This window comes from Streptomyces sp. NPDC096013 (assembly GCF_044763565.1).
Lineage (GTDB): Bacteria > Actinomycetota > Actinomycetes > Streptomycetales > Streptomycetaceae > Streptomyces.
Map to the genome: position 1 here is coordinate 341,081 of NZ_JBIWGK010000006.1, position 113,208 is coordinate 454,288.

Consider the following 113,208-nt stretch of genomic DNA (forward strand, 5'->3'; position numbering starts at 1 on the left):
CAGGTCTGGCGCAACGAACAGATCTACCGGCACATCGGCATCGTCCCCGAGCGCGAGGCGATGTACGACTTCCTCACCGGACGCGAATTCGTCGTCGCCAACGCCGAGTTGCACGGCCTCGGCGCCAAGGCGGCCCAGAAGGCGCTGGCCACGGTCGAGATGGAGTACGCGCAGGACCGCAAGATCTCGACGTACTCCAAGGGCATGCGCCAGCGCGTGAAGATGGCCAGCGCCCTGGTGCACGACCCGTCGCTGCTGCTGCTCGACGAGCCGTTCAACGGCATGGACCCGCGCCAGCGCATGCAGCTCATGGACCTGCTGCGGCGCATGGGCGACGAGGGCCGCACGGTGCTGTTCTCGTCCCACATCCTCGAAGAGGTCGAGCAACTCGCCTGGCACATCGAGGTGGTGGTGGCCGGACGGCACGCGGCCAGCGGCGACTTCCGCAAGATCCGCCGCCTGATGACCGACCGCCCGCACCGCTACCTGGTCCGCTCCAGCGACGACCGCGCCCTCGCGGCCGCGCTGATCGCCGACCCGTCGACGTCCGGCATCGAGGTCGACCTGGCCGAGGGCGCGCTGCGCGTCGAGGCCGTCGACTTCGCCCGGTTCACGGTCCTGCTGCCCCGGGTGGCCAAGGACCACGGCATCCGGCTGCTCACGGTCTCGCCGTCCGACGAGTCCCTCGAGTCCGTCTTCTCGTATCTCGTCGCGGCGTAGGAGGCCAAGATGTACGACCCCACAGTCGCCCGACTCACCTACCGGGCCCTGCTCGGCAAGCGCCGGGCCCTCATCCTGAGCGCCCTGCCCTTCCTGCTGATCATGATCTCCGTGGTGGTGCGGGGCCTCGCCGGCGCCGACGACCAGACCGCGGTCGACGTCCTGGGCGGGCTCGGCCTCGCCACGATGGTGCCGATCATCGGCGTCATCGCGGGCACGGGCGCGATCGGCCCGGAGATCGACGACGGCTCGGTGGTGTACCTGCTGTCCAAGCCGCTGAAGCGGCCCACGATCATCTTCACCAAGCTGATCGTGGCGATCGCCGTCACCATGGTGTTCTCGGCGGTCCCCATGCTGATCGCCGGGCTCATCCTCAACGGCAACGGCCAGCAGATCGCCGTCGCCTACACGGTGGCCGCGCTGGTCGCCTCCATCGCCTACGCGGCGCTCTTCCTGCTGCTCGGCACGGTCTCCCGGCACGCGGTCGTCTTCGGGCTCGTCTACGCCCTCGTCTGGGAAGCCCTGTTCGGCTCCCTGGTCGCCGGTGCCCGCACGCTCAGCGTCCAGCAGTGGGCCCTTGCCGTCGCCCAGAAGGTGGCCGGCGGCGACCTGGTCACCTCGGACGTCGGACTGACCACGGCCACGGTGTTCCTCGTCGTGGTCACCGCCGGAGCGACCTGGTTCGCCGGGCAGAAGCTGCGCACGCTGAAGCTCGCCGGCGAGGAATGACAGGTCCTGATCCTGACGGGGGCTTCATCTCTGCCCGGGCACACTGGGCAAACGGTACGCATGGCTGGGAGGACGGGGATGGCCGGAGAGGCGACGTACGGAGGCGGACAGGCGGAGTCCGGGGACGGCTGGGACAAGCTGGTCCTGGACGACGACTTCATACGCTCCGCCGAGACGGCCGAGCCGTCCGCCCGGGCGCGGATGCTCGCGGCGCGCTGGCGTGCGGAGTCTCCCGAGCCGCAGCCGTGGCGCTCCGACGAGCCGCCAGCGGGGTGGTTCTTCAGCAAGGCGCGGCGGCGCAAGTGGCGGCGGCGGTAGGCGTTGTCCTGTGGCACAGCCCCGCGTCCTTGAAGGGGTGCCTGCCTGAGCCCAGGTAATTCGGTGGCGTCCACCTCGGCGTACGGGCACAGTTGTCGTGTCGACGCCGGATCAGGCCGGCGGCATCTACTGGGAGAGGAGCTGGGCGATGTCCATGCACGGCAGTACGCCCAACTCCCTTCAGGGCAGCCCGCGGCGGTCTCCGGAGTAGTTACCCTCCGTCGAGTCGCCCACCACGGGGAGCTGCCCGGGGCGGCCGCTTCGAGCACGCGACTCATTATCGCGTGGGCCGCCTTCCCTTTCGCCCCCTATGGCAGGGGGCATTTCACGCTGGGGCGGGTCGGTCGCCCGGATCGGTGCCACGAGGTGCCGCTCTCCGGGCGACCGGCCCGCCCCAGCGGCATGAGGTACGGGCGCCGCCGCAGCGGCAGGACTTACGGGAGCTGGAGCAGCGGCATGACTTACGCGTGCTGGAGCAGTCGCTCCAGCACCACCGCGATCCCGTCCTCCTCATGGGAGGCCGTCACCTCGTCCGCCACCGCCTTGAGCTCCTCGTGCGCGTTGGCCATCGCCACGCCGTGGGACGCCCAGGCGAACATCGCGATGTCGTTGGGCATGTCGCCGAAGGCGATCGTGTCGGCGGCCTTCAGGCCCAGGCGACGGGCCGCGAGGGACAGCCCCGTGGCCTTGGAGAGGCCGAGCGGGAGCAGTTCGACGATGCCCTCGCCGGCCATCGCGACGGAGACGAAGCCACCGGCCGACCGCCGTGCGGCCTCGGCGAGCTGGTCGTCCGTGAGGGTGGGGTGCTGGATGTAGATCTTGTTCAGCGGCGCCGCCCACAGCTCGGACACGTCCGAGAGCGGGGTCGAGGGCAGCGCGCCCGTGAGCGCGTACCCGTCGCCGACCAGCACATCGCCGTCCAGGCCGTCCCGGCTCGCCGCGAGGTACAGCGGGCCGACCTCCGCCTCGATCTTGGCGAGCGCCACCCCGGCGAGCTGCCGGTCCAGGGTCACCGACGTCAGCAGGCGGTGCTCCCCGGCGTCGTAGACCTGGGCGCCCTGGCCGCAGACCGCGAGGCCGTCGTAGCCGAGGTCGTCGAGGATGTGCCGGGTCCAGGGGACCCCGCGGCCCGTGACGACGATGTGGGCCGCGCCCGCCGCGGTGGCCGCGGCGAGCGCGTCACGGGTACGCGAGGAGACCGACTCGTCGGAGCGCAGGAGCGTCCCGTCGAGGTCGGTCGCGATCAGCCGGTACGGGAAGCCGCTGCTCACTTGGCGACCGGCTCCAGCAGCTCACGGCCGCCCAGGTACGGACGCAGCACCTCGGGCACGCGCACGGAGCCGTCGGGCAGCTGGTGGTTCTCCAGGATCGCGACGATCGTGCGCGGTACGGCGCACAGCGTGCCGTTGAGCGTGGCCAGCGGCTGGACCTTCTTGCCGTCGCGCAGCCGCACCGACAGGCGGCGGGCCTGGAAGCTGTCGCAGTTGGAGGCCGAGGTCAGCTCGCGGTACTTGCCCTGGGTCGGGATCCACGCCTCGCAGTCGAACTTGCGGGACGCCGACGAGCCCAGGTCGCCCGAGGCCACGTCGATGACCTGGAAGGGCAGTTCGAGGGCGCTGAGCCACTGCTTCTCCCAGTCCAGGAGGCGCTGGTGCTCGTTCTCCGCGTCCTCGGGGAGGACGTACGAGAACATCTCGACCTTGTCGAACTGGTGCACGCGGAAGATGCCCCGCGTGTCCTTGCCGTAGGTGCCGGCCTCGCGGCGGAAGCACGGGGAGAAGCCCGCGTAGCGCAGCGGGAGCTTGTCCGCGTCGAGGATCTCGTCCATGTGGTACGCGGCGAGGGGGACCTCGGAGGTGCCGACGAGGTAGAAGTCGTCCTTCTCCAGGTGGTACACGTTCTCCGCGGCCTGGCCGAGGAAGCCGGTGCCCTCCATGGCGCGCGGGCGGACCAGCGCGGGGGTCAGCATCGGGATGAAGCCGGCCTCCGTGGCCTGCGCGATCGCCGCGTTGACGAGCGCCAGCTCCAGGAGGGCGCCGACGCCGGTGAGGTAGTAGAAGCGCGAGCCGGAGACCTTCGCGCCGCGCTCGACGTCGATGGCGCCGAGCGCCTCGCCCAGCTCCAGGTGGTCCTTGGGCTCGAAGCCCTCGGCGGCGAAGTCGCGGATCGTGCCGTGCGTCTCCAGGACGACGAAGTCCTCCTCGCCGCCGACGGGCACGTCGGGGTGCACGAGGTTGCCGAGCTGGAGCGCGAGGCGCTTGGTCTCCTCGTCCGCCTCGTGCTGCTCGGCGTCGGCCGCCTTGACGTCGGCGGCGAGCTGGCCCGTCTTCTTGAGCAGCTCGGCCTTCTCGTCGCCGGAGGCCTTGGGGATGAGCTTGCCGAGCGCCTTCTGCTCGGAGCGCAGCTCGTCGAAGCGGACGCCGGACGACCTGCGCCGCTCGTCGGCGGACAGGAGAGCGTCGACGAGCGCGACGTCCTCTCCACGGGCGCGCTGGGACGCGCGCACACGGTCGGGGTCCTCACGAAGCAGGCGAAGGTCAATCACGCGACCAGGCTACCGGTGACGGGTTCCGGCTCACGACTCGGTATTCCGAACTGCGCCTTACCTCCGGTTATGCGGCAATTGCACAGAGTGTCGAAGTGGGGTGACGCCGGTCAATGAAATGGCCGCCCGCTCCCTGGAACGGGGCAGGCGCGAGGCGGTCCGTTGACTCGAATCCCTTGTGGGAAACGGGACTTGGGGATGCGGTTGTCCACAGGAATCCACATCCCGGAAGAGTTATCCACAGGGTGTGCGAAAGATCTGTGGACATCGGAAGTGATCATTTCCAAAGGGTTTCGCATGCTGGGCAATTCCTGTCCCAAACGCACCTCCCACCCACTTTCGGGTGGAAATGCGTCGCTCCATAGGATTGCCCGAAGGAAACAGGTGGACGAAGAGTGACCTACGCGCCGGTGGACGGGTCGACCCCCTGTAGGGAGATTTGTCGACTGGATCGCACTTGGTTGTCGACTTGTCCCCAGGTCGAGAAGCGGACCTGTGGATAACTTCTGTGGATAACGAAGATACGCAGGTAGTACCGGGACGATCGGCGGGTACGACCGGTCAGAAACGGCCGTCCTGGCAGTGCGCGACCCAGTCGGCGGCGGCCAGGAAGTCCTCGTCCGAGGTGGCCGGGAACAGCGGGCGCACCCCGTCCACGCCGACGTCCGCGCGCGGGTACGACCCGAGGAAGCGCACCTGAAGGCAGATCCGCTTGAGCCCGGCCAGCGCCTCCGCCACCCGGCGGTCGGAGATATGGCCCTCGGCGTCGATGCAGAAGCAGTAGTTGCCGATGCCGGCGCCGGTGGGCCGGGACTGGAGCAGCATCAGGTTGATGCCCCGGGTGGCGAACTCGCCCAGCAGATCGCGCAGACCGCCGGGGTGGTCGTCCCGCTGCCAGATCACCACGGACGTCTTGTCCGCGCCGGTCGGCGCCGCGGGCCGGGCGGGCCTGCCCACCAGCACGAACCGGGTCTGCGCGTTCTCCGCGTCGTGGATCTCGGTCTCCAGCGCCTCGAGACCGTACCGGGCGGCGGCGAACTCACCGGCGAACGCGGCGTCGTAGCGGCCCTCCTGGACCAGGCGGGCGGCGTCCGCGTTCGAGGCCGCCGACTCCCAGAGGGCGTCCGGGAGGTTCGCCTTCATCCAGTTGCGGACCTGCGGCTGGGCGGCGGGGTGCGCGGAGACCGTCTTGATGTCGGAGAGCTTCGTGCCCGGCCTGACCAGCAGCGCGAAGGTGATCGACAGCAGCACCTCGCGGTAGATCATCAGCGGCGCGCCCGCGACCAGCTCGTCCAGGGTGGTGGTGATGCCGCCCTCGACGGAGTTCTCGATCGGCACGAACGCGGCCTCGGCCTCGCCGGTGCGGACCGCGTCCAGCGCGGACTGCACCGACACATAGGGGATCAGCTCCCGGGTGGCCGCCTCGGGCAGCGTCCGCAGGGCGACTTCGGTGAAGGTGCCCTCAGGGCCGAGATACGCGTAGCTGGCTGGCATGACCTCACCCTAATGGGCCTTGCGAAACCGGACGCACGCTTCCTGGACGAGCCACCCGTGAGGGCGACGGCCTCACCCCTCCAGCAACCGCTGCCCCACGTACTCGCCCTCCGCCGCCCCGCCCGGCACCGCGAACAGGCCGCTCGCCTCGTGGCGGATGTACGTCGACAGGGCGTCACCGCGGTCGAGCTTGCGCTGCACGGTGACGAAGCCGCGCAGCGGGTCCGCCTGCCAGCACACGAAGAGGAGCCCGGCGTCCGGGGTGCCGTCGGCGGCGATGCCGTCGTGGTACGAGAAGGGGCGTCGGAGCATCGCCGCCCCGCCGTTCTGGTCGGGCCGGGCGATCCGGGCGTGCGCGTTGATGGGGACGACCAGGGCGCCCTTGGCGTCGGTCTTCTCCAGGTCCATCGCGGTCGTCTCACCGCCCCCGGACAGCGCGGCCCCGTTCGATTTGCGGCGCCCGACGACGTTCTCCTGGGCCTGGACCGAGAGCTTCTCCCAGTCGTCGAGGAGCATGCGGATACGGCGTACGACGGCGTAGGAGCCGTTCGCCATCCATGCCGGGTCGGTCGTACCGGACGCCGGCACGAAGATCCGCCGGTCGAAGTCGGGCTCGGTCGGCTTGGGGTTGCGGGTGCCGTCGAGCTGGCCCATGAGGTTGCGGGCGGTCATCTTGTGGGACGTGGCACCCGGGGTCCGGTTGAAGCCGTTCATCTGCCAGCGGACCTTGGCCGCGCTGCCCGCGTCCTTCTGGATCGTGCGCAGGGCGTGGAAGGCGACCAGCGCGTCGTTGGCGCCGATCTGCACCCACAGGTCGCCGTTGCTGCGGGCCTTGTCGAGGTGGTCGGAGGAGAAGTCGGGGAGCGGGTCGAGGGAGGCCGGGCGCTGCTTCTCCAACCCTGTACGGGAGAAGAAGGAGTTGCCGAAGCCGAAGGTGATCGTCAGGGACGAGGGCCCCGCGTCCCGGGCGACATCCGTGTCGTCCTGCGCCGCCGCCTCGCCCGCCATCAGCCGCTGGGCGGTCGTCGACCAGCGGCGCAACAGGGCCGCCGCCTCCTTGCGGCCCGCGCCCGCCGCCAGGTCGAAGGCGACGAGGTGGCCGCGCGCCTGGAGGCCCTCGGTGATGCCCGGCTGATGTTTCCCGTGAAACATTGCCATGTCCTCGCCGAGCGAGGTGAGCGGTGTGGCACCGGCGGGCGCGGACGCGTAGCCCACGGCCCCGCCCGCCGCACCGAGCACGAGCCCGGTGGCACCGGCCGTACCGAGGAGTCGTCGGCGGGAAATGCCCTCCCCGGGGGTGGCGTCGTCGGACGCGGCCTCCGCAGGGGGTGCCTCTACGGTCCGGGTCTGGGGAATGGACTGGTCAGGCATGGCGTGGTTCAGCCGATCTGCGCGTTCTTGTCGACGGTCGTCTGGTCGATGTCGGAGGTCCGCACGGTCACCGAGATCTTCCAGTCGCCCGCCATGGGGATCTGGATTCCGGTCGCCGCCCAGTGCCCGGTGGTGATGTGGTCGGGCGTCACGGGAAGCGGGCCGATCTTCTTCGCGGCGAGGGTGAAGGCCACCTTCACCTCGGGGACGTCGAAGGCCCGGCCGTTGGGGCGCTGCACATAGACGTGCATCTCGTTGCCGCCCACGCGCGCGGGGTCGAGGTCGAGCCGTATGACGCCCTTGCCGTCCGTGCCTCCGGTGTCGAAGGACATGTCCAGGGTCAGGGCACCCGCGGACGAGGAGGAAGCGGCCGAGGGGGAAGAGGCCTTGGCCGCCTTGGCGTCCTCCTCCGTGCGGCCGGGTTCGGTGGTCGTCAGGGCCGTGGTGACGGCCAGCACGACCACGGCGACGGCGGCCTCGGCGAGCACCGACCGGCGCAGCCCGAACCGGATCGGATCGGCGTCCCGCAGCCGCTTCTGCCGCGTGGAGTCCACGGCGGCCTGCTGCCGGGCGAGTTGAGCGGCCCGCTTGGTGTCGCCGGGTGCCCCGGAATCGCCGCCCTTGGAGGATGCGGACGAGGACGAGGACGCGGCCACGGCGGAGTCGCCCTCGGCGGAGGCGGCGGCCTTGGACGAGGTCGTGGCGCTTGAGGCACCGGCCTCGGTGGACGTCGTAGCGCTGGAGGCGCTGACCTCAGTGGAAGGGGCGCTGGAGTCGGCGGTCTTCGAAGAGGCGCTGGCATGCGCCTTCTCCTTCTCCTGTGCGCGCTCCTCGACGGCGGTCTCAGCCGGCCCCGTCGTCTCGGCCGTCGCGCCCGTCTCCGCCAGCCGTCCCGTCCACCGCCGCGAGATCGAGGCGATGCCGACGAGCAGCGCGACGAGCCCGATCTTCACGAGCAGCAGCTGGCCGTAACCGGTGTCGGTGAAGGCCGACCAGGAGCCGAGCTGGCGCCAGGACTGGTAGATGCCGGTCGCGACGAGGGTGAGGACGCTGCCGAAGGCGATGCGGGAGAAGTTCCGGACGGCCGTCCGCCCGACCTGGTTGTCGGCGGGCGCGCGGTAGAGCGCGACGAGGAGGGCGGAGAGGCCGCCGAGCCAGGTCGCGACGGCCAGCAGGTGGACGACGTCGACGGGCATCGCGATGCCGGGCTGGAGCCCGGTCGAGGCGTGCTCGGCCAGCGCCCAGCTCGCTGCGAGCCCGGCGGCCACCACACCGCCGCCGATCGCGAGACCGAAGGTGAGGTCCCGCTTCTCCTCTTCCTCCTCCCGCTTGTCGTACGCCCCGAAGAGCACGGCGATGAACAGCGCGGCGGCGGCGAGCAGCAGCAGCCGGGAGACGAGCGCGGCGCCCGTCTTGGTCTGGAGGACCTGTCCTACGAGGTTCAGATCGAAGACGTCGCCGAGCTTGCCGGTGGTCGTGTACGAGCCGCGCAGGAGCAGCAGCCAGAGCGTGGCCGCGGTGAGCGTGACCCAGCCGGAGACGACGAGGCGCTGCAACGCGCGTACCCCGGCGCCCCGCTGCCAGCAGGCCAGGATGAACGCGGCGCCGCCGACCATGACGATGAAACCGGCGTACGACATGTAGCGCCCGAAGCCGTAGAGCCCGCCGACGAGCCCGCCGCCGACGTCCTGGTCGGAGACGGAGACGGTGGTCTTGGAGGGGGCGCCGACGGAGAAGGTGAAGGCGCCGGCCACGGGGTGGCTGTCGGCCGAGACGACCTGCCAGGCCACGGTGTAGGTGCCGTCGGGCAGGCCGCTGCGGACCTGGATGGCGTAGGTCGTACCGCTGATGTTGGACGGTTTGCCGACGTCGACGCGTTTGCCCTTCGGGTCGAGGACGCGCAGCGAGTCGTCGTTCGTGGAGACCTTCTCGGAGAAGGTGAGCGAGATCTGCGTCGGAGCCTTGTCGACCACCACCCCCGAACTGGGGTCGCTGCCGGTCAGCGCGGCGTGCGCGGAGGCGGTACCGGCCCCGGCGAAGAGCATGCCGGTGACGGCCAGGAGCAGCAGCACCAGATTGCGGACGCGGGGGGTGATGGTCGTGGTCAAGGTGGGGTCCCTCCCTCAGTGCCCGGTCGTGGGGTTGTACGTGGCCGACTTCACCGGCATCTCAACCGTGAGGGGGCCAGACTTGGCAAAGTGCAGCTTCACGGTCACGTGGTCGCCCTGCTTGAGCGTGTGCTTCAGCTTGTCGAACATCAGGTGGTTGCCCCCGCTCTTGAACACGAGTTGACCGTGTGCGGGTACATCGAGGGACTTCACCTCCTCCATCGACTGGCCGACGGTCTCGTGCACGGAGACCGGGCCGAGGTCGCTGGTGACGGAGGTCAACTCGTCCTTCGCGCCGCCCTTGTTGGCGATGTCCAGGAAGCCCGCCGCCATCTCCGAGACCGGCTGGGGCATGTAGGCGGAGCTGACGGAGAGCTGGGCCTTGGCGTCGTCCGAGCCGCCGCAGCCCGTGAGGACCAGCGCCCCCGCGAGGACGACGACGGAGGACGCTACCGCGTGTTTCACGGTGTCTCCCCCTTGACGATCTTGGGGAGGTCCTTGGTGTAGTCGTCGACGGTGGTGTCCTCGCCGTAGAGCAGATAGCCGCCGTCGGTCTTCGGGGAGAACGCGACGACCTGGGTGCCGTGGACCGAGACCAGCTTGCCGTTCTTGTCCTTCGAGGTCGGCTCGATGGAGATGCCGATCGAGCGGGCACCGGCCTGGATGGCGGAGAAGTCGCCGGTCAGGCCGACGAACTGGGTGTCGATGCCCTTGAGCCACTTGCCGAGTTCCGACGGGGTGTCCCGGGCCGGGTCGGTGGTGACGAACACGACGAGCAGCTTGTCCTGCTCGGCCTTGGGCAGCGCCTTCTTGGCGACGGCGATGTTGTTCATCGTCAGCGGGCAGATGTCGGGGCAGTGGGTGTAGCCGAAGTAGATCAGCGTCGGACGGCCCTTGGACTCCGCCCGGAAGTCGTACTTCTTGCCGTGCGTGTCCGTGAGCACCAGGTCCGGCTTCTCGAACGGGGTGTCGAGCACGGTGGCGGCCTGCGTCGCGGTGTCCGCGGAGACCGCGGCGACGGGGCTCTTGTTGTCGTCCCCGCTGCCGCAGGCGGAGAGCGTCAGGGTGGCGGCGGCGAGCAGAACGGCCGCCGCGAACGTCTTCTTGCGCATAGGAAAATGTCCCAGTTGTGAGAGCTCCGGCGCGCACCGGGGTCGTCGCGGGAGTCGCACGGACCCCGGTGCGCGCTATGAGTGGACGGGCCTCAGACGGTCGTACGCCGCCGACCGGCCAGAACGCCGTACGCCACGCCCGCCGCGCCGACGGCGATGCCGACCACGGCGAGGACGCGGGCGGTGGTGTCGGACGAACCGGAGGACGACGACGTGGAGTCGGCGGCGGTGGTCTCGGTCTTCGTGGATGTCTCGGAGGCGTCCTCGGCGGTCGCGCCGGACGCGGCGGCGGAGGTCAGCTTGAGGCTGGGAGCCGGGTTGTCGGGCTCCGCCTCGCCGTCCTTCTGGACCTCGATCCAGCGCACGACCTCCTTGTCGGAGTACGTCTGGAGCGCCTTGAAGACGAGCTGGTCGGCGTCCGTGGGCAGCATGCCGACGGAGACCGGGAACTTCTGGAAGTAGCCGGGCTCGACGCCCTTGCCGGTCGCGGTCCAGGTGACCTTGGTGACGGCCTCGGTGATCGTCTCGCCGTGCATCTCGGCGGGCTTGGCGAGCTTCGACCTGGTGACCTTGACGGTCCAGCCGCTGATCGGCTCCGGCATCACGGAGGCCAGCGGGTGGTCGGCCGGGAAGTTCACTTCCAGCTTGGTGGTCGAGGCATCGTCACGCTCGTTCGGGACCTTGAAGTCGACGACCGCGTAGCCGCCCTTGACGGCCGCGCCCTCCGGCTGCACGGAGACGTGCGCGAAGGCGGGGGAGGACAGCACGAGCACGGCCGAGCCGGCGACACCGACGGCGGCGGCGATACGAGAAGCCTTCATGAAAGGAGCACTCCACTTCGAGTTCGAGTGAGTTCCGGTGGTGAAGAGGGGCGCGTGGTGTCCCGGGTGCGGCGGGGTTTCCCGGCCGAGGAACACGAGCACGCGTGTGTGCCGCACGACGGCGGCCTCTTCACGCACGGAACAGAAGGGAGTGCGGGGGTGATGGTCGCGTCGCGTCAGGCGGCGAGGGTGTGTGCGGCGGCCGGCGGACCGCGGCGGATCACCGAGTGCTGGAGTGCGGTGGTGTGCGGCGCGGGCGGCGCGAACAGGGCGCTGAGACGCGGGCGCGGGCCCGCCTCGGGCGCCCCCGGCAGCCCGGCCCGCAGGGCGCGCACCAGGGCGAGGGCCCCGCGCAGGGACCGTACGAGCGCCCCTTCGGCGACTCCGTGCGCCGACAGTTCCATCAGGCGCAGCAGCGCCTGGTCCCCGCGCCGCAGCAGCCAGCCCGCGGCGAGCGCCGCGAGGACGTGACCGAGCAGCATCGACAGGGACGGGAACAGCGACATCGAGGAGGCGGCGGAGGTGGACATGGCGTCCGCCGGGTGATGCATCGATGCCATGGACCCCATGGACCCCATGGCGCTCATCGGGCCCGTCGAGCCCGAAGTCGGCAGCAGCCGCGCGTCGGTGAGGATCTGATGGGCCTGCGCCGGGCTGATCGCCGCCGCGGTGGTCCCGCACAGGAGATGCGCGGCGCGCGCGACGAGCGTGGCGTCGGACGCCGACAGGGAACCGCCGGTGGATGTGCCCGCGCTCTGCCCCAGCCCGAACAGCGTGTGCAGCACGGTCTGTCCGACCGCGAGCGGCACCACGATCCCCGGCAGCGAACGCGCCCGCCCGGCGAGCGGCGCCACGACGAGGAAGGTCGCGAGGAAGCCCGCGCCGACCGTCCACAGCGGAACGGTCGCGCAGGAGGCGATCGCGTGTCCGGCGGCGGCCAGCACGACACAGACCGCGGCGAACACCGCGGCCCGCAGGACCCGGAGTTCACCTCCGGAGCGCGCCGTATGGGGGTGGGGGGCAGTCATGGCGGGCTCATCATCGCACCGGCTCCATCGCGGCTATACGGCAGGTCCGGCACATCGGGGCCATAGTGTGTTGTACGTCACAAAGATCACTCTCCGGCGTGAGCTACCTCCGGATACACCAATTACGTTTGGGACACATCCCCCATATGGGCGGCATCACGTCAACTCCGTGCTTACGCAGGGGCACTGGCGGCAATAGGTATCACTATGTCGAGCCGCGGCCGGGAGGCTGGAGCATGAGCATCTGGTGGTCACTCCACTTGAGGCGCGAGGCCGCGAGTGTGCCGCTCGCGCGGCGACTGTTCCTCGGCACGATGGAGACCGCGGGCGTCGACCCGGACATCTCCTACGACCTCTCCGTCGCCCTCACCGAGGCCTGCGCCAACGCCGTCGAGCACGGCGGCGACACCGCGCACGGCACATCCTCGGAGGCGTACCGGGTCACCGCGTACCTCGACGGCGAGAAGTGCCGTATCGAGGTCGCCGACTCGGGCCCCGGCTTCGCCCGCACCCAGTCCGTCCGCCCGGCGCCGGGCGAGGCGGAGAACGGCCGCGGCCTGTGTCTCATCCAGGAGCTCGCCGACCACGTCCACATCGGCAACAAGCCGGGGGTGGGCGGCGCGGTGGTGAGCTTCGACAAGATCCTGAAGTGGCGGAAGGACGCGCCGCTGATGGCGGTGTGAGGACGTCCCGGGGGTGGGTGCCCCGGGGCCCGCGCGACGGCGGCAGAATCCCCGGATGGACATCCGACCCGAACAACTGGCCGACGGCGTGACCCTGCGGCTCGCCGAGCCGGCCGACGCCCCCGCCCTCGCCGCCGCCCACATCGAGAACCGGGAGCGGATGCGGCCCTGGGAGCCGTACCGGCCGGAGGACTACTACACCGCCGAGGGGCAGCGCGAGCGACTGACGGCGCAGGTACGGGAGTTCGAGGCGGGCCGGCTCGTGCCCCTGCTGCTCGTCTCCGACGGGCGGATCGCCGGGGCCTTCACCCTGTCCGGGGTCGCGCTCGGCCCCCTGTGCAGCGCCTCGCTCGGCTACTGGATCGCCGGCGACCAGGAAGGGCGCGGTCTGGCCACCGCCGGGGTCGAGCGGATGTGTGTGATCGCGCGGGAGAAGGTCGGGCTGCACCGGCTGGAGGCGGGCACCCGGCTCGACAACCTGGGCTCCCAACGCGTCCTGGAGAAGAGCGGGTTCGAGCCGATCGGGATGGCTCCGCGCTTTCTGCACATCGACGGGGAGTGGCGCGACCACCGGCTGTTCCAGCGGATTCTGCACGACGAGGACCCGGCGTCAGCTTTCTAAGGATTCCTACCTCGCGCACAGCCCGGGCCCATGCCCCTGACGGGTGCCGTCCCTAGCTTCGCGATCATGACGGGAAACCACGGAAGTCACGGAACCCACAGAGACACAACGATCAGCCGGCGCCGCGCCCTCGCGGTGACCGGCGGGACGGTCGTGGCCGGCGGGCTGGTGGCGGCCGGCCTCCAGTCGGCGTTCGCCGACACGGCCGACGGCACCGACGCGGACGCCTCGGCCTCCGCAGGCGCCACCAGCAGTGAGTGCATGACACTGATGACGAGCGTCACGGAGGGCCCCTACTACCTCGACGGCGCCCTGGTGCGCAAGGACATCACCGAGGGCAAGGCCGGTGTCCCGCTGACCCTGCGTCTGACCGTCGTCGACGCCACCGACGGCTGCACCCCGGTCAAAGGCGCGGCCGTCGAGATCTGGCACTGCGACGCCTGGGGCTACTACTCCGGCTACACCACCGCCAACCCCGGCGGCTCGGCCCCCGCCGAGAGCGAGGAGGGCGACTCGGCGAACGACGAGACGTACCTGCGGGGCTACCAGGTCGCCAACGCCAACGGGGTCGTCACGTTCGAGACGATCTTCCCGGGCTGGTACACGCCCCGCACCTGCCACATCCACGTCAAGGTGCACACCGGCGGCGAGAAGGCGGACGGCACCTACGAGGGCGGCAAGGTCAACTACACCGGCCAGCTGTTCTTCGCCGACGACATCGCCGAGGAGATCTTCACCCTCGACCCGTACGCCAAGCACACGGGCACCTACACCGTCCTGGCCGACGACATGGTCTACGACGGCGGAGGCGCCGCGAGCGGTCTGCTCACCCTCAAGGCCGTGCACAAGAAGGACCCGTCCAAGGGCTACAAGGGCTCCCTGACGCTCGGCGTCGACCCGGACACGGAGAACACCGGCGCGGGCAGCGGCGGAGGCGGCACGCCGCCCAGCGACGCCCCCACGGGCACGCCCCCGTCCGACAGCCCCTCCCCCTCGGCCTCCGCCTCCTCGTAAGGTACGACGATGCAGAGCCGCGAGGACGAGGCTTTGGCGCGGGCCGCCGTGGACGCGCTGACCGGGCAACTGGCGCTGGCCCCCAAGCCGGGGCTGCCCGACCCGCGCGACCTGGCCGCCCGGACGACCCGGGTGGACCACCGCGCCCTGCGCTGGTCGGCCAAGGCGCTGGCCCCCGGCCTCGCGGCGATGGCCGCCGCCGCCCGCCGCACCGGCGAGCCCACACCCCAACTCCGCGCCGAACTGGGCGCGATAGGCCGCTGCGCCGAACACTCCCTGACCCTCGCGGGCGGCGGCCACCGGGGTGCCCTGTGGGCGCTGGGCCTTCTCGTCGCAGCCGCCGCTCTCGACCCCCGTGCCGGGGCGAAGGACGTCGCCGCGACCACGAAGCGCATCGCCGCCCATCCCGACCGGCGCGCCCCGCGCCGCCCCTCACGCGGTTCGTCGATCTCGGCGACGTACGGCGCGGCCGGTGCGCGCGGCGAGGCCAAGGCCGGATTCCCGCACGTACGGCGGGCGTTGGACACCCTCGGCACGGTCCGCGCGACCGGCGCGACGGAGACCCAGGCCCGCCTCGACGCGCTCCTCACCGTGATGTCCACCCTCCAGGACACCGAACTCCTGCACACGGCGGGCCCGTTGGGACTGCGCCATGTCCAGGCGGGTGCCCGCGCGATCCTGGAGACGGGCGGCACGGCCACGGAGGCGGGCGCCCGGGCACTGTCCGCCTTCGACACCGACCTCCACACGCGCGCGTGGAGCCCACGCGGAAGCGCGGGACTCCTGGCGGGCGCCCTGTTCCTGGACTCGCTGCCGGTCAGCTCGCCAACACCGGCTGCCTGAGAGCCACTTCACCGCGTCCCGCCGCCCGCCGCACCGCGGGACCCATCGCGTACGACGCCACGACCGTCGCCCCGCCCAGCAGCAGCCAGCCCGGTGTCCCCCACTCCAGGAGGAGGGACGTGAGCACCAGGGGGCCCATCGTCCTCGCGACCGTGACGCCGGTCCCGAAGAAGCCCTGGTACTCGCCCACCCGGTCGGCCGGGGCCAGGTCGAAGGAGAGCTGCCAGGAACCCGCCGACTGCCCCATCTCGGCGGCCACTTGGAGTACGGCCCCGACCACCAGCGCCCCCACGGCCACCCACGGCGACGCGCCCGCCGACAGCGCGAACACCGCGCAGGCCGCCAGCATGATCCAGCCCGACCGCCGCACCGCGCGCGTGGCCGACGCGAGCCCCGTGATCCCGCGGGCCGTGCGCACCTGGAAGGCCATCACCGCGCCGGTGTTGAGCACGAACAGCGCGGAGACCAGCCAGGTCGGCGCGTCGGTCCGCTCGGCGATCCACAGCGGCAGCCCGAGGCTGAGCAACGGCATCCGGAGCAGCAGCACGGTGTTGAGCAGCGTGACGACGACATACGGCCGGTCCCGCAGCACCCCGAGCCCGCCGGCCTGCCGCACCCGCACGCCGCTCACCGACGGCAGCCGCAGCAGCAGCCCGGCACAGACCAGGAAGCTCACCGCGTCCAGCGCGAACACCCCGAGGTACGCCGACCGCGTCCCCGCCCGCAGCGCGAGCCCGCCGAGACCCGCGCCCACCGCGAGACCGGCGTTCAGCGTCGACTGGAGATGCGCCAGCAGCCCGGTCCGCTCCCCGGCGGACACCAGCCCCGCCAGCAGCGCCTGCCGGGCCGCCGCGAGCCCCGACTGCGCGGAGGCGTAGGCGCACGCGGCGATCACGAACGGCACGAAGCCCCGGACGACGAGGAAGGACGCCACCGCGAGCCCCGTCGCCAACGCCAGCAGCACCGCCGTGCCGCGCGGCCCGCGCCGGTCCGCCAGCCGCCCCAGGGGCACCCCGACCAGCGAGCCGACGGCCCACGCGAGGGTGAGCCCGAGACCCACGCGCGCGGGGGCGAGCCCGACGACGTGGGTGAAGTACAGCGCCGAGGTCACGTAGTAGGCGCCGTCGCCGACCGAGTTGGCCAACTGGGCCAGTGCGAGGGTGCGTTGCGGGCCCGCGGGCGGGACGAGCGAGTTCGTCATGGGTACGACGTTAGAAGCCCGGTGGGCCTGTGAGGAGGCCCAATGACTGCCTGTTTTGTTGGTCCAATTTGTTGGTCCGGTCAGACCCCGTCCAGCACCCGGCCCAGCGCCTCCAGCGCGTCCGGATAGACCCGCTCCCTGGGCGTCCCGTACCCGACCACCAGCCCCTGCGGCCGCCCCGCGTTCGCGTCCGCGCCCGCCGTATGCCAGTGCTCGCTCAGCCGTCCCACCGCGAGCCCCTCCTTCTCCGCCCGCGCGAGCACCGCCTCCTCGTCGGCGACCTCCACCAGCGCGTGCAGTCCCGCCGCGATGCCGTAAACGTTTGCGTGCGTTCCCAGGCGGCCGAGGAGCTGGTCGCGGCGGCGCCGGTAGCGCAGTCGGCACGCGCGGACGTGACGGTCGTAGGCATGGCTCTCGATGAGTTCGGCGAGTGCCAGCTGGCCGATGGTCTCGGTGTGGTGGTCGCTGTGCAGCTTGGCGTCGGCGACCGCGTCGACGAGGTGCGGCGGCAGCACCATCCAGCCGAGCCGCAGCGCCGGTCCCAGGGTCTTGGACGCCGTCCCCAGGTACACGACCTGCCCGGGCGCCATCCCCTGGAGCGCGCCCACGGGCTGGCGGTCGTAGCGGAACTCCCCGTCGTAGTCGTCCTCGACGATCAGGCCCCCACGCGCGCGTGCCCAGTCGGTGAGCGCGCGTCTGCGTTCGGGGTGGAGGGTGACGCCGGTCGGGTACTGGTGGGCCGGGGTCACCACCACGGCCGCCACGTCCCCCAACTCCTCGGCGCGGGCGCCCCGTTCGTCCACCCGTACGGGCACCACACGGCCGCCGTTGTGCCGGACCACCTCCCGGTGGAAGGGCAGCCCCGGGTCCTCCATGGCCACGCCCGAACCGTCGAGCACGCGCGTGAGGAGCGCGAGCCCCTGGACGTACCCGGAGGTGATCACGATCCGCTCCGGGGGCGCGATCACCCCGCGCGCCCGCCCCAGGTACCCCGACAGCGCGGTCCGCAGCTCGATCCGGCCGCGCGGGTCCCCGTAGTCGTACGCCAGGGAGGGCGCCGTCGCGATCGCGCGGCGCAGGGAGCGCAGCCAGGCCGCCGCCGGGAACGCGCCGACGTCGGGACTGCCGGGCCGCAGGTCGAAACGGGGTACACGCGCGCGTGCCGCCGCGCCCGGTGCCTCCGCGTCGACGGAGGGCAGCAGCGCGACCTGGGTGCCGGAGCCCTGGCGCGCGGTGAGGTAGCCCTCGGCGACGAGCTGGTCGTAGGCGGCCTTCGCGGTGCCCCGGGAGACGCCCAGTTCGGCCGCGAGGCGGCGGGTCGCCGGGAGGCGGGTCCCGGGGGCGAGGCGGCCGTCCCGCACGGCGTCCCGCAGGGCGCGTTCGAGACCGGCCCTTCGGCCACCCTCCGGGTCGGGTTCCAGGTGCAGGTCGACGCCGACACCTGACCAGAAGTCGTTCACGAAAAAGCCCTCCCCCTAGGCGCGTTCATGAGAAATGCCCTCCCCTGGGCACACGATCGGCACACGAATGGCCGGGCACCGCAGGTGTGCCCGGCCATCAGTCTTGTATCAGGTGCCCGCTGCCGGCCGTCAGCCCTTGAGGGAGGCCATCCAGCTCTCGACCTCGGCCGAGGTCCTGGGCAGGCCGTCCGAGAGGTTCCGGTTGCCGTCCTCGGTCACCAGGATGTCGTCCTCGATGCGGACGCCGATGCCGCGGTACTCCTCGGGGACGGTGAGGTCGTCCGCCTGGAAGTACAGGCCGGGCTCCACCGTGAGGACCATGCCGGGCTCCAGGGTGCCCTCGACATACGTCTCGGTGCGCGCGGCGGCGCAGTCGTGGACGTCCATGCCGAGCATGTGACCCGTGCCGTGCAGCGTCCACCGGCGCTGGAGGCCCAGTTCGAGGACGCGCTCCACGGGACCCTCGACCAGACCCCACTCGACGACCTTCTCGGCCAGCACGCGCTGCGCGGCGTCGTGGAAGTCGCGGTACTTGCCGCCCGGCCGCACCGCCGCGATACCGGCCTCCTGGGCCTCGTACACGGCGTCGTAGACCTGCTTCTGGATCTCGGTGAAGCGGCCGTTGATCGGCAGGGTGCGGGTGATGTCGGCGGTGTACAGAGTGTGCGTCTCGACGCCGGCGTCCAGGAGGAGCAGGTCGCCGGAGCGGACCGGGCCGTCGTTGCGCACCCAGTGCAGGGTGGTGGCGTGCGGGCCCGCGGCGCAGATCGAGCCGTAGCCGACGTCATTGCCCTCGACGCGCGCGCGGAGGAAGAACGTGCCCTCGATGTAGCGCTCGCTGGTGGCCTCGGCCTTGTCGAGCACGCGCACGACGTCCTCGAAGCCGCGGACCGTCGAGTCGACGGCCTTCTGAAGTTCGGCGACCTCGAACTCGTCCTTGACCAGGCGTGCTTCGGAGAGGAAGACCCGCAGTTCCTCGTCGCGCTCGGCGGTGACCTTGTCGGTCAGCGCGGCCTCGATGCCGGCGTCGTAGCTCCGGACGACACGGACGGGGCCGGTGGCCTCGCGCAGGGCGGCGGGCAGTTCGCGGACGTCGGAGGCGGGGATGCCGTAGAGCCGCTCGGCCTCGGTGAGGGAGTGGCGGCGGCCGACCCACAGCTCGCCCTGGCCGGAGAGCCAGAACTCGCCGTTCTCGCGGTCGGAGCGCGGCAGGAGGTAGATCGTCGCCTTGTGGCCGTCCGTGGTGGGCTCCAGGACGAGGACGCCGTCCTCGGTGAGGTTGCCCGTCAGGTACGCGTACTCGACCGATGCCCGGAAGGGGTACTCGGTGTCGTTCGACCGGGTCTTCAGGTTGCCCGCGGGGATTACCAGGCGCTCGCCCGGGAACCGCGCGGAGAGCGCGGCGCGGCGGCGGGCGGTGTGCTCGGCCTGCTCGACGGGCCGCAGGTCGTGCAGCTCGGTGTCGGCCCAGCCGGACTTCATGCTGTCTGCGAGTTCGTCGGACACGCCCGGGTACAGACCGTTCTTCCGCTTCTTGATGGGCTCCTCAGGCTCCGCTTCCGGGTCCGCTGCGGTAGCAGCGGATGTCTCAGCCGGATTGAGCTCGTCGGCCACGGTCATCCTCCTAGATACGGCACTGGACCCCGTCCATCGTACGGTCGTACGGAAGGGGGCCCAGGGCCGTATGGCCTGTTACACATGGCGTCCGGGCGACTACTCGAAACGGGCCGCCAGGAGGACGACGTCCTCGTCGCTGTCGGCCGTGTCGAGGCCGTCCGGCAGGACCGTCCGCAGCACGTGGTCGGCGATCTGGGCCGGGTCCCCGCGCAGCGCCCTGGGGACGCTCGCGGCCGCCGCGTGCAGACGGGCGAAGGCGCGGTCCATGGGGTCGCCGGTGCGGTGCAGCAGGCCGTCCGTGTAGAGCAGAACCGTCTCGCCGGGCTCCGCCTCCAGCTCCACGCTCGGCGCCTCCCAGCAGGCCAGCATGCCCAGCGGCGCGGACACCGAGGTCTCGACGAACTCCGTGCGCCGCTCGCCCACCAGGAGGGGCGGGCTGTGCCCGGCGCCGGCCAGGGTGATCTTGCGCAGCGCGGGCTCGCAGTAGGCGAACAGGGCGGTGGCCGAGCGGGCGGGCTCGGTGAGTCTCAGGAGCAGTTCGAGATCGGACAGGACCGCGACCGGGTCCTCGCCCTCCATCACCGCGTACGCCCGCAGCGAGGCGCGGAGCCGGCCCATCGCGGCGACCGCGCTCGGCCCCGAACCGGTCACCGAGCCGACCGCGAGCCCGAGCGCGGCGTCGGGCAGGGGCAGCGCGTCGTACCAGTCGCCGCCGCCGCGCGGACCCGTGCGGTGCAGCGCGGCGAGCTGCACTCCGGCCACGCGGGGGAGCCGGGACGGCAGCAGCTCCTCGGCGATGGTCGCCACGCACGCGCGCGTGCGCTCGACTTCCAGGACGCGGGCGAGGTGCTCGGTGGCGTACCGGGCGTACAGGCCGACGAGGTGGCGCTGCCGCTCGACCGGCTCGGCGGCCTCGTCGTACAGCCACACGGCGGCTCCGAGACGCCCGGCCGCGTCGGTCGCCAGGGGCAGCGCGTAGCTGGCCGCGTAGCCCAGGCGGACGGCGACCTCGCGGTGGCGCGGGTCGAGGGCGTCCTCGGCGAACAGGTCCGGGTGCACGATCTCGCCCCCCTCGCCGCCGGAAACCCCGTCGAGGATCTGGCCGTACGACATCGCCCCGCGCGGGACCGTCTCGATGTGGCCGAGGTCGGAGCGGGCGAGGCCGAGGCCGATGGTGGTGTGGGGGCCGAGTCCGTCGCCGGGCTCCAGGACGACGAGTCCGCGGCGGGCGCCCACCAGGGCGGCTCCGGCGCGCAGCAGCTCCTGGAGTGCTTCGTCGAGTGCGTCCGTGCGTGCCAGCCGCTCCGTGAGTTCATGGAGGGTCGTGAGATCCGAGACCCAGCCGGCGAGCCGGTCCTGGAGCAGGGCACCTGGCGCGTTCGGAGCGGTTTCCGGCGTGTTCCGGGTGTTCGAGGAGGGGCTCGGAGGGGTACCGGTGGCGGCGGGCGCGGGCGCGACAGTGTGTGCGGGCGAGGGAACCGTTGAATCGATTCCGGCCACTTTCGAAGGGTGAGGGGCGTTCATGGCGTCCGGCTTTCCGACCGGTGCGTATTGCTCAAAAGCATCGCAAACCCCCATGTCATTCTGCGCCGCAAGCAGTGTCTCCACATGTACACGCACTCGTGAGGGGATGTCCAGCATTGTCCTGCCGGGATTCCTGGTGTCCATGGGTTTACCGGGGGTATTTCGTTCTCCCCTTGCGGATTGGCAAAGTTGGCTTAAAACTGCATCAGGGGACGGTCCATTGCGGTCGACTGGGCTTGCTCGACGGAGCGTCACAGCGGTCGTGATGGGTACGTACTCGGAGAAGACCAGGGGTGGCGGGGGCCACCCGGAACCTGGTGAGGGACCCGGGCGTCTTAGCCACCGACGATCGTGCCCCATCCTCCCGTGGCGGAGGCGGAGAGAAATACGCGGGACGGCAAACGCCATACTTCGCCACCCCCCGCGCCACGCCCACGCTATTCAGCACGTACGGGCTCCCCTTGCCGAAGGCAGGGGTGTGATGCGCCAACAGGTACGCACAGTGAAGTGATCGACACATGGTGTGATGTGGTCCTCGGTGTTGCCAGCGGTGCAACGGAAAGGAACGAGCGCTCATGCGCGAGATCCTCGGAAAGCGACGCAGGCTCCTGTCCAGGCGAGACAACAGGAGGTCTGAGATGCTCAGCGCGGCCCTGACCTTCGCGACGGAATGGCAATGGCCCGTACTCCCGGGCGTGGCACCGGACCCCCAGGGCCGGGCCCGCTGCGGCTGTCCGGACCCCGAGTGCACGGTGCCCGGAGCACACCCCTTCGACCCAGGCCTCCTCGCGGCCACCACCGACGCCCGCATGGTGCGCTGGTGGTGGGGCAACCGGCCCGCGGCCCCGATCGTCCTCGCCACCGGCGACAAGGCTCCCTGCGCGGTCAGCCTGCCCGCACCCGCCGCCGCCCGCGCCCTGGCCGCGCTCGACAGCCAGGGCATGCGCCTCGGCCCCGTCGTCGCCGCGCCCACCCGCTGGTCGCTGCTCGTCAAGCCGTACTCCCTGGAGCAGTTGGGCGAGCTGCTCTACGCCAAGGACCACGTCCCCGGCTCGCTCCGCTTCCACGGCGAGGGCGGCTACCTCGCCCTCCCGCCCTCCGAGACCGGCCAGGGCCAGATCCGCTGGGAGCGCGCACCGCTGCCCGGCTCCTCCTCGCCCTGGGTCCCCGACGTCGAGGCCGTGGTGGACGCCGTGGTCGAGGCTCTCACTCGTACGGGTGTGAGCGCGCCCGAGTTGTAGGGGTGTCGGGCGTGCGCGGAACGTGGCGCCCGTAGTTGGTCGTTATCTTCCGACACATGCTGCGTCATTCCGGGGGACGACCCCCAGACCCCCGAATGGTTCGTCTGCTCGCCCTCGCGGGCGTCGCGGTGTGCGCGGTCGCACTGCCGCTGGCCGTGGCGTCCGCGGGGCCCGTACGCGACGAGGGTCACGCGGTCGTACGCTCCCTGGTCCGCGGCCCGGGCTCCTCGGACGCCTCGGGGGCGTCCGGCTCCCCGGGCTCCTCCGACGCCGACGCGAAGGCGCCGTCCGTCGCGCCCTCGCCCGGCAGCTCCCCGCTGACGCTCGGCCTGGGACTGGCCACGGCGGCCCGCTGCGGGCCCGAACTCTCCTCCCCCGACGGCATCGAGGCGCAGACCTGCGTCATGACGCAGGGTGAGGACACCTGGGCGCGCACCTACTACCGGAACGCGACCGGCGACGACCTGGACGCGGTGCTGAGCCTCATGGGGCCGGGTGACCGCACCGTGCAGATGCACTGCGTCGTGGAGGCCGAGGACGAGCCCGCGCTGTGCGAGACACCCCGGGAAGGGACGCGGGGCGAACCGGCGGCCTACACGGCCGTCGCGGAGTTCGCCGGGCGGGGCGGGAGCGGGCCGCTGTTGCTGCGCTCGGGGAGCAACTCCTCGGCGCCTACGGCGAGTTGACGGACGACATCGTTCCGTAAACGGTGGCCGGGCATGAAAAGACCCGGTTGCTGGCGACGGGGGATGCACCAGCAACCGGGCTACTCGAACGGTAACAAGAGATCGGCGGTTCGCAAATTCGAACTCGGCTATTCGGACACCGACTTCCCTTTCACAACGGGGAGTTGTGACAGGAGTCACCGGAGTGAACAGGACTGTTGCGACTGAACGGCCGTTCAGTCGAACCCCTGCTCCCTTCCCGGTGTCAGCTCAGCGTGACCTGCCGGTTGGTGAGGCCGCCCCGCGCGCGGCGCTCGTCCGGGGTGAGCGGGGCGTCCGTGGCCAGAGCGGCGGTGAGACGCTCGGCGAACTCCGCGGCCGGCTTCTCGATGTCGTCCGCGCCGAGTCCGCTCGGGAGGTCCCACACGGGCACGGTGAGACCGTGAGCACGGAAGGACCCCACGAGACGGGTGCCCTCGCCGAGACCCGAGCGGCCCGCCGCGTGCAGCCGGGCGAGTCCGTCCAGAAGACGCTCCTCCGGATACGGCATGACCCAGCGCAGATGGTTCTTGTCCGGGGTCTCGCACCAGTACGCGGCGTCGACGCCCTGGAGCTTCACGGTCGGGATGGCGGCGGCGTTGGCACGCTCCAGGGAGGCGGTCACCTCCGGCGACGCGTTCTCCGCCTCCGGGACCCAGAACTCGAAGCCCGGGTGCACAACTGGCTCGAACGTGCCTTCCGGGTCGAGCAGATCCTGGAGTCGCGGGCCGTCGGCCGGGGCGCGGCGGGCCTGCACCGGAGTGCCCGGCTCGGCGGTCAGCGCGCGCTGGAGGGTGTCGGCGAGGTCGCGGCTGATGTCGCCGGAGGCCGTGTCGTTCTGGAGGCCGAGCAGCACCGAGCCGTCGTCCCGGCGGAGGGCCGGCCAGGCCATCGGCAGCACCGTGGCGAGCGTGACCGACGGGACGCCCTCGGGGAGGCCACCCTTCAGGGGCAGCGCGACCGTGGCCGCGGGGACCAGCTCGCGCAGGGCGACCCAGTCGCCCTCGCCGGGCAGTCCTTCGAAGGGGCGCTGGACCAGCTCGGTCACGGCGTGGGCGGCGGCGCGGCCGTGGCAGGCCTTGTAGCGGCGGCCGCTGCCGCAGGGGCAGGGCTCGCGGGCACCGACGACCGGAAAGTCTCCATCAGCGCCCGCGGCGCGGGCCCCGTCGCTGGGCTGCGGCCGCTTGGCCGTGGTCTGGGGGCGCTTCTTGGCCATCGTGGGTGTCTCCCGGTTACGGCTCGTCTCGTACGGGCGGGAGCCTAGCCGTTCACGCCATGACCGACGGGAGCCTGTGGACAACCAGGCGGGCGGGGAACGGTGGGCTGTGGACGACACGCCGGTGGTGCGGGGCGGTGTCGACCAGGGGGTGTCGGTGTCGGTGACGGGGTCGGCCGGATGCGGACCGGTGTCGACCGATGCGGATCACCGGCGATCGGTGGGGATCACGTGCGAGCGGTGGGGATCACCGGCGACCGGTGCGTGCCCGTACAGACCGGTGTGGACCGGCGCCGATGGGTGTGTGCCCGTGCCGACCGGTGTGGACCGGTGCGTGTCCGTGCCGACCGGCGTGAATGGTGTGGGTCGACGTGAACGGCGCGGGCCGGTGTGAGGGGTGTGGACCGGTGCGGACCGGCGGTCAGTCCAGGTCGTCGAACGCGTCCGCGAACTCCAGCCTGGGTACCGCGGAGACGGTGGGCGCGGTGACGCGCGTAGCGAAGTCGTCGCGGCGGTGCCCGGCATCCGGATCATGAACGTCGTCGTGCACGACGACCCACACCGTGACCTCGCCCCGGGTGTCGTCCCGGACACCCCAGTCGTCGGCCAGTGCCGTGATGATGTTCAGTCCGCGTCCGCCGTGCGCCGTCACCGACGGGGTGGCCGGAGCCGGGCGGGTCGGGCCGCCGCCGTCCGTCACCTCGACCGTGAGCCGCCCGCCGGTCTCCACGCGCCAGGCGCACCGGACGTCACCGTCACCGGCCAGGGCGTCGCCCAGGGGCCGGCCGTGTTTGCACGCATTGCTCAGAAGTTCGGAAAGGATCAGTACGGCATCGTCGATGACCGCTTCCGACACACCGCCCGTGCGCAACTGCTCGCGCATGCGATGTCTTGCTTTCCCCACGCCCGCAGGGCCATGGGTTACGGCCATGCTCGACGACGTGGGCACCTCCTGTGCCACCACCAACGCCACCCCCGAGACCTCCTTCGCCCCACGCCACGGTGTGGATGCCCCATTGGCCTGTACCGGAAACCGGCCAATCCACGTTCAGTGACGCATTCGCGGCGATCGAACACGGACCGAACGCGCCGGAGCACTCCCTGTAAGCGAGTGGCTTGTTTTCGATGGTGTGGCCGAGTTCGGAGGATGGTGCAGGTGGGGTGCCCGGGGCAAGGGGTGTTTGGCGGTCTTTATGAGGTTGTTCAGAGCGCGCGGCCGAGCTGGCTCAGAACAGCCCGCGGCCGATTGGTGATGATGGCGTCAATGCCCAGGTCAACGCAGAGATCGACGTCCTCGGGCTCGTTCACCGTCCACACGTGCACCTGGTGACCGGCGTTTTTCAGCCGCTCGATATACGCAGGGTGATTGCGCACGATGCGGATCGAGGGGCCTGCGATCCGGACACCGGCCGGAAGTCGACCGTCCCTCAGGCGGGGCGAGAGGAACTGAAGCAGATAGACCGTGGGCAGCGTCGGGGAGGCGGCCCGCACCCGGTGCAGGGAGCGCGCCGAGAAGCTCATGACCCGTACCGGGGAGTCGGCGGCGGTGGCCGGGGCGTCCAGGCCGAAGCGCTTCAGGAGCACCAGCAGTCGTTCCTCGACCTGACCCGCCCAGCGCGTCGGATGCTTCGTCTCGATGGCCAGCTCCACCCGCCGGCCCGCGTCCGCGACGAGTTCGAGCAGTCGCTCCAAGGTGAGGACGGAGGTGTCCTCGGGGTCCTCCGGGAGGTGCTCCCAGTCGGGCTCCTCGTCGCGCGTCTTCCAGGAGTCGCGGCCGTCGCGGGCCTTCCAGGACCCGAAGTCGAGGGCGGCCAGGTCGGCGAGCTCCAGCGCCGAGACCGCGCCGCGGCCGTTCGACGTCCGGTTGACGCGGCGGTCGTGGACGCAGACGAGATGGCCGTCGGCGGTCAGCCGTACATCGCATTCGAGGGCGTCCGCACCGTCCTCGATCGCCTTCTTGTAGGCGGCCAGGGTGTGCTCGGGGGCCTCTTCGGAGGCTCCGCGATGGGCGACGACTTGGATCCGGTGCTGCCGTGCGAGGGTCACCGCGTCATGGTGCCACCGCGACGGGGAAGGCGTGGAACCGAAGGGCCGTGGGAGGGCCGGAAGAAGGCCGGAAGGGCCTGAGGAAGAGGATGGGGAAGTGCCGGAGGGAAGGCCGAAGTGCGGGCCTTCGGGAGGCCTGTCGGAGGGGTCACGGACGGCTCGTAGCGAGTATGTCGTTTTAGTCCGACAGATCCCTTATAAAGGTTCGCCATGAACCCACAGGCACCGCTTATGGTGCTCTGACGGCCGGTGGGAAAAGCTGACGGCATACAAAAGCACATGCACAGCTGTTTCGCGCCGGACCGATCGACAAGCGTGAAGAGTGTGACCGCATGCTTCCGAGAACAACAGCCGTGGACCGAGGAGAAGAGCTGTGAGCACCGAGAACGAGGGCACTGAGGTACCCCCGGCCCCGTCTGCACCTCCCGTGCCGGTGGAATCTCCCGCAGCTTCCCCGCAGGCGGCCGCGCCCGAAGGGGGCGCGCCCACGACCCAGCTCCCGCCGGTGCCTCCGGGCGCCCCGCGGGACACGCCGCACGCCGGCCCCGCTCCGGCGTACGCCGCCACGCCCCCGCAGGGCACGGGTTCCGCTCCCGACGCCGCCTGGCCGCCCCCGCCGCCCGCCACCCCGTCGTACGCCGACAGCGGCGCGGGCACGGGCGCGTACGCCGGCGAGGGCGTCGGCGGATACGGCGGTGACGCGGCCGGCGGCGGATACGGCGGCGAGGGCTACGGAGGTGACGGCGCCGGAGCGGGCGGCGGCTGGGGCACCCCGTACCAGCAGCAGCCCGCGCCCAAGAAGCCCGGCGGCGGACGCGGTGGCCTGATCGCCGCGGTGCTGATCGCGGCGCTGGTCGCCGGCGGCCTGGGCGGTGGCCTCGGCTACACCCTGGCCAAGGACAACGACAACAACAGCAACTCCACCACCGTCTCCGCCGACACCGGCAGCAGCGCCTCCGTGAAGCGCGACCCGGGCACGGTGGCGGGCGTCGCCGCCAAGGCGCTGCCCAGCACGGTGACCATCGAGGCCGAGAGCACCAGCGGCGAGGGCGGCACGGGCACGGGCTTCGTCTTCGACACCCAGGGCCACATCGTCACCAACAACCACGTCGTCGCCGACGCGGTCGACGGCGGCAAGCTCACGGCGACCTTCCCGGACGGCAAGAAGTACGACGCCGAGATCGTCGGCCACGCGCAGGGCTACGACGTCGCGGTCATCAAGCTCAAGAACGCCCCCAACAACCTCAAGCCGCTCGCCCTCGGCGACTCGGACAAGATCGCCGTCGGTGACGAGACCATCGCGATCGGCGCCCCCTTCGGGCTGTCGAACACGGTGACCACGGGCATCATCAGCGCCAAGAACCGCCCCGTGGCCTCCAGCGACGGCAGCTCCACCAGCAAGGCGTCCTACATGAGCGCCCTTCAGACCGACGCCTCGATCAACCCCGGCAACTCGGGCGGCCCGCTGCTCGACGCGCAGGGCTCGGTCATCGGCATCAACTCCGCGATCCAGTCGACCAGCAGTGGCGGCCTCGGCTCCACCAGCCAGTCCGGTTCGATCGGCCTGGGCTTCGCCATCCCGATCAACCAGGCGAAGTACGTCGCCCAGCAGCTGATCAAGACCGGCAAGCCGGTGTACGCCAAGATCGGCGCCTCCGTCTCCCTTGAGGACAGCACCTCCGGGGCGACGATCACCGCCGAGGGCGTCAGCGGCGCCTCCTCGGTCGAGGCCGGCGGCCCCGCGGCCAAGGCGGGCCTCAAGGCCGGCGACGTCATCACCAAGCTCGACGACTCGGTGATCGACAGCGGCCCGACCCTCATCGGCGAGATCTGGACCCACAAGCCGGGCGACAAGGTGACGATCACCTACAAGCGCGGCGGTTCGGAGCACACGACCGAGCTGACCCTGGGGTCGAGGGTCGGCGACAGCTGACCTGGCGACACACGTTCCACGGGCGGGCCGGACAAGGGAATCCTTGCCCGGCCCGCCCGTTTTTTCACCTCGTTCGTTTTTCGCCCGCTCGTTTTTCGCCCCGCCCGTTTCAAGGCTCGTTCGTTCTTCGGCTCTATCGTTTCCCGGCCGCCCGTTGCCGCCCTCTACGCGTGCGCGCATCACCACAGGTCTCCACGCGTGCGTGCATCACCACGGGTCTCCACGCGTGCGTGCATCACCACGGGTCACCACGCGTGCGTGCATCACACGGCGGGTCTCCACGCGTTCGTGCGCACGGCGGAAGTCCCAACGGCGGTTCACAGAGGGCACGTTGAGGACATCGCGGATACCGGCCCGAGGAGCCCCGGTCCCGCGAAATCATGAACCATGCGACCAGACGACTGGCACCTCACCGAAGACCTGGACGACTTCCTCGCCGGAGGCGGCGAGTTCCTGCGCTCGCGACCCGCCCTGCACACCCAGCAGTTGACGGTGACGGAGAGGCTGCGCACGCGCGGTCCGGCCGAACACGGCGACCAGGCAACGCTGTTCGGCCGACTGGAACGAGCGGGAAAGGTCGAGGCCACCTTCTACCGCCTCCCGTCCCGCGGCCTCGCCCCCACCTCCCTCACCCCCGAGCAGGCCGACACCCTCGCCGCCCGCCTGGTGGACCTGGGGCACACGCTCCCCTACGTCACCGCGGACGAGGAGACCGCCACCGTGTTCGCCGAGGCCTGGCAACGGCACACAGGCGTGACGCCGACCCTCCGCGTCCGGCTCCACCTGTACCGCCTCGGCACGCTCACCCCGCAGAAACCGGTCCCGGAGGGGCGCGGCCGGGTCGCGGGAGCGGAGGACCACGACCAAGTAGTCCACTGGTGCCACGAGTTCGCCGCCGCCGTGCACGAGGTCCTCCCCGCCGCCTGGGCCGACACCCGCTTCGCCGACAAGCACTTCACCTTCTGGGAGACCCCGGACGGCACCCCGGTGTCCATCGCGGGCGCGACCGCGAAGATCGGCGGCATGGTCCGGGTGGACCCCGTGTACACCCCGCGCCACCTCCGGGGCCGCGGCTACGCGGGCGCCGTGACGGCCGAGGTCACCCGAGCCGCGCTGGCCACGGGCGCGACGGACGTCGTCCTCTTCACGGACCCGGGCAACCCCACCAGCAACGCCCTCTACCAACGCCTCGGCTACGTCCGGATCACCGACTGGGCCGTCTACGACCTCCCGACCGCACCGCCGTCCTGACCGCCCCCGCCCGCCGAAGCCGGACCACGACCCCGCCCGCGCCCCGGGCCCGGTACGCTGTACCCGCTCCGTCCCTGGTGGGCGTGTGCGCAGGTGGGTTGCCCGAGCGGCCTAAGGGAACGGTCTTGAAAAACGCGAGAGCGTGACGGCGGTTCCGTGGGCGCGGATCGCATCGCTTGCGCAGGTCATAGACGTGCTGGTCAGGAGGGGTGCCTCTCGCTGAGAGGCACCCCTCCTGCGTGGGACTGTCTCACCTTGACGCGGCTCTGTCGCGTTGTTGATCAGGGCGTGTGGACCGGGAGTGGACCACGGTCCACGGTGGTGTGAGGTACGGGCATCACGGTGTGGTGGCGTCTGCTGCTGCTACCTCAGCGAAGGTGCTGTAGTCGGTGGTCCTGGTGATCAAGACCAGTTCCATGTCACCGGCTGTGAAGCGATCGGTGTAATAGCGGCCGACGAGTGACCTGGGGGTCCTGCCCGCCAGGCTCAACCGGCAGGCACCAGTGTGTCGAGGGCTGCGTTGCTGGTGAGCAACCTGGGGGATGTTCTCGTAGAGAAAGCGCAGCTCGGAGATACCTGATCCGTCCGTCTTATCGACGGTCGCGTTGCTGGAACGGGAACTGCTCTCCGCAGTACGCAGCGTGGCGTGCAGGCTCCAGAAGGACTGCTCGACCGTGAGATAGGCATGTATGGGGCCCCGGTTGCCGCCGACGGGTATGTGGCTTTCCACACTTGGGGTGAGCGTCGTGCGCCAAGTGCCGTCCAGGCGCGGGTGCCCGGTGACCCTGTGGACGCCGGGCCAACGCCAGGCCCACTTGTCGAATACCAGGACCAGGTAGCCCAGGACCGCAGGAACGTAAGCGAAGGCGTACTTCAGTTCTTGGTCAGGGCGTAGGCCCAGTAGATAGAGGAGGACGCCGTAGGTGGTGGAGGCGGCTGCTGCGCCCCAGCGTATGGAACGGGCTGGTGAAGTCATCGACGGTCAACCGTAGTTGAGGTAGTGCCATGCCGCATCGAGGAGTTCGCGGGCGTTGGCCGGCTCCCACTTCTGGCCGCTCTGAAAAAGCTTCTTGATCTCGTTCGGTTCGATCAAGGCGTCCGTGTTTCCCCACCAGAAGCTGAACTGTTGGCGCAGGTGGGCCAGTGCTCCCTCGAAGGCCGTGTCGAGGGAGCCAGACGTGAGCACCGGGTCGGGAACGTTGTAGATCAGACACTCCATGAAGTAGGACGGGAGGTATTCGATCTCGCCGAGTTGCACCAGATCGTTCTCAATAGCCTTCAGCGCGCGGACAGCGAACTTGTAACGGTGATTGGTGCGCTTGTTCTTCTCTCTACCGTTGATCAGTTGCTGGTGGGACCAGTTGACGATGTGCTTGCCGTCCTTCGTGAAGACGACTGTGCCCTGGGCTGCAGGGCGGTTCCACCCTGGTTGACGGAGGTACGTGAAGCATGGGACCACGTCCGTACTCGGACGGCTACCAGGAACATCCGGTACGTAGAAGGCGACATTGTGCGTTCCGTCCACAGCGCTGGAGACCGCCTTCAGCGCTACCCCAAGCTCCTGCCGGAATGCCTCGGGTGTCCATGGACCCCTGTAGCTGTTGGGGGACAGCGCCAGCTCCCAATAGTTCATCCCGCTTGCTGAGGAGCCTTGGTAGGTGCGCTGGGTGAACTCCACTTTGATGTCGACGTCGCTGTCACTACTCACGTTTGTGTTGTTCGCCCAGGATCCCTTCGCCTCGACGCTGAGTCCGAGGTCAGCGAATGGGGGATGTTGCTGCACCGCGTGGGTGACCATACGAAGCGCGCGCTCAAGGCGCTCCTCCTCCGCCTTGCTTGGCGGGTTCGTCCAGCGCGCCAATTTTGCGGCTCGCTGTTCAGGTGAGAGCTGCATGTCCCTCTCCTCCAGTACTGGGAGTTGGAGCTGGCGTACGTTGGTGTCCTGGCCCGGGGGCAGGCTACGCCTCAGTACTGACAACTGGGTTGGGGTGGACCGTAGATGTCTTACGACTGGTTTGCGTGACCTTGTCCCGAGCACTTCAAGGGGACCAATCTCGCGCACGAGAAGTGCGGTTTCTCTTCAATCTGCGGCGCGGCCGTTGATGACCAAGCTCAAGGGATGCTGCTTTACTGGATGCTTCCCGGCTGCCTTCGGCCAGCGTCGCAAGCGCGGTGGACTCTCTAGCCACAGTTGTTAACCCAACACCTTCCTCCGCTAGGCACTTCTTTGCCCTCGGCCCTCGCTGAGATCACCGCCTTCCCTGGGGCACGGTTAACTGCTGAAAGCGCAGGCCCTCGGCTGGCATCCGCCCCAGCACCGGCATGATCTGCTTATAGACCGGTGCGAGCAGTGACGAGCACTGCCTTGGCGCAGTGTGCTCAATGGTGCTGATGGGTCACAAGAGATGGACGCGATTATTCCTGGGAGCATGCACAAAGACGGCTTGCTTTGTGCGCTCTTCAGGTCAGCTGATTCCCACTCGGTGATGCGACAATCAGCCGTATCGCAGATTGGGGGACGAATGACGACGCCGAACAGGGCAAGTCCTGCGATACAGCGGTTGCAGTTGCGCACTAAGTTGCGGAAGTACCGAACCGCGGCCCGGTTGACGCAACGCCAGGTAGCAGCGCGCATGGAATGGTCGCCCAGCAAGCTGTTGCGTATTGAGGCTGGCGAGGTAGGTATCTCTGTTAACGATCTGCGCCCACTGCTGGCCCTCTACGCTGTCACCGATGAGGCGACCGTTGAGGAGCTCTTGAACCTGGCTCGGGGTAGCCGGAAGATGCCGTTCACTGAGTACCGGGACCTCTTTGACAAGGACTTCCTTAGTTTTCTCGCCATGGAGTCCTCGGCGTTTGTCACCCGCAGTTTTCAGCCGTTAGTTATGCCCGGTCTGCTGCAGACCGAGGAATACGCAATGGCCATCATTCGTGCGTATACATCGGATGAGTTCTCCGAGCAGCAGCAACAGCGCATGATTGAGGCTCGCATGCAGCGTCAGGAAGCCCTCGACAGGGATCATGCGGAGACCTACTTCATCCTGGATGAGTCGGTGATACGACGTCAGGTAGGTGGCCCTGGCGTGATGCGGGCGCAGTTGCGCCGACTTGCGGAGTTGGCAGCCCATCCTCGGCGCAGCATCATGATTTTTCCGTTCAGTCGCGGTGCGCATGCTGCCTCGCAGGGGCCCTTCACGTTGTTCGAGTTCGAGGAGGACATGCCACCGTTCGTGTATCTGGAGAACCTGCGGGGTACGGCGACGGTCAGCACGGCGACGGAGCATTTCGTCTCGTACCTAGAGTTGTTTTGGACCCTGGAAGCACAGACCATCAAGGGCGATCGGGTGCCGAGGATCTTGCTGCAGATCGCCGACCACCTGGAGACTGAGCCGCACGACTTGCACATAGGGCCCTCTGACGACTGACCTCCCTCCCTACGCCTCGCGCCTGCTGCGGGCAGGCTGGCGGGATGCGGTAGCCCTCCGGATGTCGCTGTAACGTCCCCGGCTTGGCCAGGGGGCGCACAGATGCACGGCAGGGCGCACGGGAGAACTGTTCGCTGACATGGCTGTGGCTCCGCACAGGCGAAGCCACAGTGGGGGCGAACCCGCTGCAACGGGATGCGCCCCGTGCTGATCGCCCGGGCCACCGGACACCAGCGTATGGGCAACAGTTGCGCATCCAGGCGGAGTTCGCAATCACCGCTGGTAAGACGGCGAAGAACTGCCCGGAACCAGTCGCTCTTAGGGAGGTGTGCTCGGCATGGCGGCCAGATAAACCATCAATCTGCTAGCTAGCGTGTGGCCGGATCGCAAACCGGGCGGCGTCGAATTGATGATGTCGAAAGTGCAACTGCGCAGGTGAGATGCCACGCACGGCGGTAGGGATCTGTCCGTACCTGATGAGTGATCACGCATAGGGCAGGGAATTTGCCCTGCATGCAGCTGGCCGTCTGCAAGCGGATCGGCTGTGACACCTTCAAGTCCCGGGCCATCTGGAGTTCACCGTGTCTGACATCGAGCCCCCCGTGCCGCAGCAGCGGGGGATCCCACACATTCCTGTTCTGCCCCGCGCGAATGCGGTAGTTGCCGTCATCGTGGCGATCGCCTCGCTCGGCGCGGCCGTCACCATTTTGATCATTGTGCCTGACGATGCCGGCAGGGCAGCTGCCGGGGCTATCGCCACTGCGGGTCTCGCCCTTGCCGGTCGGCTGGTCACGCCCAGTCGCTGACACTGGCACACGCACGCTGCCCCCTGACAGTGAGTCAAGGGGCAGCTAGTAGCACTAAGCGCTGTTGCTTCGGCTGCTTGTCAGTTGCCTGCAGACGCGGTTCGTGTCGCTGGGGTCGATGAGATGAAGCGATCCCATGAGGTGGCGTCGAATGCCAACTGGCCGACGGCTGTGTCCTTGGAGTCGCGGACCAGAACATTGTGGCCTGTCCAAGCAACTTCCACGCACTGGACCCCTGAGGCATCACTGAATGATGACTTACGCCACGACCACGAGCCGTCCATCTACGCGCCTATCCTTCTTGTCCCGCAGATGCGGGAGTACAACAGAAGCGAGCACGCCAAAGGCGTGAATTGTCTGCTTTGGGCGGCTCAAAGTTTACATGCGCAGCCGATTGCCTCAACACTCGGTCGAACCACCGCCGCACTGTGGCGTAACACCTGTTGCGCGTGCTGCCCATCGCGCTTCTCGCAGGCGCGTTAGCGTAGCCGTATTTCAGGCCGCTGGTGGCCACTTCATGCAGCCTCGAACCTCTGTCGGTGCCCGCGATGGCCAGCATGGGGCAGCCTGTGGTCCTCGAAGCCAACGCCCACGGATGCGGGCCGATTCGTGACCCTGTTCGACGATGCTGTGCCTGTGGGGTGCTCCGCATAAGCAGTCGCGTTTATCCTGCCTGCCTGTGACACGTTGCCCACATACGTCCTAGTCGCGGGCGGGCTCGACCAACGCGTCGAGAGCTTGCTGAATCTGCTGGTTGGCCCGTGCCTGGTTTCCGTGAATTGCTTTGGCGTAGAAGCGGAACAGGACCGCGATGCTGTGGCCCGCCCGGCGTGCCACCTCGGCAGGGGAGACGCCCGACTCAAGCCAGAGCGAGACACCCGCGTGGCGCAGGGAGTACGGCACATCAGCCAGCGGCGAGGCTGCCTCGGTGTCCGTCAGTGCTGCGAGTCGGGCGGCCTTCCACGCTTTCCCGTACTCCTTGGACAGGAGGTGGCCACCCTGAGCCGCACGAAACAGCCGGCCGTCCTCAGCGGTTCCGAACTCCTTGATGTGCTCGCGGACCAGGCGCACGAGAACCGGCGGAATCGGTACCGCCCGGGTCGCCTTACGGGCACGCTTCTTCAGGCCGCGCGTATCGAACGACTCACCCGTGTCGGTCCATCCGGAGCCGACTCGGGGCATGCTCGTGGAGAGCAGGACTTCACCCCAGCCCTCTTCGGGAAGGGTGAAGTCGTTCTCACGGAGACCGGCCGCCTCGCCAGGGCGGTTGGCCGCGTAGTAGAGGCAGCCGAAGAACGCCATCAAGTGCCGTCCGCGTTCGCCCTGTTCACCGACAGCGTTGATCAATGCCTTTGCCAGCTTGGGGCCGGGCACGAACCGGAAGTCGATCTCGTCGTTGGTCTCGGGTGCGGTCCAGTCCACCTTGTCGAGGGGCAGGGTCGTCAGCAGCTCGCGCTCCACCGCGTACCGGAGACAGTTGCTGAAGACCGTCCGCTTGCGGTTCACCGTGTTCTCGGCGGCGGCCATGCTGTCCTGCTTGAGCTTCAGCGCGTCGAGCGCCGTACGCACCATGGAGGGCGTGTTGAGGTCGGTGATGTCCACGGACTTCCGGTCGATCCAATCCAACGCGGCCACGATGTCGGTCGGCGGCTCTTCGACGTCGAGACGCGGCCTCAGCGTTCCCTCGTTGCCGAGGACGAACCGGTAGACCCACGAGTAGAGCGCGATCCGGAGCACCTTCGGAGCCGGAGCCCCGCGGTTGTCCTTGACCAGCTTCGGCGTGATGGTGGCGAGTGTGTCGGCGATACTCGCGCGGTGCTTGGCCGAGGCGCCAGGCCACTTCATCTCGGCGTATACGCGGGTGTGGGCGTACCAGGTCGAGGAGTTGAGCGCCTGGACCTCGGAGGCGGGCAGGCCGGTTTCCGTGTCGAACTGCTCGCGGTTGCGGAGGGCGGCCAGCAACTCGGAACGTCGACCGTCAGCCTGGGCCTTGATCTTGTAGCTCTTGGAGAAGGGGCGGGGGCCGACGCGCCACCGGAGCTGGTAGGCCGCCGCGCGGTTGGGGCGCTTGCGGATGCCCCAGATCTGAACGTCGTAGGTCAGCACGCTTCCTGCACCTCGCAACCGTCGAACCAGGCGTCGAGGTCGGCCCGGCGTATTCGTATCTGGCCGTTGGGGAGCTTCAGGTGTTTCGGCGCCTGGCCGCGAGCACGCATTCGGTAGAAGGCGGCGCGAGAGACCCGGATCTCGGCGAGAGCTTCGACCAGCGTCAGCGTTCGCTTGTCGGCGGTGGTCGGAGTGGTCACAGCCAGGGTGCTCCTTCGGACTTGAGGCACGCGGAAAGGGTTCTGTCGTGGCGGACCTGGGCGGCGAGGAGTTCTTCACCGGGGCGGTAGCCGCTGCTGAGGTAGGTCCACGAGGAGGAGGTGACGAGGGTGGTGTTCTCGTCGTCGACAGGGAGGCCGGCCCGGATGCGGGTGGCTTCGGCCTGGGCCAGGCGCCAGGCTCGGCGTACGTCGCGGAGGGCGCCGAGAGTGGTCGAGTAGGCGCGTGACTTGCTGGAGAAGTGGCCCCGAAAGCCGAGCATGTGGGCCCACTTCCAGAGCTTGAGGTCGGCGAACTCGGGGAGGTGACCGAGGGCCCAGGCGGTACGGATCATCTGCCTGGCGTGCTGCTGCACGGGGAGGTCTGTGAGGGGTTCGGCCTGGCCGGTTCCGTCGCAGTCGGTGCAGAGGTCGCGGAAGCCGTCGGGGCCGCGTACGTGGCCGCGTCCGGCGCAGGGGCGGCATATGAGGGTGCGGTCGATGGTGCCCGCGCCTTCGGCGTTCTTGGTCGCGTACTTGGCCACGTATCCAGCGACCTTGGCGTCCGTGAGTTCGCCGTCCCCCAGGGTTGAGATCTGATCCACCTTGAAGCGGTCGCCCCACCGGATGACTCGATCGCCGACCGCATCCGACTCGACGATGAGCCGGGCACGCTCGACCGCCAGGCCGACGGCGACGCGTAGGGCTTCGAAGGTCGCCCAGGCCGGGGGCGAGGTGGTGTGACCGTCGGGTCCGTCGAAGCGGACCACCGCGTGAAAGTGGACCAGACCGCGTTGCTGGTACTCGGCGACCTTGGCGAAGGAGACGCGGAGAGCCGTGTTGAGCGCCTTCTGCGTCATGCCGAGGTGCTCGGCGAGAGCGCGGCGCAAGTAGGTGGTGAAGCGCGCCCACAGAGCCCCGGCATGCGCGTTCCACAGAACGGCGCCTGTGTAGTCGTAGCTTGCCGGACGGAGTGGAGTGCCGAGTTCGGGAGCGTCCTGGGGGTGGCTCTCACCGCACGCACAGAGGCGGGGCTTGCTCGCGTCGCTCGTCGGGCGGTTGTGGACGGGACCGAAGGACGGAGCGGTGAGGGTGACGAAGGCGCGGGGGTGGTCGCGAACGGCTTCGGCGACGTTCTTGCCGCCGGACAGTCCGGCCTTGATCAGGTGGTAGGTGTCGGCGGCGTAGACGCGGGAGCACGCGGGACAGCGGGAGGCGCGACGGTTGCCGCAGGTGGTGAGGAGGCGTCCGGAGGGTTCGTCCTCGGAGCGGTAGGAACGGACCACTTGCTTGGTGGTCTGGTCGGTGGTGACCGTCCAGCCGTGCAGATTGACGGGGCTGGTGCAGCCACCGAGGCCGCGAACCTGTTCGGTGACTCGGTCGAAGTCGTCGGTGTTGGCCAGTTCGACCAGGTCCCGCAGGCCGGGGCTGATGAGGTGGCGCAGGTCGAGGGGGCGGCGCATGGGTGGCGGGGTGTCCTTTCTGGCGCGAGGGCGCGGCCTACGGGCAGCAGCGGTTCAGGGGACTCGGGCTGCTGCCCGCAGGCATGGCGGGTTGGCCCAGGGGCGGGCAGTGGTGGGGAGTGCCGGAGAGGCCGGCGGAAGGGATTGCTCTACAGCGCGGCGTGCAGCGCGGTCGCCATGGGCAGGCCGATCCCGAGGCGGGTTTTGAGCTGTGCTGCTGTGATCGGTTCGCCGTGCTCGATGTGGTGGGACGTCGCGATGGAGCGTGCTTCGGTCAGCAGCGGCTCAGGAACCTTGACCGCAGACGAAGCGGGAGCTTGGGCGATCTGAGGAGCAACCGGGGCCGGGGACGGAATGGTGAGCGGCGCCGCAGGTCGGCAGGCGGCCGAAGCCGTCTCGGCCTCTGGTTTGATCCCGTGCGGCAGGGGCGCCGGTGCGGCGGCGCGCGCAACGGTGTGGAAGGCGCGCAGGAGTTGCGGGCCGAGGGAGCCCCAGCCGAGGAGGAGCAGCGGGGCCACCGCGTCGACGGCGGCGCGGCCGTAGTGTCCGGCGACGATCGGCTCGGCGACGTTGAGTGCGAGGGTCAGCAGCCCGGAGAAGTGCATCAGGCGGGTGGCGGCCGTCATCTGGTCGGCGGGGAGACCGCGCAGAGAGAGGTAGCGAAGTGCGACCAGGAGGCCGACCACGGACAGGTCCACCATCGGGGCGATGAGCGGTGCGATCGGGCCGGGCACGCCGAGGCGCAAGGCGAGGGACCAGACGTTGCCGAAGGAGAAGACGAATGCCAGCGCGGCAATGACGATCATGACGGCGGTGATGGTGCGCTGAGTGATGCGCTCTTCTGTCATGAGTGTTCACCTCCTCTCCTGAGGTATCGGGGACGTACGACGGCGTAGGTCGGACTGCTCAGGCTTCGAGCTTCGTAAGATCCACATCCGCCATGCGAGGGCCGAGGACCGCTTCCAGGAGTGCGTTCGGGTCGGCGGTCAGGTAGGCCGTCTCTTCGGCGATCCGAGCCGCTTCCGCGTCGGGTACGTAGGGCGTACGAATGCGGGTGAACCCCGGTTGCGACTGGTGGTTCATCGATGCGACGCCGACGTAGGTGGGGTCTTGGAGGTTGATGGGGTTGGCGTCCGGCCATTCCCGGATCTCGTCGCCGAGCGCGGCCACGGCGGCTTCGGCGGTCTTCTGGGCGAAGCTCAGGCCGACAGGGCACACGTCGCGGATGAAGGTGGGAATCGCGTCGCCAGTGGACTTCTGAGTGGTGAGGATGACGAGCAGTCCCACGGACCGGCCCTTCTTCACCAGGTCTTCCACGAGCCGGGCGTTCTCGGCGGCGAGCGCGGCCAGCTTCTTCGTCTGCTGGTCGCTGCCCTTGTGGTCGCGGAAGTAGGTGTGGGCTTCGTCCACGATCAGCACGACCAGGGGCCAGCGCTCGGAGGGGCCGATGTCCCACATGGACTTCACCCCGAGCACCTGGCGCACCGAGGCCGACCGGGCGCGGCGCAGCTCGACCATGTGTCGGAACAGCTTGTTGGCCTCTTCCAGGTCATCGCCGACGAAACGCGAACATGCGCTGTACCCAGTCCGCGTAGTCACCTTCGTACGCAGCCGACACCTTGCCGTCCGCGCAGGCGAACTGCACCTCAGGCGAGGGTGCCCAGTCGGAGAGAAGCCGGTTGACCAGGCTGGTCTTGCCGAAGCCGGGGAGGCCGGCCACGGTCACGCCGGGCACCTGCGTGAGGTTCACGGACACGGGCTGCGCGTACTCGTCCAGGCCCAGATCCCACCGGGCTGTCTCCTCCGGTGGCTCACCCGTGGGGTGGTGCTCGGTGGGGAACTTCAGCGGATCCAGTCGCACACCCCGGATGAGGACCTGCCCAGGCTTGTCTTGGGTGATCGCCACCCGTGTGCACCGCCAGGCGTCCGCCAGATGCGGGGCCGCCTTCTGGAACTGCTGAAGCCCGACGCCGGGCAGGCACCGCGCCCGCGCGATCACTCCGTACGCGTCGTGCTTCACCCTCAGGGAAGGGATGAGTACACGCGGCTTGATGGGCTTGCCGTTCGTGTTCGCCAGCGACGCCAACGCTGTCGGGGTCTTGTCCGTGGTCGACAGCTTGAGCATCGGCGCGAGCCGCTTCCAGCCCCACCGCACCCGTATGGCCTGCCGTATGGACTGCCGGGTCATGACATCCGCGCGAACGTAGCGGACCACCCACCAGACCGCCCATCCGACGACGAGCACCAGGGCGACGACGAGCGGGACATGACCGAAGACACCTTGCGCCGGTGCGTTCGAATCCTTCATGTGCGGTTATCCAACTGGTTGCAGAGGAAGGCCACTTGGGCCGATGCGAGGACCGCCCGATCCGCCGACGGGTCGAGGCGGGGGTAGCCGTAGCCGATGAGTACGGCCGTCATCGAGTTCGCGAGTGATTCGGTGGACCGGGCATCCGGCCCGGCGTGAGGCAACGGGTAGTTGCGCTCAACGCCGGACCGGAAAGCGGTGCCGCTCACGCCGCCTCAGCGACCGGGGCCACCAGGTCCAGGCGGCCCGCACGGTAGGCGATGCCGTCCGAGAGCGAGCCGTTGAAGATGCGCGCCCACGGAGTGGCGAACAGCTCCACCGGCATGACAGGGACACCCGGCCGGAGCCCATTGGGAAGACCGGTCTCCGGAACGGTGATCTTCAGAGCCTCGGCGCGGTCCTCCTCCATGAAGAAGAGGGTGATCGTGTAGAGCTTCGCGCCGGTTTCACGGTCGGTGGCGAACTGGGTCTTCTCCTGGTCCGCGTACTTGGGCACCGGCAAGGTGCCGACCATGAACGAAGAGGTGGGGAGCAGACCAACGCGGATGCGCGCCATGGGAGTTGAGTCCTTTCGATGCGCTCCACCGGAGTGGTGGGGCGTGCTCTCCATTGAAAATAGCAGACCTAGCAGTGTCAAGTGAATCGGGTGAGCTAGATATCAACTGACATAGGCCACCTATGTCAGTGGGGTGTGCTAGGGGTGCTAAGAATCGCTACTCTTGGGCCATGAGCCCCGCGCCAGAGAACAAGCAGGACCGCCGGCCGCCGTATCAGCACGCTGCCGACGAGATTCGGCGCGACATCTTGCAGGGGCGGATCAAGCCGGGCGAGCAGATGCCGTCCATCCGCGAGCTACAGGAACGCTTTGGCGTGGCGAATATGACCGCCAGGTCCGCGCTCAACGTGCTGCGCGACGAAGGCCTGATCTACACGATCCACGGGCGGGGCAGCTTCGTCGCTGACCACAACGCCGGCGGGGAACTCTCGGCGAACTACACCGCTCCAGCCTGGTACTTGGCGAACAAGGACGCGAGCGTTGACCAGCCAGGGCAGGCGGAGGGTGAGCCCGACGACGCCGAAGCAGTCGAAGCCGCCGGGACCACCCTTGCCGAGGTACTCACCGCACTACGTGACGAGATCCGTGTTCTAAGTGCCGATCATCAGGAACTGCGTCGTGAGGTCGAGGAACTGAAGGCAGCTCAGCAGCCGAAGCCGTAGTCCTGAACTGGGCCACTTCCTCTCGCAACTCCCTTGTCTCTCTGCTGAGGCGAGCGACCATGGCCCGCATCTCCTCGATCAGTGCGACTACCTGATCCGTGTCCCCGACGTGAATGCTGGTCGACCCCATTTCGTTGTCCGGTATGTGCTCGGTCATCGCTCCCCGCTCGCCACCGTGCTGTCGTTGCGTGCCGCACTTGCTCCAACTGCCGGGGCCTGCCCACCGCATCCGTGCCTCTCGGGTCGATCGACTACTGCGCTGCGGTGCTGTTCAGAGTTTCTTTACTGGATCAAGGCGGCCCGCCTGCGGCGGACCGCGCGCGCTGGCGGCCACGGGCCGCCGCTGCTCCTTGTCTCCGCCACCGCTGCGCCGGCCCCCCGCCACTCAGCGCGCAGTACCGCCGAGCCAGCCAGCCAGGCCAGGAAGCCGCTTGCCCAGCCCGACGACCAGGTCGAGCCCGAGTAGGCACGACCCCGCCGCCCTGGTGACCCGCGTTTCGAAATCTGGAAACGTGGCTGATGCTGGAACGGGGTTGCTGGAGACATACGTGACGGGTGCTTGTTCGGCGGACTCGCCGTCGTGGCTGACTTTCGGTGGTCCAGGTCAGAACTGTGCGCCCAATGACCGTCGTTCATTCGCCCTCCTCCCCAACGCAACGCCAGCTGGCAGGGGTTGCAGCCGGACCCGAATCCGAACACGCCGACTGCCCCGGTACCATCGGCACCGGGGTCCTGATCAGGGCTTCCACGACCGGACCACCCGGAATGCTGTCCAGGCTGAGGGTGGTCCGGTCTCTTGTTGTCGGTCGCCCGCACGAGCAGGCTCGGCGAAACGGGCCGTGGGATCAGCTCAGGGCTTTACCCACCTCGTAGATCGTTGGCCGATCTTCGGGAGCGTGGCTGAGCATCGCGTCGAGCAAATCGCCCAGCTCACCGGGCGCCTTCACAGGGCGGCGCCTTCCGTTCGCCACTGCTTCTCTCTGGACGGCGCGCGGGGCGTCGTCCGGGTACTCGACCGCTCGCCACCCGGTGGCTGAGATCAGGAGGGACGCCCCGAGGGCGTAAATGTCGGCCTCCTGCGTCGGCTCGGCTTCTCCGGTGTCGAGCACGCTGCGAGCGATCTCTGGTGCCTCGTAGTGGACGAGGCAGCCGCGGAACGGGAAGTCGTAACTCTCAGGTACCTGCCCGCCGCGGGCGAGCGCGAGGTCGATGAGATGGGTTCGTACCGGCCCGATGATGAAGTGGGCAGGCTGCACGTCGCCGTGTGCCCAGCCCCGTACATGGAGTTCGGCCAGCGCTTCGACGCAGCCCAGTGCCACGCTGTAGTGCGGCGCGATGGATGAGCCGCGCCTGCGGCAGGGCTCCCAGATCTGGTACAGGTCTGGCCCCTCGTGCCACGGCTGGAAGTTCCAGGTACCGCGCTCCCACTCGCCGTACGCGACCTCACCCGAGCCGAGACGGTGCAGCACGGCCCCTTCGCGTGCGGGCGCAAGCGCGGTCCAGGGTTGGGCCGGCCACTCCTCGGTGGCCCCGATCGGATAGCCGAGTTTCACGGCGTAGTGACCACGGGGGCCGTCCACCTCCCAGACCGTGGAGCCCCTACGGCTCAGGACCAGCCGTTGTTCCATGGGCATGAGCGCGTCGAGCACCACGATCGGCATTTCAGGGGTTGAGTCGGACAACGTCCTCTCTCCTTCCGGCGACGCGGTCGACCACCAACCCGGGCCGACCGCACCGCTGTTGTCGGGTGCTACGCGTCACCGTAGGGACGGCCGCAGTCCGAGTCGCACTGTGCGAGGTTCGTGCCGTCGACGGTCCACAAGTCGTCGAAGACCGCGAATCCGGAGGCCTTCATGGCACGGGCCGAGGCCGCGACCTTCTCCGGGTCGCGGGCCCCGCCGCCCGGCTTCGGGTTGTGATGCAGGAAGCGGCCCGCGTACCGCTCACACAGCTGGGCGTACTCCTTGGTGTGCAGGATGAGGGCGTGAAGGCCGTGGTCGACATCGTCCGAAGGGACCATGGAAACGGTGGCAGTTGCCGCCGTGACCACGAAGGCCACCGCCTGGTCGGCGATCCGCTCGGCACGCTCGGCCGTCTCGCTGTTGTGGGTGACCACGAAGTGGGCGAGGCTCTCGAACAGTTCCTCACCTGCGACCGCGCGACCGGTCTTCTGCACGTTCGCCGTTGCTGCCATATGCCGTCTCCTCATGTGAAGTGGTGCAGGGCACTTACCTGCCGCCTGGATCGACGAGTTCAACTCGAAGGCGATTGCCAGCGGGATCGGAGGCTGGCCCCGAACGGGGACGGGGAGCCGTACGTGGCACCCGCTCGGGGCGGCCGGTCTAGTACTGGCCGATACCGAGGGTCATGCCGATCACCAAGCCGCACGAGCCGCTGATGCAGATGATGAACAGGACCCCGGCATACCGGCCGACGGCGCGCATCACAGCCCGACCCGGCTGTTGCCGTTCCTCGTTGCCAGGCGGGCGCTGAGTTCTTCCCGAGCGCTGAGCGCGACGACGTTGTCCGGCATGGCATCCCACTCCCTGCCTCCAGGGATGGGCCGCATCTGCACGCGGCCGCCGATCTCACCCATGACGACGCCGATGCGTCTGCTGGCACTGTCCTTCGCCAGTTCGCCGATGCCTGGCCTGGTCTGCTGGTTGCTCGCCATGCACACGAGCTTCGTGTCGACCACCAGGACGTCGGAACCACGGACAATCCCCACTTCAGGACGTCCCGCGTCGGGTAGAACGTCCCTAGTGCCGTCCCCGGATGTTGAGAGAGATTGAAATGGCAAACGAGAGACTACGTGCGGCCATGGCGGCCGGTGGCTGGACGTACAACGCCCTCGCGGGGAGGGTCGAAGTCGATCCCAAGTCCGTCGAACGATGGGTCAACCTGGGGCGTACGCCGCGTCGTGCCACAGCCATGTTGGCAGCAGAAACGCTAGGAGAAGACGTGCACGCTCTATGGCCATCGCTCAGGCAGGCACGCCCCGCCCGCGCCGTCAGCCCAGAACTTGTGGCTCTCTACGACCAGCGGGCGGACATCCCCGTATCCACCTTCGTGGACCTCCTGACCCAGGCGCGCGAGCAGATCGACGTGTTGGTGTACGCCGCCGTCTTCCTGCACGAGGCGTACCCGAGACTCAACGAGCTCTTGAAGGAGCGAGCAGCCGAGGGCTGCACGGTCCGCATCGCGCTCGGCGACGCGGAGAGCTCGAACGTCCAACAGCGCGGCGACGAGGAGAAGTTCGGCCACGGCATCCAGTCACGTTGCCGCCTCGCGCTGATGCACTATCGCCCGCTTATCGGGACGCAGGGCATCGAGGTACGGACCCATGCCACGACGCTCTACAACTCGATTTATCGGGCCGATGACCAGGTGCTGGTCAACGCTCACGTCTGGGGCGTGAACGCCTACCGGGCCCCTATGTGGCACCTGCGCCGAAATGGGGAAGGCGGCATGTTCGAGACCTACGCCGACAGCTTCGATGCAGTGTGGGCGACCGCGCAGCCAGTACGAGAGAAGTGATCATGGCACGCACCGAGTACTACGACGACCCGGACGCCCCCAAGCCCAACAGCCTGGTCGTCGCCGCGTCCGCGGTGGTCACTGACGACGAGGGACGCATCCTCCTACAGCGCCGGCGGGACAACGATCTCTGGGCGCTGCCCGGGGGCGGCATGGAGATGACGGACTCCCTGCCGGGCACTGCCGTCCGTGAGGTGAAGGAGGAGACGGGCCTGGACGTGGAGATCACCGGTCTCGTCGGGACGTACACCGACCCTCGCCACATCATCGCTTACACGGATGGTGAGGTGCGTCGACAGTTCAATATCTGTTTCACCGCGCGTGTGATCGGAGGCCAGCTCGCGATCTCGGACGAGTCCACGGAGTTGAAGTTCGTCCAGTCCGACGAGATTGATCAACTGCCAATGCACCATACGCAGCGGCTACGAATCCGGCACTTCGTGGAGCAGCGTGAGCGACCCTACCTCGGATGAGTTTGACACCCTTAGCCCTCGAGGGGTGTCAGCGGTATGCCGCTACCCCTGCCAGGAACAGGGCCACCGTGGCACCTGCCGCACTCCCACCAACGAGCAGTGCGTGGGCAGGGCCGCCTCCGGTTCGTGCATCCGCAAGGCCGGCGCAGAAGCCGACATTGCACGCGACCGAGAGCGCGAGGAGAAGTGACAGGAGGTGGGCGGTGGTCAAGGCAGTCTCCTTGGAAGAACGAAGTTGCAGCTGGTCTGACGCCTCCACCGTTTCTGTCCACGGGCCTGTCCAGCTGCCTTCTCGCTCTTCTTGGACGATCTGGGCGCATCCGTGCAGGTTGCAGCGCTACGCTGTCACTGTCCAGTGACCATCTTGGACAGTGCGAGTGGCCCCTCAGAGGAGCAAAGTGGACGAGACGCATGACGCTGACGTCTTCGCTGCACTGCGCCGGCTGGGTCGCTTCAAGAAGGAGGTGCTGGGCGGACGCCCGAGCGATCGGCACCTTGGCCGCCTAGTCGGGATAGCCCCGACGACGGTTGGCGATTGGTTCCGGGGGAGTCGATTTCCTCAGCGTATTGATGGGATCTTGATCATTGTTTCTGCGCTGCGCCAGCAAGCTATTTCGCGGGGGCTCAGCGCAGATGCGATAGGGGATCTTCTCGATGAGGATAAATGGCGCGATTTGCATCGGTCAGAAGCGACTCGTAGAGCCCGTACTGTGGCCACTGGGACGGCGCGATCCCAGGCTCTTCGCCTACTTTCAGAGGGCGATGCGGAGCGCATCGCGAAACTCCCGGATCCGCCCAGACCATTTCTAAGGTGGACTCCTAAAAGTCTCGGTATTCATCCAGCGGTCAAAGATGCGCACGATGAAACAATTGAGGACTTCGTACTTCCTTCTTACGTCCCCCGGGCACATGATGCAGAGCTATTAAGGGAGCTTCTGAGTATAAAATCAAAAGAAACTGCTTCGTTGCTGATCGTTAGAGGTGGGTCATGTTCAGGGAAAACTCGAACTGCATATGAGGCACTCAAGTCGGCCATGCCGGAGTGGAATCTCATCTACCCTAAGAGTGTGGACAGCCTGCTTGCCGCGCTGAATTGTGATGCAGTTCAACGTGAGACAATTCTTTGGTTGGACGATGCTCATCACTTCCTCCTCCATGAGAAGGGAGAAGAGGTTGCCGCCGCGTTGCGCCGCCTACTGGAGCATGACGGCCCCCTTGTAATTATGGCTACACTCTGGACAATGCATCATCGGTTGCTCGTTACCCCACCTAGCGACGCTTCCGAGCGGGATAAGAATGCGAACTCTAGAGAATTGCTTAAGCAGGGTAGTCGCATCGATGTACCCCCAGCCTTTGGGGATGTAGATCTGCGGAGCTTGCACAAACAAGCAATTAAAGATCGCTCGCTCTCGCTTGCAGCGAGAAACCATTCAGGTTCAGTTACTCAGTTTCTGGCCGCAGCCCCAGACCTCCTCGACCACTACGAACAAGCCGATGGAGTGGAGGGGTTGTGCGGGAAGGCGGTGATATCAGCCGCCATTGATGCTCGACGACTGGGGATCATTGGGCCGATTCCAAAATATTTTATCAAAGCGGCCGCTCCAGGTTATATGGCAGACGACGTCCGGTCGAGATGTAATCCAGAAACATGGTTCGACGATGCGCTCAGTTATGCGACGCAGCTCATCAAAGGCGTGGCTTCGGCATTTGTGAGCGTCCCACACCCTACGGATGTGGGAAGTCTGCCAGATGTTGTGGAACTCGCGGATTATCTCGACTATTACGGTCAGGCGAATCGCACGTATGCTGTCCCGCCGACGTCCTTTTGGGCTGCAGCAAAATCCCTAGAAGACACAGATCACCTTATGGCTTTGGCGAATGCGGCACAGGATAGGCATAGACTCAAGAATGCCTACATGCTATACGGTGAGGCAGCACGGCGAGGAAATATCGAAGCAATGAGGCGGGTTGCTTTTCTTCGAGAGGATTCGGGGAACGCTGATGAGGCAGAAGTTCTCCGACATCAAGCTGCTGAAAAGGGTAGCGTATTCGCACTCCGTGATTTGGCTAGAGCCAAAGAGATAGCAGGTGATTCGGAAGGTGCCGAGAAGCTTGCCCGGCAGGCGATTTCAGAAGAGAATTATCCTACCTCGCTGTGGGAGATCGCGGTCCTGAGGCTTAGGGCCGGGAATATGGATTCCGCTCGATCGCTCCTTAAGGAAGCGGAATTGGCCGGATCCATTGAGGCGGCGATGGACATCTTCCGTCTGGCTATTGAAGAGGATGACCTCCAATTGGCGGAGGAGATACTGGATAGCATGTCCCACGAGGATTATGCGGACATGATTTGCGAACTTGCCTATGAACTCAAGGATAAGGGCAAGATTGAGCTTGCTGAGAAGCTATTTAGGCGTGCTGCTGATCTCGGTGACCTCTGGGCTTTGGGTGAGATCGCAATAATCCGCAAAGATAATGGCAGAAGGGGTGAAGCGCGGAAGATTTTTAGCGACCTTTCTGAAGCCGGAGAAAAGTCTTTTTTGATTGAGCTTGGCCGCATGTCCGAAGAAGATGGGAGAATTGCGGAAGCTGAGTTGCTGTATATTTCTGCTGCCATCGAGAATTCGTTCGAGGCCCCATTTGAACTGGCGCGTCTTCTGGATGAAACAGGGCGAAAAGGTGAGGCTGATAGGATCGTAAGTGTTTATGCCGAGACCGGCAACTTTTCTCCTTTGATGGATCTTGCGCGGCTTCGCAAATCTTCGGGTGACCGCCAAGGGGAAATTGACCTATTGCGAGTCGCCCTAGATCTCGGAAATAGTGTGGCCCTGTCGATTATGGCATCAAATTGCGAGGAGGTCGGGGACCTGTTTGGTGCCGAGGAGTATGCCACACGAGCGGCTAACGGGGGGTATTCCTACGCCTTGTTGAATTTGGCTAAGAAGTACAAATCCCAGGATAAATGGCGTCGAATTCTTGTGTATGGCTTGGAGTCCGATGGTAGCGTCTCTGAGGCTTGGTAATTAGGCTTGAAAAATAGTAGAGAAGATGCGTGCTCCCAGCCAGGTCGACGGCAGCTAACGCGCGAGTCGCTTTTCGTCGGGATCCCTAGTCCGGAACCGACGGCAACCCTGACGGCAACGACGGCACACAGAGGCTGTTGATCACGACCACTAGCCATCAGCCGGGAGGAAGACAGAGGCCCCGTTCAACGGCCTGCCCGATCCTACGGATCAGAAGGTCTTGCTCTTCGAGGAGGAGGGCGGCCGCGCTCTTGAAGCGTCCTGCTCCGCGTCGGCGCGGGCAGTACGTTGCTCTCCAGGGGCCGGCGTGAGACCGGGGGGTGGTGCTGATCGCGGATGGCGGCACTGGCGGCCGGAAGCGGGGTCGGTGGACCCCGTGTGGACCACGCACCCCGAGCAGGGCCCACGCCCGGTAGTCTGTACCCGCTCCGTCCCTGGTGGGCGTGTGCGCAGGTGGGTTGCCCGAGCGGCCTAAGGGAACGGTCTTGAAAACCGTCGTCGCAGCGATGTGACCGTGGGTTCAAATCCCACACCCACCGCAGTGTTCGTAAGGGGCGTCCTCCCTTGAGGGCGCCCCTTACGCGTGTCTGCCCCCGCGTGCACCGGGGACCCGTCTACGGCCGATGCCGTGTCATCCGGGCCGCCGACGCGATCGTCGCCCGGGCCTCCCGTTCCGTCAGGCCTGTGGCTACGGCCGCGTCGACCAGGGGATCGACGAGCGCCGGGCCGATGTCGTTCTCGTAGGCGCGGCAGGCCGCCCAGAAGAGGCGGGTGTTGCGTTGGCCCTCGTGTGCCGCGAGGACGAACTGGACCAGGCCCTGGCCGTGCTGGCCGGTCGACGCCGGTGTGGGGTGGTGGGTGCTGCGGGGCGGGGGGAGCAGGAGGCGCAGGAGCGAGGGCGGGCAGGGCGCGGGGGCGAGGTGGGCGGTGGCCGGGGCGGCGCCGTAGAGGCCGTGGTCGGTGCGGGAGCCGGGGCCCACGAGGTAGCCGCCCGCGCCGCGGATGTCGATGCCGGGGGCGAGCCGGCCCGCGGAGTTCGGGACGACCACGTCGGGCGGGCCGCTGAGCCAGAGGTGACGGCCGCCGCTGGGGGTCAGTACGACGACGGTCTCGGGGATCGTGAACAGATGGCGCAGGGCCAGTTCGCGCAGCGCGGACGAGGAGTCCGTACCGGACTTGGTGTCGAGGTCGATGCCGATCAGGTGGTACGGCGGCAGTCCGCACGCGATGCCGTAGCCGGTGGCCCAGGGCGCGGCGGCGAACAGCTCGCGGATGCGTGCCGGGTCGGCCGAGGCGTCGTACACCCCGTGGCCCATGCGTCCGCAGGCGCCGTGGCAGACCGGGCCCGCCGGGTCGGGGTCGTCGCGGTGGGGGGAGCGCAGGGCCGGGAGCTTGGTGCGGGACAGGGGGATCACGGCCAGTCCGCGTTCGGCGGCTGACAGGGCGTGTGCGAGGGCCAGCGTCGTGGCCTGCCGGTCGGTGGTGGCCATGCCTCTATGTTCGTACGCATGTTCGAAAAAAGGAAGAGGGGGTGGCGGCGACTCGCCGGGCCGGGGGGAAAGGCCGGAAATCTGGCGGAACGCTTCGCCCCTTGGGGCGCTTGGGGCGAGCTGTCCGTACTGCACCGAACTGCGGCTTCGAGGCGACCAAGGGGGTTTATCGACTTGTCATCACGCTTCAGGGGGAATAACCCCTTCCGCTCTGGTTCGCCGGGGATTCGGTGGGCAACTCTGGTTCCGCGACGTCGTGCACCACACCGAGGCGGTCGGCCAACTGCCCTGGTAGAAGCCGTACTTCATGTGCGTTCGGCTACGAAGCCGGTACGTACCTTGTTCTGGAGGAACAACATGGCAAGCATCCGTACCGCCCGCGTCATCGCCGCCGTCTCCGCCCTCCCGCTGGCAGCCGCCCTCTTCACCGGCGTCGCGGCGGCGGACAACGGCGCCATCGCGGGCAACGGATCGAACGCGGGTGTGGCGACCGTCAGCGGGAGCGGGGTCGGGCACGACAACAAGGGCAACTCGTCCACCACACAGCAGCAGGCGGTCGGCTCCGGAGCCTCGAACCAGAGCAACACCGCCCAGGTCAACGGGTCCGCGTTCACCGCCATCAACCAGGGAAACTCGAACGTCGCCGTCAACTTCGCCAACTTCTGGTAGCCGCGCCCCACTTCCGCGCGGGGATGCGCGGGGGTGCGTGAGGGTGTGTGAGGTGTGCTCTCTGGGGTTGTGACGCGTCTGCGCGGTGGCACTTCGGTGCCGCCGCGCAGACGTTTTTCGTGCTCCACGCGCGCGTGCCCTCCGATGGGGCACCCGGGATGGGGCACCCGCGGGGAACGACCTTGACAGTCCACGGCATCTGACGGACAGTCAGAAACCCTCGTCCGTACGACGCCTCGGAGGTCCGCCGTCGTGCACCTCGCCCCCACCGAACGCCAGCGGCGACTGCGCGCCGAACTCCGCACGTACTTCTCCGCGTTGATGCCGGACGGACCACCCGGAGCCGAAGACCCCCAGGCCCAGCGGGCGTTGCTCCGCCGGATCGGCGCCGACGGCTGGCTCGGGCTCGGCTGGCCGGTCGAGTACGGCGGTCAAGGGCGGGGCGCGGACGAGCAGTTCGTGTTCTTCGACGAGGCCTACCGCGCGGGCGCGCCCGTGTCGATGGTCACCCTGAACACCGTCGGACCGACCCTCATGAAGTACGGCAGCGAGGAACAGAAGGCCGCGTTCCTGCCGGGCATCCTGCGTGGCGAACTCGTCTTCGCGATCGGCTACAGCGAACCATCGGCCGGCACCGATCTCGCGTCCCTGCGCACGCGCGCGGTACGGAGGCGGCGAACGGGGACGGAAACCGAGGGAGAGGCAGGTGGAGACGCGGATGGCGGCGCTGGTGGAGAGGGGGGTGGCGACGCTGGTGGAGATACGGATGTTGGCTCCGATGACTGGCTGATCGACGGGCAGAAGATCTTCACCTCCAACGCCCACAACGCCGACTGGATCTGGCTCGCCTGCCGCACCGACCCCGAGGCCCCCAAGCACCGCGGCATCTCGATCATCCTCGTCCCGACCGACGCCCCCGGCTTCTCGTGGACCCCGATCGAGACGGTCGGCGGGCAGCTCACGACGGCCACGTACTACGACGGGGTCCAGGTCCCCGCCGGCCACCTCGTCGGCGCGCAGAACGATGGCTGGTCCCTCATCACCAACCAGCTCAACCACGAGCGGGTCGCCCTCGCCGCGATCGGAATGCAGGCCGAGGAGTTCTACGCCGCCGTGCTCACCGCCGCCCGCACGCCCGATCCAGTGACGGGGCGGCGCCGGGCCGACGAGCCGTGGGTGCGGTCTCAGCTGGCCGAGGCACATGCCCGGCTGGCGGCGACGCGCCTGCTCAACTGGCGTCTGGTGGGCGATGTCGGAGCCGGCCGGCTGGCGCCCGGCGACGCGAGCGGCGTGAAAGTCGCGGGAACCGAATCGACGGTGGCGGTGTACCGCATATGTCAGCACATCGCCGGGACGGACAGGCCGACAGGGCTGGCGGGGCTGGTGCGTTCGGGCTCGCCGGGTGCCTTCGGCGACGGCGAGCTGGAGCGGTTGAACAGGGCGGCACAGATCAACACGTTCGGGGGCGGGGTGAGCGAAGTGCAGCGGGAGATCGTCGCGACGATGCGGCTCGGGATGACGAGGGGGCGGCGGTGACGGGTGAGGCGGGGGTGAGCGGAGATCTGGAGGCGGCGGCAAAGGGTGAGGTGGAGGTGAGCGGCGGCCCAGAGGCGGCCGTAAAAGGCGACTTGGGGGCGGGTGATGAGCTGGGGGCGCGGCTCAAGGCGTACGAGGGGCGGGCCGCGTCCGTCGCGGGCAAGGGGAAAGACCTCGTCAACGAACCGATGATCCGGCACTGGTGTGAGGCCATGGGCGACACCGACCCGGCGTACACGGGCCCGGACGCCATCGCCCCGCCCACCATGCTCCAGGCCTGGACGATGGGCGGCCTGTCCGGCCACACGGGACGGACGGGCGCCTACGACGAACTATTCGACCTGCTCGACGAGGCGGGCTGCACCTCCGTGGTCGCCACCGACTGCGAACAGGAGTACCTGCGCCCCCTGAAGCCGGGCGACGAGGTCGGCTTCGACACGGTGATCGAGTCGGTGTCGGACCGCAAGACGACGAAACTGGGCACCGGGTACTTCGTCACGACGCGCACGGACGTCCGGGTGGGCCAGGACCTCGTCGGCACCCACCGCTTCCGCATCCTCAAGTACGCCCCCGCCCGGCGGAAACGGAAACCGAAGGAACCCCGCGCGCGGCGCCCCCGGCCCGTCGTCAACCGGGACAACGCCGGCTTCTGGGAGGGCGTGCAGCACCACCGACTCCTCATCCAGCGCTGCACGGACTGCGCGACGCTGCGCCACCCCTGGCTGCCGGGCTGCAACGCCTGCGGCGGCCTGGACTGGGACACGGTCGAGGCGAGCGGCGAGGGCACGGTCTATTCGTACGTGGTGATGCACCACCCGCCGTTCCCCGCCTTCGACCCGCCCTACGCGGTCGGTCTGATCGAACTGGCCGAGGGGGTGCGGATCGTGAGCAACGTGGTGGGGGTGCCGTACGACAAGGTGCGCATCGGGCTGCCGGTGCGGCTCGAATTCCGGCGGTACGACGAGCCGGAGGGGGACGACGAGGGCGGCCCGCTGGTGCTCCCCGTCTTCCGGGTGCTGGCAGGCCGAGCGGGCGGGGTGGGCTGACATGGACTTCACGCCTACGGAGGAGCAGGCGGCGGCGCGTGATCTGGCGGCCCGGATCTTCGGCGACCTCGCGACATCGGAGCGGCTCGCGGCGGCCGGGACGGGGAGCGACCCCGAGCTGTGGAAGGCCCTGTGCGCGGCCGGACTGGTGGGCGCTGTAGCGGAGTTGGGGCTGCTGGGGCTCGTACTCCTCCTGGAGGAGCAGGGACGGACCACGGCCCAGGTGCCCTTCGCGTCGACCTGTGTGTACGGGCTGCTGGCGGTGGCGGCACATGGTTCGGCCGAGCAGCGGGCGCGGTTGTTGCCGGGGATCGGGGACGGGTCGGTGGTGGTGTGCGGGGCGGTTTCGGGGCAGGGGGGTGTGTGGGCGCGGCCGCCACGGGGGGCGGGTGACGGAGCTGAGGCTCAACGGTGCTTCACACAGGGGGAGTTGAGCGGGACGGTTCCTGTGGTGCCCTGGCTGCGGGATGCCACGCATGTGCTGGTTGCTGACGAGCGGCGGGAGTTGTGGCTCGCGCCGGTCACGGATGGCGTGGGGGTCGAGGCGGTCGAGCTGACGGCACCTTGGGCGGCGGGGCGGTTGACGCTGGACGGGGCGTCGGCGGAACGGCTCGGGGCGCCGGCGGAGCGGCTCGGGGCGGGGGGCGTCCACGTCGGCGCCGAAGCCGGGCAGCCCCACTCTCGCCCTCCAACTCCAACTTCGACTCCAACTCCGTCTCCCTATGCGGACGTTCTGGCCACCGCCCGTATCGCCTTCGCCGGGTTGCAGGCGGGGGTGGGGGCCGGGTCGCTCGCGCGGGCCGTGGCTCATGTGAATGCCCGGGAGCAGTTCGGACGTCCGTTGGCCACGCGGCAGGCGATTCAACTCCGGGCGGCCGACGCGTACATGGACATCGAGGCGATACGCGTGACGGCGTACGAGGCGGCCTGGCGGCGCGATGCGGGGTTGCCGTACGCCACGCATGCGCTGACCGCCGCCTGGTGGGCCTCCGAGGCGGGCCAGCGCGTCGTCCACACGGGTCAGCATCTGCACGGCGGGGCGGGGGCCGACCTGGACCATCCGGTGCATCGGCACTTTCTGTGGGGGCGGCAGTTGGACGCGTATCTGGGGGGCGGGGGCGAAGTGCTAGAGGAATTGGGGGAGTTGATCGTGAGCGAGGAGGCGGAGGCGGAGGAGGAAGAGAAGGAGCGGGAGGTGGGCGAGGGATGACAGCGGAAGGGAAGCCGGTGCGGTCCGTGAAGTCGGTGCGGTCCCTGAAACCGGGGGACGAACTGCCTCCGCTGGAGATCGAGATCACCCGGACCCTGATCGTGGCCGGTGCCATCGCGTCTCGTGACTACCAGGATGTGCACCACGACGCGGAGTTGGCCCGGCGGAAGGGCTCGCCCGACATCTTCATGAACATCCTGACGACGAACGGGCTGGTCGGCCGTTACATCACGGACCACTTCGGACCGGGGGCCACGCTCCGCAAGGTGGCGATACGGCTCGGGGCGCCCAACTACCCCGGCGACACGATGGTGTTGACCGGCAGGGTCGAGGAGATCGACGGCGACACGGCGACGGTCCGCGTGCTCGGGGCGAACGGCATCGGCAGCCATGTGACCGGCACGGTGACGGTGACCGTACCGACGGCATCGACGGCATCGACCGCACCTGTCGTACCCGATGTATCGGGGGAGGCCGGATGAGCGCGAGGACACGCGATGCCCTCGGTGGGCGGGCGGCGATCGTCGGGATCGGGGCGACGGAGTTCTCCAAGGACTCGGGGCGCAGCGAGCTGCGGCTGGCGGTGGAGGCGGTGCGGGCCGCGTTGGACGACGCGGGGCTGACGCCGGCGGACGTGGACGGGATGGTGACCTTCACGATGGACACCAATCCGGAGATCACCGTGGCCCAGGCGTGCGGGATCGGTGAGTTGTCGTTCTTCTCACGGGTGCACTACGGGGGTGGTGCGGCCTGCGCGACCGTGCAGCAGGCGGCGCTGGCGGTGGCCACGGGGGTCGCAGAGGTGGTGGTCTGCTACCGCGCCTTCAATGAGCGGTCGGGACGGAGATTCGGCTCCGGGGTCACGCACCGGGAGCCGTCGGCGGAGGGTGCGGCGCTCGGCTGGGCACTGCCGTTCGGGCTGCTGACACCGGCGTCGTGGGTGGCGATGGCGGCGCAGCGGTATCTGCACAGGTACGGGCTGACGCCGGAGGTGTTCGGGCGGGTGGCGGTGGTGGACCGGAAGTACGCGGCGACGAACCCGGCGGCGTACTTCCACGGCAGACCGATCACGCTCGCCGAGCACGCGGCCTCGCGGTGGATCGTGGAGCCGTTGCGGTTGCTGGACTGCTGCCAGGAGACGGACGGGGCCCAGGCGATCGTCGTCACGTCGGTGGAGCGGGCCCGCGACCTGCCGCGTCCGCCCGCGGTCATCGCGGCGGCGGCGCAGGGCGCGGGGCGGGCGCAGGAGCAGATGACCAGCTTCTACCGGGACGATCTGAGCGGCCTGCCGGAGATGGGCGTGGTCGCGCGGCAGCTGTGGCGGACGGCGGGGTGCGGGCCGGGGGAGATGGACGTGGCGATCCTGTACGACCACTTCACGCCGTTCGTGCTGATGCAGCTGGAGGAGTTCGGGTTCTGCGGGAGGGGGGAGGCGGCGGATTTCGTGGGCGAGGAGCGGTTGCCGATCAACACGCATGGGGGGCAGCTCGGGGAGGCGTACCTCCACGGCATGAACGGAATCGCGGAGGGCGTCCGCCAGATACGGGGCACCGCCGTGAACCGGATACCGGGGGCCGAGCGGGTTCTGGTGACCGCGGGGACAGGCGTGCCTACGTCGGGCCTGGTGCTCACGGCTCTTGCGGGGCCTACGGCACCGGGTGGCCTGGGGGCGGCTTCCGTTGTGCGGGGGCTGACCGAGGCCCCGGTCGACTCGGCGGGGGTTCGCGTCGGCGTTGCGGGGCCTGCGACTTTGACCGGCCTGGCGGCGGGTGCCGCCGGCCGCGCGCTGCCTGAGACCCCGGGTGCCTCGCCAGCGACTCCGGGCCACCTCGTGGCGCCTGCGACCCCGGTCGCCCTCACGACCCCGGCCGCCCTCCACCCCGCCCCCTGTCACGACCCCGCGGCCTCGATAACCCCCACCGCCCCGACCACCCTTACCGGCCCCGTCGCTCCCACGCCCCTTACTTCGGACGGGTGAGCCCCCAGGGGTAAACCCGCAGTAGCTGTCAGTCGCTCGTCCACCTTCAGGAGGTGGAGTCAGCCCCACCCCTACAACCTGAGGCGGAGTCCGCTTCGGGACCTGCGGGCGATCCGCGGGTGCGGGGGTCACTCATAGCGTGGAGCCATGACCACAGCAGTCTGCACCAGCGCGCCGAACGCCTCCGCAAGGGCCGCCGCAGGAGCCACCACCCGGCCTTCCGCCCGGCCCGCCCCGGGCCCGGCCGCAAGGCCTGCCACGCGGCCCGCCGCACAGGCCACGCAGACCCAGGCCCAGCCCGCCCAGGCCGCTCAGGCTTCCCAGGCCCAGGGACTCAAGCCTCACGCCGGGCGGGGTCAGGCTCAGGGGCAGATGCTCACGTACCCCTCGTTCGCGTCGTACATGAGGGCCAGGCAGCCGGTGCTGCTGCGCACCGCGCGGTCGCTGACGGCGAACCCGTCCGACGCGGAGGATCTCCTCCAGACGGCGCTGACCAAGACGTATGTCGCCTGGGAGCGGATCGAGGACCACCGGGCGCTGGACGGTTATGTGCGCCGGGCGCTGCTGAACACCCGGACCTCGCAGTGGCGCAAGCGCAAGGTCGACGAGTTCGCGTGCGACGAATTGCCCGAGCCGGAGACGGTCGGCGGCGCGGAGGACCCCGCCGAGCAGCAGGCGTTGCACGACGCGATGTGGCGGGCGATCGCGAAGTTGCCCGAGCGGCAGCGGGCGATGGTGGTCCTGAGGTATTACGAGGACCTCAGCGAGGTCCAGACGGCCGAGGTGCTCGGGGTGTCCGTGGGCACGGTGAAGTCGGCGGTGTCGCGTGCGCTGGGCAAGCTGCGCGAGGACCCGGAGCTGGGCGTGGTGCGGTAGAGGGCCCGAGCTTCCGAGCCACCGCCCCCACCCTCACGGCCTCCCCTCACCCGACGTGACGTGATCGATCACCCGGCCCTAGTGACATACCGTGCGGTATGTGCGCAGAATCAGCGCAACCCTTACTACCGCGTAGGCAATGTCGCCCCGGGAGGACGCCGTGCTGAGCACGATGCAGGACGTACCGCTGCTGATCTCCAGGATCCTGACCCACGGGTCCACGGTTCACGGAACATCGCAGGTGATCAGCTGGACCGGTGAGGGGGAGCCGGAGCGCCGTTCCTTCAAGGAGATCGGTGACCGGTCTGCTCAGCTGGCGCACGCCCTCCGGGAGGAGCTCGGGGTGGTGGACGGCGAGCGTACGGCGACGCTCATGTGGAACAACGCCGTCCATGTCGAGGCGTACTTCGCGATCCCCGCCATGGGCGCGGTGCTGCACACCCTCAACCTCCGTCTGCCGGCGGAGCAACTGGCATACATCGTCCGGCACGCGGCGGACCGGGTGATCATCGTCAACGGTTCGCTGATTCCGTTGCTCGCGCCCCTGCTGCCCCACCTCAAGACGGTCGAGCACGTCGTCGTGTCCGGCCCCGGTGACCGCACCCCCCTCGACGGCGCCCACGCGCGCGTGCACGAGTACGAGGACCTCATCGCCGGCAAGCCGACCACGTACGACTGGCCCGAGCTGGACGAACGCCAGGCCGCCGCGATGTGCTACACCTCCGGCACCACGGGCGACCCCAAGGGCGTGGTGTTCAGCCACCGTTCGATCTACCTGCACTCCATGCAGGTCAACATGACCCAGTCGATGGGGCTCACCGACCAGGACACCTCCCTGGTCGTCGTGCCCCAGTTCCACGTCAACGCCTGGGGGTTGCCGCACGCCACCTTCATGACCGGCGTGAACATGCTGATGCCGGACCGCTTCCTGCAACCCGCCCCGCTCGCCGAGATGATCGAGACCCAGCGCCCCACGCACGCGGCGGCCGTCCCCACCATCTGGCAGGGACTCCTCGGCGAACTGACCGCCCGGCCCCGCGACGTCTCCTCCCTCACCCAGGTCACCATCGGCGGTTCGGCCTGCCCGCCCGCGCTCATGGCGGCCTTCGACGAGCTCGGCATGCGGGTCTGTCACGCCTGGGGCATGACCGAGACGTCCCCGCTGGGCACGGTCTCGCGCCCGCCGGCCGAGGCGGTCGGCACCGAACGGGAGTGGGAGTACCGGCTGACGCAGGGCCGTTTCCCGGCGGGCGTCGAGGCCCGGCTCTCCGGCCCCGGCGGCGAACGGCTGCCCTGGGACGGCGAGTCGGCGGGTGAGCTGGAGGTACGCGGACCGTGGATCGCCGGCGCGTACTACAACGGCCCCGACGCCGAACCCCTGCGCCCCGCCGACAAGTTCAGCGAGGACGGCTGGCTGAAGACCGGTGACGTCGGCACCATCTCCCCCGACGGTTTCCTCACCCTCACCGACCGTGCCAAGGACGTCATCAAGTCCGGCGGCGAGTGGATCTCCTCCGTCGACCTGGAGAACGCCCTGATGTCCCACCCGGACGTCACCGAGGCCGCCGTGGTCGCCGTACCGGACGAGAAGTGGGGCGAGCGTCCGCTGGCGACCGTGGTCCTCCGCGAGGGTTCCACCGCCGACTTCGTCTCCCTGCGCGCCTTCCTCGCCGATGAGGGGAAGATCGCCAGGTGGCAGCTCCCCGAACGCTGGACGGTCATCGAGTCCGTCCCGAAGACCAGCGTCGGCAAGTTCGACAAGAAGGTGCTGCGCAGGCGGTATGCCGACGGTGACCTGGACGTCACCCAGCTCTGACCCCACACGTCCGCGTCATCGTCGTACGGCCTCCAAGCGGTCGTACGACGATGACGCGCACCCTCACACCCTCACCACGCCCAAGGCGTTACCCCCTCCGCGCACCCACGGCCGTGGCCCCCCACCCGATCACCAGCCACACTCCCGCGACCACGCACACCCCGCCCCAGCCCCAGTGACTGAAGGCCGGTCCCGCCAGCGCCGAGGCGATCGCGCCCCCGGCGAAGCCCGCGACGACATACGCCGTGTTGGCCGTCGCCGGGGTCGAGGTGGTGGTGAGGGCGAGGGTCTGGTTGGCGACGTGGGAGGCGACCAGGGCCGTGTGGATCACGATCGCGGCGACGAACAGGGCCCACAGGACGTGCCCGCCGAGCCAGAACAGCGGTACGGACACCGCCGCGAGCACATAAGCGGACCGTACGACCTTCCCCGCCCCGAACCGGTCGACGAACCCGCCCGCGAGCGGAGCCACCGCACTGGCCGCCAGCCCGAACAGGCCGAAGAGGCCGGCGGTCGCGGTCGAGAGGCCGTAGGAACCGCCCGTGAGCAGCAGGGCCAGGGTCGTCCACAGGGCGCTCCACGCGCCGAACATCCCCGCCTGGCGCAGGCACGCGCGCCACAGGTCGGGGGAGGTGCGGACCAGGCCGGGCAGGGCCGCGAGGCCGGCGAACAGGGGGCCGGAGCCGCGGCGCCTCTCGGACGGGAGGACGTACGCGGTGGCCAGGCCGAGGGCGAGGGTCAGGGCGGCCGAGCCGATGAAGACGACCCGCCAGCCGTAGGCCTGGCCGACCAGGCTGCCGACGACCCGCGCGGCCACGATGCCCGTGAACAGGCCCGCTATGACGGCCGCGACATGGCGGGCGCGGTGGTGCGCGGGGGCGCGTTCGGCGACCAGCGGGACGAGGAGCTGCGGTACGACGGTCGCCGCCGCGGCGATGAACACGGCGACCGCGAGGGCGGCCGTGCCGGGGGCCGCGGCACCGGCGAGCAGGGCCGCCGCGGTGGCGACGGAGAGCGCGGCGACCAGGGAGCGCCGGTTCACGCGGTCGCCCAGCGGGGCGAAGAAGAGGAGGCCGGTGGCGTAGCCGAACTGCGCGACCGACGCGATCCACGCCACGGCGGACGGGGTCGAGCCGAAGTCGTGCGCGATGAGGGGGAGCAGCGGGCCCGCGAGGTAGATGTTGGCGGCCGTCACGGCGGTACAGACGGCGATGAGGGCGAGGAAGAGGCGGTCGGCGGCGGTGGGGGCCGGCCTCTCGACCGACGTCTGCGGGATGGTTGCCGAGGACATGAGCGGTGGCACTCCTTCGGACCTGCGGGACGCGCGAGCCGCCCGCGGAGACTCCGGGAACGTCCACGAGGACGTCGGTCCCGTGCACGAGAACCCCGTGCACGCCCCTGAGAGACCCGGATCGGCTCTTGCAACTAACTGGTTGGTTGGCAGCTGGAACAGCATGCGGTGCCCCGGAATTCCCTGTCAACCAACCAGTTGGTTACAACCCACCGCCGAGTACCCTGGCCCCATGGGAGTCAGAGACCCCGAGGCCACCAAGGCCCGGATCTTCGAGGCGGCGGTCGCCGAGTTCGCCCGGCACGGCATCGCGGGCGCCCGCATCGACCGCATCGCCGCCGAGGCCAGGGCGAACAAGCAGCTGATCTACGCCTACTTCGGCAACAAGTCCGAGCTGTTCACCCAGGTCCTCGGCCGGTCCATGCTCGACCTCGCCGTCGCGCTCCCCGTCGACCCGGACGACATCGAGGGCTGGATCGACCGGCTCATGGACTATCACGCGGCCCACCCCGAACTCCTCCGCCTCCTCTTCTGGGAGGGCCTGGAGTACGGCACCGGCGAACTGCCCGACGAGGCCGAGCGCCAGCAGCACTACGCGCTCAAGGTCGCCGCGCTCCAGGACGGCCAGGACCGGGGTGTCGTGAGCGACGTGATCCCGGCCCGCGACCTCCTCTTCCTGCTGGTCGCGATGGCCAACTGGGGTGTCGTCGTACCGCAGATGCGCCGCGTCCTGGTGGGCGCGGACGACACGGACAGGGACCGGCTCCGCGAGTCCATCAAGGAGGCGGCACGGCGACTGATCGCCAAGTAGCCGCCACCTGAGGCGGGTTGACGGTCAGTTGGTCCCGATCCGCGCCAGCAGATCCACGATCCGCGACTGGACCTCCGTGCTCGTCGACCGCTCCGCGAGGAAGAGCACAGTCTCCCCCGAGGCGAGCCGAGGCAGATCGGCCTGGTCCACCGCGGCCGTGTACACGACGAGCGGGGTGCGGTTGAGCTGACCGTTCGCGCGCAGCCAGTCGACGATCCCGGCCCGCCGCTTGTGCACCTGGAGCAGATCCATCACGACGAGGTTCGGCCTCAACTGCCCGGCCAGCGTGACCGCGTCGGCGTCACTCGCGGCCCGGGCCACCTGCATCCCGCGCCGCTCCAGCGTCGCCGTCAGCGCCAGCGCGATCTCCGCGTGCTCCTCGATCAGCAGCACCCGCGGCGGATGCTGCTCGCTGTCCCGCGGCGCGAGCGCCTTCAGCAGAACGGCGGGATCGGCACCGTAGGCCGCCTCCCGCGTGGCCTGCCCGAGCCCGGCGGTCACCAGCACCGGCACCTCGGCCGCCACCGCGGCCTGCCGCAGCGACTGCAACGCCGTCCGCGTGATCGGCCCGGTCAACGGGTCCACGAACAGCGCCGCCGGGAACGCGGCGATCTGCGCGTCGACCTCCTCGCGCGAGTGCACGATGACGGGCCGGTACCCGCGGTCGCTCAGCGCCTGCGTGGTCGTCACGTCCGGCGCGGGCCACACGAGCAGCCGGCGCGGATTGTCGAGCGGCTCGGGGGGCAGCTCGTCGTCGAGCGGCTGCGGCCTGGGCGTGTCCGCGACCTCGACGGCCCCACCGGGACCGTCCAACGGCTCCGGCCCCTCGGCCGCGTTCTCGGCCGGTGCTCCTATGGCGTACGACCGTCCGGCGCCCTCGGTCATCTGCGCGAGCCGCGACTGCCCGGCCATGGACGGCTGCGCCTGCTCACCCTGCGGATGCGCCCGGCCGCCCTGCTCCCCCGCCCCACCGGCGGGTTCGGGCCGCGTCCCCAGCTTCCTTCGCCGCCCGCCGCCACCCGGCTGATGCGGCGGCGGAGTGGCGGTCGGCTGCTGCACCTGAGCCGCCTGCCGCGTGAACGGCACCCCCTGCCCCAGCGTCCGCACACTGATCGCCCGCCCCTGAGTGGAGTTGGGATCGATGGGCGCGACGGCTTCGGCAGGCAACGGCTGAGCGGCCCGCCCCTGCGCACCGACGGAAACGCCCGGAGCAGGAGTACCGGCGGCAGCAGGAGTATCCGGGTGCGCTTCCGCGTTCGGCGCTACGGCCGTCTCGGCGCCGTTCGCCACCGCGGCGGCCGGAGCCGCGCCGGGCGCACCGGGCGTGCCCGCACCCGGCGTCGGCTGTGCGGCCGGGAGCGACTGCGGTGGCACCGGCTCACCGGACTGCCCCCGCACCGGGGCGACTTGACCGGGAATGCCGTGCGGGGAGACGGGTTGTCCCTGAGCCGGAAGCCCCTGGGCGGGTACGGCCTGACCGGGAACACCCTGCGGCGGAATCGGCTGACCGGGCGCACCGGGGACCGCTTGCCCCGGGACTGCCTGACCCGGCATCCCCTGTGGAGCGACCGGCCGGCCCTGGATTCCCTGCGGCGCGACCGGCTGCCCGGGGTTGCCCTGAGCCGGGACGCCCTGACCGGGAACCGCCTCCGCCGGAAGCGGCAACGGCTGACCCGCCGGTGCCTGTCCCGGAGCGGCGGGATTCTGCGCGGGAGCGAGCTGCGTGGCGGCACCCGGCTGCCCGGCGACCGCCTGCCCGACTCCCCGCTGTACTGCGCCCTGTTGCCGGCCCGTACCGGCCTGCGCCGGAACCCCCTGCTGCCCCTGCCCGGCCGTACCCTGCGCCGGAACCACCGCACCGGGCTGCGCCGGGGCCGGGACCCCGGACTCCCCGACCTGCGCCTGCTGTTGAGGCTGCGGCTGGGCAACGGCCCGACGCCGCCGACCGGTCGGCGCACTTGCGGGATGCGGCTGAGGCGGAGTGTGATCGTCGCTCTGGTCGACCGGAACGGCTTCGTGCTGCCCGTCGGCACCGGGATGCCCACCGGGAACACCCCCGGGAACCTGCCCCGGCACGACCGGAACCCCCGGCGCCTGCGCAGCCGTGGCCGCCGGCACGTCCGGTGTCCGGTCGGCGTCGGCCGGCGGCAACGCGAACACGGTCCGCGCCCCCGCCTCCTGCGCGGCGGCCCGCTCGGCAGCGGCGGCCAGCGCCCGCCTGCGACGCCCGGTCGGCTGCCCGTCCTCGCCACCCGAGTCGCCCGAGCCGTCGGGGCCACCGGACGCATCGGCGGGACCGCCCGCGGGCAACGCGGCCGGCAGCGCCTGCCGTTCGCCGCCCACCGGCACGCCTCGTGGCGACACCGTGCCGCCCAGCCCCGTACCGGAGGCCGCGGTCCCGGCGGCATGTTCCGCCGCCGTCATCACCGCGCCCTCGGAGACACCCCCGGACCCGCTCTCATCACCGTCGGCCGCGCGCCCGCGCCGCCGCCCGGTACCGCCGGACGCACCCTCGCCGCCCGCCTCCACGGCAGCCGCCGACTCGTCGCCAGCGCGCCTCCTGCGCCGTCCGGTCGGCACCGCGGCCTCGCCGCCCCCGGAGGAGTCGTCGGGACCCGGCGCCTCGCTCTCCAGGAACGCGTCCACGGAGGACCGCCGGGCCCGGCGCCGGCCGCTGGTGCCGGACGCCTGCTCGGGCAGGGCGAGTTCGGCCCCGCCGGCCGCGGCCGGAGCGGCCACCGCGCCCGCCCCGCCACCGATCGGAACCTCCAGGACGTACGCGCTGCCGCTCATCCCGGGCACGTCGTGCGTCTGGAGCACCCCGCCGTGCGCCCGCACGATCCCGCGCACGATCGGCTCGTGCACCGGGTCTCCCCCGGCGTACGGCCCGCGCACCTCGATCCGTACGACCTCACCGCGCTGCGCCGCCGCCACGACGACCGTGTTGTCCATGTAACCGCCCGCCGAGACAGGCGAGTTGCCGGTCGCGTCGACGCCCGCGACATCCGCGACGAGATGCGCGAGCGCGGTCGCGAGCAGCGCCGGGTCGACCTCGGCCTCGATGGGCGGCGCGTGCACGGCGAACTGCACCCGCCCGGGCCCGATCAGCTCCACGGCCCCGTCGACACCGGCCGCGACCACCGCGTCCAGCATCACTTTCGTCCGGGCGAGCTGCCCGTCGCCGGTCTCCAGCCGCTGGTACCCGAGCACGTTGTCGATGAGCTGGGTGATGCGCGAGTAGCCGGCCGACAGATGATGGAGAACCTGGTTGGCCTCGGGCCACAGCTGCCCGGCGTCATCGGCGGCCAACGCGGCCAGTTCGCGGCGCAGTTCGTCGAGGGGGCCGCGCAACGACCGTCCGAGCAGCGTGAGGAGTTGGTCGTGCCGTCCGGCCAGTTCCTCGAAGCGGTCCTTCTCGCGCTCCCCGAGGGCGGCGTACCGCTCCTCGTTCGCCGCGAGTTCCTCCTCGTGCCGCTCCTGGAGCTCCTCCAGCTCGGTGATGTGCTTCTGGCGCAGCGAGGTCAGCTCGGAGGCGTGCTCCTCGTCGAGCCGCTCCAGCTCCTCGCGATGCAGCTTGTCGGCGGCCTCCTTCTCCTCGGCGAGCGAGTCGTAGGGCCGCCGGTCGGTGAACGTCATCACGGCGCCGACGAGTTGGTCGCCGTCGCGCACGGGCGCGGTGGTGAGGTCGACGGAGACCCGGTCCCCGTTCTTCGCGAACAGCACCTGCCCGCGCACCCGGTGCTTGCGCCCGGACCGCAGGGTGTCGGCGAGCGGCGACTCCGCGTACGGGAACGGCGACCCGTCCGCCCGCGAGTGCAGCACGAGGGTGTGCAGTTCCTTGCCGCCGAGATCGCTGGCCCGGTACCCGAGGATCTGCGCGGCGGCCGGATTGACGAGCACGACCCGCCCGTCGGTGTCCGTTCCCACCACGCCCTCGGCGGCGGCGCGCAGGATCATCTCGGTCTGCCGCTGGGAACGGGCCAGTTCGGCCTCGGTGTCCACGGTCCCGGAGAGGTCGCGCACGACGAGCATCAGGAGTTCGTCGGAGGTGTAGCCGTAGCCGTCGTAGGCCTGCTGGCCGTCCTCCAGGTTGGCGCTGGTGACCTCGACCGGGAACTCGGAGCCGTCGGTGCGGCGGGCGGTCATACGGGTGGGCTTGGTCCGGCCGCGCGGGTCCATCGAGTCGGGGCGGCGCATGGACCCGGGGATGAGCCGGGAGTCGAACTCCGGCAGCAGGTCCAGCAGTCCGCGCCCGACGAGCGCGGTGCCCGGTGCCTCGAAGGCCTCCAGCGCGATGGTGTTCGCGTTGACCACGGTTCCGTTGGCGTTGACCAGGACCAACGCGTCCGGGAGCGCGTCGAGTATGGCTGCGAGGCGAGCAGCGCCTCGGGATGGCCTGCTGCTCACGAGACGCTTCCTCCCTGTTACCGCACCTTGCCGACCGCGGAGGCCATCTTGCCAACCTGCCCGCGACGTGTCACGCGAGGGAGTCTAAGGGCAGTCGTCGTGCTCGCGGAGTGAGATGAGAGGGAGGTCGCACGGTGAAGTGACGTAGAACGTGTGACCGATCGTTGACCGGCCGCCGATCCGCGGCCTCTCCCGTACGCGGCTCCGGCGTCCTCAGTGGCCGGCGCCGAGGTCGGGCAGCAGCGGCACCATCGCGTTCCAGCGGGAGATCTCGCAGCCGTTGCCGCGGTCGTACGTCGTGTCGACCGGGCGGCCGGCCCAGGTGCCGGTGACATGGGCGGTGGCGGGGCCGCCGTAGATCATCGTGCACATGCTGTCCGGGGGGACCGGGGCGAAGGGGTCCTTTCCCCACTGGGTGTTGCGGCCGACGGCCTCGCAGGCGCCGGTCACGTCCGGGTGGGTGCCGCCGCCGGGGTGGCAGTACAGGTCGTGCGTGCCGTCGGCCGCGGTGCCCGTGTCCCGGACGGTGACGGTGAGGTGGTCGCCGCCGGAGCGGTCCTCGTCACGGACCGGTGGGGGCGCGAGGGTGCGGGGCGCCGCGGGGGCGGTCTGGGCGCGGGCGGTGGCGGACGGTGCGGCGAGCGAGCCGACGGTGGCGGCGGACGCGGCGGCGATCACGAGGAGACGCTTGACCTGCAACATGACCTGACTAACGCCCGCCGCCCCCGGACGTTGCGAACCCGGCCGCCGGCATCAACGGCTTTGCCCTGCGGGCGGCCTACCTAGTACCGTAGGAGCCGATTGGTGACAGCGCGCTCGTCTGTGTCATCATCTGCACGCACCACTCGCGCTCGCGCGGGGGGTTGATGCTGGAGGCGTCGCCTAGTCCGGTCTATGGCGCCGCACTGCTAATGCGGTTTGGGACGCAAATCCCATCGAGGGTTCAAATCCCTCCGCCTCCGCACCACACTCGAAGCCCCGGTCCACACGACCGGGGCTTCGGTCGTACCGGGGGCCGTCCTGGGGTCGCTCGGAGGCCGTTTCCGCAGCTCACAACGGGTATGGCTAACGGATTTCACATGGCGGCGGCAGTCATGTAATGTTCTTCCTGTCGCCGCGAGCGGGCCGGAAGGGCCGGGAGCGAGACAGAAAAACAAGAGAAAACAAGCACTCGTAGCTTAACGGATAGAGCATCTGACTACGGATCAGAAGGTTGCAGGTTCGAATCCTGCCGAGTGCACATCGACGAGAGGCCCCGGAGCGATCCGGGGCCTCTCGTGTGTGTCCTGGTCGCGTCCGGCCGCGTCCTGGTCGTGCCCCGGCGTCCGTTGTTTCGAAGGCGGGCCGCGGTTTTCGGGTGGTTCCGGGGCGGGTGCGGGAAGGGCCAGGTCAGGGGCGTGAGGGGTACGTCCGGGGCGGCGCGGTGGTTCCCGAGTGCCCGATCTGTGATGAACAAGCGATGCGGACGACCTCAGCGACTGGCGTGTCTAGGCCCATACTGGAGTCAATGACAAAGCCAGCTGCACCGAAGCGCTATTTGCCCACCAGTCCCTTCAAGGCCCCGGCCGCGGCGGCACCCAAGCAGTTCGCCGTCGGCGACCAGGTCACACACGACATGTACGGCCTCGGCCGGGTCATCGGCATCGAGGACGGAATCGCGGTGCTCGTCGACTTCGGGTCGGCCCAGGAGCGCATCCTGAGTCCGTACGCCAAGATGAGCAAGCTGTAGGACCGCCGTGCCCGGTCACGGCACACCAGGCCCCAGCGGCCTGAAACGAACGGGAGACCTCTCATCGACCTGACCTCGTTGTTCTCCGCCCCGGAAGGGGCGTCCCGCCACCCCAACGCGGGATCGCCCCCTCCGGCGACGAACCCCTTCCAGGCCCCGGACTTCGGGGAGGACGAGACCCTGCTGCTCGACGACGGGCAGACGGCCTTCTCGGACATGGACGAGGCGTATCGCAGGGCGGGCTAGTCACGGCGGCCCGGGCTTCCACGGCCACGGCGGGCCGGGTTCCATGGTCCTGACGAGCCGCGTTTCCACGGCCCCGCCAGACCGGACCCCAGACCCCGACGGGCCGCTCCACCATGCCCGGGCCCGAAGAAGCCCTGCCAGTCAGGGGTACGGGCTGCGCCGGTGACGACCGATTTGCACCCTTTCTTCCACTTTCCCCTGCCTTCCGCCGCATCCCCGCCCGCGATCTCCAGCGGGCCCGATCGGACGACGGCGGCACTTCGGCGATGCGCTGGGGGCTGATCCGGGGCAGGCCCGCCACCGTCGCATGGTCCACTTCAGGAATGGCCGATCACCGCCAATCGCACACCGACCGCTGGACGCGGTACTTCGTCGACCGGGGACACCAGGACGTCCGGCCGCTCGGCGTGGGGGTCGAGGGGGCCGTGTACCGACTCGGGGACGGGGTCGTCGGGAAGGTGTGGAGTGGCCGGCGGCCTGCGGGGGTGGGCCTCATGCGGCGGGTGTACGAGGACATCGCGCGGGACGCGGAGTCGTTGCCGTTCGGTACGCCGGAGATTAAGGCGGGGGACACGGGGGTCGGGAGGGCCGGGAGTTGGATTGTCGCGGTGTGTGGGGCCCTGGCGGCGAAGACGAACAGGCGCAGGACCAGGAAGCGGCCGATGCCGGCGAGGGCGGAGGCGCTGAGGTAGACGATCTGTTCGGTGAGCATGCCCGAGGAGGGCTGGAGGGTGTGCAGGACGAGTATCGCCGCGGACGTGGCCGCGTAGGCCGCCGTGGCGGAACCAGCCGACTGCCAGTGCTCGCGCAGGCCGGGACGGCGACCGGTGCCGAAGGTGAACAGGGCGTGCAGTTCGGTGCAGAGGACGGTCGAGACGATCGTGATCAGGGCGTTCGCCGCCACCCACGGCATCAGCGCGGCCAGCACTGGTACCGCCGCGCTGGACAGCACCCCGACCCCGCCGCCGCACACCACGAACCTGACGAACGACGCCAACGCACCTGGCGCGACCGTCTCCTCGGGCTTCTCCCCGATCGTCCCCGTGGTCTCCCCCGTGGTCGCCAGTCCCGGCTTCGGCGAGAGCAGCGACTTCATGGGATGTCCCTCCGTACGGCGGCCGTCCGGCCTGCGCCGACCCTCTTGACCGGCTGAGGTCAACGATGCCGTCGTACGGTTCCGCGCACGATGAAGCGGTCTCCCGAACCGTTGGTGGAGCGGGCTGTACCAACGGGGTCGGGTTTACCCCCCCCACGCGTAGGAGAAGGGCTCGACCACAACTCCTCGTCCCTGGGGCGGAGTTCCTCGAAGTGGTCGTGCGTCGGCACCGGTCGGTGAAACCGCAGGCTGAGGGCATTGTCAGTGGCGCCGTCTAATCTCGTGAGGGATGGCACAGACATGGAAGTGCTCGGGGCTGCGGTGGACGGCGGACGGTCCCGAGCTGAGGTGGGACGGCGGGCGCGGGAGCCCGTTGCCCCGGGGGAAGCGGGTGGCCTTCGCGGTCGCGGAAGGGGGCGGGCGGACATGTGTGGGGGCACGGGGGCACGCCTGTCCGGTGCGGGCGGCGGTGCCGGAGCGGAGTACGGGGGCGCGGTGCGAGGAGTGCGCGCGGCTGGACCGGGCGCACTCGGTGGCCGCCGACACCATCGCGGACGACCCGCGGCCGTACCACGTATATCTGGCCTGGTTCGGCCCCGGCCTGCTCAAGGTCGGCATCACCGCCGAAGAGCGGGGTTCCGCGCGGCTCCTTGAACAGGGCGCCGTCTGCTTCAGCTGGCTCGGCCTGGGCCCGCTGATGGCGGCCCGCCGCTCGGAGGAACTCCTGCGCGCCGCACTGCGGGTACCGGACCGGATTCCCTACGCCGAGAAGCGCGCCGTACGGTCCGCGTTGCCCGGGTCGGCGGCGGAGCGGGCGGCCGAGATCGCCGACCTGCACGTCCGCGCGGTCGCGCTGCGCGAATGGCCGGAGTCGCTGCGCCGCGAGCCGTATCGCCCCGTGGACCACGTCGAGGTGTTCGGCCTCGCGGGACTTCCGGCCGCGGTGGGTGAGGTGAGCGGGCTGGCCCCGGGCGGGGTGGTGAGCGGGGAGGTGGTGGCCGCCGCCGGGCCGGATCTTCACCTTGCCACCGAGCGGGGGGTGATCGTGCTGGACAGTCGGCTGATGACGGGGTGGGAGCTGATCCCTGCGGGTTCCTCCGGGGGTGACACGGGGGGATTCACCGTGCCGGTACGGGAGTTCAGGCGGGACGCGCCGGGGGTGCAGGAGGGGTTGTTCTGAGGGTGGGGGTGCGGTGGGGTGGGGCGCGGAAGCGGGCGCGCACACCGGAGACGCAACCGGAGCTATAACCGGACCCGTAGCCGGAGCCCCAACCGGACCCGTAGCCGGAGCGCAACCGGACTCCCAACCGGACCCGAACCCGTAGCCGCAACCGGAGCTAACTGGAGCCGAAACCCAAGCCGCACCCCGAACCGTAACCGCACCCATAACCAAAGCCCGGGTCCAAGCCGCAGTGGAAACAGGAGCACGCGTATGACCGAAGCCGTCGAAGTGAGCCGGTTCTGGCGGCGGTTGGGCCTTCCGGGGCTGATCGACGTGCACACCCACTTCATGCCCGAGCAGGTTCTGCGGAAGGTCTGGGCCTACTTCGACGCCCTCGGACCCGCGACCGGCGGAGCCCTGGAGTGGCCGATCACCTACCGGGACGCGGAGGCCGAACGGGTCGCGCGGATCAGGGAGTTCGGAGTACGCGCTTTCACCGCCATGCTCTACCCGCACAAGCCCGGCATGGCCCAGTGGCTGAACGGCTGGGCCGTGGACTTCGCCGCGCGGACGCCTGACTGTCTGCACACCTCGACTCTCTTCCCGGAGCCGGGAGTCGAGGGGTATGTCCGGCAGGCCCTCGACGACGGGGCGCGGGTGTTCAAGGCGCATGTGCAGGTGGGGGCGTACGACCCGGCCGATGAACTGCTGGACCCCGCCTGGGGGTTGCTCGCCGAGAGCGGGACGCCTGTCGTGATCCACTGTGGGTCGGGGCCCGCGCCCGGCAAGCACACCGGGCCCGAGCCGATCGCCCGGGTGCTGGCCAGGCACCCCCGGCTGCGGCTGGTGTTCGCGCACATGGGGATGCCGGAGTACGAGGACTTCCTGGACCTGGCCGAGCGGTACGGCGAGGTGCGGCTGGACACGACCATGACGTTCACGGACTTCAGCGAACGCCTCGCGCCCTTCCCGCCCCGCGCACTCCCCCGGCTGGCCGCGCTCGGCGACCGGGTCCTGCTCGGCACCGACTTCCCGAACATCCCCTATCCCTACCTGCACCAACTGCACGCCCTGGAGCGGCTGGACCTCGGTGACGACTGGCTGCGCGCGGTCTGCCACGACAACGCGGCGCGGCTGTTCGGACGGTGAGGAGCACCTGAGAGACCGGCCGGTACGGGAGATGCGTGGAGAAGGTGGAGGTATGGGGGAGGTGGAGGCCGGAGCGGGGAGGATGCATAGGTCCGTGACCATGGGATGAGCGCTGGGCAAGCGGTTCCAAGGCGTTCCCTGAGTGGTGGCTGTGTGTTTCTCAGGAAAATCACAGACTCCGGAAAGCGTGTTCTTAGGGGGCCCCGACAAGGTGTCCACCATGACCACGACCTCGCCCCAGGGGCGCACCGAACTGCTGAGGCCGGACGGGAGCCCCGTCCGAGTGCTTGTGGTGGACGACGAGCTGTCGATCACCGAGCTGCTGTCCATGGCCCTTCGATATGAGGGGTGGCAGATCCGCAGCGCGGGTGACGGGACCGGCGCGATCCAGACCGCGCGCGAGTTCCGGCCCGACGCCATCGTGCTGGACATGATGCTGCCCGACATGGACGGCCTCACCGTCCTCGGCCGGCTCCGTCGCGAGCTGCCGGATGTGCCCGTGCTGTTCCTGACGGCGAAGGACGCCGTCGAGGACCGTATCGCCGGGCTCACCGCCGGCGGTGACGACTACGTCACCAAACCCTTCAGCCTCGAAGAGGTCGTGGCCCGGCTGCGCGGGCTGATCCGCCGCTCCGGTGCGGCCGACCGCCGCTCGGACTCCGTGCTGGTCGTGGGTGACCTCACTCTCGACGAGGACAGCCACGAGGTGTCGCGGGCCGGCGAGGGCATCCACCTCACGGCGACCGAGTTCGAGCTGCTGCGCTTCCTGATGCGCAATCCCCGGCGGGTCCTCAGCAAGGCGCAGATCCTCGACCGTGTGTGGTCGTACGACTTCGGTGGGCAGGCCAATGTGGTCGAGCTCTATATCTCGTATCTGCGGCGCAAGATCGACGCCGGCCGTGAACCGATGATCCACACCCGGCGTGGGGCCGGTTACCTGATCAAGCCCGCCGCGTCATGAGCGGACGACGACGGCCGCGTGCGCAGAAGAAACGAGCGGGCAAGCCGCGCACCCTGCGGACCCGGCTCGTCGTCGCGTCCGTGACGCTGATCGCGGTGGTGTGCGCGGTGATCGGCACCGTGACGACACTGGCACTGCGATCGCATCTGTACGGCCAGCTGGACGGCCAGCTGAACGAGTCGGCCTCGCGTGCGTCCGGTTCGTTCGGCCCGCCCGGCGCCCAGCAGCTCAAGGGCGGCCTCGGCGCGCCGGACGGGAAGGCGGATGCGGACACGCAGGCCCGTTCGACCTCCCTGACGGACTTCGTCACCAGGGGCCCGCAGCCCCAGGGCACGATCATCGCGAAGGTCGAGAACGGCTCCATCACCGACGCCCGCCGCGGTGTGAAGCAGACGAGCGACCTGCAAATGACGCCGAAGAAGCTCAGCAGTGCCCAGCTCGCCGCGCTCGGCTCCGTCCCCCAGGACGGCAAACAGCACACCGTGGACATCCCGGGTGTGGGCGACTTCCGCGTCGAGTACAAGAGCGGGGCCAACGGCAACTACTACGTCGCCGTCCCGACCTCCGAGGTCGACAACACCATCAACACCCTGGTCCTCGTCGAACTCAGCGTCACCGCCGCCGGCCTGGTGGCCGCGGGCATCGCGGGCTACGTCCTCGTCGGCGTCGCCACCCGCCCCCTGCGCCGGGTGGCCGCCACCGCCACCCGGGTCTCCGAGCTCCCCCTGCACACCGGCGAAGTCACCCTCAACGAACGCGTCCCCGAGTCCGAGACCGACCCGCACACCGAGGTCGGCCAGGTCGGCGCCGCGCTCAACCGCATGCTCGACCACGTCCACGGCGCCCTGCACGCCCGCCAGCAGAGCGAGATGCGGGTACGGCAGTTCGTCGCCGACGCCAGCCATGAGCTGCGGACGCCCCTCGCGTCGATCCGCGGGTACGCCGAGCTGACCCGGCGCGGCCGGGAGCAGACCGGCCCGGACACCAAGCACGCGCTCGGCCGGATCGAGTCCGAAGCGGGCCGTATGACCCTGCTCGTGGAGGACTTGCTGCTCCTCGCGCGGCTGGACGCGGGCAGACCGCTCCAGTTCGACCAGACCGACCTCATCCCGCTGGTCGTGGACACCATCAGCGATTCGCGCGCGGCCGGCATGGACCACAACTGGCGGCTCGACCTGCCCGACGAACCGGCCCTCGTGTCGGCGGACGCGGCCCGTGTCCAGCAGGTGCTGATCAACCTGCTGGGCAACGCCCGCAAGCACACCCCGCCCGGTACGACGATCACCGCCCGCGTGCAGCGGCGCGGGCCGTGGATGTGCGTGGACGTCGAGGACAACGGCCAGGGCATCCCGCCCGATCTGCTGCCGCATGTCTTCGAGCGGTTCGCGCGCGGCGACTCGGCGCGCTCCCGCTCCACGGGATCGACCGGGCTGGGCCTCGCCATCGTGCAGGCGGTCGCGACCGCACACGGCGGCGCGGTCACCGTGGACAGCGTTCCCGGACGCACGGTGTTCACCGTGCATCTGCCCGCGCTTGCACCGGCTGTGCCCGTGCCCGCCCCCGAAACGAATTGGCAATCGCACTCACAGGCACAGCACAGTGCCACCACATGGGTGCAACAGGGCGCTTGAGGAGAGTCGGTTCCATGCGAACCGACACTTCTCCCGGCACCCTGCCGGCGCGGGAGCACCTCCCGGCCGGAGACGCCGGTACGCCTGTCCTGGACGTAGTGATCCCCGTCTACAACGAGGAGAAGGACCTCCAGCCATGCGTGCTCAGACTGCACGAGCACCTCAAGCGCACGTTCCCGTACGCGTTCCGCATCACCATCGCGGACAACGCGTCGATCGACACCACCCCCCAGGTGGCGGCGCGGCTGGAGTCGGAGATCCCGGAGGTGATCTCCTTCCGGCTGGAGCAGAAGGGGCGCGGTCGTGCGCTGCGCACCGTCTGGTCCGCCTCGGACGCCCCGATCCTCGCCTACATGGACGTCGACCTCTCGACCGACCTCAACGCGCTGCTGCCCCTGGTGGCACCGCTGATCTCCGGTCACTCCGACCTGGCGATCGGTTCCCGGCTGGCCCGCTCGTCGCGTGTCGTGCGTGGCGCCAAGCGCGAGTTCATCAGCCGGACCTACAACCTGATCCTGCGTGGCTCGTTGCAGGCCCGTTTCTCGGACGCCCAGTGCGGGTTCAAGGCGATCCGGCGTGATGTGGCCCAGGCGCTGCTGCCGCTCGTCGAGGACACCGGCTGGTTCTTCGACACCGAGATGCTGGTGCTCGCCGAGCGCGCCGGACTCCGTATCCACGAGGTGCCGGTCGACTGGGTCGACGACCCGGACTCGACCGTCCATATCGTGAAGACGGCGACCGAGGACCTGAAGGGAGTGTGGCGGGTGGGCAAGGCCCTGGCCTCCGGTTCGCTGCCGCTCGACCGTGTCACGCGTCCCTTCGGCGACGACCCGCGCGACCGCGACATCCAGGACGTGCCCAAGGGGCTGGCCCGCCAGCTCGTCGGGTTCTGCGTGGTCGGCGGTCTCTCCACCCTCTTCTACCTGGTGCTCTACAGCCTCTTCCGGCAGTTCGGCGGCTCCCAGCTCGCCAACGCGCTCGCCCTGCTGGTCTCGGCGGTCGCCAACACCGCCGCGAACCGCCGGCTGACCTTCGGGGTCCGCGGCCGGGGCGGCGCCGTCCGCCACCAGGCGCAGGGCCTGGTCGTCTTCGCCATCGGCCTCGCGCTCACCAGCGGCTCCCTCGCCGCGCTGAACGCGGCCAGCAGCAACCCGGCGCACTCCACCGAACTCGCGGTCCTGGTGGCCGCCAACCTCGCCGCGACCGTGCTGCGCTTCCTGCTCTTCCGCGCCTGGGTGTTCCCGGACCGCGGCGACGGCACCGAGGAACCGCCGCTCGCGGCCCTCAACTCCCCTTCCTCGCCGACGTATTCGACGGCACCGCAGTCGCCGCAGTACCCCGGTTCCTACGCCCCTCTGCCGCAGCGCCAGCCCCAGCAGACGGCGTACGACACCGCCTCCACCACCCAGTTCCGCGCCGGTGAAGCCGCGGACGGCACCTGGAGGGACGCGACGATGCGGTTGCAGCCGGTGCGTCCCCACGACACCGATCCGAGGAACTCCCGATGACCACCGACACCGATCAGACGACCTATCCGGGAGGAGGCAGCCCCTCGTCCTGGGGGCCGGCCACCGGTGACGGCGACACCGGAAGAGACACGGCCGCGGCCGGACCGGGCGTCGGCGCGCACACACCGGCCCCCGGAGCCGGTGAGCCGAAGCAGCCGCTCGGCCGCCGGCTGTGGCGCGGCCGGCCCGAGGACCCGCGCTGGGCCCGCCCCGCGTTCTGGGGCATGCTGCTGGCCACGGGCCTGCTCTACCTCTACAACCTGAGCGCGTCCGGCTACTCCAACTCCTTCTACTCGGCGGCGGTTCAGGCCGGCAGCAAGAGCTGGAAGGCGTTCCTGTTCGGTTCGCTGGACGCGGGCAACGCGATCACCGTGGACAAGCCCTCGGCGTTCCTGTGGCCGATGGAGATCTCGGTCCGCGTCTTCGGCCTCAACTCCTGGGCGATCCTGGTCCCCGAGGTCCTCATGGGCGTCGGCACGGTCGCGGTCGTCTACGCGGCGGTACGGCGCCGGCACAGCCCCCAGGCCGGTCTGATCGCGGGCGCCGTGCTGGCGCTCACCCCGGTCGCCGCGCTGATGTTCCGCTTCAACAACCCCGACGCCGCACTGGCGTTGCTCATGGCAGCCGCCTGCTACCTCGTCGTCCGGGCCCTGGAGGACGGCCGTACGAAGTGGCTGGTCTGGGCCGGAGTGGCGATCGGCTTCGCGTTTCTCTCCAAGACCCTTCAGGCCTTCCTGATCCTCCCGCCGCTCGCGATCGTCTACGCGGTCTGCGCGCCGGTGAGCGTGAAGAAGAGGTTCGCCCAACTGGGCCTGGCCACCGGTGCGTTGGTCGTCGCGGCCGGCTGGTGGGTGGCGCTCGTCGAGCTGTGGCCGGCGTCCTCGCGCCCCTACATCGGCGGCTCCCAGAACAACAGCTTCCTCGAACTGACCTTCGGCTACAACGGGTTCGGCCGCCTCAGCGGCGACGAGACCGGCAGCGTCGGCGGCGGAGGCGGCGGCACGGGCACCGGCATGTGGGGTGCCACCGGCTGGAACCGCATGTTCAACGACGAGATCGGCAGCCAGATCTCCTGGCTGCTGCCCGCCGCGCTGATCCTCCTGGTCGCGAGCCTGGTGGCCACACGCAAGCTCAACCGCACGTCGGTCAGGCGCAGTTCGATGCTCGTGTGGGGCGGCTCGCTGGTGACGACCCTGGTCGTCTTCAGCTACATGGCCGGCATCTTCCACCAGTACTACACGATCGCGCTGGCCCCCTACATCGCCGCCGTGATCGGCATCGGCGCGGGTTCCCTCTGGGAGCGGCGCGGCGAGATCTGGGCGTCGATCACCCTCGCGGCGGCGGTGGTCGCGGCCGGCGTGTGGGGTTACGTCCTCCTCAACCGCACCCCCGACTACCTGCCCTGGCTGAAGTGGCTGGTCCTCATCGGCTCCCTCGCCGGTGCGCTCGGCCTGATCTTCGTGGCGAAGATCGGCCGCCAACTCGCCCTCGCGGCGGTCGGCTTGAGCATCGTGGCGGGCCTGGCGGGCCCCACGGCGTACACGCTCTCCACGGTCGACTCCGCCCACACCGGCTCGATTCCGACGGCCGGTCCGGCGGGCGCGAGCATGATGGGCGGCGGCGGTCCGGGTGGCGGCGGCCGAGGCGGCTTCGGCGGCGGCAACCGCACCGGCGGCACGGGCACCATGCCCGGCCAGCAGGGCGGCGGCACGACCCAGAACCAGGGCGGCGGCTTCCCCGGCGGCGGCACGATGCCCGGCGGTGGCACGGGTGGCGGCACCGGCACCATGCCCGGCGGCGGCACCGGCACCCAGCGGCAGGGCGGCGGCTTCGGCGGCCAGACGGGCGGCGACGGCGCCATGGGCGGCGGTGGCGTCGGCGGGCTGCTCAACGGCGCGACGGTCACCTCGGCGGCCAAGAAGCTGCTCCAGACGGACGCGGGCAAGTACACCTGGGTCGCCGCGTCCATCGGCTCCCAGAACGCCGCGAGCTACCAACTCGCCACCGGTGACCCGGTGATGGCGATCGGCGGCTTCAACGGCACCGACCCGTCGCCGACGCTGGCCCAGTTCAAGAAGTACGTGGCGGACGGCAGGATCCACTACTTCATCTCGGGCGGCACCGGCATGGGCGGCAGCAGCACCGGCACGTCCTCGCAGATCTCCTCGTGGGTCGAGAAGAACTACAAGAAGGTGACGGTCGGTTCGGCCACCTTCTACGACCTGACGCAGAAGACGAGCGGTTGAGCGGAGCGGCCGGGTCGAGCTGACGACGACCGGCCGACCCGAGAGGGGCGGTGACCACCAGGTCACCGCCCCTCTTCATGCCGGCCGCAACTCTGTTGTACGCCGTACAGGAACTGTTCTACGGTGTACAACATGCCGACCTCGCCAGGCCTGCACGGCCACCCTCAGCGCTGGATCGTCCTCGGGGTCATCTGCCTCGCCCAGCTCACCGTGCTGCTCGACAACACCGTGCTGAACGTGGCGATCCCCTCGCTCACCCGCGAACTCGACGCGAGCACCGCGGACATCCAGTGGATGATCAACGCGTACTCGCTGGTGCAGTCCGGCCTCCTCCTCACCGCGGGCAGCGCGGCCGACCGGTACGGCCGCAAGAAGATGCTGATCGCGGGGCTCGTCCTGTTCGGCACGGGTTCGCTGATCGCCGGACTCGCCCAGTCCACCGGGCAGTTGATCGCCGCCCGGGCCGGTATGGGAGTCGGCGGGGCGCTCCTCATCACGACCACCCTCGCCGTGGTGATGCAGATCTTCACCCCCGAGGAACAGCCACGCGCGATCGGCATCTGGGCCGCGGTCAACGCCCTCGGCTTCGCGACGGGTCCGCTCCTCGGCGGCTTCATGCTGAACCACTTCTGGTGGGGCGCGATCTTCCTGATCAACCTGCCGGTCGCGGCGCTGGCGCTGGTGGCCGCGGCAGCCCTGGTCCCCGAGTCCAAGAACCCTCGCGGCGACCGCCCCGACCTCCTGGGCGCCCTGCTCTCCACGGTCGGCATGGCGGCGCTGGTCTACGCGATCATCTCCGGCCCGGCGCACGGCTGGACGTCGGGCCGGGTGCTGCTGACGGCGGCGGTCGCGGTGGTCGTCCTGGGTGCCTTCGCGTACTGGGAGAACCGTGTCCCGTACCCCATGCTCGACCTCGACTTCTTCCGCGACCGCCGGTTCACGGGCGCGGTGACCGGGGTCGTCCTGATCACCTTCGGTATGGCCGGCTCGCTGTTCCTCCTCACCCAGCACCTCCAATTCGTCCTGGGCTACGGCCCGTTGGAGGCGGGTGTGCGTACGGCGCCGCTCGCGCTGGCGATCGTCGCGCTCAACTTCTCGGGGCTGGCGGCGAAGTGGACGGCGAGGCTCGGCGCTCCGCTCGCCATCGGGCTGGGCATGGTGCTGATGTCGGCGGGGCTGGTGTCGATCGCGGTGCTCGCGGCGGGGGGTTACGCGGGGACGCTGTCGGGGCTGCTGCTGATCGGAGCGGGGGCGGCGTTGGCGAATCCGGCGATGGCTCACGCGATCATGAGTGCGATTCCTCCGGAGAAGGCCGGGGTGGGGGCCGGGGTCAACGGCACGTTGGGGGAGTTCGGGAACGGGTTGGGGGTCGCGGTGCTGGGCGCGGTGCTGAGTTCTCGGTTCGCGGCGGTGTCACTGCCGGTGGGGTTGGCGGCGGCCACGTCCGCGGAGGAGAAGCAGCGGGTGACCGATTCCTTCTCCGCCGGTCTGGAGGCGAGTCAACTGGTCGGCGCCGTCGCAGTGTTGACCGGGGGGTTGCTCGCGGCGGCGTTGTTGTGGCGGGCGGAGCGGGCAGACTCGGAGTTGGTGGTCGCCTAGGAGCGCGGGTGGCTGGGTGCGTGGACGGTCGGCCGTGCGTTGTGGCTGGTCGCGCCCACGTTGGGCAGCCGCACCCGGCACAGCCCGCGCCCCTGAGGGGCCGCCTACAGTGGCCGGGATGGAGAGTTCGAGGAGGGTGCGGCATGGCCAAGACAACCCCGTCGTCCGGGCGTTCCGAGCGCATCAGCGTCTGGCTGAACCGCAAGGCGCCTCGAAGCGGGCGGGGTGGGGGACAACCGGGGCTGGACCGCACCCGGATCACCGAGGTCACCGTGCGGCTGCTGGACGCGGAGGGTCTGGCCAGGTTCTCCATGCGGAGGCTGGCGGCCGAGCTGAACGTGACGGCGATGTCGGTCTACTGGTACGTGGACAGCAAGGACGACCTCCTCGAACTCGCCCTGGACGCCGTCTTCGGGGAGCTGCGGCTGCCCGATCCGGCGGCCGAGGGTGAGGACTGGCGTGAGCAGCTGCGCATGCTGGCGACGGAGTACCGGGCCCTGCTGGTACGGCACGCCTGGCTGTCGCCGCTGGCCGGGACGTTCCTGAACATCGGCCCGAACTCGCTGTCGTTCTCCCGCGTCGTCCAGCGGGTGGTCCGCCGCACCGGCCTGCCGGACCACGGGCTGACCGGTGCGATCGTCGCGGTCTTCCAGTTCGTGTACGGCTACGGCACGATCGAGGGCCACTTCTTCGCCCGCGTCGCCGACACCGGCATGACCCCCGACGACTACTTCCGCCACGCCATGACCACGGTGACCGAGGCCCCCACCGCCGCCGAGGTCCTCGCCGAATCCCGCCAGCTCATGGCGGCCCGGGGCGGCGACACGGTCGCGGAGATGATGGACCGGGACTTCACCTTCGCCCTGGACCTGCTGGTGGCGGGGATCGAGGCGATGGTCGAGCGGGAGAAATAGCCCGTCCGGCGTTTGAGGACGAGGCCCCTTCAGGGCCGACGGGGGTCTGGGGGCGGAGCCCCCGGCACCACCTCAGCCCTCGACGAGCCGCGCCGGAAAACCGCCGGTGGCAACGGGCCCCCACCGCTCGGGAGTGACCCGCACGATCGACTTCCCCTGCTTCACCATCGCCGCGCGGTACTCGTCCCAGTCCGGATGCTCCCCGGAGATGTTCCGGAAGTACTCGACGAGGGGTTCCACGGAGTCGGGGGAGTCGATGACCTCGGCCGTGCCGTCGATCTGGACCCACGGCCCGTTCCACTCGTCGCTCAGGATGATCAGGCTGACTCGCGGATCACGCTTCGCGTTGCGGGTCTTGGCCCGCTCGGGGTACGTGGAGACGACGATCCGCCCGGAGTCGTCGACCCCGCAGGTCAGCGGCGACCCCTGCGGGCTGCCGTCCGCCCGCCGGGTCAGCAGGATCGCCCGGTGCCGGGGCCGTACGAAGTCCAGCAGATCGTCCAGGGACACAGAGGTGTTGCTCGCGATGTTCGGTGCCATACGGATCAGCCTAGGCGCAGCCGGCCCCCGGACGCCCGCTCGGCCCCTCATTCCTGGGGCAACGACTCCCCCTGCACGGCCTGGACGTCCAGCTCGATCTTGAGCGTCGTACCGATCGCCGCGATCCCCGCCTGGACGACCTGGTTGTAGTTCATGGCGAAGTCCTCGCGGTGCAGCTCCGTGGTCGCGCGGAACGCGGCCCGCGTGCCGCCCCAGGGGTCGGCCCCGGTGCCGAGGTAGGCGAGGTCGAGGGCGACCGGCCGTACGACACCGTGGAGGGTCAGCTCGCCGGAGACCGTCCAGCGGTCGGAACCGGCCGGGGCGAGACCCGTGGAGCGGTAGGTGATCTCCGGGAAGCGGGCCACGTCCAGGAAGTCCGCCGAGCGCAGGTGGTCGTCGCGCATGCCGTTGCCGGTGTCGATGGACGCGGCCCGGATGACCGCCTCCACCCGGGACTTGGCGATGTCGTCCGGCGCGATCTCGACGGCGGCGGCGAAGTCGGTGAACCGGCCGCGCACGCTGGAGATCCCCAGGTGCTGCGCGACCGCGCCGACCGTGGAGTGGGCGGGGTCGACGGTCCACGGCCCGGGCGGCGGCAGCTCCGTACCGCCCTGCCGGGCCAGCGTCACCGTGCCGACCTCGGCCCGCCCGCTCGCGGTGACGATCGCGGTGGCGGCGGCGGGCGCGTATCCGACGGCCGTCACGATCACGGTGTACGGCCCGGGCGCCAGCGGGTTCACGTCCCGCACCGCCCCCTCCACGTCCGCCTCGGCCCGCAGCACCTGCGCCCCGGTCATGTCGGTCACCGTGACGACCGCGTGCGACACGGCCCATCCGTCCCGGGTACGGATCTTCGCGGTCAGTCCCATGTCCCTCTAACTCCTTGCCGTACAGCCGAGATTCGGCGGAAATGAAACCGGCCCGCGGAACGCGCCCCCGCTCGGGACGAGTTCCGCGGGCCGGGGTGTCACCTACTCGCCGGGGTGGGCGAGTTCGATGTCATGGCCGTCGGCTCCCCTGCCGTCGACCGTGAGGGCGGTCGCGACCGGCGGGTAGCCCGTCGCGATCACCGTGTAGTCGCCGCCGCTGAGGTCCGTGAAGGCGTACGCCCCGTCCGGACCGGTGGTGGCGGTGCCGACCACGTTGCCCGCCGCGTCCACGAGGGTCACGCGGGCGTCGGCCAGGGGGCCGTGCGGGGCGCGGACCACGCCCTGGACCTGGGCGCCGGAGTCGAGGTCGATCTCGACCCGGGTGACGCCGGTGCCGCCGACCTCGACGGGCAGGGCGCGCGGCCGGTATCCGGCGGCGTTCACCGCGACGGTCACGGCACCCGGCACCAGCTCGGCGAAGACGAACTCGCCCTGCTCACCGGTGGTTCCGGTGGAGAGCAGGTCACCGCGGACATCGGTCACGATGACCATCGCGTCCTTGACGGGCAGGCCCGTCTCGGCCGCGCGGACGAGTCCGTTGAGGCCGCTGGTGCCGCTCAGGAGCACGTCGTAGGAGACCGGCTCGTGGCTGTTGACGACGACCGTGGACGCCTGCGGCTGGAAGCCGTCGGCGGAGGCGATCAGGACGTACGAGCCCACGCTCGGCGCGTCCAGCGCGTAGGAGCCGTCCGCCTGCGTGACCGAGCGGCCCAACTGGCGTCCCCCGAGGGAGATCAGGGTGACGGCGGCCTGCGGGACGGGTGCGCTCTCGGCGCCCCGGATGTGGCCGCGGACGGGGATTGCGCCCGACACGGGACCGGACGCGGGGTCGGATGCGGTCACGGGTGCGCTCTCCTCACTGGCCGTCGTGGCCACGGCGGCGAGCTGCCGCGTGGCGTCGTGGCCGGTCGGCTGGTCGGCGGCGGACCGGCTCGGGATGTTCTCCCCGGCCGGCTCGGACGCCTGTGCGGGGGAGTCCTCCGTGGCCGCCTGCGCCAGTGCTCCCTTGGTCCGCAGCGGGACCTCCTTGATGAAGAGCGTGACAAGGAAGGCGATCAGCGCCATCGGCGCGGCGATCAGGAAGACGTCCGCGATGCCGTGGCCGTACGCGCTCTCCATCACCGTACGCAGCGGTCCGGGCAGGCTGTTCATGTCCGGGATGCTGCTGCTGGAGCTCGAACCGGCCGCCGCTGCCGCGTACTTGGGGTCGAGGGTGGCGATGCCGTCCTTGGCGTAGTCGGTGATCCGGGTGGCCATGACCGCACCGAGGGCGGAGACACCGACCGCACCGCCGAGGGAGCGGAAGAACGTCACCGTGGAGCTCGCCGAGCCGAGGTCGGACGGCGCCACCTGGTTCTGCGTGGACAGCACCAGGTTCTGCATCATCATGCCGACGCCGAGGCCGAGCAGAGCCATGAAGATCGCGACGTGCCAGTAGGGCGTGTCGTAGCGGATCGTGCCGAGCAGTCCCAGGCCCGCGGTCAGCAGGACGCCGCCGGTGAGCAGCCAGACCTTCCACTTGCCGGTCTTGGTGATGAACTGGCCGGAGACCGTCGACGCGACGAACAGACCGCCGATCATCGGAATGGTCATCACGCCCGACATCGTCGGGGACTTGTCGCGGGCCAGCTGGAAGTACTGGCTGAAGAAGACCGTGCCGGTGAACATCGCGACACCGACGAAGAGCGAGGCGAGGGAGGAGAGGGTGATCGTGCGGTTGCGGAACAGCCGCAGCGGGATGATCGGCTCCGCGGCCTTGGACTCGACGAGCACGAACAGCAGTCCGAGGGCGATCGACCCGCCGACCATGGTGTACGTCTGCCACGACAGCCAGTCGTACTTGTCTCCGGCGAAGGTGACCCAGACCAGCAGCAGCGAGACCGCGGCGGAGATGAAGAACGCGCCGCCCCAGTCGACCTTCACGTCCCGCTTCACGGTGGGCAGGTGCAGGGTCTTCTGGAGCACGATCAGCGCGACGATCGCGAACGGCACACCGACGTAGAAGCACCAGCGCCAGCCGAGCCACGAGGTGTCGGTGATGACACCGCCGAGCAGCGGGCCGCCGACGGTGGCGACGGCGAAGGTCGCGCCGAGGTAGCCGGAGTAACGGCCGCGCTCGCGCGGGGAGATCATCGCCGCCATGACGATCTGCGCCAGGGCGGACAGACCGCCGACGCCGATGCCCTGGAAGACACGGCAGGCGATCAGCATGCCGGCGTTCTGGGAGAGACCGGCGGCGGCGGAGCCCAGGACGTAGATGACCAGGGCTATCTGTACGAGCGCCTTCTTGCTGTACAGGTCGGAGAGCTTGCCCCACAGGGGGGTGGTGGCGGTCATGGCCAGCAGGGAGGCCGTGACGACCCAGGTGTAGGCGGACTGGCCGCCGCCCAGGTCGCCGATGATGTGCGGCAGGGCGTTGGTGACGATCGTCGACGACAGGATCGCCACGAACATGCCGAGCAGCAGCCCGGAGAGCGCCTCCATGATCTGCCGGTGTGTCATCGGTGCGCCGTCGGGGGCCGCGGGGGATCCCCCTCCGTGCTTGGCGTGAGCCCGCACACCGGCTGGTGTGGTCGTTGCCATGGGCTTCCTTTTCTTCCGTGCTTATGCGGGTGTACGGGTGGTGTGTTCGAGTTCGTGGTGGGGGGAGTGGGGGGTGTCGGCCACGACGGGAGGGCGGGTGGGCGGCGGCTGTGCGGTACGGCAGTCGTCGAAACTCGCCCGCAGCCGGGCCATCAGCTGGATCAGCCGGCCGACCTCCTCGTCGCTCCAGTCGTTCAGCCGGTCGGCGAGCAGCTCGGCGGTGCGCCGGGACAGTTCGTCCACCTGGGCCTGGCCGTCGGGGGTGAGGCGCAGGATGCGGGAGCGCTTGTCGGCGGGGTCGGGGGACCGTTCGGTCCAGCCCCGGTCGACGACGTGCGCGACATGGCGGCTGGTCACGGACATGTCGACGGAGAGCAGCTCCGCGAGCTTGCTCATGCGCATGTCGCCGTATCGGTCGAGCAGGGTCAGTACGGCCGCGGAGCCGGCGGGACAGCCGGACGGCATGATCCGCCCCAACTCCCTGCGTACGGCGCCGAAGGCACTGAACTGACGCATCAGCTCCTCGTACTGCGTCCGCTCGGCCATCACACCTCCCAGGTTCAGTTGCTTAGGGCAACCATAAGAGCGTAAGAGAGGTTGGTTGCTACAGGCAAATAAAACGGCCGGGTGTGACATAAAAAGTTGGCAAAGGCAAGCATTTCTGAACGTAAACCCGCAGGTGGCGAAGGCTGTCCGAGGCCCCGCACTTGGGTGTCACCCGGGGATTCGCTAGTGTCTCGGCCCATGGCAAACACCCAGGGCCCCGAGGGCAACTACGACCCCGCCGGCAGCACCCAGATGTTCCGTGCCTTCGTCGACGAGACTCCGCAGGACAGCCGCCAGCAGGCCGCGCCGACCGCCTCGGCCGGACCCCGCGTCGGCCTGATCGTCGGCGTCGTCGTCGCCGTGCTCGTCGTGGCGGCGGTGGCCTACCTGGCCTTCATGTAACACCGGACGCCTGGTCCCGGCGGTGGTCTGCCGGGCCGGCTCCGACGGGAACCGGTGGACCGACGACCCGCGCTCCCCCTAGTGCCACTCCACGGACACGTCCCGCGTCTCGATGTGCATCCCCAACGGCACCCGCCACGCGTCCACGCACACCCTCCAGGTGCCGTTCTCGCGCGCGCCCGCCGCGATGGGGGCGGGGAGTCGCTCGGTGGCCGGGATCGTCGCCCAGTCGATCCCCAGCGCCCCGATGATGTGCGTCCCCAGCGTCACCGTGCCCGAACGCACCGCCGTGCCGCCGGAGTTGTGGAAGCCCAGGGTCACGTCCTCGCACCAGCGTTTGTCCGTGGCCTTGCGGGCGGGGGTGCCCCAGGTGAGGGCGGCGGGGGTCCGGGGTGCCGGTGTGCGGGAAGCCGTCGTGGGGACGGGAGTTGAGGTCGAAGGCAGTGAAGGCACTTTGCCGCCGCCGGACTTGGCGGCCGGGGGTGGTGACGAGGGCCCCGGGGTGGATGTCGGCGCCGTGGCGGATGTCGGTGCCGGTGTGGTCACCGGGCTCGAAGTGCCGCTTGCCGTGGGGGACTTCGGGGTGCCGTCCAGCGGGACCAGGGTGACGCTCCCGGTCGGGCGCACCGCCGTGACCGACGGCCGGGGCGGGCCGACCGCCACATAGCCGTCGCCGGTGTTTCCGCACGCGGTCAGCGTCGCGCAGACGACGGCCGCCGACGCGCCCACCAGGGCGCCTCGGCGGCCAGTTGTCCATGTCGAACGAAGCATCGCGCCATGGTGGCTGACACTCCGTCAAATAGGAACCCTCGGTGCCGGGTTCAGTCGGAGATGAGGCCCTCGCGCAGGGTGGACAGGGTGCGCGTGAGGAGCCGGGAGACGTGCATCTGGGAGATGCCGACCTCCTCGCCGATCTGCGACTGGGTCATGTTGGCGAAGAAGCGCAGCATGATGATCCGGCGCTCGCGGGGCGGCAGCTTGGCGAGCAGCGGCTTCAGCGACTCGCGGTACTCCACGCCTTCCAGGGCCGTGTCCTCGTAGCCGAGGCGGTCCGCCAGCGAGCCCTCGCCGCCGTCGTCCTCGGGGGCCGGGGAGTCGAGCGAGGACGCCGTGTACGCGTTGCCGACCGCGAGGCCGTCGACGACGTCCTCCTCGGAAACGCCCAGCACGGCGGCGAGTTCGGGGACGGTCGGCGACCGGTCCAGCTTCTGGGAGAGCTCGTCGCTGGCCTTCGTGAGGGCCAGCCGCAGCTCCTGGAGGCGGCGCGGGACGCGCACCGACCACGACGTGTCGCGGAAGAAGCGCTTGATCTCGCCCACGACGGTCGGCATCGCGAAGGTCGGGAACTCCACCCCGCGTTCGCAGTCGAACCGGTCGATCGCCTTGATCAGGCCGATGGTGCCGACCTGGACGATGTCCTCCATCGGCTCGTTGCGGGAGCGGAAGCGCGCGGCGGCGTACCGGACCAGCGGGAGGTTCAGCTCGATGAGGGTGTCCCGCACGTAACCACGCTCGGGGCTGTTCTCGTCGAGTGCGGCGAGCCGCAGGAAGAGGGAGCGGGACAGGGTGCGGGTGTCGATGGCTCCCGTGGTCGGGAGGGCCGGGGCCGGTACGGCGGGTACGGCCTCCAGGACCGTAACGGCGTCGAGTGCGGGCTCAGCCTCGCTCTTGGTGAGCGTGAGCACCTTCGAGCTGCCCTGGTCTGCGGACATGCCACCCCCTTTGGGTCGCGGGACGGTCGCGGCGATCGCCCCCGTCGGGGGAGCGGTGCCTTCACCTGAATACCGGAGCCGGGGCCACGGCAAACGCGCTTCCCGCAGAATGTCACATGTCGGCAACACGCTGTAGTGACATGTCGACATGTCTGTGACGAATCAGCCCTGGAAAACAGGGGTCTGACGGTTTTTCAGCGCAGAACTGCCGGGAAATGGCCGTCTGGGCGATTCGTTCGTACCGGTGACAGCTCGCTCGGGCTTTCGAACCCGTCCCGAAGTGGCGTTACGCCTCGATGCGGTTGGCGGAGCGGAGCCGCTGGAAGCTGCGCGCGAGGAGCCGGGAGACATGCATCTGGGAGACGCCAAGCTCCGCGCTGATCTGAGACTGGGTGAGGTTGCTGTAGTAGCGCAGCAGGAGGATCCGCTGCTCCCGCTCGGGGAGCTGGACCAGGAGGTGGCGGACCAGGTCGCGGTGTTCCACGCCGTCCAGGGCCGGGTCCTCGTAGCCGAGCCGGTCGAGCAGCCCGGGCAGCCCGTCGCCCTCCTGGGCGGCCTCCAGCGAGGTCGCGTGGTACGACCGTCCGGCCTCGATGCAGGACAGCACCTCGTCCTCGGCGATGCGCAGCCGCTCGGCGATCTCGGCGGTGGTGGGGGTACGCCCGAAGGCGGTCGTCAGATCCTCGGTCGCGGCGTTGACCTGCACCCACAACTCGTGGAGCCGGCGCGGGACATGGACCGTGCGGACGTTGTCGCGGAAGTACCGCTTGATCTCGCCGACGACGGTCGGCATCGCGAACGTCGGGAACTGCACGCCCCGGTCCGGGTCGAAGCGGTCGATGGCGTTGATCAGCCCGATGGTGCCGACCTGGACGACGTCCTCCATCGGCTCGTTGCGGGAGCGGAAACGGGCGGCCGCGTAGCGCACGAGCGGGAGATTCGCCTCGATGAGCGCCCCGCGCACGCGGTTGTGCTCCGGCGTGCCCGGCTGGAGTCCCTTGAGCTGGCCGAACAGCACCTGGGTGAGGGCCCGGGTGTCGGCGCCGCGGCTGCGGGGCGGAGCGGTCGGCGCCGGGGTCTGGGCGGGCGCCTCTTCCTGGGGCGGCGCTGTACTGGCCGACACGGTCAACGCCACACCTCTTCAATAGGTCAACTCATCCGTCAAAAGCGGTCATAGCATCACAAGACATGTGCACTGTGTGCAAGCACCGCCTAATACCGTGTTACGCCGTGTTGCGCAACAAAAACCCCCTGCCGTGACGGCAAGGGGCTGTGTGGAGGCGGCCCTTCGAGGGCTTCCGGAGGTGTGCTCAGAACGCGTAGTCGGCGACGACCCAGGTGGCGAACTCGCGCCACAGGGCGACGCCCGCCTGGTGCGCGGGGTGCTCGATGTACCGCTTCAGGGCGTCGGGGTCCTCGACCGCCGAGTTGATGGCGAAGTCGTAGGCGATGGGGCGGTCGCTGATGTTCCAGCCCAGCTCCCAGAAGCGCAGGTCGTCGATCAGGTCGCCGAGCGGGCGGAAGGCCTCGACGCCCGCCACCACCCGCGGGTCGTCGCGCTCGACGCCCTCGTTGAGCTTGAAGAGGACGAGGTGGCGGATCATCTGCGGGCTCCTGGTGGGTAGTTGGCTACTTCGCCCCGTCGGCCAGCCAGGTCATGAAGTCGCCGACGGCCTTCGCGGCGTCCGATATGCCCTCGAAGCCTATCTGGACGTAGTCGGCCGCCTTGGACGGGTCCGTGATGATCACGTACAGCGCGAAGACCACGAGCAAATAGACGGCGATCTTCTTCGCGTTCACCGCCATCGCGGCCTCCCCTGTGAATCCGTGCCCGTGGGCCCCCTGTTGCCGGCGGTGAGTGTAACCTTCACGGCCCCCGAATGGATCAACGCACGAAGGGCCCCGTCTTTCGACGGGGCCCTTCAGAAGCGGTAGCGGAGGGATTTGAACCCTCGGTGACTTGCGCCACACTCGCTTTCGAGGCGAGCTCCTTCGGCCGCTCGGACACGCTACCGAGAGAGACCTTACAACAAGGTGGGGCGTGGTTTGAAATCGGTATCGGGGCCCGCCGTCGGCGCCCCTACCGGTCGCGGAAGAACTCCGTGAGCAGGAGCGCGCATTCGTCCGCGAGGACGTCCCCGATCACCTCGGGGCGGTGGTTGAGCCGCCGGTCCCGGACCACGTCGAAGAGCGAGCCGGCGGCGCCCGCCTTCTCGTCGCGGGCGCCGTAGACCACCCGGTCCACCCGGGACTGCACCAGCGCGCCCGCGCACATCGTGCAGGGTTCGAGGGTGACGACGAGGGTGCAGCCGGACAGTCGCCACTCCCCCAGGAGAGCGGCGGCCCGCCGGAGCGCGAGGACCTCGGCGTGTGCCGTCGGATCGCCGGTGGCCTCGCGTTCGTTGTGCCCGGTGGCGAGCACGGTCGTACCGTCCGGGGACAGCACGACCGCGCCGACCGGGACGTCACCGCCCCGTGCGGCCGCTCCGGCCTCGTCCAGGGCGAGCCGCATGGCGGCCCGCCAGGGGTCGCGTACCGGGTCCGGAGTCCCTTCTGTGCGTGCTGTGGTCAGCGGACGGTCTCCAGGACCTCCGAGGCCCCCAGGGCCTCGGCGATGGAGTTGAGCGCGTCGTCGGCGTCGAGGAGCCGCAACTCCTTCTCGCCGACGCCCAGATCGTCCAGGATCTGGCTGTCACCGACGGGGCTGTGCGGAACGGCCTCGGCCGAGGTGCCGTCCTCGTCGTCGTCCTCCTCGGTGTCACCGTCCTCGGTGCCGTCGAGGTCGAGCGCGTCCAGGTCGACGACGTCGTCGGCGTCCGGATCCCGTCCGAGCAGCTCGTCGGTGAGCAGGATCTCGCCGTACGAGCTGCGTGCGGCGGCAGCTGCGTCCGAGACGTAGATCCGAGGGTCGTCCTCGCCGTCGATGCGGACGACGCCGAACCAGGCGTCCTCCTGCTCGATGAGCACCAGCACCGTGTCGTCCTCGGGCGAGGCTTCACGGGCCAGTTCGGCCAGATCCGACAGGCTCTCGACATCGTCGAGCTCTGTGTCGCTCGCTTCCCACCCGTCTTCGGTGCGCGCGAGCAGTGCGGCGAAGTACACCGTGACTCTCCCACTGGTCATAGGTGTGCCGGTTGGGGGTCCCCCCGGCGGAGGCTGCGGGCGGGGAGAGCTCGTGCTCCGAGCCCCACCCACTCGGAATCGTGGCAGAAACAAGGCGATCAGGGGACGTCTTCGGCTCCCTGTGTCCGCCCGTTTTGATCGACCACCAGCGGGATCGTACGCGGCGATCGCCTTGCACGCGCACTCGGTTGGCCTGACAGACCGCTGTGAGACAGGCCTCAGCTACCAGCGGAACGTGCGCATACGCATGGCGTGGCGCAGCCGCGCGGTCTTGGCGCGGCGGGGCTGGACCCGGTCCCGCAGCTCGCGGGCCTCGGTCAGTTCGCGCAGGAACTGGGCGCGGCGCCGTCTGCGCTCGGCCTCGGTCTCCCGGCTCGCCTCCGGGTCGGTACCCCGGTCGGTACCGCGGTCCTTCTCCCGGCTCTTCGATTGCGACGGGTCCCCTTGGGACTCACGGTCAGGCATCGGTTCACCACCCCGTTCCGTCCCTCCCACTTTCCCCCGGACGGGCGGTTTGATGCCACCGCGGGCCGGATCGGGGCCGGTGGGAGCGTGGACCGCGGCAGCCGCGGGGCCCGGCTACTGTTGTGGACATGCGTCTCCACGTCGTCGACCACCCCCTGGTCGCCCACAAGCTCACCACGCTGCGCGACCGGCGCACCGACTCCGCGACCTTCCGCCGTCTCGCCGACGAGCTGGTCACCCTGCTCGCCTACGAGGCCACGCGCGACGTGCGCACCGAACAGGTCGACATCGTCACGCCGGTCTCCCCGACCACCGGCGTCAAGCTCTCCTACCCGCGCCCGCTGGTCGTGCCGATCCTGCGGGCCGGCCTCGGCATGCTGGACGGCATGGTCCGGCTGCTGCCCTCGGCCGAGGTCGGCTTCATGGGCATGGTGCGCAACGAGGAGACCCTCCAGGCGTCCACGTACGCCACGCGCATGCCGGAGGACCTCTCCGGCCGCCAGGTGTACGTCCTCGACCCGATGCTGGCCACCGGCGGCACCCTGGTCGCCGCGATCCGCGAGCTGATCAAGCGCGGCGCCGACGACGTGACGGCCGTGGTCCTGCTCGCGGCCCCCGAGGGCGTCGAGGTGATGGAACGCGAGCTGGCGGGCACCCCGGTGACGGTCGTGACGGCCTCGGTCGACGAGCGCCTGAACGAGCACGGCTACATCGTCCCGGGCCTGGGCGACGCGGGCGACCGCCTCTACGGCGCGGCCGAGTAGAACCGCCTCAACACCCGGTTCCCGTACGGCTCCTACCTGCCGGACGGGGATCGGGTGTTGTCGTAGGACCGCTTGCCGCGGGTGCTCCCGTACGCCGCTCCCGTACGGCTACGAGCACGCCTTGGGTGATGCGCTCGCCGTCGGGGCAGGGCCGGCCAGCGCGGCCAGGGCCTTGTCGGCGGCGGCCTTCGCGGTGAGGTTCTTGAAGGCGGTGCCGATGACGAGGTCGACCGCGGTGCCCTTGCGGGTGGCCTCGGTGCGGCGCTCGGCGCCGGCGAGCTGGGTGGCGAGGACGGGCAGCGAGGTGTCGAGGGCGGAGGCGGGACCGAGCAGGACGCCGGTGCCCTTGACCTTCTTGTCCCACTGCGCGGACGCGTTGCCCACGTCGCCGATCTTGAAGCCGCGCTTCTTGAGCTCGTCGGCGGTCGACTTGGCGAGGCCGCTGCGGGGCGTGGCGTTGTAGACGTTCACGGTGATCTGGGCCGGCTTCGGCACGGCGGAGTCGACGGTGGGCGAGGGGCTCGCCTTGGACGCGCAGGCGGCCTTGGCACCGGCTGCCGCCGCCTGCTTGCCGCCACCGGTGAAGACGTCGATGAGCTGCGACGTGCCCCACCCGCCCACACCCAGTACGGCGACGGAGGCGACCACCATGAGGACGAGCCTCCCGCGGCGCCGCGGACGGCGCATGCGCGGGTATTTGTCCCCCGTGATCCGGTACTGGCCGCCCATGCCTGGGGGAGTCAGCATGCTCATGAGCGCAGCGTAGTGCGCGCGGGCGGCGATGCCTACTAGATGATCATTCGACAGCGCCGAGACCAACCCGAAAGGGCGAACCCAGCAGTCGGCCCCGGAGCAGACTTCGGCGCCCCGGCGGCGAACCGGGCCTCAAAAAGAGGCGGATAGGGCCTCAGGAAAGAGGTGAACCGGGCCTCAAAAAAAGAGGGGTGCGGCTCAGTCCAGCTCCAGGACACGGGCGTGGAGCACCTGGCGCTGCTGAAGGGCCGCGCGGACCGCGCGGTGCAGGCCGTCCTCCAGGTACAGGTCGCCCTGCCACTTCACGACGTGCGCGAAGAGGTCGCCGTAGAAGGTCGAGTCCTCGGCGAGGAGCGTTTCCAGGTCGAGCTGGCCCTTGGTCGTCACGAGCTGATCGAGGCGGACCGGGCGCGGCGCGACATCCGCCCACTGCCGGGTGCTTTCCCGGCCGTGGTCGGGGTACGGCCGGCCGTTTCCGATGCGCTTGAAGATCACACGGAAAGCCTACCGGTCATGACGTTCCGGGCGCAGCCATGGAGACGGAGTGCGACGCTGGAAAAGATGCCGTAAAGCCGGGCAAAACGGGAACAGGGGCCTGATATGAGTGACAGCGAGACGATCGCCGCCGGGTACGCCTTCACAGGACCTGCACTCGACCTGGGCGCCCTGCTGTGGGAGGGCGCCTGTCTGCCCGACGCGCAGATCCGCATCCCCCTCCCGATGCTCAACCGCCACGGCCTCGTCGCCGGCGCCACCGGCACCGGCAAGACCAAGACCCTCCAGCTCATCGCCGAGCAGCTCTCCGCGCAGGGCGTGCCGGTGTTCCTCGCGGATGTGAAGGGCGATGTGTCGGGCATCTCCGCGCCCGGCGTCACGAACGACAAGGTCGCGGGCCGCGCCGCCGAGGTGAAGCAGCAGTGGACGGCGACCGGCTACCCGGCGGAGTTCTACGCCCTCGGCGGCATCGGCCACGGCATCCCCGTCCGGGCCACGATCACCGGCTTCGGCCCGGTCCTGCTCTCCAAGGTGCTCCAGCTCAACCAGACCCAGGAGCAGTCCCTCGGCCTGATCTTCCACTACGCCGACACCAAAGGCCTGGAGCTGATCGACCTCAAGGACCTGCGGGCCGTCGTCACCTTCCTCACCTCCGACGAGGGCAAGCCGGAGCTGAAGAACATCGGCGGCCTGTCCACCGCGACGGCCGGGGTGATCCTGCGCTCCCTCACCGCGTTCGAGGCGCAGGGCATGGCCGACTTCTTCGGTGAGCCGGAGTTCGACACGAGCGAGCTGCTGCGCACGGCGACGGACGGCCGGGGCATGGTCTCCGTCCTCGAACTCCCCGCGGTCCAGGACAAACCGCAGCTCTTCTCGACCTTCCTGATGTGGCTCCTGGCCGACCTCTTCCACGACCTCCCCGAGGTCGGGGACGCCGACAAGCCGAAGCTCGTCTTCTTCTTCGACGAGGCGCATCTGCTCTTCAACGACGCCTCCAAGGCGTTCCTGGACTCGATCACGCAGACCGTCCGGCTCATTCGCTCGAAAGGGGTCGGCGTCTTCTTCGTGACCCAGACCCCGAAGGACGTCCCCGGCGACGTCCTCGCCCAGCTCGGCAACCGCGTCCAGCACGCGCTGCGCGCCTTCACACCGGACGACCAGAAGGCGTTGAAGGCCACGGTGAAGACCTTCCCGAACTCCCCCTACGACCTGGAGGAGATCCTCACGGGCCTGGGCACCGGCGAGGCGGTCGTCACGGTCCTCAGCGAGAACGGCGCCCCCACCCCGGTCGCGGTGACCCGCCTGCGCGCCCCCGAGTCGCTGATGGGCCCGATCGACGCGGCGGCCCTCGACACGGCGGTCAAGTCCTCGTCGCTCTACGGCCGTTACGCACAGGCTGTGGACCGCGAGTCGGCGTACGAGAAGCTCACGGCGGCGGAGCCGCGGCCGGTCCCGGAGACACCGAAGGCCGCCAAACAGGCCCCCAAGCCGGCCAAGGAGGACGAGTCGATGGTCCAACAGGTCGTCGGCAGCGGGATGTTCAAGTCCCTGGCGCGTTCGGTCGGCACCCAGATCGGCCGCGAGATCACCCGCTCGCTGTTCGGCACGGCCCGGCGGAAGCGTTAGCTCCCGCCGGGCCGTACGACGGCTCAGCGCGACCGTTCCTCCGGGGGCCGCTGCGGCTCGGGTCGGCGGGCTTCCGGCTTGGGCGCGTTGCGGACGGCCTCGGCGCGCAGCAGGGCGCGCAGGACCGCGTACGGGTCGATGGGCATGGCTGTGTTCCTAGCGTCGTGGTGACGGTTGACCTGGGGGAGGCCGGTCCGTCAGCAGCGCAGGACCACGGTGCGCAGGGCGCGGAGGGTGTACGGCGGCGAGGGCGGCGCGGGGCGGGAGCGCGCCAGGGGTGCCCGGGACGCCGGGGCGGGCGCGGGCCGCGGGGGTGCGGCGGGCCGTTGGACGGCGAGGGGACCGACGGGCCGCAGGGCAGCCGCCGTGTCGAGGACGTCGTACTCGACGGTCGTCTCCGCGGACGCCGACGCGGCCGGTGTCGCGCGCAGGTCGGCGTGCGTGCCGGGCACCAGCAGGGCGAGGAGCAGCACGAGGGCCCGCAGCCAGGCGCGGCTGCGGGGGAGGCGGTGTGCGGGGCGCACCCTCGTGCTCATGGAAGGTCATCTCCCAGCGGCCGTACGGCGTTCATCGCGGCGGGCGCGCAAACCGCCCGCACGGCCTACCAACGAGGCTCACAGGGACTGGGGCACCTTCTTGGCGAAGCTCCTCATCCGGACGGCCGTGACGATCTCGACGACGCCGACCGCGACCAGCCAGATGCCGCAGACGAGGGTCAGGACGGCGACCGAGCGGAAGGGGGAGTCGATCAGCACGATGCCGGCGACGAAGGTGACGATCCCGAGGAAGATCTGCCAGCCGCGGGCGGGCATCGTCCGGTCGTGGATCGCGGCCAGGGTCTGCGTGATGCCCCGGATCAGCCAGCCGATGCCGATCCACAGGGCGAGCAGCAGGATCGACTGCATCGGCCCGCGGAAACAGAACAGGCCCAGCACGATCGAGAGCGCGCCGCTGATGAACGCGAGGACGCGCAGCGAGGTCGCCCGGTGCGTGCCGAACGCGGCGACCAGCTGGAAGACGCCGCTGATCAGCAGGTACAGGCCGAAGAGGATGCCGGCCGCGAAGAGTGACGCGCCGGGCCACACGAGGACCAGCACGCCGAGGACGAGGGACGCGACGCCGGTGAGCAGGACCACCTGCCACGCTGCTTTGGACAGGGCGAAAAGGGGCCCTTCGAATTCCGGCTCGTCATGCGGGGGCCGCGGGGCGCGTGGCGCGTGGGCGCGGCGGTCGTCGTACTCCGGGCCCAAGGGGCCGCTCGGTGCCTCGGTCATGGTCCATGTTTTGACCGGGGGCCTACGGCCCGCCACCCGGGCGGGCCAGCTGGCTGACGGGATGGCCGTGGTCGGGCGCCGGCCGTGTGCGGAGTGCGGGTGAAGGGGAAATGGGGGTGGGCGAGGCTACTTGCCACCGGCCGCCTTCGCGGGGCTACTTGCCGCCGGCCGCCTTCGCCGCCTTGGCCGCGGCCTTCATCTCCTGCTTGTGGGCGCGGACCTTGGCCAGGGACTCGGGGCCGGTGATGTCCGCGACGGAGCGGTGGGACCTCGCCTCGCCGTAGGCCCCGGCGGCCTCCCGCCACCCCTTCGGCGTGACCCCGAGCTGCTTGCCGAGCAGGGCGAGGAAGATCTGGGCCTTCTGCTTGCCGAACCCGGGGAGTTCTTCGAGCCGCTTGAGAAGCTCGGCACCCGTGCCGACGCCCTCCCAGACTCCGCTCGCGTCACCGTCGTAGTGCTCGACGAGGTACTGGCAGAGCTGCTGGATGCGCTTGGCCATGGAACCCGGGTAGCGGTGCACCGCGGGCTTCTCGGAGAGGAGGGCAGCGAAGGCCTCGGGGTCGCGGGACGCGATGTCGTGCGCGTCCAGGTCGGTGGCCCCGAGGCGGTCGGCGATCGTCCGGGGTCCCTTGAACGCCCACTCCATCGGCACCTGCTGGTCGAGCAGCATCCCCACCAGCGCGGCGAGCGGGGAACGGCCGAGGAGTTCATCGGCGTCGGGGTCCTGGGCGAGGTGAAGGGTGACGTCCATGGGTCGATGATGGCGCGTACGGGCGCGGGATGCCCGCCGGTGCGCCGGGTCGGCGGGCATCCACCCGGGTACGCCCTACTGCCGGCGCTGACCCAGCACGCAGAACTCGTTGCCCTCGGGGTCCGCCAGGACCACCCAGGACTGCTCGCCCTGGCCGATGTCGACGCGGCGCGCTCCGTGCGCCTCCAGGCGGGCCACCTCGGCGGCCTGGTCGTCGGGCCTGAAGTCCAGGTGCAGGCGGCTCTTGCTCTGCTTGGCCTCGTCGAGCCGGACGAAGTCCAGGCCGGGGAGGCGGTCCGGCGCGGGGCGGATCTCGTACTCGTCGGCGTCGGAGTGCACCACGACCCACCCCAGCGCCTCGGCCCACCACTGGCCCAGGGCCGCCGGGTCCTCCGCGTGGACGATTACCTGTTCCCATTCCAAGGTCATCCGCAGAGCGTAGACCGGCCGGGTCATCGGAACACAGGCGTTTTCGGCGTCCCCGTTCAGCCCGCCCGCCAGTACCCCAGCGCGTGCACCCGCTCCCGGCGTACGCCCAACTCCCTGCGTACGTAAGACGACAGGGCCCGCGTGGTCGCCGTGTCGCAGGTGATCCAGACGTACGGGTCGGCGCTTGCCTTCAGCAGGTCGGGCAGCTCCGCGCTTACCCGCTCGGTGAGTTGGCCGCGGGCGATTTCGTGAAGTCGGTGCCGGGCCGGGTCGGTGCGGAACGGCAGGCCCTCGCCGTCGCCCTCGAACCAGACCGTCGCCGGGACCGTCGAACCCACCGCTTCCAGCAGGGAGTTGATCGCGGGGAGCGACGCCGGGTCGCCGATGACGAAGAGGTGGGACGGGGTCGGGTCCGGTGTCTCGAAGCCCGTCCCCTGGACCGTCGCCTCGATGGTGTCGCCCGGTTTCGCGTCCCGCGCCCAGTCGCTCGCCCGCCCCTCGTGCAGGGCGAACTCGAGGCCGAACGTGCCGGCCGCCGGGTCGGGGTCGACCAGGGTGTACGCCCGCTGGTGCGGCCTGCCCGCGTTGTCGAACCAGAGGCGGACCCACATCGTCGGGTGGACCCCGGTCGCCGCGAGCATGCCGCCGTCGGTGAGGCGGAGGCGGCGGTAGCGCGGGGTGACGTCCTCGGCCCTGGTCACCGTGAACCGGTAGTCCTTGGCGTGCAGCAGTCTGAGAACCGCGCCCTCCCAACCCCGCCCCTGCACCATGGTCTCCGCACCCTTCACGTACGCTTTCCCCAGCAATGACTTAGGTAAGGCTAACCTAAAGAATAGCCTCCGCCCTCGGGGCGGAACCAGAACAGGGGCCACAGCGTGACGACCGAGTTCCACCGCGACGCCGGGATCCACCGCGACGCCTGGGGAATCCCCCACCTGCGCGCCGGCACCGCCGACGAACTCGCCCGCGCCCAGGGCCGCGTGACCGCCCTCGACCGCGCCTGGCAGATCGAGGTCGAACGGCACCGCGCGCAGGGCACCTCGGCCTCCTTCCTCGGCGTCCGCGCCCTGCCCTGGGACCTCTTCGCCCGACGCGCCCGGCTCGACGACACGGCCAGGCGCTGTTTCACCGCCCTGGAGCGCCGGGACCCCGAGACCGCGCGCTGGGTCCGGTCGTACGTCGACGGCGTCAACGAGGGCCTCGCGGCAGGCAGTTCAGCACCCGAGTTCGCCAAGACCGGCCTCGCGCCCGGCCGTTGGGAACCCTGGACCCCCCTTGCCATCTGGCTCGCCGCACACATCCTGTTCGCCGGGTTCCCGGCCAAGCTCTGGCGCGAGGAGGCGGTACGGCACCTCGGGCCGGACGCCGTGGGGCTGTTCGCCACCGACGGGCCCGGTACCTCCGGCAGCAACGGCTGGCTGGTCGGCGGGGCGCGCACCACGACCGGCCTGCCCGTCCTCGCCGGTGACCCGCACCGCTACATCGAGGACCCCGGCGTCTACCAGCAAGTCCACCTCTCCTGCCCGGAGTTCGACGTCGTCGGTCTCACCGTGCCCGGCGTCCCCGGCATCGCCCACTTCGGCCACACCGGCACGGTCGCCTGGGCCATCACCAACGCCATGGCCGACTATCAGGACCTGTACCGCGAACGCCTGCGCCGCACCGGCGCCGGAGTCGAGGCCCTTGGCCCGGACGGCAGTTGGCGCCGTGCCGTCCGGCACACGGAGACGGTCGACGTGGCCGGCGAGGAGCCCGTGGAAGTCGAGATCATCGAGACCGACCGCGGTCCGGTCGTGATCGGAGGGCCGGAAGGGCTGGACGGAGGCATCATCGGCGGCCCGGAAGGCCCCGACGGAGGCATCAGCGCCCCGCCCGGCACCCCACCCCTCGCCGTGAGCCTCCGCTATCCGCCCCGGGTCACCGAAGACCTCGGCTTCACCGCGCTGCTCCCCCTTCTCCGCGCCCGCCAAGTCGCCGACGTGGACCGGGCGTTCGACGACTGGGCCGAACCCGTCAACGTCGTCCAGGCCGCCGACACCGAGGGCGGCCTGCTGCACCGGGTCGCGGGCAAGGTGCCGTCGCGCGCCGAGGCCAACCGCACCCGGCTCGTGCCCGCCTGGGAACCCGGTCACGAATGGCAGGGCTGGCACCGGCCGCCCCGCGCCGGACTCACCGACGACGGCATCGCGGTCATGGCCAACCAGCGCGGCCCCGCCACCCCGCTCGGCGTCGAGTTCGCCCCGCCCCACCGCGCCGACCGCATCGCCGCACTGCTCGGCGAACACGAGAAGTGGTCGGCCGCCGACATGCCCGCGATCCACATGGACACCCATCTCGGCTCCGCCGCACCCCTGTTGGACCGGCTGGCCGCGCTCACCGGCCTCACCCCCGAGGCCGCCGCACTCCGCGACCGGCTGCTGGCCTGGGACCGCCGCATGGACGCCGACAGCACCGACGCCGCCGCCTACGCGGCCGTACGCGGGGCGGTCGTCCGGCGGCTCGTGGCCCACCCGGCGTTCGCCGCGCTGGCCGAACCGCCCGCGTACCCCGAGGTGTTCCTGCCGTGGCTCGCGCTGCTCCCGCGCGTCGGCTTCGCGCTCGAACACCTCCTGCGGGCCGAGGAGTTGTACGGCATCGACCGGCCGGAGACCGTACGGGCGGCGCTGGAGGAGACGGCGGCCGGCCCGTCCGGCACCTGGGGTGACAGCCATCGCCTCGCCCCCTGGCGGGCGATCGAGGGAACCCCGGCTCCCGCTCCCCGCCTGTCCGGCGACCACGACTGCGTCCTGTGCACCTCCTCCGTCCCCGGGCTCAGCGACCTCAGCGCGCGGGGCCCCGCGGCCCGTTTCGTATGGGACCTGGCCCGGCGGGACGACAGCCTGTGGGTGGTGCCGCTGGGCGCGTCGGGGGTTCCCGCCTCACCGCACCACCACGATCAACTGCCCTTGTGGCTCAAGGGGGACATGGTCCCGGTGATCACCGACTGGCACCGCCTTGAGCCTCCCGTGAAGGAAACCGATGTCTGAGCCGCACGCCCCCGCCCGCCACCGCAGCCACCCCCGTCCCCCGCTCCACTCGCGGCACGTCGACGGCTTCGGCACCGTCCACGTCCTCGCGCTGGACCCGGAGGCCGACGCCGGGACGATCCACCGCTGGGTCAGCGAGGAACGGGCCGCGTTCTGGGGCATGAACGGCCTCACCCAGACCCAGGTCACCGAGATCTACGCCCATATGGCCACCCTCGACACCCACCACGCCCACCTCGTGCTCCGGGACGCCGAACCCGTCGCGCTCCTCCAGACCTACGACCCCGCGGCCGACCGCGTCGGCGACTGCTACGACGTACGCCCCGGGGACATCGGCATCCACCTCCTCCTCGCCCCCGCGGGCCCGGACGGCGGCCGGTCCGGCTGGTCCTCGGCGCTGCTGGGCGCCCTCGCGTCGTACGTCCTGCTCGGTCTCGACCGGCGCCGGATCGTGGTCGACCCGGACGTACGGAACGAGAAGGCGATCGCGCGGTTCCTGCGGCAGGGGTTCGTGCCGGGACCGAGGGTCGTCCTCCCGGAGGTGGACATACCGGACGTCTTCCTGCCCGAAAAACACGCTCAACTGGCCTTTCTCTCCCGCGAGGTGGCCTTCCCGTAGCCTGCCGGAGTGACCCCAGAAGACCTCGTCGCCCACTACGGCCTCGTACCGATCCCCCGCGAGGGCGGCCTGTTCCGGCAGACGTGGGCGGGCCCCGAGCGGCCCGACGGCAACCCGGAGGGCACGGCGATCGTCGCCCTGCTCACGGCGGACGACTTCTCCGCGCTGCACCGCCTCCCCGGCGACGAGGTCTGGCACTTCTACCTCGGCGACCCCCTCGAACTCCTCCTCCTGGCCCCCGACGACACCGTGCGCACGGCGGTCCTCGGCCCCGGCATACGGCACGGCCAGCACCTCCAGTTCACCGTCCCCGGCGGCACCTGGATGGGCGCGCGGGTGGTGACGGGCGGCGCGTGGACGTTCTTCGGCTGCACCATGGCACCCGGTTTCACCTACGACGGCTACGAGCACGGCGACGCGGGCGAGTTGACCGCGCGCTACGCCCGCACCCCGTCCGAGGCCGCCCGCATCACCGCCCTGTGCCGCCCGTGACCGGCCTCCTGGCAGGCCGGTTCGCCCTGGTCACGGGCGCGAGCGGCGGCATCGGCCGGGCCATCGCGGTGCGGTTCGCGGAGGAGGGGGCGGCGGGGGTCGCCGTCCACTGTCGTACGGCGGTGGAGGCGGCCGGCGAAGTGGCTGCGCGCGTACGGGAGGCGGGCGCCCGGGCCGTCGTACTGCAAGCCGATCTGACCGACGAGGACGCCTGCCGCGGGCTGGTCCGCGAGGCGGCGCAGTGGAGCGGCGGGCGGCTGACGGCACTGGTCAACAACGCGGGCACACAGCCCACGCAGCCGCTGCCCGGGATGACGGCTGCGGACTGGCGGACGGTCGTCGACACCAACCTGACCAGCGTCTTCGCATGCACACAGGCCGCGGCGGAGATCATGCGGGAGCAGGGCGACGGCGGGGGCACGGTGACGCACATCGCGTCGATCGAGGCGAGCGCCCCGGCCGCGCTGCACGCGCACTACGCCGCGTCCAAGGCCGCCGTCGTCATGCACGCGCGGTCGGCGGCCCTGGAGTACGGCCCGTACGGCATCCGCGTCAACACCGTCTCGCCCGGCCTGATCGACCGGGAGGGACTGGCGGCGGACTGGCCGGACGGGGTACGGAGATGGCGGGACGCGGCCCCGACGGGAAGGCTGGGGCGGCCGGAGGACGTGGGCGATGCCTGCGTGTTCCTGGCCTCGCCCCTCGCCTCCTGGATCACCGGGCAGGACCTGGTGGTCGACGGCGGGGTGACGGCGAGGCCGACGTGGTGAGCGGGACGGGAGCCTGCTCCGTACCTATCGGGAGGCCTGAGGTAACCGGGGCCCGGCGGGACCGAGGGCCTGACACCACCGGGGCCCGCACGTCCGACGACGGGGAAGTGAAGACGGAGAAGTGACGTGAGCCGACGACGGAACGAGCGCGACCAGGCCGGCCGGGGAAGCCTCGCCCACCGATGGCCCGAGCGCCGGGGCCTGCGACGGGTGTTGCTGCTGGCCCCCCTCCTGCTCCTGCTCCTCCTCGGCACCGCGTCCACCGCCTCCGCGCACGCGGCCCTCGAATCCACCGACCCGGCCGACGGCAGCGTCCTCAAGTCCGCCCCCCGCACGGTCACCCTCACGTTCTCCGAGTCCGTCGCCCTGCTCGACGACTCCTTCCGCGTCTACGACCCCGACAACCGCCGGGTGTCCACGAGTTCGGCCCGCCACGCGAAGGGCGCGGGCGACACGGCGAGCGTCACCCTGCCGGGCAAGCTCGGCACCGGCACCTTCACGGTCGCCTGGCGCGTCGTCTCCGCCGACAGCCACCCGGTCTCGGGCGCCTTCACCTTCTCCATCGGCAAACCCTCCGCCACCACCACCCCGGTCGCCACGCCCCCCACCGAGGACCCCCTCACCGGCACGCTCTACGACATGGCCCGCTACGCCGCCTACATAGCCGCGGCCCTCCTCATCGGCACCACCACCTTCCTGGCCCTGTGCCGCCCCCCGAACCCGACGGTCCTCGACAAGCCGATCCGCACCGGCTGGTGGACCCTCCTGGCGGCCACACTCGCGCTGCTCCTGCTCCGTTCCCCCTACGAGGCAGGCACCGCCCTCAGCACGGCCTTCGAACCCTCCGCCCTCCCGAAGACCCTGACGACCCGCCCGGGCCAGGCCCTCGCCGCCCGACTCCTCCTCCTGGCCGCGACAGCCGCCTTCCTCCTACGACTTCGGGGCCGCACCCGCTTCGGCCGCCCGACGGCGGCGACCGGCACCGCCCTGGCGATCGGACTGGCGCTGACCTGGGCGTCGGCGGAACACGCGTCCGCCGGTATCCAGGTGCCGGTGGCGATGACCTCGGCCGTCCTGCACCTGCTCGCGATGTCGGTATGGCTGGGCGGTCTGACGGCCCTCCTCACCACCCTCCACCGCTCACCGGCCCTCGACACGGCCCCGGTCGCCCGCTTCTCCCGCCTCGCCTTCACCTCGGTCACCGTCCTGGTCGTCACCGGCATCTACCAGTCCTGGCGCGGCCTCGGCTCCTGGAACGCCCTGACCGGCACGTCGTACGGCCGCATCCTGCTGGTGAAACTGGGCGCGGTCGTGCTGCTGCTCGCGGCGGCGGGCTGGTCACGGCAGTGGACGAACCGGTTGACGGGGGCCGAAGTCCGTCTCCGGGCACCGGAGTTGGTACGAACGGGCGCGGACGGAGCGCCCCCTTCCCCAGCGGACGACGCAACCACCCCGGCAGATACCCCCGACGACTCCCAGGACCGACTCCGCCGCGGCCTGCGCCGCTCGGTGCTGCTCGAAGTCGCCGTAGGCGTCGCGGTGTTGGTGGTCACCACCCTCCTCACCAACACCCTCCCGGGCCGCGCGGCGGCCGACGCCCGGCAGACGGCGACCCCGGCCGGCATACCGGCCGCCTCCGTCACCACCGTCCCCTTCCACGTCGGCGACGCCGGCGGCAAGGTACAGATCACCCTCGACCCCGGCCGCGTGGGCGAGAACTCGGTGGAGGCGGTCGTCTACGGCCCCGACGGCGGCTTCGCCACGGTCCCCGAACTCCGCCTCTCCTTCACTCTCCCCGCCCAGAAGATCGGCCCCCTCGACGCCGGCATCAAGGACAAGGGCGGCTACTGGGGCACCAACACCCTCAACCTCCCGATCGCCGGGACCTGGACGATGAAGGTGACGGTCCGGACGTCGGATGTGGATCAGGTGAGTGTGTCGCGGGAGGTGCGGATCGTGCGGTAGGTCCGAGCCTTCGGAGGCCGGTTACCGCTGGCCCCTGATCCGCTGCGCGACCTCGCTGTTCTCGGTCTCCCACCAGGGGCGTACGAGTTCCGGGCCCTCGGCCGACGTGGTCGGCTCCGCCGCTGTCGACGCCGCGGGTGTCGCCCGGACCACCTCCAGTTCGGCGTCCAGGCGCCGGTCCAGCGCGACCGACTCGGCGCGTTCCGTGCGGGCCCACTGGACGAGGATCGCGAGGAGGAAGGGGACGGCGACGAGTTCGGCGATGCCGACCATCGCGCCGCCGCCGAGCTGCTGGTCGTGCTGGACGCCGGGGGCCCAGGACGGGGAGTGGCTGAGGTACCAGGAGCCGGCGATCAGGGTGCCGTGGGTCATCACCACGATGCCCGGGACCGCGTCGATGATCCCGTCGACGAACACCAGGGCCGCCCGCACCGGGTGGGTGCACCAGGCGGGCAGCGCCTCCTCGCGGGTGAGCACCGGGAGGACGAACAGGCTTCCGGCGAGCAGCAGGTGGAGGTACATCAGCTGGTGCAGCCAGTTGTCGGCCAGGGCGGTCTCGAAGTACGGCGTGAAGTAGATCGTCAGCTCGGTCGCCAGCACCAGGGCCGTGCTGACCAGGGGGAACGTGAGGAGCCGCACCAGGCGGCCGGTCAGGGCCCCCTGCGCGCGGGCCGCGGCGCGTTCGGGCAGGGCGCGGAGGGCGAGCCGCAGCGGATCGCCGAGGGCCAGGCCGAGGGGGGCGATCAGATCCAGGAGGACGTTCTGGACGGCGGCCGGCCAGAACAGCACGCGGTCGTAGACGGCGAGCGCGGACATCGTCGCGACGACGATCGTGCCGAGGCCGAGCACCGCGAACCCGACGGTCCGCGCCACCGGCCACGCCTCGCCGCGCCGCCGCAGACGCAGGACGCCCCAGCCGTACAGCCCGCCGAGGACCACGACCACCAGCAGCGCGGGGACGTCCGCCTGCCACGAGGAGAACAGCCGTCCGTCGGTGAGCTGCGGCGGGGTCTCCATCGCGATCTGCCTCCACGGCGGTCGGCCGGCCGGTGGGGTGGTTCCGTCGCTTCGGCCGGTTCTGCCGCAGCACTCTATGCCGCCGAGAGCCGCGGCGGAGAACCGACCCCGGGACCCGGTGCCGGCCTACCGCGACTGGCGCATGATCCAGTCGCGGATGCCCCTTTTTCACAGGCCCCGCAGAGGTTTCCTGGTGGTACGGAGGAATGCACATCGCGCAATCTCAGCTGGCGCGACGCATTGCTCCGCGGTGCTTGACCCGGATTTCCCTGATGCACGGGAGGCGGGAATTCGGCGATGGAATCCGGCCGTATCGAGAACGAACTCTGAGGCGACGACTTCGGGGGCGGTGCCTATGCCCGTCTTTGACGCCTGTCCGCTACGGCTGTGCTCCACGGCTCTCCTGCGGGCGGGGGAGGTTGTCATGCCCCGAGACCGTTTCCGGCGACAATCACGGGAAGACGGCGACGACGGCGACGACGGACGACCGCGCAGGGCGAGCAGGCCGACGCCGCGCAGGCCAAGGCCGGGAAGGCCAAGGCCGGGTGAGCCAGGCAGTCCGCGCCGGACACGAGGGGCAACGGAGTGACATAGATGGGCAGTTCACCGGGCGCGGCCTCACCGCCGGACGAGATACGTATCCGAACGACGGCATGGCAACGGACAACGCCCTTCCTCCCCATGGCAGTTCTCACGGCGGCCCTCTTCGCCACCCCCGGCTCGGAGTTCGAGCCACCGGGCGGCCTGCCGGCCGTGGCGGCGCTGTGGATCGTCCTGCTGGTGGTGGGCGGCTTCTTCCCGTCCCGTCTCGGCGTCACCCTCACCCCGTCCGCGATCACGATCCACACCTTCCGCGGCCGCACGATCCCCTGGTCCGCCATCCAGGGCATGGAGATCAAAACGGTCCTGGGCAGCAGCACGGTCGTCCTGTACGAGGCGAACGGCCGCCGTACCGAACTCCCGGTCCCCACCACCGGATTCCTCGTCCGGGACCGCCGCTTCGAGGAGAAGTTCCGCACGATAGGAGCCTGGTGGATGACCCACAGGGGCCTCGACTGGACCCAGGCCCCACCGACCCCAACCTGGTGGAACACCCGACCGCCCGCGGAACAGGACCCGAAGGGCCCACCCAAGTAGCCTATTCACCAACCCATTTGAGGTGACTGGGCAGCCCCCGTTCCACGAGAACAGGGAAGGGAATCGAAGACCGAGCTACGAGAGCAGGGCTACGAACCCGCGCTCCGCCGGGGCATCATTCGTACCGTGGACGATGTTCGGGACGGCGTACTGGGCGTCTGGCGGGTCGGCCGGTCCGGTCGGCTCGGGGGCTACCTGCTGGCGGTCGGCCCGGCGGGCGGAGCGCTGTCCACCTGGTGGGATGTTCTCTCGCACCCGAACACGCAGAACGTGGAAGCCGCCGGAACAGCGACCGCCGTCGCGCTGTGCTTTGCGCTCTTCGCCTGGTGGGTGCTGCTGCGCGTACGTCTGGAACTCACGACGGACATGATCGTCATGGGTGAACCCCTGGGGCACTCAACGCCTGCCCTGGTCACGTGTCGGCTCGCTGACCTTCGGCAATTGGGGAGCGCGGTTCCTCACGAAGGACGGGTTCACGTACACGGCATACGCCCTGAGTGACCTGGCCGCCGGAGTCCGCCAGGACGCCCGGTTCGCCGACGTGAAACGCGTGTCCGATGCCCAACTCCGAGACGGGCAGCAGCTGTAGGGGGCCGAGGTGCCGATGCGCTGTCGTGAGAACCGGACGGACGACACCCTCGGGTTAGCACGACGGCGCATGTGTCTCCCTGTCGTTGGAGGAGGCCGCTGCCCGGGAGGCTCAGCGAGGAGAGCGACCTAGAAGTGCGCGGCCTCAGTCTGCTGTGCGTGTCCAACGACCGTGAGGACGGACGGCATTACACCGACGCCGACACCAAGGTCGTCGCGGAGTCCGAGGGCACTCCCGTCGTGAACGAGCCGAACCGGCTGGAGAGCTGGGCGTGGTACCCGCTCAACTCGCTGCCCAGCCCGCAGTTCCTCCGAGTGGAACTGACCCTGAACAGCTACCGCTCAGGCAAGCTGCACATCCCGTGAACCATCACCCCAGGAACACCACTCGACTTTCCGGGTGGGTGATCAATGAGAACGTCGGTCGGGGCGAGAAACGCTCGGCGTGAATTTAATTGGCGAGCTACCCGCACTTTGATTTCGTCGCGCCCGGTCGACCCAGGAGGCCGTAGACAATGTCGCGCACGCCGACACCCTTCCGGTGGCCGACAGCCACAACTTCCCCCTCGTCCAGGAGTTGGGCGAGACGGGCTCGCCGCCGAGCCGCGCGTCGACACCATGCGGGACATCAGGGCCGGGCACGGGTACGAGAAGGTGCCGGGCCTGCGCCCACACGGCGCCCTGACGATGTTCCCGTCGATCCCTCCCACTCCCGCCCGAGCAGGGAGCGCCGCAGCGTGCTGGTCCGGGACGGCGTCCGTAACAGCAGCCATACCGTCGCGCCGGTCGTGACCGAGATCAGCGAGCATCCGTCCGGGCGGCCCACCGGGGGCCGCCTGGAGTGAAGTCGACCAGCTCAGCCCCGGTGACCTCTTCCGTTCGCTCAACGCGGCGATCGAGTACCAGCGGCGCTCCGCGGCCGACGCCCGGATACGGACACCGCTCGGCCGGGTGACCTCGCGGATCCCCGCCGACCGCGCGACCCACGGCCGCCTGGTCAGCATCGGCACGCTCCTCCTGTGCGCGATGTTCTCGGCCAGTTCATTACGCCCAGGGCCCCATAATTCCACCTGACCACACCCAACACCGCGACGCACACACGACGAAGGGCCCCACCGCGAACGGTGGGGCCCTTCGACATCGTGCCCGGTGAGGCACTGGCGGAGGATACGAGATTCGAACACGTGAGGGGTTGCCCCCAACACGCTTTCCAAGTCTTCGTCCAGAGGTTCACGGAACATCAGGAACGTCCTGAACTGCGCTGAAGCGCCTTGCACGCGATCTTCTGAACGGCCCTGAACGTGGGCGAATGAGACCGGAAGTGAGACCAGAGACGGTCGCGTTCTGCCTGGGCAGGCCCCACTTGACGCATCGCGTTTCGTGCTGCCTAGCAGGTTGACTCCGAGCCTGGAGGCGGGTGGTTGATGAGGGGGGAATCGATCTCCATGGCGAGCCGAGGATGGCGATTCGAGTCATCGGCAAGCGGGACGATTGCCTCCCGTTCCATGAGCTTGATCGGCAAAAGGGCATGTCGGACTGGCTGGGGTGCCGCGGCATACGTTCGCGGCTGTTATCGCGCAGGGGCGGTGTTACCGGGAGACGTTTCAGGAGCCGCGGCCGGGAAGCGGAGTGGTTCGGTGAGGATGATCCGTTCCGGATGTGGGGCCGACGCCTACCGCGCTTCGCGGTGTCGGTGGTCGTCCGGTCGCTGGGCGAGGACTCCGCGGCCGGCATCGCCGCCTCGGTCGTCGCCGGCCTCGCCCCGGTCCACGCCCGCGGCCGCTACCAGGGCGCCTTCAGGGTGGACGGCACTCGCCGCGGGCGCCCTCGCCGCAGTAGGCCCGCTCGCACTCGCCCGCCGGATCAGCGCACGAGCAGAGAGCACACCGCAGCCCGGCCGACGTTCGCCGGAGCGCGCGGCAGTTTCGGTGTGTACAGGGAGCGGTCGGGGGCGGTGCGAGCCCCGCCCCCGACCTGGTGGTCAGCTGCTGTAGTACCCGGCCAGGTCGGCGATGACCTGGACCGAACCGGTGTGGTTGGCGAAGGTGACCCGTCCGTCAACCACCGGCACCACGACCATGTTGGAAATAGTCTGCCCTGCGCCGAAGTTGAGGTTCGAGACCCCGGGCTCCGGCAGACCGTGCGGGTGGACCGTCAGATATCCCCCGGCCGAAGGCGCCGTGACCGTCACGGTGAGCACCACTGCCGTGACCCCGGAGGAGGGGACGCCGGCCGTACCGGTGACCGGGAGGCTGACCAGACCGCCCGGGGCGACGGCTCCGGGCCGGGCACCCAGTCCGCTGCGTGTGTCCAGTAGCCGCAGCGGGCCCGCCGGGGTGAAGGTCGAACCGGTGGCGGAGAAGTATCCCGTGACATCGGCGAGGAGGTCGACGGAGCCCGCACTGTTGCGCAGGTCCACCGAACCGTTCACGACCGGGGCGACGACCATGTTGGGGATCGTCCGGCCGGCGGGGAAGTTGATGTTGGATACGGCCGGCAGCGACTGGCCGTCGGGGTACACGGTGATGTAGCCCCCGGTGGTGGGCCGGACGGCGGTGACGTTCATGACGACGGCGGTGACCCCGGTGGCGGGGATACCGTGCGTCCCGGCGACCTTGAGCTCGACGATTCCGCCCGCGCCGATCCGCGCCTTGGGGGCGCCGGTGCCGTTGCGGGTGTCCAGGAAGCGCGTCGGCGAGACCGGCGTCAAGGCCGAACCTGAACTCCCCTCCGCGTAGTAGCCCGTGACGTCGGCGAGGAGGTCGACGGAGCCCGCACTGTTGCGCAGGTTCACCGATCCGTTCCGTACGGGAACCGTCACCAGGTTGGCGATGGTCTGCGGCGCCGTGTAGTTGACGCTGGAGACGGTCGGCAGCGGCTGACCGGCGGGGTACACGTCGACGTGGCCGTTGCCGGTGGGCCGGACGGCGGTGACGTTCATGACGACGGCGGTGACCCCGGTGGCGGGGATACCGTGCGTCCCGGCGACCTTGAGCTCGACGATTCCGCCCGCGCCGACCCGTGCCCTGGGGGCGCCGGTGCCGTTGCGGGTGTCCAGGAAGCGCGTCGGCGAGACCGGGACGAGGCGGTTGTGGGTCGCCGCCGGTGCGGCGGTGACGGTATAGGCGCCCGGAAGGTAGCCGGGTGACGGGATGCCGGATGTGTACCCGACGTTGTCGATCACCAGGTCGTACGCGCCCGGAGGGAGGTCGTACGTACCGAGCCGCACGGTGAGCGTGGTGCCATCGGCGCTGACGGAGACCGGCTCGGCGGTGCGGGAGTCGTCCCCGGACCGGAGTTCCACCTGGGTGCCGAGGGTCAGGTTCGCGCCGTGCAGCACAACCTGGTTGGACGTCCCGGCAGGTCCGCTCGTCGGGCCAAGCGAGGTGACGTCGGCCGACTTCGGCTGAGTGGTGCAGCCGCTCTTGCAGACACCCTGCATGGAGTACTCGACCGGAGTGTCCGCCTGGTACGGGCTCACCAGCATCAGGTAGTCGCCCGCGGAGGCGCTGGAGGTGGTGAGGCAGGAGTAGCTGAAGACACCGGCGTTGTCACCGTTGCACTGGTAGGAGTAGTCGGCGCTCGTGCCGGCGAAGCGGGTGGTGCTCAGCAGGCTCACCCACGGGGTGCCCGTGCTGCTGCTCTGGGTGCCGTACACCTGGAAGCGCTGCGACGGCTGCATGGGGATCACGGCGCAGTACGCGGTTGCGGACTCGGTGAACGTGCCGCTCCGCACGGAAAAGCCCTGCGGGGACACCTTGTTCGCCGTGCACTCCGGGGCCCAGCCCGAGGCGGTGCCGACGCGCCAGGTGTCGACGTGTGCGGAAATGGGGGTCTCGTCGTACCCCGAGGCCAGGATGATGACGATGTACGAGGTCGAGCCGGTGACGCGGCAGGAGACGCCCCACTGCCGGCACACGCTCGTGCCCGAGGCGTCGACCACCTTCAGCACCACGCCCGTGTTCCGGGCGGCCGTCGGGGTCCGCGCGGACATCCAGAGCTTGTCCGTGGCCGCTGCAGTGACACGCAGACACCGGCTGTCCAGTGCGGAGTCGAGGGTGAAGGACGTGGAGGCTCCACCGACGGTGAGCGAGGCCGGAGCGGCGCACTTCGCCGTCGAAGAGATGTCCCGGCGGACCAGCTTGTACGTGTCCGAGGCGCCGGTGCCCGTCAGCAGGGCCGTGTAGCCGACACCGGCCGTGAACCGGCAGGTGGTCGTGGAGCCGCCGACAGTGGTGCACAGCTCGTTGCCGGCGCCGTCGAACACCCGCACCGCGGCGTTCACCCTGTTGGTGTTGTTCGTGTAGTCGAACATTTCGGCGGTGGAGTGCTGGTCGGCGGCGATGCCCAGGCACACGGCCTGGGTCGTGCTGGTGAGCGGAACCGACACGCCCCAGGTGCCGTCGAACGCCGACTGCGGCCAGGCCGTGCAGCCCGCGGTCTTCCCGGTGTCCTGGACGGCGAGCTGGTACTCACCTGCGGCGGAACCCGAGAGCACCGCGTGGAACGGGGCGGTCCCGGTCAGCTTGCAGATCACCGGGGAGTCGTCGTTGTCGCACTGCGCGATGCCCTTGGCGTCGAACACTCGGTAGCTCGGGTTGACTCCGCCGTCCGGTGTCCGGTCGATCAGGTAGAGGCCGTGGCCGGTGGCTGTCGGGAGGGACAGACACTGCTGCTCGCCCGGTCCGCCGAAGGCACCCTTCACCGCGCCGGAGGCGAAGCCGTCGTCGCGTACGGCGGTGCAGCCCTGCGTCAGGTTCGTCGCGTACAGCCGGACCCCGAAGGCGGCCGGGGCGCTGCTGCGCCCGTCGCGCGCCCAGGTGTAATCACCTGAGGTCAGGGTGCAGGGGGCGAGCAGCGTGGGGGTGCAGCGGGACGTGCCGTCGGTGGCGTAGAGGCTCCCGGAGACGCTGTCGCCGACGGTGTCGAAGAGATAGGGCCCGGAGGCGGGTACGTGCAGGACGCGGCAGCGCGCGGTGGACGTGGCGTCCGGGACCGTGCCGTAGGCCAGCGGCTGGACGGTGGGGCAGCCGGCGGGAGCGGAGAGGCGGGCCGACGTGAGGCTGTAGTCCATGCTCGCCGCGTACGACTGGTTCGTCAGCACACGGAACGGTGCGTTGCCCTTGAGGGTGCAGTCGAAGTCCGTGGCGTTGTTCTCACGGGTCGTGCAGACCTCCGTGCCGGTGGCGTCGTAGACGGTCCCGGTCACCTGCCAAGCGGACAGATGGCTCCGCAGAACGTCCCCGGCGGCGGACGGCAGGCCGAAGCAGTGGCCGGCGGACCCGGCGGTAAGCGTGTCGGCGAGGGACTTCGGCGCCCCGAGGGCGGTGTCGTCCTTGGAGACCGCGGTGCAGGAAGTGCCGGACAGCAGAGCCGTGTACGACACCGAGAAGCCACTCGGCGCGGCCCCGGCCTGCACGGTGTACGTACCGGCCCGGCTCGTCGGACACCGTGCCGCCCCGTACGCGCCGTCGGGCCGGTCGCAGGTGACCGTCGAACCGTCCGGTGCGATGAGCGTCGGGTACTGGGGCTGGTCATCGGTGGAGACGACCTGGAGGAACACCAGGTCGTCGGGGTTCGGCAGGGCGAAGGTGAAGCTCGCGCCGCCCTCGGGCCCGGCGGAGCAGGTGTAGACCATTCCCGACTCAATCGCCCCGGAGCAGGTGTCGGCCGCGTCGCTACGGCCGATCTCGCGCGCGGCGGTGGCGTGCAGCGCCTCGGGAGCCGCCTTCTTCTCCGGTGACTTCGGTGACTTCGGTGACTTCGGTGTCGCGGGCCCGGAGGTCGCGGCCGTGGTCTTCGGGGTCGGCACGGCCACGGCGGAAGCCGTGCCGTTCTGTGCGGTGAACGAGGCCAGGACGGCGACGATCAGCGCGAGAAGCGAAGTGGCCCCCCTGGACGCGTGTCGTCTTCGGTGTTGTTCCCTGATGGACGTGTGAAGCATGCGTTCCCCCCTGGAAAGCGCAGGCCCCGTCCCTGTGGTGCTCACGAGGGCTCTTGGGGCGAGCGAATTCTAACGAGGGGCAAGGACAGACGTTCGATCTTTACTGTGGCGTGGATCGCGCCTTCCCGACCGATGTATTCGCGCCTCGGTCCAGGTCGTACAGGCAGCACCACCACGCCGCAGACGAACGGAAGCGCAGCCACGGCCGAACCCGTGAAGGGCCCCGCGAGCTACTTCCCCTCGATCGAGAAGAAGTACGGCCGACCGATCGCGGAGTGGAAGGACCTCATCCGCGCCTCGCCCCTGACCGAGCACATGGACTGGTCACCTGGCTCAAGACGGAACACGGCCCGGGCTACGGCCACGCCAAACGTCGAAGGGCCCCACCGCAAGCGGTGGGGCCCTTCGACGTATTGCCCGGTGAGAGCAATGGCGGAGGATACGAGATTCGAACTCGTGAGGGGTTGCCCCCAACACGCTTTCCAACTGTGGGGGTGGGGTGGTGGGGTGCGTACGGGGGCGTTCACCTGGGTTCATGGGCGGTCGGTAGTCGACACTGGGAGGGTTGTGGGTCTCGCCTGAACGGTCGTGAACGGGGCTGAATGAGACGGAAATTGAGACGGGCCACCCCTGCCCGCGCTGGTCGGGCGGCTAGGGCTCCTGGCTGACTGACGTGGCCCATTCGCGGAACAGGCGGAGTACTTCGCTGAGGTTGAGAGGGCCACAGGACGCGTCAAAGACGTCGTCCGACACCTTCGCCATCACCCAGTCGGAGTGGCTGCGTTGGATGTCCGTTCTCACATAGGGCCGGCCGGAGAGCGTCGTCTCCTCAAGGTCGATGTGCACTGTCCAGCCCGGGTTGTCGAGCGTTGCGATGCGAACGCCCCATTCGTGTTCCCAATCGCCGTCGCACTGAGCTTGGTACCACTGCTCCAGCCAACCGAGTTCTCCGTCTGTGTCTGCCATGACGGCTGATCGTATGAGGTCGTGATCTGGCCGTACGGTGCAGTCGTTGCCAACCTTCAGCTTGGGAAGCTGCATGCATTTGGGGCTACTTGGAGCGTTGACCTGCGTGAACGGGTGTGTGTCGGCCTCTTCGGTCCGGTGCACTTTCCCTGTGATTCCCCGTTGTTCCCACCCCGATCTGGTGCGGTTGCGGCGCGGCCGTGACGTAGAAGAGGGCCGCAGCAGCGACGGTAGAGGCCGCGGTCACGGGATCAGGGAAGCCGTCCGGCCTCGTGAAGCGCGTCGAAGGCCATCTCGTCGACGGCTGAGACCCGGTCCCGGTCGGCATAGCGGAACCACGCCTTCTCGGCGATCTCCCTCGACGGGGTCAGCTCACCGTGGTGGTCGGCGGTGTAGCAGATCATCCGGAAGGGGTCGTGATCCGGATGGCCCTCGCCGATCTCGAAGGTGCCGAAGTGCACCATGGAACCGGGGTCGATCGCCGCCCGCAGTTCCTCGTCGATCTCCCGCACCAGGGTCTCGCTGTCGGACTCGCCCGGCTCACGATGACCGCCCGGAAGGTAGAAGCGATCTCTGCCGTGACTGCGCGTCACCAATACCCGGTCGTCCACGACCAGGAGCCACGCCACCTTCTCCGGCACGCTCTTGCCATCCGCCATGGCTCGGGACCGTATCGGAAGGCATGGTCTGCGTCAGCGCCGTCCGCACACTGAGCTTGGGAAGCTTGGGTTCTCTGAGGGCGCTACCTATCCTGACCTGCGGTGGAC

The 113,208-nt window shown here is 69.9% G+C and carries 104 protein-coding genes, 4 tRNA genes and 4 pseudogenes (1 of these 112 running past the window's edge); 52 read left to right on the top strand and 60 right to left on the bottom strand.

Annotation, left to right across the window (positions count from 1 at the left end; genetic code table 11):
* The 3 genes from ACIRB1_RS22360 to ACIRB1_RS22370 form a co-directional block, all read left to right on the top strand.
* On the top strand, positions 1-720 hold the 3' portion of the coding sequence (locus ACIRB1_RS22360) for an ABC transporter ATP-binding protein (protein ID WP_352179795.1). The gene continues 192 nt to the left of window position 1, outside the view; only the last 720 of its 912 coding nucleotides appear in the window; the start codon falls outside the window, past its left edge; it ends in the stop codon at positions 718-720.
* Positions 721-729: 9 nt separating this feature from the next.
* Entirely contained in the window at positions 730-1,449 is a 720-nt protein-coding gene (locus ACIRB1_RS22365) for an ABC transporter permease (protein WP_352179794.1), read from the top strand.
* A gap of 78 nt (positions 1,450-1,527) precedes the next feature.
* Entirely contained in the window at positions 1,528-1,767 is a 240-nt protein-coding gene (locus tag ACIRB1_RS22370; RefSeq protein ID WP_019055074.1) for a hypothetical protein, read from the top strand.
* Between the two features lie 461 nt (positions 1,768-2,228).
* Here ACIRB1_RS22370 and ACIRB1_RS22375 read toward each other — a convergent pair whose 3' ends face one another.
* From ACIRB1_RS22375 to ACIRB1_RS22415, 9 genes are all read right to left on the bottom strand, one after another.
* On the bottom strand, positions 2,229-3,038 hold the full coding sequence (locus ACIRB1_RS22375) for an HAD family hydrolase (RefSeq protein WP_403466691.1): 810 nt from the start codon (positions 3,036-3,038) through the stop codon (positions 2,229-2,231).
* The gene (gene serS / locus ACIRB1_RS22380) at positions 3,035-4,312 is read right to left on the bottom strand and encodes a serine--tRNA ligase (RefSeq protein ID WP_266770523.1); all 1,278 of its coding nucleotides are present in this window, start codon (positions 4,310-4,312) and stop codon (positions 3,035-3,037) included. Before serS ends, ACIRB1_RS22375 begins: the two co-directional genes overlap by 4 nt.
* Positions 4,313-4,873: 561 nt before the next feature.
* Entirely contained in the window at positions 4,874-5,806 is a 933-nt protein-coding gene (pheA, locus tag ACIRB1_RS22385; RefSeq protein ID WP_033285492.1) for a prephenate dehydratase, read from the bottom strand.
* Between the two features lie 72 nt (positions 5,807-5,878).
* Positions 5,879-7,177 (bottom strand): iron uptake transporter deferrochelatase/peroxidase subunit, encoded by a 1,299-nt coding sequence (efeB, locus tag ACIRB1_RS22390; protein WP_403466692.1) that lies wholly within the window; start codon positions 7,175-7,177, stop codon positions 5,879-5,881.
* Between the two features lie 8 nt (positions 7,178-7,185).
* Positions 7,186-9,285, bottom strand: coding sequence for a copper resistance CopC/CopD family protein (locus ACIRB1_RS22395; protein WP_403466693.1), 2,100 nt, complete (start codon positions 9,283-9,285; stop codon positions 7,186-7,188).
* 15 nt (positions 9,286-9,300) lie between these two features.
* Positions 9,301-9,750: a copper chaperone PCu(A)C gene (locus ACIRB1_RS22400; RefSeq protein ID WP_329553984.1), complete on the bottom strand. Its 450-nt coding sequence runs from the start codon at positions 9,748-9,750 to the stop codon at positions 9,301-9,303.
* The gene (locus ACIRB1_RS22405; protein ID WP_352179788.1) at positions 9,747-10,397 is read right to left on the bottom strand and encodes an SCO family protein; all 651 of its coding nucleotides are present in this window, start codon (positions 10,395-10,397) and stop codon (positions 9,747-9,749) included. The genes ACIRB1_RS22400 and ACIRB1_RS22405 overlap by 4 nt, the downstream gene beginning before the upstream one ends.
* Before the next feature lie 92 nt (positions 10,398-10,489).
* On the bottom strand, positions 10,490-11,218 hold the full coding sequence (locus tag ACIRB1_RS22410; protein WP_352179787.1) for a YcnI family protein: 729 nt from the start codon (positions 11,216-11,218) through the stop codon (positions 10,490-10,492).
* Positions 11,219-11,394: 176 nt separating this feature from the next.
* Entirely contained in the window at positions 11,395-12,246 is an 852-nt protein-coding gene (locus ACIRB1_RS22415; RefSeq protein ID WP_352179786.1) for a hypothetical protein, read from the bottom strand.
* Positions 12,247-12,482: 236 nt separating this feature from the next.
* On the opposite strand from ACIRB1_RS22415, the gene ACIRB1_RS22420 reads away from it, so the two are divergent.
* The 4 genes from ACIRB1_RS22420 to ACIRB1_RS22435 all read left to right on the top strand — a co-directional run bounded on the left by ACIRB1_RS22420 (position 12,483) and on the right by ACIRB1_RS22435 (position 15,408).
* Complete coding sequence (locus tag ACIRB1_RS22420; RefSeq protein WP_352179785.1) at positions 12,483-12,929, top strand: ATP-binding protein; 447 nt, start codon at positions 12,483-12,485, stop codon at positions 12,927-12,929.
* A 55-nt stretch (positions 12,930-12,984) separates the two neighbouring features.
* The gene (locus ACIRB1_RS22425; protein ID WP_352179784.1) at positions 12,985-13,551 is read left to right on the top strand and encodes a GNAT family protein; all 567 of its coding nucleotides are present in this window, start codon (positions 12,985-12,987) and stop codon (positions 13,549-13,551) included.
* A gap of 66 nt (positions 13,552-13,617) precedes the next feature.
* Entirely contained in the window at positions 13,618-14,565 is a 948-nt protein-coding gene (locus tag ACIRB1_RS22430) for an intradiol ring-cleavage dioxygenase (RefSeq protein WP_403466694.1), read from the top strand.
* Positions 14,566-14,574: 9 nt separating this feature from the next.
* The gene (locus ACIRB1_RS22435) at positions 14,575-15,408 is read left to right on the top strand and encodes a triphosphoribosyl-dephospho-CoA synthase (protein WP_403466695.1); all 834 of its coding nucleotides are present in this window, start codon (positions 14,575-14,577) and stop codon (positions 15,406-15,408) included.
* On the opposite strand, the gene ACIRB1_RS22440 is transcribed toward ACIRB1_RS22435, so the two are convergent.
* The 4 genes from ACIRB1_RS22440 to ACIRB1_RS22455 form a co-directional block, all read right to left on the bottom strand.
* The gene (locus ACIRB1_RS22440) at positions 15,383-16,609 is read right to left on the bottom strand and encodes an MFS transporter (protein ID WP_352179781.1); all 1,227 of its coding nucleotides are present in this window, start codon (positions 16,607-16,609) and stop codon (positions 15,383-15,385) included. The two genes, ACIRB1_RS22435 and ACIRB1_RS22440, sit on opposite strands and share 26 nt — an antisense overlap.
* An 80-nt stretch (positions 16,610-16,689) precedes the next feature.
* On the bottom strand, positions 16,690-18,069 hold the full coding sequence (locus tag ACIRB1_RS22445) for a PLP-dependent aminotransferase family protein (protein ID WP_403466696.1): 1,380 nt from the start codon (positions 18,067-18,069) through the stop codon (positions 16,690-16,692).
* A 129-nt stretch (positions 18,070-18,198) separates the two neighbouring features.
* Positions 18,199-19,689, bottom strand: a complete 1,491-nt coding sequence (locus ACIRB1_RS22450; RefSeq protein WP_352179779.1) for an aminopeptidase P family protein — start codon at positions 19,687-19,689, stop codon at positions 18,199-18,201.
* Positions 19,690-19,782: 93 nt separating this feature from the next.
* The gene (locus tag ACIRB1_RS22455) at positions 19,783-21,327 is read right to left on the bottom strand and encodes a PP2C family protein-serine/threonine phosphatase (protein ID WP_403466836.1); all 1,545 of its coding nucleotides are present in this window, start codon (positions 21,325-21,327) and stop codon (positions 19,783-19,785) included.
* Positions 21,328-21,785: 458 nt separating this feature from the next.
* Between ACIRB1_RS22455 and ACIRB1_RS22460 the strand changes: the two genes are divergently transcribed.
* A complete protein-coding gene (locus ACIRB1_RS22460) occupies positions 21,786-22,451 on the top strand; it encodes a bifunctional DNA primase/polymerase (RefSeq protein WP_266770541.1) in 666 nt (221 codons plus the stop codon).
* Positions 22,452-22,546: 95 nt separating this feature from the next.
* Positions 22,547-23,137 (top strand): hypothetical protein, encoded by a 591-nt coding sequence (locus ACIRB1_RS22465; protein ID WP_403466698.1) that lies wholly within the window; start codon positions 22,547-22,549, stop codon positions 23,135-23,137.
* Positions 23,138-23,381: 244 nt separating this feature from the next.
* On the opposite strand, the gene ACIRB1_RS22470 is transcribed toward ACIRB1_RS22465, so the two are convergent.
* From ACIRB1_RS22470 to ACIRB1_RS22480, 3 genes are all read right to left on the bottom strand, one after another.
* The gene (locus ACIRB1_RS22470) at positions 23,382-24,371 is read right to left on the bottom strand and encodes a DUF5926 family protein (RefSeq protein ID WP_403466699.1); all 990 of its coding nucleotides are present in this window, start codon (positions 24,369-24,371) and stop codon (positions 23,382-23,384) included.
* Between the two features lie 421 nt (positions 24,372-24,792).
* Entirely contained in the window at positions 24,793-25,344 is a 552-nt protein-coding gene (locus tag ACIRB1_RS22475; protein ID WP_403466700.1) for an ATP-binding protein, read from the bottom strand.
* A gap of 230 nt (positions 25,345-25,574) precedes the next feature.
* Positions 25,575-26,417: a glycerophosphodiester phosphodiesterase gene (locus tag ACIRB1_RS22480; protein WP_352179775.1), complete on the bottom strand. Its 843-nt coding sequence runs from the start codon at positions 26,415-26,417 to the stop codon at positions 25,575-25,577.
* A gap of 373 nt (positions 26,418-26,790) precedes the next feature.
* Between ACIRB1_RS22480 and ACIRB1_RS22485 the strand changes: the two genes are divergently transcribed.
* Positions 26,791-28,350: a trypsin-like peptidase domain-containing protein gene (locus ACIRB1_RS22485; protein WP_352179774.1), complete on the top strand. Its 1,560-nt coding sequence runs from the start codon at positions 26,791-26,793 to the stop codon at positions 28,348-28,350.
* A gap of 387 nt (positions 28,351-28,737) precedes the next feature.
* The gene (locus tag ACIRB1_RS22490; RefSeq protein ID WP_403466701.1) at positions 28,738-29,601 is read left to right on the top strand and encodes a GNAT family N-acetyltransferase; all 864 of its coding nucleotides are present in this window, start codon (positions 28,738-28,740) and stop codon (positions 29,599-29,601) included.
* 337 nt (positions 29,602-29,938) lie between these two features.
* Here the strand turns inward: ACIRB1_RS22490 and ACIRB1_RS22495 are convergent, their stop codons facing one another.
* Together ACIRB1_RS22495 and ACIRB1_RS22500 are read right to left on the bottom strand one after the other, a co-directional pair.
* Positions 29,939-30,577, bottom strand: a complete 639-nt coding sequence (locus ACIRB1_RS22495; protein WP_403466702.1) for a hypothetical protein — start codon at positions 30,575-30,577, stop codon at positions 29,939-29,941.
* A gap of 6 nt (positions 30,578-30,583) precedes the next feature.
* Positions 30,584-31,495: a hypothetical protein gene (locus ACIRB1_RS22500; RefSeq protein ID WP_403466703.1), complete on the bottom strand. Its 912-nt coding sequence runs from the start codon at positions 31,493-31,495 to the stop codon at positions 30,584-30,586.
* 628 nt (positions 31,496-32,123) lie between these two features.
* Here ACIRB1_RS22500 and ACIRB1_RS22505 point away from each other — a divergent pair.
* Both ACIRB1_RS22505 and ACIRB1_RS22510 read left to right on the top strand, forming a co-directional pair.
* Positions 32,124-33,026, top strand: a complete 903-nt coding sequence (locus ACIRB1_RS22505; protein WP_403466704.1) for a helix-turn-helix domain-containing protein — start codon at positions 32,124-32,126, stop codon at positions 33,024-33,026.
* 581 nt (positions 33,027-33,607) lie between these two features.
* A complete protein-coding gene (locus ACIRB1_RS22510; RefSeq protein ID WP_403466705.1) occupies positions 33,608-33,832 on the top strand; it encodes a hypothetical protein in 225 nt (74 codons plus the stop codon).
* Between the two features lie 80 nt (positions 33,833-33,912).
* Here ACIRB1_RS22510 and ACIRB1_RS22515 read toward each other — a convergent pair whose 3' ends face one another.
* The 9 genes from ACIRB1_RS22515 to ACIRB1_RS22555 form a co-directional block, all read right to left on the bottom strand.
* Positions 33,913-34,116 carry a DUF397 domain-containing protein gene (locus tag ACIRB1_RS22515; protein WP_403466706.1) on the bottom strand — a complete coding sequence of 68 codons (204 nt, stop codon included), beginning with the start codon at positions 34,114-34,116 and terminating at the stop codon, positions 33,913-33,915.
* Positions 34,117-34,534: 418 nt separating this feature from the next.
* A complete protein-coding gene (locus ACIRB1_RS22520; protein ID WP_403466707.1) occupies positions 34,535-35,938 on the bottom strand; it encodes a tyrosine-type recombinase/integrase in 1,404 nt (467 codons plus the stop codon).
* A complete protein-coding gene (locus tag ACIRB1_RS22525; protein ID WP_059083826.1) occupies positions 35,932-36,138 on the bottom strand; it encodes an AlpA family transcriptional regulator in 207 nt (68 codons plus the stop codon). Before ACIRB1_RS22525 ends, ACIRB1_RS22520 begins: the two co-directional genes overlap by 7 nt.
* A complete protein-coding gene (locus ACIRB1_RS22530) occupies positions 36,135-37,598 on the bottom strand; it encodes a replication initiator (RefSeq protein WP_403466708.1) in 1,464 nt (487 codons plus the stop codon). The genes ACIRB1_RS22525 and ACIRB1_RS22530 overlap by 4 nt, the downstream gene beginning before the upstream one ends.
* Positions 37,599-37,747: 149 nt before the next feature.
* The gene (locus ACIRB1_RS22535) at positions 37,748-38,446 is read right to left on the bottom strand and encodes a DUF2637 domain-containing protein (protein WP_403466709.1); all 699 of its coding nucleotides are present in this window, start codon (positions 38,444-38,446) and stop codon (positions 37,748-37,750) included.
* Positions 38,447-38,504: 58 nt separating this feature from the next.
* The gene (locus ACIRB1_RS22540) at positions 38,505-39,116 is read right to left on the bottom strand and encodes a hypothetical protein (RefSeq protein ID WP_403466710.1); all 612 of its coding nucleotides are present in this window, start codon (positions 39,114-39,116) and stop codon (positions 38,505-38,507) included.
* Between the two features lie 31 nt (positions 39,117-39,147).
* Complete coding sequence (locus tag ACIRB1_RS22545; protein WP_403466711.1) at positions 39,148-39,906, bottom strand: hypothetical protein; 759 nt, start codon at positions 39,904-39,906, stop codon at positions 39,148-39,150.
* Positions 39,903-40,115 carry a hypothetical protein gene (locus tag ACIRB1_RS22550; protein ID WP_403466712.1) on the bottom strand — a complete coding sequence of 71 codons (213 nt, stop codon included), beginning with the start codon at positions 40,113-40,115 and terminating at the stop codon, positions 39,903-39,905. Before ACIRB1_RS22550 ends, ACIRB1_RS22545 begins: the two co-directional genes overlap by 4 nt.
* Positions 40,112-40,462: a hypothetical protein gene (locus ACIRB1_RS22555; protein WP_403466714.1), complete on the bottom strand. Its 351-nt coding sequence runs from the start codon at positions 40,460-40,462 to the stop codon at positions 40,112-40,114. Before ACIRB1_RS22555 ends, ACIRB1_RS22550 begins: the two co-directional genes overlap by 4 nt.
* Before the next feature lie 170 nt (positions 40,463-40,632).
* On the opposite strand from ACIRB1_RS22555, the gene ACIRB1_RS22560 reads away from it, so the two are divergent.
* The gene (locus ACIRB1_RS22560) at positions 40,633-41,124 is read left to right on the top strand and encodes a GntR family transcriptional regulator (protein ID WP_390169065.1); all 492 of its coding nucleotides are present in this window, start codon (positions 40,633-40,635) and stop codon (positions 41,122-41,124) included.
* Positions 41,125-41,969: 845 nt separating this feature from the next.
* Here ACIRB1_RS22560 and ACIRB1_RS22565 read toward each other — a convergent pair.
* From ACIRB1_RS22565 to ACIRB1_RS22575, 3 genes are all read right to left on the bottom strand, one after another.
* Positions 41,970-42,806 carry a protein kinase gene (locus tag ACIRB1_RS22565; RefSeq protein ID WP_403466715.1) on the bottom strand — a complete coding sequence of 279 codons (837 nt, stop codon included), beginning with the start codon at positions 42,804-42,806 and terminating at the stop codon, positions 41,970-41,972.
* 68 nt (positions 42,807-42,874) lie between these two features.
* The gene (locus ACIRB1_RS22570) at positions 42,875-43,318 is read right to left on the bottom strand and encodes a glycine-rich domain-containing protein (protein ID WP_403466716.1); all 444 of its coding nucleotides are present in this window, start codon (positions 43,316-43,318) and stop codon (positions 42,875-42,877) included.
* A gap of 249 nt (positions 43,319-43,567) precedes the next feature.
* Positions 43,568-43,798 carry a hypothetical protein gene (locus tag ACIRB1_RS22575; RefSeq protein ID WP_062042178.1) on the bottom strand — a complete coding sequence of 77 codons (231 nt, stop codon included), beginning with the start codon at positions 43,796-43,798 and terminating at the stop codon, positions 43,568-43,570.
* A 119-nt stretch (positions 43,799-43,917) separates the two neighbouring features.
* Here ACIRB1_RS22575 and ACIRB1_RS22580 point away from each other — a divergent pair, with 119 nt between their 5' ends.
* From ACIRB1_RS22580 to ACIRB1_RS22595, 4 genes are all read left to right on the top strand, one after another.
* On the top strand, positions 43,918-44,661 hold the full coding sequence (locus ACIRB1_RS22580; protein WP_403466717.1) for an XRE family transcriptional regulator: 744 nt from the start codon (positions 43,918-43,920) through the stop codon (positions 44,659-44,661).
* A gap of 2 nt (positions 44,662-44,663) precedes the next feature.
* Positions 44,664-45,134: an NUDIX domain-containing protein gene (locus ACIRB1_RS22585; RefSeq protein WP_403466718.1), complete on the top strand. Its 471-nt coding sequence runs from the start codon at positions 44,664-44,666 to the stop codon at positions 45,132-45,134.
* A 398-nt stretch (positions 45,135-45,532) separates the two neighbouring features.
* Entirely contained in the window at positions 45,533-48,154 is a 2,622-nt protein-coding gene (locus ACIRB1_RS22590) for a tetratricopeptide repeat protein (RefSeq protein WP_403466719.1), read from the top strand.
* A 452-nt stretch (positions 48,155-48,606) separates the two neighbouring features.
* Positions 48,607-48,693, top strand: a tRNA-Ser gene (locus ACIRB1_RS22595).
* Positions 48,694-48,768: 75 nt separating this feature from the next.
* On the opposite strand, the gene ACIRB1_RS22600 is transcribed toward ACIRB1_RS22595, so the two are convergent.
* Positions 48,769-49,644, bottom strand: coding sequence for a bifunctional DNA primase/polymerase (locus ACIRB1_RS22600; protein WP_403466720.1), 876 nt, complete (start codon positions 49,642-49,644; stop codon positions 48,769-48,771).
* 357 nt (positions 49,645-50,001) lie between these two features.
* Between ACIRB1_RS22600 and ACIRB1_RS22605 the strand changes: the two genes are divergently transcribed.
* From ACIRB1_RS22605 to ACIRB1_RS22640, 8 genes and pseudogenes are all read left to right on the top strand, one after another.
* Positions 50,002-50,313 carry a hypothetical protein gene (locus tag ACIRB1_RS22605; RefSeq protein ID WP_033285529.1) on the top strand — a complete coding sequence of 104 codons (312 nt, stop codon included), beginning with the start codon at positions 50,002-50,004 and terminating at the stop codon, positions 50,311-50,313.
* Between the two features lie 252 nt (positions 50,314-50,565).
* Positions 50,566-51,849 (top strand): acyl-CoA dehydrogenase family protein, encoded by a 1,284-nt coding sequence (locus tag ACIRB1_RS22610; protein WP_403466721.1) that lies wholly within the window; start codon positions 50,566-50,568, stop codon positions 51,847-51,849.
* Between the two features lie 92 nt (positions 51,850-51,941).
* Complete coding sequence (locus tag ACIRB1_RS22615; protein ID WP_403466837.1) at positions 51,942-52,895, top strand: bifunctional MaoC family dehydratase N-terminal/OB-fold nucleic acid binding domain-containing protein; 954 nt, start codon at positions 51,942-51,944, stop codon at positions 52,893-52,895.
* Between the two features lies 1 nt (position 52,896).
* Positions 52,897-54,105 carry an acyl-CoA dehydrogenase family protein gene (locus ACIRB1_RS22620; protein WP_403466722.1) on the top strand — a complete coding sequence of 403 codons (1,209 nt, stop codon included), beginning with the start codon at positions 52,897-52,899 and terminating at the stop codon, positions 54,103-54,105.
* Positions 54,106-54,149: 44 nt separating this feature from the next.
* Entirely contained in the window at positions 54,150-54,587 is a 438-nt protein-coding gene (locus tag ACIRB1_RS22625; protein WP_403466838.1) for a MaoC family dehydratase, read from the top strand.
* Positions 54,584-55,741, top strand: a pseudogene (locus ACIRB1_RS22630) (lipid-transfer protein); the annotation flags it as partial. The gene ACIRB1_RS22625 and the pseudogene ACIRB1_RS22630, both read left to right, overlap by 4 nt.
* Positions 55,742-56,455: 714 nt before the next feature.
* Entirely contained in the window at positions 56,456-56,959 is a 504-nt protein-coding gene (locus ACIRB1_RS22635; RefSeq protein WP_403466839.1) for a SigE family RNA polymerase sigma factor, read from the top strand.
* A 139-nt stretch (positions 56,960-57,098) separates the two neighbouring features.
* The gene (locus ACIRB1_RS22640; RefSeq protein ID WP_403466723.1) at positions 57,099-58,775 is read left to right on the top strand and encodes a long-chain fatty acid--CoA ligase; all 1,677 of its coding nucleotides are present in this window, start codon (positions 57,099-57,101) and stop codon (positions 58,773-58,775) included.
* 88 nt (positions 58,776-58,863) lie between these two features.
* Here the strand turns inward: ACIRB1_RS22640 and ACIRB1_RS22645 are convergent, their stop codons facing one another.
* Positions 58,864-60,066 carry an MFS transporter gene (locus ACIRB1_RS22645; RefSeq protein ID WP_403466724.1) on the bottom strand — a complete coding sequence of 401 codons (1,203 nt, stop codon included), beginning with the start codon at positions 60,064-60,066 and terminating at the stop codon, positions 58,864-58,866.
* A gap of 232 nt (positions 60,067-60,298) precedes the next feature.
* Here ACIRB1_RS22645 and ACIRB1_RS22650 point away from each other — a divergent pair, with 232 nt between their 5' ends.
* A complete protein-coding gene (locus tag ACIRB1_RS22650; protein ID WP_403466725.1) occupies positions 60,299-60,877 on the top strand; it encodes a TetR family transcriptional regulator in 579 nt (192 codons plus the stop codon).
* A 24-nt stretch (positions 60,878-60,901) separates the two neighbouring features.
* Here ACIRB1_RS22650 and ACIRB1_RS22655 read toward each other — a convergent pair whose 3' ends face one another.
* Both ACIRB1_RS22655 and ACIRB1_RS22660 read right to left on the bottom strand, forming a co-directional pair.
* Entirely contained in the window at positions 60,902-65,284 is a 4,383-nt protein-coding gene (locus ACIRB1_RS22655) for a PAS domain-containing protein (RefSeq protein WP_403466726.1), read from the bottom strand.
* Between the two features lie 213 nt (positions 65,285-65,497).
* The gene (locus tag ACIRB1_RS22660; RefSeq protein ID WP_403466727.1) at positions 65,498-65,986 is read right to left on the bottom strand and encodes an SSI family serine proteinase inhibitor; all 489 of its coding nucleotides are present in this window, start codon (positions 65,984-65,986) and stop codon (positions 65,498-65,500) included.
* Positions 65,987-66,155: 169 nt separating this feature from the next.
* On the opposite strand from ACIRB1_RS22660, the gene ACIRB1_RS22665 reads away from it, so the two are divergent.
* The 4 genes from ACIRB1_RS22665 (at position 66,156) to ACIRB1_RS22680 (ending at position 67,259) form a co-directional block, all read left to right on the top strand.
* Positions 66,156-66,246, top strand: a tRNA-Ser gene (locus ACIRB1_RS22665).
* Between the two features lie 205 nt (positions 66,247-66,451).
* A tRNA-Arg gene (locus ACIRB1_RS22670) sits at positions 66,452-66,524 on the top strand.
* A 267-nt stretch (positions 66,525-66,791) separates the two neighbouring features.
* Positions 66,792-67,013, top strand: coding sequence for a hypothetical protein (locus ACIRB1_RS22675; RefSeq protein ID WP_352179764.1), 222 nt, complete (start codon positions 66,792-66,794; stop codon positions 67,011-67,013).
* A gap of 78 nt (positions 67,014-67,091) precedes the next feature.
* Positions 67,092-67,259, top strand: a complete 168-nt coding sequence (locus tag ACIRB1_RS22680) for a hypothetical protein (protein ID WP_352179763.1) — start codon at positions 67,092-67,094, stop codon at positions 67,257-67,259.
* Positions 67,260-67,824: 565 nt separating this feature from the next.
* On the opposite strand, the pseudogene ACIRB1_RS22685 reads toward ACIRB1_RS22680, so the two are convergent.
* Positions 67,825-68,355, bottom strand: a pseudogene (locus tag ACIRB1_RS22685) (hypothetical protein); the annotation flags it as partial.
* A 289-nt stretch (positions 68,356-68,644) separates the two neighbouring features.
* On the opposite strand from ACIRB1_RS22685, the gene ACIRB1_RS22690 reads away from it, so the two are divergent.
* The 8 genes from ACIRB1_RS22690 to ACIRB1_RS22725 all read left to right on the top strand — a co-directional run bounded on the left by ACIRB1_RS22690 (position 68,645) and on the right by ACIRB1_RS22725 (position 79,525).
* A complete protein-coding gene (locus tag ACIRB1_RS22690) occupies positions 68,645-69,535 on the top strand; it encodes a DUF2797 domain-containing protein (protein WP_403466728.1) in 891 nt (296 codons plus the stop codon).
* Positions 69,536-69,787: 252 nt separating this feature from the next.
* A complete protein-coding gene (locus ACIRB1_RS22695; RefSeq protein WP_403466729.1) occupies positions 69,788-70,666 on the top strand; it encodes an amidohydrolase family protein in 879 nt (292 codons plus the stop codon).
* A 220-nt stretch (positions 70,667-70,886) separates the two neighbouring features.
* Positions 70,887-71,627 (top strand): response regulator transcription factor, encoded by a 741-nt coding sequence (locus ACIRB1_RS22700; RefSeq protein ID WP_328830306.1) that lies wholly within the window; start codon positions 70,887-70,889, stop codon positions 71,625-71,627.
* Entirely contained in the window at positions 71,624-73,258 is a 1,635-nt protein-coding gene (locus tag ACIRB1_RS22705) for an ATP-binding protein (RefSeq protein ID WP_403466730.1), read from the top strand. Before ACIRB1_RS22700 ends, ACIRB1_RS22705 begins: the two co-directional genes overlap by 4 nt.
* A 14-nt stretch (positions 73,259-73,272) precedes the next feature.
* Positions 73,273-74,766 carry a glycosyltransferase gene (locus ACIRB1_RS22710; RefSeq protein ID WP_403466731.1) on the top strand — a complete coding sequence of 498 codons (1,494 nt, stop codon included), beginning with the start codon at positions 73,273-73,275 and terminating at the stop codon, positions 74,764-74,766.
* The gene (locus ACIRB1_RS22715) at positions 74,763-77,012 is read left to right on the top strand and encodes an ArnT family glycosyltransferase (protein WP_403466732.1); all 2,250 of its coding nucleotides are present in this window, start codon (positions 74,763-74,765) and stop codon (positions 77,010-77,012) included. Before ACIRB1_RS22710 ends, ACIRB1_RS22715 begins: the two co-directional genes overlap by 4 nt.
* A 132-nt stretch (positions 77,013-77,144) precedes the next feature.
* Entirely contained in the window at positions 77,145-78,611 is a 1,467-nt protein-coding gene (locus tag ACIRB1_RS22720) for an MFS transporter (RefSeq protein ID WP_403466733.1), read from the top strand.
* Positions 78,612-78,754: 143 nt separating this feature from the next.
* Positions 78,755-79,525, top strand: coding sequence for a TetR/AcrR family transcriptional regulator (locus ACIRB1_RS22725; protein ID WP_352179754.1), 771 nt, complete (start codon positions 78,755-78,757; stop codon positions 79,523-79,525).
* Between the two features lie 72 nt (positions 79,526-79,597).
* Here the strand turns inward: ACIRB1_RS22725 and ACIRB1_RS22730 are convergent, their stop codons facing one another.
* From ACIRB1_RS22730 to ACIRB1_RS22745, 4 genes are all read right to left on the bottom strand, one after another.
* A complete protein-coding gene (locus ACIRB1_RS22730) occupies positions 79,598-80,065 on the bottom strand; it encodes a PPOX class F420-dependent oxidoreductase (protein WP_352179753.1) in 468 nt (155 codons plus the stop codon).
* 47 nt (positions 80,066-80,112) lie between these two features.
* Positions 80,113-80,934 carry a YceI family protein gene (locus ACIRB1_RS22735; RefSeq protein ID WP_403466734.1) on the bottom strand — a complete coding sequence of 274 codons (822 nt, stop codon included), beginning with the start codon at positions 80,932-80,934 and terminating at the stop codon, positions 80,113-80,115.
* 102 nt (positions 80,935-81,036) lie between these two features.
* Positions 81,037-83,577: an MFS transporter gene (locus tag ACIRB1_RS22740; protein WP_403466735.1), complete on the bottom strand. Its 2,541-nt coding sequence runs from the start codon at positions 83,575-83,577 to the stop codon at positions 81,037-81,039.
* A gap of 21 nt (positions 83,578-83,598) precedes the next feature.
* Positions 83,599-84,123 carry a MarR family transcriptional regulator gene (locus ACIRB1_RS22745; RefSeq protein WP_352179750.1) on the bottom strand — a complete coding sequence of 175 codons (525 nt, stop codon included), beginning with the start codon at positions 84,121-84,123 and terminating at the stop codon, positions 83,599-83,601.
* A gap of 198 nt (positions 84,124-84,321) precedes the next feature.
* Here ACIRB1_RS22745 and ACIRB1_RS22750 point away from each other — a divergent pair, with 198 nt between their 5' ends.
* The gene (locus tag ACIRB1_RS22750) at positions 84,322-84,525 is read left to right on the top strand and encodes a hypothetical protein (protein ID WP_352179749.1); all 204 of its coding nucleotides are present in this window, start codon (positions 84,322-84,324) and stop codon (positions 84,523-84,525) included.
* Positions 84,526-84,603: 78 nt separating this feature from the next.
* Here the strand turns inward: ACIRB1_RS22750 and ACIRB1_RS22755 are convergent, their stop codons facing one another.
* The 9 genes from ACIRB1_RS22755 to ACIRB1_RS22795 all read right to left on the bottom strand — a co-directional run bounded on the left by ACIRB1_RS22755 (position 84,604) and on the right by ACIRB1_RS22795 (position 89,825).
* Positions 84,604-85,296, bottom strand: coding sequence for a hypothetical protein (locus ACIRB1_RS22755; RefSeq protein ID WP_403466736.1), 693 nt, complete (start codon positions 85,294-85,296; stop codon positions 84,604-84,606).
* 50 nt (positions 85,297-85,346) lie between these two features.
* Positions 85,347-86,237 carry an RNA polymerase sigma factor SigF gene (locus ACIRB1_RS22760; protein ID WP_019073292.1) on the bottom strand — a complete coding sequence of 297 codons (891 nt, stop codon included), beginning with the start codon at positions 86,235-86,237 and terminating at the stop codon, positions 85,347-85,349.
* 286 nt (positions 86,238-86,523) lie between these two features.
* The gene (locus tag ACIRB1_RS22765; protein ID WP_352179747.1) at positions 86,524-87,372 is read right to left on the bottom strand and encodes an RNA polymerase sigma factor SigF; all 849 of its coding nucleotides are present in this window, start codon (positions 87,370-87,372) and stop codon (positions 86,524-86,526) included.
* Positions 87,373-87,547: 175 nt separating this feature from the next.
* Positions 87,548-87,841: a Dabb family protein gene (locus ACIRB1_RS22770; RefSeq protein WP_352179746.1), complete on the bottom strand. Its 294-nt coding sequence runs from the start codon at positions 87,839-87,841 to the stop codon at positions 87,548-87,550.
* 25 nt (positions 87,842-87,866) lie between these two features.
* On the bottom strand, positions 87,867-88,043 hold the full coding sequence (locus tag ACIRB1_RS22775) for a hypothetical protein (RefSeq protein ID WP_352179745.1): 177 nt from the start codon (positions 88,041-88,043) through the stop codon (positions 87,867-87,869).
* Positions 88,044-88,166: 123 nt separating this feature from the next.
* A tRNA-Ser gene (locus ACIRB1_RS22780) sits at positions 88,167-88,251 on the bottom strand.
* A gap of 66 nt (positions 88,252-88,317) precedes the next feature.
* The gene (gene tadA, locus ACIRB1_RS22785) at positions 88,318-88,749 is read right to left on the bottom strand and encodes a tRNA adenosine(34) deaminase TadA (RefSeq protein WP_352179744.1); all 432 of its coding nucleotides are present in this window, start codon (positions 88,747-88,749) and stop codon (positions 88,318-88,320) included.
* Positions 88,750-88,805: 56 nt separating this feature from the next.
* Positions 88,806-89,339 carry a hypothetical protein gene (locus tag ACIRB1_RS22790; protein WP_352180089.1) on the bottom strand — a complete coding sequence of 178 codons (534 nt, stop codon included), beginning with the start codon at positions 89,337-89,339 and terminating at the stop codon, positions 88,806-88,808.
* Positions 89,340-89,582: 243 nt separating this feature from the next.
* Positions 89,583-89,825 (bottom strand): hypothetical protein, encoded by a 243-nt coding sequence (locus ACIRB1_RS22795; RefSeq protein ID WP_403466737.1) that lies wholly within the window; start codon positions 89,823-89,825, stop codon positions 89,583-89,585.
* A gap of 128 nt (positions 89,826-89,953) precedes the next feature.
* Here ACIRB1_RS22795 and upp point away from each other — a divergent pair, with 128 nt between their 5' ends.
* Positions 89,954-90,589, top strand: a complete 636-nt coding sequence (gene upp, locus ACIRB1_RS22800) for a uracil phosphoribosyltransferase (RefSeq protein WP_033285566.1) — start codon at positions 89,954-89,956, stop codon at positions 90,587-90,589.
* A 108-nt stretch (positions 90,590-90,697) separates the two neighbouring features.
* On the opposite strand, the gene ACIRB1_RS22805 is transcribed toward upp, so the two are convergent.
* Positions 90,698-91,318 (bottom strand): LytR C-terminal domain-containing protein, encoded by a 621-nt coding sequence (locus ACIRB1_RS22805; protein WP_403466840.1) that lies wholly within the window; start codon positions 91,316-91,318, stop codon positions 90,698-90,700.
* 222 nt (positions 91,319-91,540) lie between these two features.
* Entirely contained in the window at positions 91,541-91,837 is a 297-nt protein-coding gene (locus ACIRB1_RS22810; RefSeq protein WP_003999914.1) for a type II toxin-antitoxin system VapB family antitoxin, read from the bottom strand.
* Between the two features lie 105 nt (positions 91,838-91,942).
* Here ACIRB1_RS22810 and ACIRB1_RS22815 point away from each other — a divergent pair, with 105 nt between their 5' ends.
* Positions 91,943-93,463, top strand: a complete 1,521-nt coding sequence (locus ACIRB1_RS22815; RefSeq protein ID WP_352179742.1) for a helicase HerA-like domain-containing protein — start codon at positions 91,943-91,945, stop codon at positions 93,461-93,463.
* 23 nt (positions 93,464-93,486) lie between these two features.
* Here the strand turns inward: ACIRB1_RS22815 and ACIRB1_RS22820 are convergent, their stop codons facing one another.
* The 6 genes from ACIRB1_RS22820 to ACIRB1_RS22845 all read right to left on the bottom strand — a co-directional run bounded on the left by ACIRB1_RS22820 (position 93,487) and on the right by ACIRB1_RS22845 (position 96,687).
* The gene (locus ACIRB1_RS22820; protein WP_352179741.1) at positions 93,487-93,609 is read right to left on the bottom strand and encodes a hypothetical protein; all 123 of its coding nucleotides are present in this window, start codon (positions 93,607-93,609) and stop codon (positions 93,487-93,489) included.
* Between the two features lie 51 nt (positions 93,610-93,660).
* On the bottom strand, positions 93,661-93,999 hold the full coding sequence (locus ACIRB1_RS22825) for a hypothetical protein (protein ID WP_403466738.1): 339 nt from the start codon (positions 93,997-93,999) through the stop codon (positions 93,661-93,663).
* 78 nt (positions 94,000-94,077) lie between these two features.
* Positions 94,078-94,737, bottom strand: a complete 660-nt coding sequence (locus tag ACIRB1_RS22830) for an HdeD family acid-resistance protein (protein WP_403466739.1) — start codon at positions 94,735-94,737, stop codon at positions 94,078-94,080.
* Positions 94,738-94,891: 154 nt separating this feature from the next.
* Positions 94,892-95,488, bottom strand: coding sequence for an HhH-GPD-type base excision DNA repair protein (locus tag ACIRB1_RS22835; RefSeq protein WP_403466740.1), 597 nt, complete (start codon positions 95,486-95,488; stop codon positions 94,892-94,894).
* Positions 95,489-95,563: 75 nt separating this feature from the next.
* Positions 95,564-95,917: a VOC family protein gene (locus ACIRB1_RS22840; RefSeq protein WP_352179737.1), complete on the bottom strand. Its 354-nt coding sequence runs from the start codon at positions 95,915-95,917 to the stop codon at positions 95,564-95,566.
* Between the two features lie 56 nt (positions 95,918-95,973).
* On the bottom strand, positions 95,974-96,687 hold the full coding sequence (locus tag ACIRB1_RS22845) for a siderophore-interacting protein (protein ID WP_403466841.1): 714 nt from the start codon (positions 96,685-96,687) through the stop codon (positions 95,974-95,976).
* Positions 96,688-96,792: 105 nt separating this feature from the next.
* Between ACIRB1_RS22845 and ACIRB1_RS22850 the strand changes: the two genes are divergently transcribed.
* The 5 genes from ACIRB1_RS22850 to ACIRB1_RS22870 all read left to right on the top strand — a co-directional run bounded on the left by ACIRB1_RS22850 (position 96,793) and on the right by ACIRB1_RS22870 (position 102,789).
* Positions 96,793-98,943 carry a penicillin acylase family protein gene (locus ACIRB1_RS22850; protein ID WP_403466741.1) on the top strand — a complete coding sequence of 717 codons (2,151 nt, stop codon included), beginning with the start codon at positions 96,793-96,795 and terminating at the stop codon, positions 98,941-98,943.
* Positions 98,936-99,562, top strand: a complete 627-nt coding sequence (locus ACIRB1_RS22855) for a GNAT family N-acetyltransferase (protein ID WP_403466742.1) — start codon at positions 98,936-98,938, stop codon at positions 99,560-99,562. The genes ACIRB1_RS22850 and ACIRB1_RS22855 overlap by 8 nt, the downstream gene beginning before the upstream one ends.
* Before the next feature lie 9 nt (positions 99,563-99,571).
* Positions 99,572-100,054: a cupin domain-containing protein gene (locus ACIRB1_RS22860; RefSeq protein WP_352179734.1), complete on the top strand. Its 483-nt coding sequence runs from the start codon at positions 99,572-99,574 to the stop codon at positions 100,052-100,054.
* Complete coding sequence (locus ACIRB1_RS22865) at positions 100,042-100,824, top strand: SDR family NAD(P)-dependent oxidoreductase (protein WP_403466743.1); 783 nt, start codon at positions 100,042-100,044, stop codon at positions 100,822-100,824. Before ACIRB1_RS22860 ends, ACIRB1_RS22865 begins: the two co-directional genes overlap by 13 nt.
* A gap of 213 nt (positions 100,825-101,037) precedes the next feature.
* The gene (locus ACIRB1_RS22870) at positions 101,038-102,789 is read left to right on the top strand and encodes a copper resistance CopC/CopD family protein (RefSeq protein WP_403466842.1); all 1,752 of its coding nucleotides are present in this window, start codon (positions 101,038-101,040) and stop codon (positions 102,787-102,789) included.
* Positions 102,790-102,810: 21 nt separating this feature from the next.
* Here the strand turns inward: ACIRB1_RS22870 and ACIRB1_RS22875 are convergent, their stop codons facing one another.
* Entirely contained in the window at positions 102,811-103,806 is a 996-nt protein-coding gene (locus ACIRB1_RS22875; protein WP_352179732.1) for a cytochrome c oxidase assembly protein, read from the bottom strand.
* 681 nt (positions 103,807-104,487) lie between these two features.
* On the opposite strand from ACIRB1_RS22875, the gene ACIRB1_RS22880 reads away from it, so the two are divergent.
* The 4 genes and pseudogenes from ACIRB1_RS22880 to ACIRB1_RS22895 form a co-directional block, all read left to right on the top strand.
* Entirely contained in the window at positions 104,488-104,943 is a 456-nt protein-coding gene (locus ACIRB1_RS22880) for a hypothetical protein (RefSeq protein WP_403466744.1), read from the top strand.
* A 379-nt stretch (positions 104,944-105,322) separates the two neighbouring features.
* Complete coding sequence (locus ACIRB1_RS22885; protein ID WP_403466745.1) at positions 105,323-105,532, top strand: hypothetical protein; 210 nt, start codon at positions 105,323-105,325, stop codon at positions 105,530-105,532.
* A 158-nt stretch (positions 105,533-105,690) separates the two neighbouring features.
* Entirely contained in the window at positions 105,691-105,897 is a 207-nt protein-coding gene (locus ACIRB1_RS22890) for a hypothetical protein (RefSeq protein WP_403466746.1), read from the top strand.
* Between the two features lie 1,176 nt (positions 105,898-107,073).
* Positions 107,074-107,154, top strand: a pseudogene (locus ACIRB1_RS22895) (haloacid dehalogenase); the annotation flags it as partial.
* A 358-nt stretch (positions 107,155-107,512) separates the two neighbouring features.
* On the opposite strand, the gene ACIRB1_RS22900 reads toward ACIRB1_RS22895, so the two are convergent.
* Positions 107,513-111,475 carry a hypothetical protein gene (locus tag ACIRB1_RS22900; protein WP_403466747.1) on the bottom strand — a complete coding sequence of 1,321 codons (3,963 nt, stop codon included), beginning with the start codon at positions 111,473-111,475 and terminating at the stop codon, positions 107,513-107,515.
* Positions 111,476-111,607: 132 nt separating this feature from the next.
* Here ACIRB1_RS22900 and ACIRB1_RS22905 point away from each other — a divergent pair.
* Positions 111,608-111,843 (top strand): annotated as a pseudogene (locus tag ACIRB1_RS22905) (DUF4287 domain-containing protein); the annotation flags it as partial.
* Between the two features lie 283 nt (positions 111,844-112,126).
* Here the strand turns inward: ACIRB1_RS22905 and ACIRB1_RS22910 are convergent.
* Entirely contained in the window at positions 112,127-112,441 is a 315-nt protein-coding gene (locus tag ACIRB1_RS22910) for an immunity 53 family protein (RefSeq protein WP_403466748.1), read from the bottom strand.
* 251 nt (positions 112,442-112,692) lie between these two features.
* On the bottom strand, positions 112,693-113,100 hold the full coding sequence (locus tag ACIRB1_RS22915; protein ID WP_403466749.1) for an NUDIX domain-containing protein: 408 nt from the start codon (positions 113,098-113,100) through the stop codon (positions 112,693-112,695).
* Positions 113,101-113,208: the final 108 nt, after the last annotated feature.

Bases quoted from the DNA above. Each gene is read 5' to 3' on its own strand.
- ACIRB1_RS22675 (WP_352179764.1), top strand. From the start codon at position 66,792: ATGACAAAGCCAGCTGCACCGAAGCGCTATTTGCCCACCAGTCCCTTC.
- ACIRB1_RS22660 (WP_403466727.1), bottom strand. From the start codon at position 65,986: ATGTTGCAGGTCAAGCGTCTCCTCGTGATCGCCGCCGCGTCCGCCGCC.
- ACIRB1_RS22365 (WP_352179794.1), top strand. From the start codon at position 730: ATGTACGACCCCACAGTCGCCCGACTCACCTACCGGGCCCTGCTCGGC.
- ACIRB1_RS22795 (WP_403466737.1), bottom strand. From the start codon at position 89,825: ATGCCTGACCGTGAGTCCCAAGGGGACCCGTCGCAATCGAAGAGCCGG.
- ACIRB1_RS22600 (WP_403466720.1), bottom strand. From the start codon at position 49,644: ATGGCCACCACCGACCGGCAGGCCACGACGCTGGCCCTCGCACACGCC.
- ACIRB1_RS22490 (WP_403466701.1), top strand. From the start codon at position 28,738: ATGCGACCAGACGACTGGCACCTCACCGAAGACCTGGACGACTTCCTC.
- upp (WP_033285566.1), top strand. From the start codon at position 89,954: ATGCGTCTCCACGTCGTCGACCACCCCCTGGTCGCCCACAAGCTCACC.
- ACIRB1_RS22835 (WP_403466740.1), bottom strand. From the start codon at position 95,488: ATGGACGTCACCCTTCACCTCGCCCAGGACCCCGACGCCGATGAACTC.
- ACIRB1_RS22825 (WP_403466738.1), bottom strand. From the start codon at position 93,999: ATGAGCACGAGGGTGCGCCCCGCACACCGCCTCCCCCGCAGCCGCGCC.
- ACIRB1_RS22880 (WP_403466744.1), top strand. From the start codon at position 104,488: ATGGCAGTTCTCACGGCGGCCCTCTTCGCCACCCCCGGCTCGGAGTTC.
- ACIRB1_RS22530 (WP_403466708.1), bottom strand. From the start codon at position 37,598: ATGCGCCGCCCCCTCGACCTGCGCCACCTCATCAGCCCCGGCCTGCGG.
- ACIRB1_RS22720 (WP_403466733.1), top strand. From the start codon at position 77,145: ATGCCGACCTCGCCAGGCCTGCACGGCCACCCTCAGCGCTGGATCGTC.
- ACIRB1_RS22500 (WP_403466703.1), bottom strand. From the start codon at position 31,495: ATGCAGCTCTCACCTGAACAGCGAGCCGCAAAATTGGCGCGCTGGACG.
- ACIRB1_RS22560 (WP_390169065.1), top strand. From the start codon at position 40,633: ATGAGCCCCGCGCCAGAGAACAAGCAGGACCGCCGGCCGCCGTATCAG.
- ACIRB1_RS22580 (WP_403466717.1), top strand. From the start codon at position 43,918: ATGGCAAACGAGAGACTACGTGCGGCCATGGCGGCCGGTGGCTGGACG.
- ACIRB1_RS22435 (WP_403466695.1), top strand. From the start codon at position 14,575: ATGCAGAGCCGCGAGGACGAGGCTTTGGCGCGGGCCGCCGTGGACGCG.
- ACIRB1_RS22855 (WP_403466742.1), top strand. From the start codon at position 98,936: ATGTCTGAGCCGCACGCCCCCGCCCGCCACCGCAGCCACCCCCGTCCC.
- ACIRB1_RS22605 (WP_033285529.1), top strand. From the start codon at position 50,002: ATGGCAAGCATCCGTACCGCCCGCGTCATCGCCGCCGTCTCCGCCCTC.
- ACIRB1_RS22420 (WP_352179785.1), top strand. From the start codon at position 12,483: ATGAGCATCTGGTGGTCACTCCACTTGAGGCGCGAGGCCGCGAGTGTG.
- ACIRB1_RS22710 (WP_403466731.1), top strand. From the start codon at position 73,273: ATGCGAACCGACACTTCTCCCGGCACCCTGCCGGCGCGGGAGCACCTC.
- ACIRB1_RS22450 (WP_352179779.1), bottom strand. From the start codon at position 19,689: ATGACCGTGGCCGACGAGCTCAATCCGGCTGAGACATCCGCTGCTACC.
- ACIRB1_RS22415 (WP_352179786.1), bottom strand. From the start codon at position 12,246: ATGACTGCCCCCCACCCCCATACGGCGCGCTCCGGAGGTGAACTCCGG.
- ACIRB1_RS22775 (WP_352179745.1), bottom strand. From the start codon at position 88,043: ATGGCGGTGAACGCGAAGAAGATCGCCGTCTATTTGCTCGTGGTCTTC.
- ACIRB1_RS22370 (WP_019055074.1), top strand. From the start codon at position 1,528: ATGGCCGGAGAGGCGACGTACGGAGGCGGACAGGCGGAGTCCGGGGAC.
- ACIRB1_RS22695 (WP_403466729.1), top strand. From the start codon at position 69,788: ATGACCGAAGCCGTCGAAGTGAGCCGGTTCTGGCGGCGGTTGGGCCTT.
- ACIRB1_RS22505 (WP_403466704.1), top strand. From the start codon at position 32,124: ATGACGACGCCGAACAGGGCAAGTCCTGCGATACAGCGGTTGCAGTTG.
- efeB (WP_403466692.1), bottom strand. From the start codon at position 7,177: ATGCCTGACCAGTCCATTCCCCAGACCCGGACCGTAGAGGCACCCCCT.
- ACIRB1_RS22820 (WP_352179741.1), bottom strand. From the start codon at position 93,609: ATGCCCATCGACCCGTACGCGGTCCTGCGCGCCCTGCTGCGCGCCGAG.
- ACIRB1_RS22575 (WP_062042178.1), bottom strand. From the start codon at position 43,798: ATGGCGAGCAACCAGCAGACCAGGCCAGGCATCGGCGAACTGGCGAAG.
- ACIRB1_RS22410 (WP_352179787.1), bottom strand. From the start codon at position 11,218: ATGAAGGCTTCTCGTATCGCCGCCGCCGTCGGTGTCGCCGGCTCGGCC.
- ACIRB1_RS22830 (WP_403466739.1), bottom strand. From the start codon at position 94,737: ATGACCGAGGCACCGAGCGGCCCCTTGGGCCCGGAGTACGACGACCGC.
- ACIRB1_RS22815 (WP_352179742.1), top strand. From the start codon at position 91,943: ATGAGTGACAGCGAGACGATCGCCGCCGGGTACGCCTTCACAGGACCT.
- ACIRB1_RS22770 (WP_352179746.1), bottom strand. From the start codon at position 87,841: ATGATCCGCCACCTCGTCCTCTTCAAGCTCAACGAGGGCGTCGAGCGC.
- ACIRB1_RS22740 (WP_403466735.1), bottom strand. From the start codon at position 83,577: ATGGCAACGACCACACCAGCCGGTGTGCGGGCTCACGCCAAGCACGGA.
- ACIRB1_RS22405 (WP_352179788.1), bottom strand. From the start codon at position 10,397: ATGCGCAAGAAGACGTTCGCGGCGGCCGTTCTGCTCGCCGCCGCCACC.
- ACIRB1_RS22760 (WP_019073292.1), bottom strand. From the start codon at position 86,237: ATGTCCGCAGACCAGGGCAGCTCGAAGGTGCTCACGCTCACCAAGAGC.
- ACIRB1_RS22430 (WP_403466694.1), top strand. From the start codon at position 13,618: ATGACGGGAAACCACGGAAGTCACGGAACCCACAGAGACACAACGATC.
- ACIRB1_RS22555 (WP_403466714.1), bottom strand. From the start codon at position 40,462: ATGGCGCGCATCCGCGTTGGTCTGCTCCCCACCTCTTCGTTCATGGTC.
- ACIRB1_RS22425 (WP_352179784.1), top strand. From the start codon at position 12,985: ATGGACATCCGACCCGAACAACTGGCCGACGGCGTGACCCTGCGGCTC.
- ACIRB1_RS22805 (WP_403466840.1), bottom strand. From the start codon at position 91,318: ATGGGCGGCCAGTACCGGATCACGGGGGACAAATACCCGCGCATGCGC.
- ACIRB1_RS22515 (WP_403466706.1), bottom strand. From the start codon at position 34,116: ATGGACGGCTCGTGGTCGTGGCGTAAGTCATCATTCAGTGATGCCTCA.
- ACIRB1_RS22495 (WP_403466702.1), bottom strand. From the start codon at position 30,577: ATGACTTCACCAGCCCGTTCCATACGCTGGGGCGCAGCAGCCGCCTCC.
- ACIRB1_RS22690 (WP_403466728.1), top strand. From the start codon at position 68,645: ATGGCACAGACATGGAAGTGCTCGGGGCTGCGGTGGACGGCGGACGGT.
- ACIRB1_RS22755 (WP_403466736.1), bottom strand. From the start codon at position 85,296: ATGCTTCGTTCGACATGGACAACTGGCCGCCGAGGCGCCCTGGTGGGC.
- ACIRB1_RS22545 (WP_403466711.1), bottom strand. From the start codon at position 39,906: ATGAAGGATTCGAACGCACCGGCGCAAGGTGTCTTCGGTCATGTCCCG.
- ACIRB1_RS22465 (WP_403466698.1), top strand. From the start codon at position 22,547: ATGGTTCGTCTGCTCGCCCTCGCGGGCGTCGCGGTGTGCGCGGTCGCA.
- ACIRB1_RS22635 (WP_403466839.1), top strand. From the start codon at position 56,456: ATGCTCACGTACCCCTCGTTCGCGTCGTACATGAGGGCCAGGCAGCCG.
- ACIRB1_RS22585 (WP_403466718.1), top strand. From the start codon at position 44,664: ATGGCACGCACCGAGTACTACGACGACCCGGACGCCCCCAAGCCCAAC.
- ACIRB1_RS22620 (WP_403466722.1), top strand. From the start codon at position 52,897: ATGGACTTCACGCCTACGGAGGAGCAGGCGGCGGCGCGTGATCTGGCG.
- ACIRB1_RS22700 (WP_328830306.1), top strand. From the start codon at position 70,887: ATGACCACGACCTCGCCCCAGGGGCGCACCGAACTGCTGAGGCCGGAC.
- ACIRB1_RS22650 (WP_403466725.1), top strand. From the start codon at position 60,299: ATGGGAGTCAGAGACCCCGAGGCCACCAAGGCCCGGATCTTCGAGGCG.
- tadA (WP_352179744.1), bottom strand. From the start codon at position 88,749: ATGCGGCTCGCCCTGGACGAGGCCGGAGCGGCCGCACGGGGCGGTGAC.
- ACIRB1_RS22745 (WP_352179750.1), bottom strand. From the start codon at position 84,123: ATGGCCGAGCGGACGCAGTACGAGGAGCTGATGCGTCAGTTCAGTGCC.
- ACIRB1_RS22645 (WP_403466724.1), bottom strand. From the start codon at position 60,066: ATGTCCTCGGCAACCATCCCGCAGACGTCGGTCGAGAGGCCGGCCCCC.
- ACIRB1_RS22845 (WP_403466841.1), bottom strand. From the start codon at position 96,687: ATGGTGCAGGGGCGGGGTTGGGAGGGCGCGGTTCTCAGACTGCTGCAC.
- ACIRB1_RS22730 (WP_352179753.1), bottom strand. From the start codon at position 80,065: ATGGCACCGAACATCGCGAGCAACACCTCTGTGTCCCTGGACGATCTG.
- ACIRB1_RS22570 (WP_403466716.1), bottom strand. From the start codon at position 43,318: ATGGCAGCAACGGCGAACGTGCAGAAGACCGGTCGCGCGGTCGCAGGT.
- ACIRB1_RS22910 (WP_403466748.1), bottom strand. From the start codon at position 112,441: ATGGCAGACACAGACGGAGAACTCGGTTGGCTGGAGCAGTGGTACCAA.
- ACIRB1_RS22915 (WP_403466749.1), bottom strand. From the start codon at position 113,100: ATGGCGGATGGCAAGAGCGTGCCGGAGAAGGTGGCGTGGCTCCTGGTC.
- ACIRB1_RS22470 (WP_403466699.1), bottom strand. From the start codon at position 24,371: ATGGCCAAGAAGCGCCCCCAGACCACGGCCAAGCGGCCGCAGCCCAGC.
- ACIRB1_RS22455 (WP_403466836.1), bottom strand. From the start codon at position 21,327: ATGCTGGACATCCCCTCACGAGTGCGTGTACATGTGGAGACACTGCTT.
- pheA (WP_033285492.1), bottom strand. From the start codon at position 5,806: ATGCCAGCCAGCTACGCGTATCTCGGCCCTGAGGGCACCTTCACCGAA.
- ACIRB1_RS22535 (WP_403466709.1), bottom strand. From the start codon at position 38,446: ATGACAGAAGAGCGCATCACTCAGCGCACCATCACCGCCGTCATGATC.
- ACIRB1_RS22715 (WP_403466732.1), top strand. From the start codon at position 74,763: ATGACCACCGACACCGATCAGACGACCTATCCGGGAGGAGGCAGCCCC.
- ACIRB1_RS22840 (WP_352179737.1), bottom strand. From the start codon at position 95,917: ATGACCTTGGAATGGGAACAGGTAATCGTCCACGCGGAGGACCCGGCG.
- ACIRB1_RS22460 (WP_266770541.1), top strand. From the start codon at position 21,786: ATGCGCGAGATCCTCGGAAAGCGACGCAGGCTCCTGTCCAGGCGAGAC.
- ACIRB1_RS22440 (WP_352179781.1), bottom strand. From the start codon at position 16,609: ATGACGAACTCGCTCGTCCCGCCCGCGGGCCCGCAACGCACCCTCGCA.
- ACIRB1_RS22735 (WP_403466734.1), bottom strand. From the start codon at position 80,934: ATGGGACTGACCGCGAAGATCCGTACCCGGGACGGATGGGCCGTGTCG.
- ACIRB1_RS22640 (WP_403466723.1), top strand. From the start codon at position 57,099: ATGTCGCCCCGGGAGGACGCCGTGCTGAGCACGATGCAGGACGTACCG.
- ACIRB1_RS22705 (WP_403466730.1), top strand. From the start codon at position 71,624: ATGAGCGGACGACGACGGCCGCGTGCGCAGAAGAAACGAGCGGGCAAG.
- ACIRB1_RS22875 (WP_352179732.1), bottom strand. From the start codon at position 103,806: ATGGAGACCCCGCCGCAGCTCACCGACGGACGGCTGTTCTCCTCGTGG.
- ACIRB1_RS22900 (WP_403466747.1), bottom strand. From the start codon at position 111,475: ATGCTTCACACGTCCATCAGGGAACAACACCGAAGACGACACGCGTCC.
- ACIRB1_RS22725 (WP_352179754.1), top strand. From the start codon at position 78,755: ATGGCCAAGACAACCCCGTCGTCCGGGCGTTCCGAGCGCATCAGCGTC.
- ACIRB1_RS22750 (WP_352179749.1), top strand. From the start codon at position 84,322: ATGGCAAACACCCAGGGCCCCGAGGGCAACTACGACCCCGCCGGCAGC.
- ACIRB1_RS22540 (WP_403466710.1), bottom strand. From the start codon at position 39,116: ATGGTCGAGCTGCGCCGCGCCCGGTCGGCCTCGGTGCGCCAGGTGCTC.